Consider the following 115,343-nt stretch of genomic DNA (forward strand, 5'->3'; position numbering starts at 1 on the left):
AGGCTTGGGCGGCGATGCCTGCGGCGCCGGCGGTTTTCCCGGCGGGGGCACTGTGGTGTTGGCTGGCGAGCGTCGTCCGAACATCAAGTCTCTGCCTTTCCGGTTCTTTCAGACGCGCGGCGTCCGAGATTCTCGGGCGCTCGCCGTCCCCGCCGCCGACTCCGGCAGGCGGGCACTTCACCTTTACGATGCCGCGAAGATTCTGCCGATGAGACCCTTCTTGCGGTTATCCTTATCATCGGACTCGGGCGGGGGTGCGTGCAGACGCTCGGCAATTTCCCGAATAGCTGCCCGCGCCTTGCTTTTCGGACTGTGGGAGCGGAGCGCCTCTCCGAGGTTGATCGCTCCGCTGACGGCTGCCCATTCGTCCGGAACCGAAGCGTATACCGGTAGTCCGAGCGTTTCGGAGACGTCCTCGACCGATAACGACCCCGACTCCTTGCCCGTACGGTTGCAGATCAGCTTGGTTCGCTCGAGGTTGTACCCGCCCTCGCGCATCGCCTCGATGATTCGTGCCGCATTCCGCACCGACGGAATGAGCAAATGAACCACCAGCAGGTTGACGTCGCAAATGTCCAGAACCGACCTGGCGCTCGGGTCTGAGCGGATCGGTCCGTCGGTGATTACGTATTCGTTCATTTGCTGGAGGCAAGTGAGCAATCCGGTACATGAGGCTGCCGTGATCGTCTCCGCCTGAGCGAAGTTTGCCGGTCGACTGAGCACGTGCAGTCCGCTGCTGTGCCGTACCAGCGTGCGCTCCACGATCTGCGGTTCCAATTGCTCGGGTGAGTTGCACAGGTCCGCCAGCGTGTAGGTCGGCTCGACGTCCAGGAACGTCGCCACCTGACCGAATCGATAGTCGAGATCGACGACGGTGACTCTTCCATCCGCCAGGTCAGCCAACTCGGATGCCAAGTTGGCCGCCAGCATGGTCGCACCGACACCGCCGGAAGCTCCCATGACCGTGATCAGTTTTCCGCTTGCGGTATTCGCCACGCGCTGCATGGCCACGCGGGATACGGCTTCCTGCAGTGATTCCTGCTCGATGGGATATGGCAGGAATTCGCGGACGCCGAGCCGCATCACCTTCAGGATCAGCGGACCGTCAGTAGAGCGCGATGTCGCAAACACAGCCGCCGACGTTTCCTGAACAAGCTCGCCGATGGCGGGCAATATCGCGTCGGGATTGGGATCGAGATTGACGACGATGGCGTCGACGGGGAACTGCCGGGCGGCCTGGAGGAGCAGGGCGGCTTCCTCCACTTCCGCTACGATCTTTGCGCTGTCACATCCGTGGATTAGCGCGCGGAGAGGGCGGGTCAGCTCTTCTTCGGGGTTAAAGACAATGAACCTGACGTCTTGGGCCATCGACTCGATCGTCACCCTTTCGCAGGTTGTCAGCAGTGGAGGATCGGTGGCGGGAACACGCGGGACGAACCCGGTCCGGTTTGACCCGGACCGGGTCCAATCATCCGGCATGGGATCTTACTGAATCAGCTCGACCGGGCGCTGACCGCCGATCCGTTGGAAAATCTCCACCAACTGCGCACTGTACTCCGTGATCGAACCTTCCGCGTGGAAGTGTTCGCCCTGAGTTATATCGGCAATTTGCTGCATCAACGCCTGATTCGCCTCGGCTCCGACGCTGACGGCCACGATACGAATTCCAAGCGCTGCTGCGGCCTGGGCTTGTGCGACGGCATAGGCCGCACCGGCCGATTCTGCCGCCTCGCTCGTTCCGTACGATCCCGTGGCGCTGACGTTCGCGTTTCCGTCCGTCAGCAGGACGATCACCTTGCGCGACGTCCCACGGGCCCGCGTGCTGGTGAGTTCCTCGATGCCGCGGGCGATTCCGCCCCCGACATTCGTATACGAGTCGTAGTGACCCGCCTGCATCGCCGAAAGGCGATCGCTGACCTGTGCGAAGTCGTTGGTCAGATCGACTTCGTGCCGTGCCGTAGTCCCATAAATCTCCAGGGACAGCTGGTCGTTCGTACCCTGGCCGTCCATGAAGTTGGCCAGATATCCGACCGCGTCCTTCACGGCCTGCATCGGCTGTAACGGCACATCCGCCAGTTCCGGCGTCTGGCTGTGGCTGCCCCGACGCTCCATCAGGTAGTTCGTGAGCGTCTTGGCCCCAAAGCGATACCGGAATGCCGAGTTGGCCTTGTACATTTCGTTGTAGATCGAGTTGACGTAGTTGTTAATGTAATCACGCCAGATTGGAGCGGATGTTGACGGGCTGCGGCCCATCAGGCTGGCCGTGTAGACCACTTCCGATCCTCCTACCCAATCATTGGCGTTTCCGGCTTGAGACGCGCTCAGCCCGCGTTTCTGCCAGAGTGGCGGGTTTCCGTTGGCATCGACGCCCAGTCCGCTGTACCACTCGCCAACGCCGAGCGCGGCCGCGGCGCGATACTGCCAGGCACCGTCGGCGTCGTAGATTGGGCTGGTGAGTGCATTGATTTCGAGCTGATTGTATCCCTGCTGGGCGAGGAAGCTCTTCAACTGGTTGTCGTTCCAGAACTTATTGTAGCCGAGCTCAACCAGACCGGAGTCGGCCGCCGGGTCATAGCTGCTGTCGACGCTTTCCGTGCCATAGCCGAGTTTGGTCATGTAACCCCAGGCGGGTCCCGCAGCCTGTGGCACGCTGCCGTCTCCCTCGATCCACTCAGCAGGAATGTCGTCGATATTCCAGTTGCTTCCGATGTCGCCCAGCCCACCAGGCAGATTGGCCCAGACATCAAACAGGTTGGTGTCTGTCAACTTGTAGTGACGCAACTCGCTGTCGTCCGAGTGCGACCCCGAGAGGTCGGCAACAATCGCAATATCGCGCGGCACCATTACGGCCAGCGCCTCGGCGGAAAGGTCGGCGCTCTGGAATCCGAGGGCCTTCGCGAAGTACAACGAAACGGATCCGTTGGGCGAATCGGCGGTGTGCCGTACGCGCACGCGCACCGCGTCGGGTAACGGAGAATTCGGCGTGAACGTGTACTGATTGGCGGACGAGTCGAAGTCCGCTCGACCGAAGACTACGTCGGATGTAGGGTCGATGGTCAGCGTGCGGCCGAAAACGGAGTTCTTCTCGGTATACTCCTGGGCCACGGCCCGCGCCAGGTCTTCCGGGTTTCCTCCGCCGTAGTCGGAGAGTTTCGCTGCCGCGGCGAGAGCCGCCGCGTCGGCCGTGCGTTGCAGGTCCGCCCGGACGTTGTAGAGTGCGCCGACGTCGACCGTCAGCGCCGCGAATCCCAAGATCACCACGATGAAGACGGCCACCTGCACCGCGACCACCGCGCGTTTGCGACCGATCTGCATCCCTCCAAGGATTCTGTAGCGTTGCATTGCCTCCACCCTCCAGATACGAACCGACACACCCATGCAACAGGCTCATGAAGCGTCACGTTCGCCTCCGGGAGGGCGATCGACACTCAGCGGTCTTCCCACTACCGCAATTCCGCAGCGCCCGCGTATCCCCACGGGCCATGAACTAGTAGCTCATCACGTTGACTGAGGATTGCGGCCGTCGACTCGTCCGGCATATCCTCGCACTCAGGACCCGTACATTCCGCGCGTTCTCTCTGTTCTACCAAGCCTAACATATAGAGATCGAAATCACTGGGGCTTTTTACGGAATCTGTTGGCAAGGGAACCGTCTGGTTGGCCTCCAGCGGCGCGACAATTTCGGGCGTTACGAGAATCACCAGTTCCGTGAGCGAACGCTGGAAATTAACGGACCGGAACAATGCACCGAGCACGGGAAGATCGCCGATACCCGGCACGCGATTGGCAAGTCCGCGAACCTGCTCGTTCAGAAGACCGGCAATGGCCAGCGTCTGACCGCTGCCCATTTCCACGGTCGTCTCGGCGGACCGAGCCGTGAGTCCGGGAACCACGAATCCCTGGAATTGCACTGCGCTCGAGAAATCGAGCTCGGACACCTCAGGCGCCACGCGCAGGCGAATCCGCTGATGCGATCGGACGACCGGCGTGAAGTTCAAACGCACGCCGAACTCGCGAAACTGGATCGTGACCTGATCGATTCCCTGGGGAACCGGGATCGGGAACTCGCCGCCGGCCAGGAATGTCGCCGTCTCCCCGCTCGTCGCCACGAGATTGGGTTCTGCGAGCACCGATGCGAGAGAATTCTCAGCCATCGCCTTGATGAAAAGCTGCATCTGCACGCGCGGAAAACCCAGCGACAGCGTCGTGCTATCCGCGAGCGGGATCCCGTCCGTTCCCGTTAGGAACGGAATCGTGCCCGTCACGGGGAAGTCCGCGGCTGCCCCGATGTTCGACGGATTGATTCCACCAACCTGATTGACGAGGAAGGCATCCTTGAAGTCGTCTCCCGCAAGGAAGCCGTTGATACCGAGTTCGCGCACCGCACGGCGATTCACTTCAGCCACAGTGCAGCGCAGCAGAACTTGATGCTCCCCGGCAACTTCCAGGTGATTCTGAACTGCCGGTTGCGCGCCTTCGCCGCCCAGTCGCGGCAGATAGAGGTTGGCAAGCTCCTCCATACGCTTGGCCCGCTCAGCGCTCGAGACGGTTCCCAGCAGGATGATGTTGCCGAAAATCGACTTTGCCTCAACATCACCAAGTGGGTCGATTTTCTTTAGCGCATCACTCAGCTCGCTGAGATCGACTTCGACCGTTACCTCCAGGACGTAGCGCTTCTCGTCCTTGTCCCAGAGTACGACGTTCGTCCGGCCGTACCGCTTGCCTGTCAGGAGCAGCTCGGTCGGACTGACCGCCTGGACATCAACAAGGTCCGACGATACGACGTCCGCTCGGGAGACCTCTACGGATGTCTCGACGATTGCGCTGCGCTCCAGCGGAACGGACACCTGGCGCGATTGTGACGTGACATCGACGACCTTCACGTCAAACCCACCGCGTGGCGGGGTGGCGGGTTGCGCGGCTCGCAGCGATGTCGGCAGCGCGCCGAATCCGAAGGTTACTAGCATCAGCACCGCGCCGGACCGGACGCCTCGTGCGATCGCCGGCAGGACAGGCCTCTGAAGGCCTTTCTGTACGGTAGCGAGCATTACTCTGTCTCCTGGAATTCCGAGCTGGGTTCTTCTTGCAACGGTTGATCGGTGTCCGGCCGATGCGTCGGCGGTGTCACACCGGGACGATACGGCAAAGACGACTGCGTCGGACGCCGTGAACGCGATCCCCCCGCTCGATCGACCGGTCCGTCCCCGACGCCGATGATCGTCCGCGAGTGGGCGTTTTCGAAAGTCAATCGCTCGATCTTGTTGCCCTTTTGATCCGTCGAGCCGTAGAAGATCACCAGTCCGTGCGGGGGCGGCGGCTCAGCCACCGGTACCGGGATCGACTCGGGTTGCGGCGGGGCCGTGCCCTGATCCTCCTTGGGAATGAGCCCCAGGAGCTTCGCGTAGTCGAATACTTCCTCGCCGACCACCTCGACCTTTGCGACGCTTGAGTCTTCCCCGCGCATCGAAAGCGTGATCTTCCCCTTGGTCGAAGCGAGGTGAAGTTTGGGTGCCTCTTCCTCTGGTACGGCCAGAGTCGCTGACTTCGCCGGCTTGACGGTCGAGTCGGTGCCGCCGGACGTCCCGCCCGTTTCTTGTCCGATCGCCAGGACCTCGATGTTCTGGAGAATGGTCTCGGCGATCGTTTGCTTCTTGCGACTGCCGGGCGATTGAACGTCCATCACCGCAATGACGTCGACGTAGTCTCCCGGTTTGAGCTGATAGGCGACGCCGGAGACTTCGTCGATCTTCACCGACACGGCACGGAAGCCTTCCTTGATCCGGCCCTTCAGTCCGGGCTCCGTTCCGGGTGGTGCCAGCATCGACTTGAGCAGGGGCGTATTCTGTGCGACGGGCTTGGCCACGACGCGGCGTTCCTTGACGAGGTCCTCCTTGGAGGTGAGTCGTTCTGTTGCCGGAACGAGCCCGGCGTCCGTCGTTTGGACCTCTTCGATCATTTCGTCCGTCAGCAGGCTGAAGGCCTCGATGTCGTGTTTGGCCCGTACGAGCGTGATGGTCTGTTTCTCGCTGTTGGCGCCCTGTGCCTTCTTGACGGCATCCACCAGAAATCGAACGGCGACGAGTCCGACGGCCAGACCCAGCACCAACGGAATGATGGCTTTGCCCTTCATAATCGATCCCTTGTTCAGTCGAGCCACGACCCCGCCCGCGCGGGTTCCATACGCTGCAAGCGCGATATCCTTCCGGCGATTCGGCCTGCGGGACCACTTCCCCCGGCCACCCCGGACATGCCCATATGCTTATCGGATCGGATTCGACGCGATTGGACTAACCACGCGAAAAAGTTCGGCGTCCCGGAGCGAAGACACGCTGAATACGTGTCCCGTCCGCCTCTGGGTGAGGTTGCCGGCGCGGCGCCCGGCGGCGCGCGCGACAGGCCCGGCGCGTGCCGGGCCATTGTGCATTCGCTGCTGACCTCTGTGGGCCGCTCAATTCGCGGGCCGCGGAAAAGTTATCGGCCTCTGCGTCAACTTCCGCTGCCGACGCCTTCCTTCCGCATGCTGCAAACGGCGGTCAGGTTGTAATTGTAGGTTCCGAAAAATCCGCCCACGAGCGACACGTCGGAATACGGGATCGAGATGCTCACCGTCTCGACCGGATCGGCCTGCGTAGCATGCGTCAACGAGACGGAGTATCCATTCAGTCCCGTGGGCGACAACGCTTCGTCGACCCGCGCCATGATCCCCGCGTCGGTCGACGTCTGGAGCGACGCAAAGCGGCAGCCCTCGCGGGCCGCATGCTGAAGCGACTGCCGGATCATGAACACGTAACCAAATTCGATGATCGCGAACAGGATCGCGAGAAGCAGCGGAAGTATGACCGCAAACTCCACGATCGCGGCGCCCCGCGCCCGGTCTGATCCGCGCTCACGCACATTGCGAAACCACCCGCGCTTCATAGTCATACTCCCCACCAACCGAATGTGGTCGCTGCAAGAATCAGCAGCGTGCCCGCCGTGAGCGGCACGCCGTACGGAAGCAACTGCGACGTACTACCGAAGCTCTTCGCCGAGCCGAACTCCGAGAACATCGTCTTGCTGCTCGAGCACTTCGTCAGGATCACGCCAAAATTGGCCAGCGCCGACTGCGTTCGTCCCGACGTGACGATCATGATGATCGCCGCAATCGCCCCGAAGATCACGCCGACGAGGAATGAGCAGAACGTCAGCCAGGGCCCCAGCCATACGCCGATCGCCGCCATGAGCTTGACGTCACCCGCGCCCATCCCATGCATCAGCCACGGCACGATGAGCAGGCCGAATCCCGTCCACATGCCCAGGAAACCCGTCCATGCGCCGGACCATCCGAAGAAGTACGCCTGCACCGTGAAGCCCGCGATAATCAGCGCGAGGTTCAGCCAGTTCGGCACGCGCTTCTGGGCGTAGTCAATCCACGAAGCGAGCAGGATCCCGGGGACGAGAACCAGCCAGGTGATCGTGAGGAAGCTGAAAGTCATTCGATGGACTCCTGGGAAACTCCGCCCGCCTCATGCGTCACACGAGAAAAGCACGATTCGGGCGCGGCCGCGCTGCCTTCTCCCCCCGGAGAGAATACGATTCAAAAAAGGTGGGCGCCACCGGTTTCGGCGGCGCCCACCCGGCTGTCCATCCCTTTGCCGCGGATCCCCCGGACGCTCCCTCGCCGGTCTTGCGAAACGGACCCGCAGGCGCCGTGCGGTCGGACCGGCAATTACATACCGGCCAGCGAGCCCTGCACGTTACCGAAAATGCGGTCCACTTCGCCGCCAAGCAGCGTAATGGTGCCGATGGCAGCCACGATAATGAGCGCGAGCATGACGGCATACTCGGTCGCAGTCGGGCCATCCTCGGACTTCAGGAAACGCTTCGTCACATTCAGAAACTGACTCATCTAATGCTCCTCTCCTGGATTTGTGGCCGCCGGGCGGCCTGAGGTTTCGCGAGGGTCGTTCAGGACTCGAAAGGTGAGCCTGCCCTCCATACGACACTCGGACCTCCGCAGGGTCGCGAGCATGGCATTCGGGAAAGCAGCCGGGCTTGACCCGGGTCGCGACTTCCGGTTCCCGTGCGGAGCAGCCGCACCGCAGAACCTCGTCGCTGAACCCACGGGCGAGTGCCACTCGCCCGTCACTGTTTCCCGCCTTCACTCTACGAAACGCGCCACTCGCAGGCAAACGCGGCAGGCATGATTTCTCAGCACCGGCCGCGCCGCGAGGATCACCGGGCGCGCTACAAGTCTCTCTCCGGTCGGCATTGCCGACACGGGGTGCATTGACGCACTGAACGCAGCCGCGCCCTCCGTCGGCGATGCGGAACAACCCGCACATTGTCGCCGACATGAAAGCCCGACATGAGCCCTGGGCTTTTGCGTTGCTCTCATGATCAGACGCTCGCCACGGCAGTCGAAATGGCTGCGTAGAGTCCGCCGACCTGCTGGCCGAATGTCTGCATCGTCGCCAGCACGCCGATCGCGATCAATGCCAGCAAAACGGCATATTCCGTTGCCGTGGGACCGTCTTCCGATCGCAGGAATTCGACCGTTCGTCGAAGTGTCCGCAACATCGTCCACGCTCCTTCCCCAGCGTGTACCTCGTCGAGGAGAATCGGGGACCATCTCCGACCCTGCGCTTCGACTTTGGTGCATCTGTAACTTCGAATACACTGATGAGAAATGCAAAGACTGGCCGTGAAATTCGTTGCTCAGCAGGGTTCACGGAGAAACGGTCCGAGAATTACCTTGAATGGAACGGCACACTTTGATGGGCGTTGCAGATAAGAAGGGCGGACACCCCGGTTGGAGGTGCCCGCCCAAATCACGACTCGTACTTGATGTCTACTCGGACTACCGTCTGTCTGATTCACTGGCGTTCAGCAAGTCGACATATCGGTCGTAGGCCTCAGGGTTGCGGGCCTGGAGGTCTGCCTCGTTGGCGTAGACGTCGATCACTTCATCTCCGCCGGAACGCGTCCGCACCTCGATTGTCCCGTCCGGCATGGCCTTGATCGTACGCTGGACGTCGGAGAACAGCGGCATCGCGAATGCGTGAACGGCCCCTTGGTGATTCAAAAGACCGCGGAGGCCTGCGAGTCCCTCCTCGGAGAGAATGCCCTCGTTACGAAGCCGGTCCATAGCCGCACGGAGCTCGTCCAGCGCCTTCTGATACGATTCCTGAGCCTGCCCAAACTCCTGGCCCATTGCCGAATGCCACTGCATCAGCCCATCATGCAGATCCTGAAGGTTCAATTCGATGTCGAACTTCCCGTCATCACTGAGAAACTGGAGACCGTTATCTGTCATGTCTCCGTCAATCTGCACCATGACCATGCGGTCGGACTGGTTGAAAAGATCATAGGCCTCGACGTCGCTGGCCTTCAGGTCTTCCTCGGTCGCGTAGGATTGTGCGTCCTCTTCGCCGGCGGCCGACGTGCGCGTGACCACGATCGGACCGTCGCCTTCGCGCTCCACTGAAAGACTGCTGCCGTCACGCTGGGTTCGCGTCTGGACCTTCGTGCCGTCCTCGGTCACGAAAACCTGCGTGGTTACGGAAACCTCTCCCGGGAGAATCTCGCGAATCTCCTGGGGCAGGTCCGCGAGGTTGTCCAGGTCGCCGAGCTCCTTGACCACCCACTCGCCCTGCGGGCCGCGCTGGATGAACTTGCCCCGCGTGCGGATGTGCTCCTCAATCTCGCCGAGTTCGACTTCCGGGAGCCGGGTTTTGAACATTGTCGCCGGCATTTCCGCTCGTGAACCCAGCACCACCGGGACCACCTGTTCCTGTCCGTCACGCAGCACGCGCACTTGGACGGTGTCGCCGGGCACCCGTGATTTGATCGCATCGACAAACGCCGATACCTGACCGTCCACCATCTGGCCGTCAACGGCCAGAACGACGTCATGCACAGCCAACCCGGCTCGGTCGGCCGGACTGTCCTTGACCACGTTGGCAATGGTCATGCCCGTGCCTTGGAGATTCAACTGTGTATCGAGCGCCTCGTTTACCTGCTCAATAACAACGCCGAGCCAGCCTCGATTGGCGGCGTCGGCACTTGCTTCGGCATTGGCGATACGGCGGACCTTGATCACGCCCGGTGCGTTGGCGTCGCCTTCCTTGTTGACGACAACTTCGATGTGGTGTTCCGTGCCGTCGGCGGCATTCCAGGTTCCCGTTGCGTCGGCCCCGGCGACGAATACCTGCACGTTGCCATTCGCCGCATCCGCCACCGCTCCGGCATCGGCGCCGGGCGTTACCACCACCACACGATTCGTCGCCTGCGGCGTGCCTTCCTCGATGGCCGAAGCCGTTGTAGAAATCACCCACGGCGCTGCAAGCGCCATGATCAATCCGATTGTCACCTTCATCGTCTTGCTCCTTGAGGACCGTCGAAATCTCATCTGCGACATTTTTTGCTCGCCCTTCGCACAGGTGAGGGCCGATCCGCGGTTCCGACCGTCGCCCATGCGAGGAATTGATCAATACGTCTCAAACGGCGCAACAGTCACACCCTGCGGCGGTGCTTTCACGGAGCGGACGTAATCCACTTCGATGATAAAGAGACTTCCGTCGCGCCCGCGAATACCGATCACACCGCGATCCGTATTTCGCCTGATCTGCGGCCGGCTCCAGTCTGCCAGGCGCATCACATTTCCGTTGTCGGGCGCCGTTCCGCGAACGGGAAATGCACCGTTCGATGGAAGTCCTGTCGCGCCGGGAAGTTCAGCAACATGTGGTGTCGAATTGGGCGCATCAACCGCCGGTTTCGGATAGGGGATAACCATGGCCAAAAACGCTGCGGCAATGGAACCGGGAATCAGCAACCAGCCCCGATGGCGAAGCCAACCGGTCCTTCGCGGTGGACCACTCGCCGCCGCGGGCTCGAGGTGAAGCCTGCCCGGCGCAGGCATCGAATCGAAGCGCTCGTGGAGCGCCGCCGCGCAGTCCTCCTCAAGCTCCCGCAGGGATTCGAAATAAACTCGGGCCTGCGGGTTGCGAATAAGCTCCCGATCCAGCTCCAGCAACTCCGCTTCGCTCAGCTCGCCGTCCAGACGGCGGCTGATCAATCGCTCAATGTGCTCGGGAATCCGTATCATCACACCATTCCACCTTCTTCTGCACGGCCTCGCGCAGCATGCGCCGGGCCCGCACCAGTCTGGTCTCTACGGTGTCTACCGGGAGGCTCATGGTCTCGGCGATTTCCTGATAGCCCCATCCCGCCAGATGCCGCAGAACAAAGGGTTCTCGGTATAGCGCCGGCAAGCCGGCAATCGCGGCAAGAACTTCCGTGTGGGCAACGTAGGAACTGGCCGCTCGACCATCGCCTGTCGAAGGCGACTCGCTTGCCGCCGTTACATTCTGATGCGCCGATTGCCCCGAGTTGACTCGACGCTCCCGTGTAATTCGCCGACCCGCGTCGACCGCGGCATTTCGCGCCATGCGATAAAGCCACGATCGCCAGGATCGGGTTTCGCGAAGTTCCTGGGCACGCTGCCATACGTTCATCCACACCGATTGCGACACATCGTCCGCCAGGTCCGCGTCCCCGAGGACGCCGAAGACCACACCTCGAACCCAACCGCCATGGCGCCGAATCCAACGGTCCAGGGCGTGGCGATCGCCACACCGAATGGCCTCGACCACCGCGGTATCGGCGTCGAACTCGGATTCAACCCCCATGGCCCTCATCACCAGAAAAGACGTCCATCGCGTACGGAACCTGTCGCAATTCGCGCGCGGCTTCCCTCTTGCCACACTTGTCCCTATTCGGGAACCAATTCGAGAGATTACAAACCAATGTGAATAAATATGTTAGGCGAAAACCGTCTCGAGCGGGAGTGGAATTGGTCGACGGGTCGGTCCGAGGACCGTCACCGCATCCCGTCCGAGTATCTGCATCAGCCGGCTGAGAAGCTCGGTGTGGCAGCGGACTCTGAGTGAGGCGTGGCATTCGAGCTGCGCGACCAGATCGTCTTCAGTTTGGCAATTGAGATAAACTGCTGCTTCACCCCGGCTTTCGCGAAGCAGGCCAACCAGCGCGTCCAGGTCGTGCCCTGCGGCTAACGTCAGAATCAGAGCACGCCCGAAAGTCTCCATCGCTTCGTCCTGACTGATGACCTTGGAAATGCGAATCGAGGGCTCTTCGCGGCGACGATCGACCTGGCCTGTGACGAAAACGAGCGCATCGGGCACAAGCGCCGCTCGTTGCTCGGCCATGTCAGAGGAGAAGATTATGCCTTCCACTTTGCCGGCCAGATCTTCCAGGCTGACGATGCCCATCTGCCGCCCTGCGTTGCGGCCTCCACGCGTCGTCACGGTCCGAAAGGCCGTAACCATACCTCCCAGGGTTACTTCCATTCCGTCCTGAAATCGGACAAGGTCGGTCGTGGATGCCGTCGTGCAAGCCCGCAGGAGTAGCTCGTGGCTGGCGAGGGGATGCTTGGTGATGTAGAAGCCGAGGACTTCCTTTTCGTGTGCGAGCATTTCGGCTTCGTTCCACTCCGCGGCGGACAGGGCGGGCTCCACGGCGACGGCCGGGGAGGATTCGCCAAATCCGAAGAGCCCGAGCTGGCCGCTGCGACGGTCGCGCTGAGCACGCTGTCCGCCGGCGATGGCCCGTTCCAGCGCGTCCATGAGCGCCTTGCGCATGGCTCCGGTTTCGTCAAAGGCGCCGGCGCAGATCAGCGCCTCGACGGCCCCGCGATTCACCGCAGACAGGTCGACGCGCTCGCAGAAATCAAAGAGTGATCGAAAAGCGCCGCCACGCTCGCGTTCGTCGACGATGGCGCCGACGGCCTTTGCTCCAACACCCTTGATCGCGCCCAAGCCGAATTGAATCGACCGCCGGGATTTTCCTGGGTTGCCATTTGCCCCAGCTTCCGATTCCCTTTCAACGCTGACGACGAATTCGTATTCCGAGCGGTTCACATTCGGTGGCTCGACCGTGATGCCAATCTCGCGGCACTCTCCGCAGTATTCCGCGACCTTCTCGGTGCTGCCCATTTCAAACGTGATCAACGCGGCCATGAACTCGACCGGAAAGTACGTTTTCATCCACGCGGTTTGATAGGCGACAAGGGCATAGCCGGTGGAGTGGGCCTTATTGAATGCATACCCGCCGAACTTGAGGATATCGTCAAAGACCTGGTTGGCGACCTCGCGTCGAACGCCATTGGCCACGCATCCTTCGAGGAAGGGCTCGCGCATAGCCTCGATCATGTCCGTCTTTTTCTTGCTGATGGCTTTGGCAAGTCGAAAGGCGGCCTTGAGTTCGATCCCACCCAGGCGATTCACGACGCGGGAAACCTGCTCCTGGTACACCATGATGCCGTAAGTTTCGGTGAGCACCTCAGTCATGATGGGGTGGGGCGTGTTCCAGGCGGCGCCGTGTTTGCGGGCGATGTAATCTGGGATGTACTCCATCGGCCCGGGGCGGTACAGGGCGTTTGCAGCAATGAGATCCTCGATGCGGTTGGGCTTCATGCGCATGATCACTTCGCGCATGCCTCCCGATTCGAACTGGAAGATGCCTCGCGTGTCTCCCCGGGCGATGAGCTCATAGACCCTCTGGTCAGTCAGATCAACGTGGGTCAGATCGATGTTCTTCCCGCTGCTGCGCTCGGCGAGTTGGCGAGCGCGCTCGAGCGTCGTGAGCGTGCGCAAGCCCAGAAAGTCCATTTTAAGCAGGCCCACGCGCTCGACGGACGGGCCGTCAAACTGCGTGATCAGGGCCTCATGCCCTGCTTGGCGGTAGAGCGGCAGGAAGTTGTCCAGCGGTTGATCGGCGACGACCACACCCGCAGCGTGAACGCCGGCGTTGCGGGCGACGCCTTCGAGCTTGCGGCCAATATCAATGATCCGCCGCACCCGCTCGTCGCTCTCGTAGCGCTTGCGCAGCTCGGGCTCCTGCGACAGGGCCTTGTCCAGCGTCATCTTCAGTTCGACGGGCACGAGCGCCGTAATCTCGTTGGCCTCATTGAAATTCAGGCCGAGCACGCGAGCGACGTCCTTGATCACCGCCTTGGCCTTGAGTGTGTTGAAGGTGATGATCTGGGCGACGTGGCCGTACTTGTTGCGAACGTAATCGATGATTCGCGCCCGGCCGTTCTGGCAGATGTCCAGATCGATGTCCGGCATCTCGTCGCGGTCGGGATCCATGAAGCGTTCGAAGTACAACTCGTAGCGGATGGGATCGGGGGCGCTGATGTACAGGCAATGGGCCACGACGGCGCTGCATCCGCTGCCGCGGGCGCCGACGGGGATGCCGTGCTCGCGGGCGTAGTTCACGACGTCCCACACGATTAGGAAGTAGCTCGCGAAGCCTTTGCTGATAATGACATCCAACTCGTACTCGATACGCTCGCGTAGTTCGTCGTTGATGTCGCCGTAGCGCTCCCGCGCTCCCTCGTAGACGAGCTTCCGCAGGTAGGCGCCGTCATCGAGGGACTGGCCGTCGTCGTCGCGGATGTCGTCCGGAACGCGGAACACCGGCGCGTGCCGGCTCTTGAGGTCGAGCTCGACGTTGCACATGTCCGCCACACGCAGGGTGTTGGCCAGCGCTTCGGGTCGATCGGGGAACAGCGACGCCATCTCCTCGGCGGTCTTGAAATAGAACTGATCGGTGGGAAACCTGAAACGCTCCTCATCGGAAACGAGCTTGCCAGTATTGATGCAGCAGAGCACGTCGTGGGCTTCGACGTCGCCGTGGTCGAGGTAGTGCACGTCATTCGTGGCGATCAGTCCGACGCCGAGCCGTTTGGCGAGATCGACCAACTCGGGATTGAGCGTCTTCTGCTCGCTCATCCCGTGGTCCTGAAGTTCGATGAAGAAGCGGTCCGGACCGAAGATTTCCAGATAGGACTTCGCCAGGTCCTCGGCGACGCGCCCGTCTCGTGTAAGGAAGGCTTGCGGAACCTCGCCGCCGATGCAGGTGCTCGTACACAGCAGTCCGGCGGAGAACTCGCGGAGCACGGCCTTGTCGATGCGTGGTTTGCGATAAAACCCCTCGGTATAGCCGATGCTGGAGAGCTTCAGGAGGTTCCGGTAGCCCTCGTTGTTCGTGGCCAGAAGCAGCAGGTGGAAGGCTTCCTTTCCTTCGCGGGCTTCCTTCATGCGCCGATCACGATCGGTCAGGTAGGCCTCGCAGCCGAGAATCGGTTTGATGCCCGCCTTGTGGGCCGCGGTGTAGAATTCGACGGCGCCGAAGAGGTTGCCGTGGTCGGTCATGGCCACGGCCGGCATGTCCAGGCTCTTGGCCCGATCCATGAGCGCCTCGATGCGCGTAGCCCCGTCGAGCAGGCTGTAGTGCGTGTGCAGGTGAAGATGGACGAAGCGGGGCGGTGTCATGGTGCGGTCGCGCGCAATGGGAAACGGTGTACGGCGTTCATACTATACCGGGCATCGGACCGTTGTCGCGAACCGCGGGCACTTGTCGAGATTCGAGCAAGAGCAAGCGGCCGAATGCGCCATTCCGGCATGCGCCGGATTGACGAAGGGGCGCACGTCGATGGCAACCTATTCGCGAACGGTGGTTTCCGACCGATTCAACAGGAATATCACAGCTCACCGAGCATCTTTTTGAGTCGATCAGCGTAGTCCCGGCACTCGTCGTCGTGACAGCGCTGCGCGCAAATCTCGATCATCGGGGCTGCACCCTTGGGATCATCCCCGCAAAGCTGCACGCGGGCCGCGAGGCAATACGGCCAGGGGCTCTCGGGCAGCCGAGCGGCGGCGATGCCCATCGCCAGGAGGAACTGCTCTTTGGCGGCGGGGCCGTCGCTGGCATTTCCTGCACTTTCGCAGAGCCAATCCGCCCGTTTGGCAGCCCACCGCGGGGCGCCTTGGAGGAGACGGTAGTAAGCATACGAAGCATGTTCGAATGGGTGGTTCACCTTCGCTGTGTCCGGTCCGAGTTCCGGGGGAAACTCGGAAACACCGACGTTGTCATGCTTACCGGGATCGAACGGTCTCGGCATTGAAGTCGTCAGGTTTCTGGCGAAGTTGGCGTAGGCTTTGGCTTCAGTGCCGGATCCCAGTTGTTGCTTGATCCGGTCCCACATTGTCACCGCCTCTTCCGGCCGGCCTTCTCGGAGGTAGAAATTGTGGATCACCACGGCTTGGTCCAGCGTGATCCCTGGACTTTCTTCAGCCGCCTTGTAGGCCTGCTCGGCCGCGCGAATATTCCCCATCGACTCGTAAAGCTGTCCGAGATTTGCGGCCGCGACGGCATTGAGAGGATCGATGGCCAGCGCTTGCTGATAGGCGTCAATGGCTTCTTTCACGTGTCCGGTTCGAGCGCGAATCACGCCGAGATTCGCCCAGGCCGCCGGATCGTCGCCGTACCAATCCAGCAAGGACAGCAGGCTCCGCTCGGCCGCGGCGAGCTTCTCCGGCGTTCCCGCGGCGATGTCCAGTTCAGCGAGCCCCAGGATGGCGGGTACCTCATAGGGATTGTTTCGCAGGGCCTGCTCGTAGAGTCGACGGGCGTCGGCCGGGCGACCTCGATCGCGATAGAGTGATGCCAAGCGGACGATCCACGGATTCTTCAGGGGGGCGATCTCAACCGCTTTCTCGTAATACGGGATCGCCTCGTCGATACATCCCATCTCTTCGTAGGCCCAGCCCAGACGATAGTGGGGGCCGCCGCGATCCGAGGCCAGCTCGAGTCCTTTGCCAAGTTCTGAGAGCGCCTCGTCGAAGCGCCCGAGTTTGATCAGTGCGGCACCGACGGCCTCATGTGCTTCGCTGCGGACACGGGGATCCTCGTGGCGAAGCTCCCGGCGGGCGAGATCGATGGCTTCTTGGTAGTTGCCTACGTTGTAAAGGGCCCATGCGGCACGCTCCCAAACGTGCTGGGCATCCGGGAACAGGTCGGCGATGCGCCGACTTTTCACAACGGGATTGTCGTAGAATGAGGCTACGTGCCAGCTCTGGGCGATCGATGCCGCGACGATAATCCCGCCGGCAACTGCTACGCCAATTCGCAGCACTGCGGACTGCACTCGCTTCGCAGCCCGGCAGTACAGCGCCAAAAGGACGACCCCGACGACCCATACGAGGCCGACGATGGGAAGATACATGTAGCGGTCCGCGGCCAGCGCGTTGCGCGTGGGGACGACTTGGAGCGTGGCGGCGATCGCGGCCAAGAACCAGGCGAATCCCAGCGCCGCGGGGCGGAGCTTCCAGACGCACCAGGTGGCGAATCCCAGCACGGGTACAACGATCAACATCGCGCGCAGCGTCAGGGGTTCGGTCCAGCTCACCGTGCCGGGTGCCGGATACCAGCTCGCCAGTCCCCGCGGCCAGACGAAGTGTTCGAAGTACCAGCCTAGGGAGATGAGACCCCGGGCGAGTCCCGGCCCAAGCAGGTTTTTTTCGGCGCCCTCGAACATGCCGGCTTCGTCGGTTGCCTGGAGGTTGATCCACGTGAAGGCAGCGGTGATGGCCGTGCTTGCGGCCCAAATCAACCAGAATCCGTGGCGGGGGCGGCGGCGAAAGGCAAGCGGAACAAGGAGCATCAACAGTGGCAGTTCAACGCGGATCTTGCTGATTGCACAACAAAGGGCGAAGAAGGGTACCAGTACTGACCAGAGGGGCGAGGGTGTCCGCATCCAGCGGCAAAGGGCCAGCAGTGTTGCCAGTGCGAACAGCGTGGAGAGCAGCATCATCCGGCCGTTAATCCAGGCGACAACCTCGACCTGCAGCGGATGGACTGCGAACAGGAGGGCGGCCACGAACGCGATGTAATCTCCTGTGGCTGGGGTACTTGCAGTACCATTTGAGAGAATCCGATCTTCGCCGTGGTTCGTTTCGGCGCGGGGCTCTTCGCTTGCCAGCCTGCGAATCAGCAGGAAAGCGAGCACGGCGTTTAACGCGTGCAGCAGTACATTGTCCAGGTGGAACAACCAAGCTCCGGCGTCCACGCCGCGCTCGAATAGACCAAACACCTTGGCGACGGCAAATTCCGCGGAAAAACTCAAAAGCGGTAGCGGCTGGTATAAATCGCGATGGACGATCCGGAAGAGCTCGACGGCATGCGCCAGGGACGGCCGGCTGACCAGGACGTGGTTGAGCACAAGGCGGTAGTCATCGCCGCCGACAAACGTCCCCCGCAGGGTTGGCGCGCCCATGATCAGCGCCGCAAGCACGACCGCAGGCACCATCCAGGCTGTCCTTGATCGCTGCGCCAAATTGTCGTTTTTTGTCGATCTCAACAGGCGATCGCATCCCGCACGGGCTATTCCCCGAATCCAGGGCTGTTGGCCCGACGACGGGTTACGTTGTCCGTCGCCGCCGGGGACCGCGGGAATCCCCGGAGAAAACGATGATTCTACGCCTTATCTACGCTGCCCGGAATGGTCGGGTTTCGGGAGGCGATCCGCTTTCGGCGGCCGTGTCACGTTGTACTCGGAACTCGGCTCGATCAGAATGGGAGCGGTGCGTGGCGGGGCGAACCTTGTTGCGTTGAATAGTATCCTGGAAGCCGCGCGTTAAAGCGGTGGGCATTGAACCCAGTAGGAGAGAGCACGATGGCTTCTGCGAAAGAAGTGATTCTCGGTCAGTTGCAAATGAGCGGTTGGCTGTTGGAGCAGATGACGGCTGACCTGTCGGATTCGGAATTCTTCAAACCCGCCGTGCCCGGCTCCAACCATATTGCGTGGATCGTCGGACACATTGCCTATTCCGAGGACGGTTTGACCGCCAAGATCACCGGGCAGGCGCCCGCATTTGGGGAGAAATTCGCCGGGACGTTCGGCGGTCAGTCCAAGTGCGTGCCGGACGCTTCGAAGTATCCACCGGTGAGCGAGATCAAGTCCATGTTCCTGACAGCGCGCGGCAGGGCCATCGAGGGGCTCAAGATGTTCGACGAGAAGCGCTGGAATGATCCGTCGCCGGAGGGTATGCCCCGCGAGTACTTCCCCACGATGGGCTCGGTGTGGCAGCTCCAGGGTACACATGCCTACTGGCACATCGGGCAGCTCACGACCTGCCGTGTCGCCATGGGCAAAAAGCGCGTGCTTGAATAGAGCAGGCGCATGCACCCGATCAATACGTCATGAGCGGCCATCGCCGAATTCGATTCTTTCTCGGTCTGATCGCCTGGGCGTTCGCATTCTATGCGGCGGGGCGGTCCGTGATGACCGTCCAGGCTCGGGCCTCGCGCCCGGCGGAATTTGTGGTCCTCCAGCTCGATCCGACCATGACGCTCGAGCCGGGAGATATCGTATACCTCGCCTCCGATGCAGGGCTCGAGCAAATCGGTGAAGTGAATGCCCCTCCGAGTGAGGACGGGCTCGTGCCGCTGGCCGTCGACCCCGTCGCTTTTCGTTCGCTGAACGCCTCCACCGAGGCTACGGTCTGGTCGACTCCGCTTTCTGCCGAGGATGCCCTTGCCGCGCTCCTGCCGCCCACCATCCAGCACCGCGCAGCAGAGATCATCCTGAGCGACTGGCGCCTCCACCAACAAGCTCTGGCGGAGGCGTGGGGTCCCCTCGCCGCTGATCTTGCGATAGCCTTTGTCCAGACGGTCTACCCCGACGTCGAGGCGGCCGTACAGAAGCGGGAGGGCGAAATCGTCGCGGTACTGTCCAGGCACGGGGAATCTCTGCGTGAAATCTGGCCAGAGATCGAAGCGAGAATCAGTCCCATTGTGGCTGAATACCTGACACCAGTTCTGGCACGACTTCTCGAAAACGCCCTGGCGGAAGTCCCCAAGATGCGCATCGTGTGGCAGGTCGCCCGTGGGCATCACGCAATGGCGTTTCGCCTGCTGTTGGACTGGGTGGCGGACTACCTGACGAATATACCCGAGCCTGACCGTGCAGCACTGGGCGAAGCGGTCGAGACGACGTTGAATCGCATCAGCGAGGATCCCATCGTGGTCGATCGATTCACGGAGTGGGGTTCACAGATTGTTCACGATGAGGCGCTCGCGGCCATTCTGCTCAATATTTATCGTGAAGCAGTGACGGAGAATCCGCATACGGCGCAATTCCTCCGCGAGGAGATCATGGACTCTCCGCGGGTGCGCAGGCATTTCTACGAACTCATCGAGCTCTTCGGACCTACGGCGCGGCGGGTGGCGGCGGCGTGCCTGTTTGACGAGCAGGGGACCACTCGGCCGGAAATCGTCCATTTAACGCGGTCGATTGCCCTGGATCGGAAAGTGAGCTGGGTAACGCTTCGAACCGCGGATCCCGGCGCCGAGCCGTTGCTGCCTGCGAACATCCTGCCCGCGATCCGCGGAGGTACGGCTCGATGACCGCCGAAGCCATCGTCGAAACGCCCTTGCTTTCCATCCGCAATCTCAGTGTGCGACTTCCCAACGGGCGTGTCCTGCTTCGAGATTCCGAGCTGGACGTGGCTCGCGGCGAATTCGTGTTGCTGGTCGGTCCGAGCGGGAGCGGGAAGAGTACGCTGCTCAAGTACATTGCCGGGGTGCTGGAACAGGAAGGCGGGCCGACGATCACCGGCGACGTCCTGCAATCCGGCGAAACGCCCTCTGATACGAAGCGCAATGTCGGCTTGGTTTTTCAGGACCATGCCCTCTTTGACGAAATGACGGCCGAGGCCAATGTTCGATTTGCCCTGGACCACGCTGCGGAGCGGGATGGTGGCAGGGATGGCTACGCCCGGGAGTTGCTCGCGTCGCTGGGCGTTCCAGCGGGGACGCACCTATCGCGGCTGAGTGGCGGTGAGCGGCAGCGCGTCGCCGTGGCCCGGACACTGGCGCTCGATCCGCCGCTCCTGTTGTTCGACGAGCCGACGACCGGGCTCGATCCGGTTCGTGCCCGTGCCGTGGCCAATCTCATCCGCAAAACCTTCGAGCGCCCTGGCCGCTCCGTTGTCGTTGTTACGCACGATTACCGTCCGTTCATGGCGTTCAACCCCCGCGCCGTCGTGCTTGACAGCACCGCGCAGAGGCTTCGCGAGATACCGGCTGCGGAACTGCCCGACTTCTTCGAAACCATCGATGTTGATGACGTGCCTCCGGATGAAACCGACCAGGCGACCCTTCCCGATTTGCGTCTGGGTATTGCGGCCTGGGTTCGCGCGCCGGGGGACGCCCTGTTGGCGCTGCTCCTTGCGTCATGGGCTGTGGTGGGGGGATGGCGCAGGCCGCGATGGAAGCTGCGCTACCTCTGGCACTATTCGCGTATCGCTCTGTTCGGCAGCACGGCCATTTTTGTTGCTCTGGCGGGTGCGATGCTCGGTTTCGTTTTTACATCGTTCAGTTTCGCCCAGCTTCCCTACACGCAGATTACCGTTCCATTGCTTACTGAAGAGCTGCTGGCCGCGACCGGGTACAGCACTTATCGCGTCATCGTTCCGTTGTTGATCAGTGTGCTGATCGCCGGAAAGTGCGGCGCCACCATCGCCGCGGACGTGGGTTCCCGGCGACTGACGCACCAATTCGAGGCGTTGCGCAGTTTCGGTGCCCGACCCGAATTCTACCTGTTTGGCAGCGTTGCGCTAGCCATGACCGTCGGTGCTCCGTTGCTGAATTTCCTTGCTTATCTGTGCAATACCTATGCTGCGCTGATCGCCTTCCTCATGACGTCCGAAGATACATCGATCGCGGTTTTTCAGAAGAATTTTCTCGCAACGGTTTGGCCGAGCCGCCTGGCGCTTCCCCACGGGACAGGGTGGGTCGTGCTCAAGTCCGCCTCAAGCGGCCTGCTCGTCGCGGTTCTGGCTTATGTTATCGGTGCCCGCCGCAAACTCGCATCTCCGGACGTAAGCCGCGACGTGAGCCTCACGATCTTCTGGGCCACCATTGCCGTACTCTTTCTGCACTCGCTTTTCTCTTTTGTCGAATTCTGAGAGGCGCGCATCAGAGGCTTGCGTTTCGTATGAAGCTCCGGTTGTTCCCGATGCGAGACAGTGCCGGGGAAGTCCGCGAAATCAGGCTGCGACGTGCTCGCAGCCAGTGCCACGATGTGGCACTGAACTTTGCCCGGGTGACGTTGAGTTATGGAGCCCTCCTGGTTTCGCAAGGGCCCCCGTCCGCGAAACTGTTGAATCAGAGTCAGCAAATCCCTTGATTTTAAGCCGATAATCCTAACTTCATACTTAACTTCTCAGATCGAATGTCGCCGCGAGTCCGGGTCGATACCTACAGCAGTACCAGGTACGGAGAGCGATAGATCTTGAAAGAAGCTCGGCCCATCATCCTGGTCGCCCATCCCGATGGTTGCTGGCGGGAGAATCTCCGCCAGGGTCTCGCCGCACATGAGCTGTCATCGGTTCCGATTCAGCCCGGCGCCGACCTGTCACAGGAGCTTGCAGACCGCACAGTCCGAGGCATCGTCGCGCGGATTGATCCCGAGAACGAGGCGGACCTCACGTTGTGGCTGAGCGCGCTCCGATGCTCTCGTCCTGATTGGGCGATTGTGGCGCTCTTGCCGTCAAGCTCGGCGCAGTCGTTACGCCTTGTGTTTCGCGCCGGTGCTGATGATTGCATGGAAGGGTCGCCCGGAGTGGAGGAGCTGATCTCTATCCTCGGAGATGCAGCCAGGATTCGCAGCGTACAATGCGGAGGACTCTGTCCTGGTTCATCCGTTCAGGCCCCCGCGGACGGTGCCGAGACCTGCCTTTCCTGTTTGGAATCAACGCGAGCGCTGGTGGCCGCCGTCGAAGCGAAAGACCTCCACACACGGAACCACTCGGTTACCGTTTCGAGGTACGCGACAGAAATCGGCCGTCGCATCGGGCTCAATGGTCCGGAGATCGCTCATTTGCGGGCGGCCGCGTTACTGCACGACGTGGGCAAGATCGGAGTCCCCGACGACATTCTCGCCAAGCCCGGTCCCTTAACCAACACCGAATACGAGATTGTCAAACGCCATCCCGAGATCGCTCTGCAGATCCTCGGGCACCTCAGGAATCTCAAGGACGAACGTTCGCTGATTCTCCATCACCACGAGCGTTACGACGGCCGGGGATACCCCGCGGCCTTGAAGGGTGAACACATTCCACTGGGGGCGCGAATTCTGGCCGTGGCCGATTCCATTGATGCCATGTTTTCGCCGCGCAGCTACAAGCCGCCATATCCGCTGCGGCAGGTGCAGCGCGAGCTTTTCGTCGGATTGGGGCTGCAGTTCGACCCCGATATCGGCCGGTGTGCAATAGACTGGCTGGAGAATTCGCCCGAGGACTTTGCCCAACGGACCACGAGCGGCGCCGGTGCTCCTGGCTACGCCAATACATGCGGCCGGTGTGGTCTTGTCGCAAAGGATCAGGACGCCACCAATTTTCGCAGTACTGTCGGAAGTATTCCGTTATTGCGGTAGTACTCCACCTCAACCGGGCTGTCGATTCTAGCCAAAACTTCAATCGTGCGGCTATTACCGCTCTTGGCATCGGTGAGCTGAACCTCGAGCATCTGCCGCGGACGAAGACCATCCGAGAGCGACGGGATTTCGATGATTTCGTGTCCGGAAATGCCCAACGATTCCGCGTTCTGACCGTCGACAAACTGGAGCGGGAGCACGCCCATTCCCACGAGGTTGCTGCGGTGGATACGCTCGAAGCTTTCAGCCAACACGGCTCGAATGCCCAGTAGCAGCGTCCCCTTCGCAGCCCAATCGCGTGACGAACCGGTCCCGTACTCTTTCCCCGCAATGACCATGAGCGGCGTGCCTTCCTGCCGATAACGCTCCGCCGCTTCAAAAATGGACACTTGCTGACCGCTCGGCAGGTGTACGGTCACCCCACCCTCGGTACCAGGGGCGAGTAGGTTGCGCAAGCGCACGTTGGCAAATGTCCCGCGGGTCATCACCCGGTCGTTTCCCCGCCGCGAGCCGTAGCTGTTGAAGTCCTTCGGGGTCACACCATGGTCCTGCAAGTATCGTCCGGCCGGGGAGTCGGGTTTGATCGATCCGGCCGGGGAAATATGGTCCGTGGTCACCGAGTCGCCGACCATCACCAGCACGCGGGCGCCCTCGATCGGCGTAATGGACGGGACGTCAGTTGACAGACCCTCGAAGAACGGAGGCTCCTGGATGTATGTGCTGGAATCCTGCCAGGTGTAGGTCTCGCTTTTCGGGGCAGAGATCCGATTCCATTGCTCGTTTCCGGTGAAGACGTTGGCGTACTGCTCGCGGAATCGCTCGGCGGTGACGTTCGCGGAAACCGCCTCATGGATCTCCCGTTGTGTCGGCCAGACGTCCTTCAGGAACACCGGCTTTCCGTCCTTCCCTGTCCCCAGCGGCTCGTTGAGCAGATCGATGTCTGTAGTGCCCGCGATGGCATACGCCACGACAAGCGGCGGCGATGCCAGATAGTTTGCCTTCACCGAACCGTGCACGCGACCTTCGAAGTTGCGATTGCCGCTCAGCACGGAACTGGCGACCAGCTCGCCCTTGCTGATGGCCTCTTCGACTTTCTCGGGCAGCGGTCCGCTGTTGCCGATGCAAGTCGTGCAGCCGTATCCTACGGTGTGAAAGCCCAGTTGCTCCAGGTAAGGAGTCACCCCGGCGCTGCGCAGATACTCCGTGACGACCCTCGATCCCGGCGCCAGGCTCGTCTTGACGAAGGGCTTTACCTTCAGGCCCTTCTCGCATGCCTTCTTGGCAAGGAGTCCTGCCGCCAGCATGACCGACGGGTTGGACGTATTCGTGCAGCTCGTGATCGCCGCAATCACGACGGACCCGTGTGTAAGCTGATCGGCCGTGCCGTTCAGCTGGACTTCGACGTGCTTCTTGGCGGCGCTATCGTCCAGCCCGAATCCCCGCTCCTTGACGGGTGCCCGGAGCGCCTTTCGAAATGACTCTTTCATCCGGCCAAGCGGAACGCGGTCCTGCGGGCGCTTGGGTCCTGCCAGCGAGGGTTCAACGCTATCGAGGTCGAGCTCCATGGTGTCGGCGTATTCGGGATCAGGCGTACTGTCCGCACGGAACAGCCCTTGCTCCTTGCAATACAGCTCGACGAGATTGATGAGATCCTTGTCCCGTCCGGTTCGTTCGAGATAAGCCAGCGTTTGGCCGTCGACGGGGAAGAAGCCCATCGTGGCTCCGTATTCGGGAGACATGTTGCTGATCGTTGCCCGATCGGCCACACCCATCGCACCCAAGCCTTCGCCATAGAATTCCACGAACTTGCCCACCACGCCCTTCTTGCGGAGCATTTCCGTGACGGTGAGCACCAAGTCGGTCGCCGTCGTCCCTTCCCGCAGCTTGCCCGACAACCGGAACCCGACGACCTCGGGCATGACCATGAACAGCGGCTGCCCGAGCATCACTGCTTCCGCTTCGATTCCGCCCACGCCCCAAGCCACGATTCCCAGCCCGTTGATCATCGTCGTGTGGCTGTCCGTACCGACCAGGCTATCCGGCAGGGCGTATGTTTTTCCGTCGATCTGTCGCGTCGCCACGACTCGGCCGAGGTACTCCAAATTCACCTGGTGGACGATTCCTGTTGCCGGCGGGACGACCCGGAAGTTGTCGAAAGCCTGTTGCCCCCAGTGCAGGAACTCATACCGTTCCCGGTTCCGCTCGAATTCCATCCGCGAGTTAATTTCCAGCGCGTTGGCCGAGCCAAATGCATCCACCTGAACCGAGTGGTCAATGACCAGATCGACCGGAACCAGCGGATTGATGCGCTTGGCGGAACCGCCCAATCTCGCCATGGCGTCCCGCATGGCCGCCAGGTCGACCAGTGCCGGCACGCCGGTGAAGTCCTGGAGCAGGACCCGGGCAGGAACAAAGGGTATCTCGCGGTCATTCGCGTGTTTTTTCCAGTCGACGATAGCCCGAACGTCTTCCTCCGTGATCCGGAAGCCGTCGAGATTCCGCAGAGCGCTCTCCAGCAGGACACGCAGGCTGAATGGCATGCGCTCGATACCGGACATGCCGGCCGAGGCGAGTTTAGGAAGACTGAAGAACTGCACGTTTCCGGGCGCGCCTGGGAGCATGCTCCGCACGCCGAAGGGATCCGAATTCCCGCGAGTGTTCATGGCCTGAACCTGCCTTATTGCACGAGGGTCGTTTCTGCGTTGTCGGGCACGAAAAAAGGAATATAAGAGTCCGCCCGGATGGGGTCAAAAGGCGTTGTCCTCACCCAGCTGCCCCGTGCGGGAGGGCACCCACGTCGTCTGGGACTGGCGGCGTCCCCGACCGTCCCGACGACTTGCGGAGTCAGGGATGGGCGGTACAATGCCGGGCTCAGGAATTCGCGGTTACCGCTTCGCCCAAGAGGGCTGGGCGGAGGGTGAGTGGACGGAAACCCCGAGAGAGCATAGACGTCAGCATGGCCCGCAGTGATAAGCAAAGCAATATTTCGTTTCATACCAGCGTGCGTTTTCCCAAGCGCCACAGTTCCGATTGGCAGGGGCGGCTCGTTGACTACAAAGAGGTCGACCTGCTCCGTAAGTTCCTCACTACGAGCAGCAAGCTGATGTCCCGCAAGCGCGCGGGTACCAATGCTCAGGAGCAGAAGGCGCTGAAGAACGCCGTCAAGCTTGCCCGCTTTATGGCTCTCGTTCCCTATCGCGGTTCGTAGCGCAACCCCGACATATTTGCAGCGTGAGTGCTTGCGCGCACCCATCGGCGATGCTGCCCTCGTAACCTCGATAGCGCACATATGGATCACGGACCGAGAGACTGATTGTCCGCTCGGGACCGTGGGAGAGCTCCCCAGTCGTTACCTGCCAGTGACATGGGCCGGGGAGACCATTCCCCTAGGATCCGCTGCGTTCGGGACAAGGGCTCAAAAGACAGGAGAGAATCCAAATGCCGGCTTTGCCGACAATGCTTCGTGCTCCGTACATCCTCGTCGTGGTGCTGTTGGCCGTTGCCACCCTGTCCGCACATGCCGATGACTGGCCGCAATGGCGCGGACCGCAGGGCGACGGCGTATGGCACGAGTCCGGTCTGATCGACAAGTTTGCAGGGCCGAGGCTTGAGCCCGCGTGGCGGGCCGAAATCGGCAGCGGATATTGTGGGCCGACCGTCGCAGAAGGACGAGTCTACGTCATGGACCGGCTGATCGTGCCCAAACAGGTGGAGCGGGTCCACTGTTTTGATGAGAAGACGGGCGCAAGACTCTGGACCTACGCCTATGACTGTCCCTATCGCGACGTAGGCTATGACGCTGGCCCCCGCGCCTCGGTTACGGTTTACGACGGCCGTGCCTATGCACTTGGAGCGATGGGAAATTTCCATTGCTTCGAAGCGAGAACCGGAGAGGTTCTCTGGAAGCACGACGGACTCACGGAATACGGCATCGAGATGCCCATCTGGGGTATCGCCTCGGCTCCGCTCATCGAGGACGATCTCGTTATTGTGCAGTTGGGCGGCAGGCCCGACGCGTGTCTCGTCGCCTTCGATCGCAAATCGGGCAAGGAACGCTGGCGGGCTTTGGCCGACCGGGCTTCGTACTCCGCGCCGATCATCATTGAGCAGGCCGGCAAGCGCGTGCTGGTCGCCTACACGGGCGACCATGTCGCAGGGCTGAATCCGGCGACGGGCAAGGTCTATTGGAAGCATCCCTTTCCGCCGACGAAGATGGTCATCGGCGTTGCGTCACCCGTCTATCATCAAGGCTTTGTATTCGTGACGAATTTCTTCGACGGGGCCATGCTTCTCAAACTTGATCAAGAAAAGCCGGAAGCCAAGGAAGTATGGCACCGAGTCGGCCCGAGCGAACAAGACACCGACGGGCTGCAGTCCATCATCTCCACGCCGTACCTCAAGGGCGACTACATCTACGGGGTGGACAGTTATGGCGAATTTCGTTGCCTGGAACTGGCGACAGGCAAGCGCGTCTGGGAGTCGCTGGACGTAACGCCGAAGGCACGTTGGAGCACGGCCCACATCGTCGAACAGGGCGATCGCGTCTGGATATTCAACGAGCGCGGCGAGCTGATCATCGCCCGGCTATCGCCGTCCGGCTATGAGGAAATCAGCCGTGCCAAATTGCTGGAGCCCACCCTGGACCAGTTGCGCCAGCGCGGAGGGGTGACGTGGTCGCACCCGGCATTCGCCAACGGCCATGTCTTCGCCCGCAACGACAAAGAGCTGGTCTGCGCGAATCTGGCTGCCAAACACTAACCGATCCGGAAACGGCCATTCCGGAGCAATGCGAGAGTCCGGGTCGCTAGGCTTGTCCCATGAATTCAATGCGTTTCTTCAGAAACTCGAGGAAGTTCGCGGCATACGGCTCACAGGAACCGGGCGCGTAACGTACGACGACCGGATATTCTCCTTCATCGTCGCGACGCGTCGTATCGAAGTAGAAGACCTCGTCGCCGTCGTGGTTCAACAGCTCCAGAAGTTCCGTGCCGTGGCCGCTGTTTTCCCTGTTGATTTTGGCCAGATAGGCAATATCGCCTGCCGGGCACGGGTCGTCGGGACCTTCCCAGTAAACACTGCTTAGCTCGTAGGAATAGCCCAATATCCCACCGCCGAAATGCCGGCACCACCAGCGATAGGACGGGGGTAAGGGGAGTCCCAAGCGCTCCTCAGCCAAGGCCAACAGTTCGTCCGAACAGTGCTCACCGAACGGCGCAAACCCGCAGCAGTCCGGGTTCTCCTCGATCTGTCGACGCAGTTCCTTGTACTGCCCTTCCGACGGCATCAGGCGATCTCCGTTGCCGGGCAGACGGCCGCTGCTGCAGCGCAACGTGGACGCCGAGACGGTTCCGCGCTGCTTACGACTCGAATAACGGTGTCGACAAGTAGCGTTCGCCGGCACTGGGCAGAATAGCCACGATCACCTTGCCCTTGTTTTCCGGCTTGTTGGCCACGCGATCGGCCACGCACAGGGCTGCGCCTGAGGAAATCCCGCAGAGGATGCCCTCTTCCTTCGCCCCCCGGCGCGCCCAGGCGAATGCGTCCTCGTTGGTAACGGTCTCAACTTCATCGATGATGTCGAGATTGAGGACATCCGGAATGAAGCCGGCGCCAATGCCCTGGATCATGTGCTTGCCTGGCTGGAGCGGCTTGCCCGCCCGCTTCTGGGAAATGACAGGTGACGACTCCGGCTCAATCGCCACGCACTTGAACGAGGACTTTCGCGACTTGATTACTTCGCCCGTGCCCGTAATCGTACCGCCGGTCCCAATGCCGGATACAAGAATATCCACCTTGCCGTCAGTGTCCTTCCAAATTTCCTCGGCGGTTGTCTTGCGATGAATCTCCGGATTAGCCGGATTGGCGAACTGCTGCGGCATGAAGGAATTCGGCGTCTCTTCCATGATCTTCTTTGCCGTGGCAATCGCTCCACTCATGCCGTCGGCTGCCGGTGTGAGCACGAGCTGGGCGCCCAGAGCCTTGAGCACCATCCGCCGCTCCACCGACATGCTCTCCGGCATCGTCAGCGTGAGCTTGTAGCCCCTGGCTGCGCATACGAACGCAAGCGCGATGCCGGTATTGCCCGACGTGGGTTCGACCACCATGGTGTCCGGCTTGAGCCGGCCCTCGCGCTCGGCTGCGTCGATCATTGCCGCGCCGATGCGGTCCTTGACGCTGGAAAGCGGGTTGAAAAACTCGAGTTTGGCGTAGACCTCAGCCGGTGCCTGGATGATTCGCTTGACCTTCACCAGCGGGGTTCTGCCGATGGTCGCAAGAATGCTCTCGTGGACGTGCATGACACACTCTCCCAGCGCTTTGAAGAACCGATACCGAACCGACCCGAAAGGGCCAGAATAGCGATATGGCCGCCGGGGTGTCAATGCAGTGTCGCAGTTTGTCACGGATCAGCCGAAGAACCAGCCCTTTTTCTTCTTTCCCTTTTTGCCTTTGCCCGACCCCTTGGCTCCGCGCTCTTCCGCCGCAAGCTGTTCCAGGAGTGCGGCGTCGGATTTTCCGGGATTGAGGCGCCGCAACATCCGCAGTTTCTTGGTCGTCTCGGGGTCGAGATCAACGCTGGCATTCGAGGTTTCAGCGTCCAGTGACCCCGGGGTGCGTCCTTCGGCCTGGGCGACAAGTAACTCGGTTGTAAACTTCAGTGGCTCGTCCTCCGGCGAATCAGCCTCCGGCTCGTCCCGGGTGGAAGACGTCGATCCCGGCGCCGGCTCAGCATTGGCTGCGTCGATTTCTGCCTGGGCGGCCTTGCGCGCCGCCTGAAGGGCCGAGTAAGTGTCGATATTCTCGTCCTGCTCCGCGTCAACCGTGGATTCGACAGATTGCTCCGGCACCATTTCTTCCGCGATGGGTTCCGTCGAGTCATCGGCGAGCGGCGTCGATTCGACCTCTGCGAGGGGCTGTGCGGCCTCCGGGTCCGACAAGTGATTGGCATCTGACACTTCCGGTAAATTTGTGGTCGAATCGGCGTTGGCGGGCGAGGTTTCCGCCGGCTGCTGCATCGTTGACCAGAACTGTCCTACCGCGGCATGTGCCGAAGAGTTTGCCTCCGGGAATGCGGTTGCGTCGAAGGGAGCGCTCCGGCCGGATTCAGCCAGCGCCTGAGACACCGCATTCTCGCGACACTCCAGCTCGAGAAGCAGCCTTTGGACCTCTTCTTTCTCACCTTCGAGCTGTGCAGCCCTGGCGTCCAACTCGGCCCGACGCTGCTCCAAATCGTTCGTGCTCTGCGAATCCACCTGCAGCGACGACGCCAACTGTGCCTCCAACTCGCGCACCCTGGCTTGGCTGGCATCGAGCTCGGTTCTTGACTCGGCCAATTGCCGCCGTGCTTCTTCCCGCTCGCGATCGGCGAGGTCTGCTTCTTCGGACGCTCGGTTGCGTGACTGCTCCGCTTGCTGGCGCACGCGGTCCAGCTCCCGCCGCTGTTCGTCCACATCGTGACGGTTGCGCTCCATGGCATCGATGCGTTCCTGCATCTCCGTCTGCTGAAGCGCCAGGGCCAGTTCCCGATCACGTACAGTCTGGAGTGTCTGCTGGAACTCCGCGTCTCGGGCATCGGCCGCGCGGAGCCGTTCCTCGAGCGCTGCGGCGCGTTCCTCGAGCTCCCGGGTTGCCTCGGCCGTCGCGGCCTGCTTCCTATCCAGTTCCGCCCGGGCACGATCCAGGGCCTGCTGGATCTCGTTGGAATGCTCGCTTTGTGCTCCCGCCTCGAGGTCGATCATCTGTCGGGCGCGGTCGAGTTCAGCGCTTCGTTGATCGAGTTCGCGAGCGCGCTCATTCAGGGCACGGCTTCTGTCCTCGAGGGCCTGCTTTTCCTGCTGCCATGACTGCTCGGACGCAGCCATTTCGGCGGCCCGCTGGGCGGACTGCGATTCGAAGTTCGCCCGCGCTTCCTGCAAATCCCGTCGCATCTGTTCGATGGCGTCGCGCTCGGAGCGCAGTCCTTCGTGGTCCTTTTCGTAGTCCTGGCGGGAGCGTTCGATCTGCTGTTTTTCCTCGGTCAGACGTTTCCGCTCGTTTTCCACGCGCTGTTCGCCAGTCCGCGTCTTCTCCAGCAATTGCTCGAACTCGCGTTCGCGGGCCTCCAGCGCCTGGGCGCGATCATCCAGCGCGACGCCTCGCTGCGAGACTTCGCGAAGCGCCTCGGCCAGCTTCCGCTCATTCTCTTCGAGCGTAGTGGAGCGCTCACTTTCTTCGATGCGCAACTGCGATCGCGACTGCTGGAACTCGGCGATCATGCGGTCGAGATCGGCGCGGCGCTCGTCAAGCTGCTGTGATCGCTTATCCAGTGCCGCCTGGTGAGCGTTGAGCTGTTGCCACTGTTCTCCGATCGTATCGCGCTCTGTGGCCAGCGCTGCCTCGCGCTCCCGCGCCTGCCTGGTTAATTCGACGGCGCGGTTTTCCGCCTCGTCGCGCAGTCGCACCAGCTCGTCCCGGCGTCGCTCGATCTCCGCCCGCTCTTCCTCAAATTCGACGAAGCGCGCTTCCAACTCGCTGCGGCGGCGGTGCGCCTCTTTTTCTCCAGCATCGAGCGTGGATTGCCGCGCCTTGAGTTCCGCATCCAGCGCGTCGAGCACCTCCGACCGCTGATCGAGCTCGGTCTGCTGCACGCCGAGCTTCGTCACGCGGTTCTCGTGTTCCTGTTCACGCGATTCCAATTCCGCCCGGCGCTTTGCAAGCTGCTGCTCTCGCTGCAGCCGCTCCTCCTCGATCGCCGCGTAGCGCGCTTCGACTTCGGACAATTTCTCGTCGATGCGCTGAAATTCCGCCTGTTGTTCCTCGCGCCGGGTATCGATGATTGCCGCGCGCTCCTGCAGGGCAATTCGCTCGCGTTCCAGATCGGCGAAGGCCTCGTCGAGTCGCTCACGAACGGCTTGCAGTTCATTCCGCTGGGCAACGAGGGCGTTCTCGCGCTGGTCCAGCGCCTCCGACCGTCGCTCACATGCTTGCTCGAAGGCCTCATGCTGTTGGCGACAGTCCGCTTCGAACGCCTCCAATCGCCGCTGGTACGCCTCTTCCTGGGAGGAACGGCGCTGCTCGCAGTCCGCTTCGACCGCTGCCAGACGGCTTGTGCACGTTTCCTCCAAGGCTGCCTGTCGCTGCGAAATCTCCTCATCCAGCGCCGCCTGACGATGCTGGCATTCCTGCTCGAACGCCTCGACCTTGGCCCGGCACTGCTCCGCAAATTCGTCCTCGCGCCGCGCGCAGAGTTCATCGAACGCCTGCCGATCCCGGCCCACTCGTTCGGCTTCCGCGTCCAGTTCCTCAGAACGCTTCAGGCACAATTCCTCCCGCTCGTCGAGCGACGTCCGCCGCTCCTCCAGTGCGACTGCCTGCGCGTCCAATTCGTCGCTACGAGCCTGCAAGCCAGCCTCGCGCTCCGATACCTTCTCATCGTGAGTCTCCACGGCTGCGCTGCGTTGGGCGACTTCCTCCTCCCGCGCTACGATTGCCGCGAGACGCTGTTCTACCTTTGTCCGGCTATGCTGGAGTGCCGACTGTTCTTCCGCCAGCTGCGTGCGGTCCTCGGCGATTTGTGCACGTTGCGCCTCGAGTTCGGCCTGCGCCGCGGCAATGGCCTCGCTCGACTGTCGCTCGCGATCGCCGAGCACGCTCTCGCGCTCTTCGATCTCGTGACGCAGTGTTTCCAGAAGTTCCTGGTTTTGCTGCCACTGCTTCTCCCTCGATTCGAGATTATCGGTGCGAGCCTCAAGCTCCGATTCCCGTGACTCCAAATCTGCTCGTTCCTGTTCCAAGGCTGCGCCGCCTTGGTCCAGTTCGTGTGTTCGCGATGCCAGTCGCGCCTCCCATTCCTCCAATTCCCGTTGACGAGCAGTGGAACGGTCGCGATCCTTCGCGGCGCGCAGCTCGAGCAGGTCGTATTGATGGTCGGACCAGGCGCTCAAGCGATTCTGGTAGTCCGACAGCCCGTCTTCGAAGCGGCTGACCGCAGCGTCCACGGCGGCGATGATTTCGTCGGGATGCATGGCCGGTTGCGACATGAGCATACGTCCTCTGAAAGCAGTGCCGGCGTGTCGGCAACCACCTTCCAGTCGTGACATCACGTTGACATTGTTCCGGCACCGGCGGGCGCGTTGCGCGGGCCGGGGCGCGGTCCGTCCGTGCGGAATGCCTCCGGTGATGGCGGCAGGGCGGTCCGCCCGTCGCGCGACCGTCGCCGCGAACTCTCGGACGGCTTCCCCTCAGGCCAAGTCTACATTTCGCAACAGAAGATTCGCGATCGAATCACCGTGCCGTCCGTACACAAAGGCGCCGCCGTATGGGAACATCTGCGATTATGTGCTATTGACAATGGTCAATTGCGCTTACGGATGTAGTCCGATACTTCGCTTCATTCGCCTTCGCAGTGCAGGGCGCGATTTCCATTGGCCTATTCGGCCCCGATGTCGGCGCACGTATCGTACGTTTCCGGTGAGGTCTGCGAATGCGGACCCGTCCGGCAGGATTCCGTCTCTGAAGGGCGGAATGCTGAAGAAACGGGCGTTCCTAGCCGACTTCAAGCAAGGGGGTGTCGGCGTGACGGACCGAACTCAAGAAAAGCCCGAAAAACATGCGCCGGATCCGAAGGACGTGGGGCGTCTCGCCGCCGAGGCCCGAAACGTCCTTCGATCTGCGCAGGAACAACTTCGCGTCGAAGCGGGAAACCTCCGTGATCAGCGCGATCAACTGGACACCGAGCGGTCGGCGTTGGACCAGGAGCGTACGCAGCTTGAACAGCGCCGTCGGGGCATTGACCTGGAGCGCTCCAAGCTCGAGGAGATTGAAGCCCAGGTTCACGGCGAACGTGCCGAGCTGCAGGCCGAGCAAGTGCGCTTGGCCCAGGCGGACCAGGATCTTGCCTCGCGGCGCGAGGAGTTCGATAACTTGCGCGCCGGCTTTGACCGCGACAAGCAGTCGCACACCAAGGCCGTCGCGCTGCTCGCCGAACGTGAGCGCACCCTGGAAGTCGCCGAGCAGAAAATCAGCGAGCTGCGTCGCGAACTTGAACCACGCGAGCACGAAGTCGAGCGCCGCGAGCTCGAGGTCGTCGCCCGCACCGAGCAGCTCGAGGCTTTCGCGGAGGAACTCAACGAAACGCGCGCGGCATTGCTTGCCTTGCAGGACCAGCTCGAGCAGGGACAGCGTGAGGTGACCGCACAGCGTGAGGAGTTGCTCGAGCAGCTCAGCAAAACCAAGAAATTCTCGGTCGTGGCCAAGACACCCGACCGCAATCTAACCCGCTTTGCTGCCGCGGCGGCCGCCGCGAGTGTGCCCGACGTGCCCAAGCCCGCGTCCAGCGCCGCCGCCGAGCAGTTCCGCAAACTCCGGCGCGATGCCAAGCGCCGGGCCATCGGTGTTTAGTGCCACGGAGTCGACACCCGCTCATCCGCGAGAGACGAAATCATGGGACTTTGGCCCTTTGCGAAGAAAAAGGGAGCCGCGACGCAGCGGCCCAAGCGACGGACCTCGGAACAATCGGCCGTCCTTCACGGCGGTCCGGACACCTTCCAGGCCGCACCCAAGCTTCCCCTCGACAACGATCCGCTCAAGCGCCTGCTCCAGCAGGAACGCTACGCGCTGGTCGCCCGTAACGAAGAGAAGTGGCAGACCCATCCCAATGGGCCCGCCATCGTTCAGGAATCCCGGCGAGCGCTCGAGCGCCACATGGCACTCGTACCGGCCGGGCGAGTCTCTATCGTCAAGACGCTTACGAGCCAGCCCGGCGCCCCCGAGGAATCTCATAGCATCGACCCCTTTCTGCTCGATGTCCATGCTGTCACGAACGCCCGGTTCCAGCTATTCGTCGATGCCGGCGGGTACGATGATCTCGACTACTGGCCGGAAGAAATCTGGCCTCACCTGATCGAGCTCAAGGACCTCACCGGTGAGCCCGGCCCGCGTCTGTGGCGCCACGGCCGACACGACGTTCGTTACGCCGACCATCCGGTCGTCGGGGTCAGTTGGTACGAAGCCCAAGCTTACGCCCTCTGGGTCGGCCAGCGGCTCCCCTCGGAAATGGAGTGGCAGATGGCCGCGAGCTGGCACATCAACAGTTCCGCCGACCTCATGCGCCGCTTCCCCTGGGGCGATGCCATGGACAATACGCGCTGCAATATCTGGTCGGCGCGCCTTGCCGACACCGCGCCCGTCAGCAGCTACCCGAAGGGTGCCGCACCCAACCAGGTGCTGCAGCTCATCGGCAACGTCTGGGAATGGACCGACACGGAATACATGATCGTGGACGACGACGGGCGGCCCGTCGTCGGTGAGATGCCCATGCATGTTATCCGCGGCGGGGCCTACGACACTTACTTCGAGACCCAGGCCACCAGCCATTTCCGCACCGGGCAGATCGCTCTTGCCCGGACGAGAAACACCGGTTTCCGCTGCGCCATGGACCTGTCCCAGGCCAGTTGGATCAACGGTTAATCACCAAGGAGTGAATCCGTGGCCAATACCAGCTACGCGCCATCGAACACGATTCCCTGCCTGATCTGCGAGGAGCAGAACACCCTCGACGCCATCGTCTGCAACAGTTGTTGCGCGCCTATGGCCCTGATCCAGGAAGCCGTCGCCCAGGAACGCGACCCCTGCATCATCACGGTCATCGGCGACAGCAACGTCGGCAAGACAGTCTACCTGGGAATGCTCCTCGACATGCTCTCGAAGCGCGCTGACGACTTTGACGCCGTGCCCAAGGGAGCCTATTCCGTCAACCTTCAACACACGGTGATCAGCTACCTCGGATCGCGCCAGTTCCCGCCCAAGACGGCCATGGAAGTCGATCAGTGGCAGTGGGCCTACTACCAGGTTTCCAAGAAGGCCAAAGGACCGCAGATCTACGACCTCGTCATGCCTGATATGGCCGGCGAAGCCGTCGCTGCCGAGGTCGCCGCGCCGCGGACGTTCAAGGTTATTCGGTCGCTGCTGGAAAAGAGCTCGGGCGCGATCCTGCTTGTGGATGCCGCGCTCGCGGGTGTCGGCTCACCCCAGCCCGATTTCTTCGCCCTCAAGCTCATGAGCTATCTCGACGGCGTGCTCGCCACGAAACGTGAGGAGCGCATGGCCACTCCGGTCGCCATCGTGCTCTCCAAGTCGGACTACTGCCCGGAGTGCTTCGACAATCCGCGCTCCTTCGCCCAGACGAATCTCAACCGGCTCTGGAACATCTGCCATAATCGCTTCCAGCACTTCGAATTCTTCGCGACCAGCGTCGTCGGATCGTTGGGGTACGGAACGGACGAACACGACAACGTCATTCCCTACCCGCTCCACGTCGCGCCGCGCGGAATCCTCGAACCGTTCGAGTGGGTACTCACCCGACTCTGATCCTACTTCACGCTAGCGAGGCCGCGAGTCATGGCACGAAATTCGATCGCGTGCGATCAGGCCATTTTCACGTCCATCCGAACGCCGATGGGCGAAGGCTACCGTATCATCGCCGCCAGCCGCGGCCTGCGTCCCGAAGAGAAACAGGCCATCACGCGCCTTTCGCCCTCGCACGAGGGTCTCTGCGCGCCGGCTGCTGACGAGGGTGAAGTCCCCGGCGACCCGCTCGCCGCCGCATTCTATGCGCTGCCGACGGGCCGCCTTTGTATTGCGCTCTCCTGCTTCGCCGGCAACGAGCACACCGGCCGCGGCGGACACCGCATCTACACGCACAACGTGATCGTCGCACCCGAGACCCTCGAACAATGCGGATTCAACCCGCTCAACATCTGGCGGGCCATGATCGACGCCGGGCTGACTGAACCGCAGTTGAAACCGCCCGCCGTTCTCGATGAACTCAACCTGGAAGTCACCGCCGATCCCGACAGCGCCGGGGGCGGCATGCTACACGAGTCGATTGCAGAGCCACTTCGCAGACACGTGCTCAGCCAATTGCTCGTTGACGTGCCCTTGATCGTCAACCTCGACAATCACTGGATCGACACGGCTGAGGCGTTCCTGCTGGCTGTCCCTGCGCCGCTACGGACCAAACTATCACTTGCCGCCGGGCTGAAATTCTCCGTCAGCCGCTGCCATCGGCTGAACGTTCTCCATGACGACGACGGCAAGGCTCGCGTTCGAACCAGCGGCCAGAAGATCGAATTCCTCGACCCCGTCGTGACGCCGCCGCCCGCGTCAACGCAGCACGCCTGGGTGACACTCGTGGAACGGCATTGGCAGAGGGGTGATTTCGTTGGACTCGCCCGGCGCACCAGCCGACCCTTCCGCGATTGCAGCCCCGGCGGACGCGAGTGCGTCGCCCGGCTGTTCATGCAGATCGATGATCTGCCCCGACTTGAAGGCGACGCGCTTCTCAGTGCTATCGTTCAGCATGCCCCGCACCGGGGCATCACGGCCGAAGGCTCCATCGCCCGTGAACTCGTGGACGGTGCTGTTCGCACAATCACCGGCCGGATCCGCACCGCCTCCTGGGAGGCGAACGCTTCACTCTGGCCCAGTGCCTTCGATGCCTGGATGAAGTGTTCCGACCATCGTGACTTGACCTCGCCTATTCTGCTTGATCTCCTTCGCGGCGCCGTCCGAGGCGACGGGCTCTTCGCTCTCGAGCACGCCCTCGAGCTCAGCCGCACCGGCGACGCCAGTTTCGCCAACGGTCACGCCAACCGCGTCGCCCTCGACGACGTCGTCCGCCAAGCCGTTGACCAATTGCTCATCAATGCGCAATTCGACGTCGCCCGCGCCCAGGCGTGGTGCGACCAGTGGCTGCGCCTTCGCTCGAACTGCCCGCACGCCGACCGCTTGCGCACCCGCTGCGCGAACTTGGCAGCCGCGGCGGCCCGTTGAACCGGTCTCTATCGCATCTTGTGCGAGCCGTCCCGGATTGGCCCACACTGTCGCGCGCTGCGATGTTCAAGATCGCGTTATCTGTCCTTCGGAAATGTTCAGCCAAACCTCCGGGCGCGACGTCGACCTGCCCACGCACATTCGCACCCTGCCTTGATTGACGCTCCAAGACCGGTTACGTTCGCCGCAGTAGTTACCTTGCCGATGTGCAGTCGCCGATCCGATCGTGATCGATTTCGGGCGTGACCCGCACGACGGCCTGATTTTCGCGAAGGGATTTCATCCGATGAAGCAACCCCTGATCGAATGCGTTCCCAACTTCAGCGAAGGCCGTGACCCGGCCGTGATTAAGCAGATCACCAACGCCATCGAATCCGTCGACGGCGTCACCTTGCTGGACGTCGACCCCGGCAAAGCCACCAATCGCACCGTGGTTACATTCGTTGGCCCACCCGCGCCTGTCATCGAGGCCGCCATCCGTGCGGGACGTAAGGCGGCTGAAGTCATCGACATGAGCAAGCACAAGGGCGAGCATCCCCGCTTCGGGGCCATGGATGTTTGCCCGCTCGTCCCTGTCGCCGACATCACCATGGACGAGGTAGTTCCGTTCGCCCACAGGCTCGCCGAGCGGCTCGGCGAGGAAGTCGGGCTGACGATCTACTGCTACGAAAACGCCGCCACCCGCCCCGAGCGTCGCAACCTCGCGTACGTTCGCGCTGGAGAATACGAGGGCCTGCCCGACAAGCTCGCCCGACCCGAAGGCAAGCCCGACTTCGGCCCAGCCAAGTTCAATACCCGGTCCGGTGCCACCGCCGTCGGTGCCCGCGACTTCCTCGTTGCCTACAATGTAAACCTCAACACGACTTCGACCCGCCGGGCCAACGCCATCGCTTTCGACATCCGCGAGAAAGGCCGACAGAAGCGCGAGGGCAATCCTCTCACCGGCCCCATCGTCAAGGACGAAAAGGGCAACACCGTCTGGATCCCCGGCTCGCTCAAGTGCGTCAAGGCCATCGGCTGGTTCATCGAGGAGTACGGCGTCGCCCAGATCTCCATCAACTTGACGAATCTTGGCGTGACTCCCGTGCATGTCGCATTCGAAGAGTGCTGTCGCAAGGCCGAGTCCCGTGGCATCCGCGTCACCGGCTCGGAACTCGTCGGCCTCGTCCCCCTCAAGGCTATGCTCGACGCCGGCAAGTATTTCCTCCGCAAGCAACAGCGCTCTACCGGCATCGCGGACGACGAGATCATCAAGATTGCCGTGAAGTCGCTCGGGCTCGACGACCTCTATCCCTTCAAGCCCGAAGAAAAGATCATCGAGTACGCCATCGCCGCCAAATCCGGTGGGGCGGCTAAGAAGAAACGTCTCGTCGATCTCACCCTCGAAGGGTTCGTCCACGAGACCGCTTCCGAATCGCCCGCGCCCGGCGGCGGTTCCATATCGGCCTCGATGGGTGCCATGGGCGCGGCACTCGCTACCATGGTCGCCAACCTCTCCGCCCACAAGCGCGGCTGGGACGATCGCTGGGAGGAATTCTCCGACTGGGCCGAGAAGGGCAAGGCCTGTCACGACGAGCTGCTCCACCTCATCGACGCCGACACCGACGCCTTCAACGACCTCATGGCCGCGTTCGGTTTGCCCAAGAGTTCGGAGGAGGAGAAGCAGGCCCGAAGCGCTGCCATCGAACAGGCCACGAAGCAGGCCATCAACATGCCCTTCCGGGTCATGGAGGTGTCACTGGCCGCCATGGACGTCATTCGCGCCATGGCCGAGATCGGCAATCCCAACTCCGTGTCCGACGCCGGTGTCGGAGCCCTTGCCGCCCGGTCGGCCGTCATGGGCGCCTACCTCAACGTGCAGATCAACGCCTCCGGCGTGAAGGACAAGGCCTGGATGGACGACCGCCTCAAGCGCGGCCGCGATATGCAGGACCGCGCCGTTGCCCGTGAGCGAGAGATCCTGGAAATCGTGAGCCGCAAGATTGCGGAGTCGTAGTGCGGGAAACTGCTCAAGATCAGTGGCACACGGATTTGCGTGACTCCTGCCAGGGATTGTTCCTCCTGTTGCCCGCCGCTCGCCTCGCACCCTTTGTGGCTTTGTCGCTACGTCGCCTTGTGGCTTCCTCCAATTGACTTTTTCCGCCGCCTACCTACCTTCACACGTTTCGAACCCGAATATCGTGCTTCCGCGAGGGTCGCCGTCGGCGACCCAACTTTGGACCCGAACGCATCATGACCGATCGCACCATTCTCGAACCCGTTTACGACCCCCGGACCGTCGAAGGCCCGGTCTACCAGGCCTGGGAAGACAGTGGGGCGTTCCGATCCCGGACGGACCCGCCCACGCCCCGCGAGCGCACCTTCTGCATCGTCATCCCGCCTCCCAACGTCACCGGCGCCTTGCACCTCGGCCACGCCCTGAACAATACGCTTCAGGACATCCTGGTGCGCTATTACCGCATGCGCGGTTTCAATACACTCTGGCAGCCCGGAACCGATCACGCCGGCATCGCCACCCAGGCCGTGGTCGAGCGCCGCATCCGCGAACAGGAAGGCAAGAGCCGCCACGACCTCGGCCGCGACGAGCTCGTTCGCCGAATCTGGGAATGGAAGGGCGAATACGAGCGCCGCATTCTCAGCCAGCTCAAGCTCCTCGGCTGCTCCTGCGACTGGGAACGCAACCGTTTCACCCTCGACGACGGCCTCGCCCGCGCCGTCCGCCAGCAGTTCTTCAACCTCTTCCGCGACGGCCTTATCTTCCGCGGCAAGCGCCTCGTCAACTGGGACACCGAGCTCCAGACCGCCGTCGCCGACGACGAAATCTATTACGAAGCCGTCAAGGGCAAGTTCTGGTATTTCCGCTATCCGGTGATCGACCCGCGCCCCGGCGAGCCCGAGCACGTGGTCATCGCCACGACGCGCCCCGAAACCATGCTCGGCGATACGGCAGTTGCCGTTTGCCCCAATCCCCGCGAGGTTCTCGACAAGCGCGAAAGCGAACTCTCCGCCGCGCTGGTTTCCGCGCCTGCGAAGGAAAGGCCCGAGATCGAAGCCCGTATCGAACAGGTTCGCGCCCGCCGTGAATCGCATTTGGAACTGCTAGAAACCCTCGCCGCCATGGCCCGCGACGGCCGGCAGATTCGCTTGCCACTAGTCGAGCGCCGCATTCCGCTGATTGCCGACGAATGGGCCGACCCGCTGCTCGGTACAGGCTGCGTGAAGATCACACCCGCCCACGATCCCAACGACTACCAGGTTGCCGTGCGCCGTGAGCCCAATCTTCCCATGATCAGCGTGCTCTCGCCCGACGGCAGAGTCGCTCCGATCATCGAGCCCGACCCCGGCGCAGCTCCGGTCCTTTCCGGCTCCGCCGAAAACGCCCACAGCGCCGAATACGCCGGACTCCTTTTCGCGACCGAGGCCCGCGCCAAGGTCGTCGCCGATCTCGACGCCCGCGGCCTCCTCCAGGAAGTCGAAGACCGCGACATCGAACTCGGCCACAGCGACCGCAGCAAGACCCCGATCGAGCCGTTTCTTTCGGATCAGTGGTTCGTCCGCACCGGAGACGGTGCTGAATCTATATCGCTTGGCGATGGTTCGAAAACTCCTGGCCTCGCCCAGGCGGCGATGGACGCCGTCCATGACGGGCGCGTTCGCGTCTTTCCCGATCGTTACGCCAAGAGCTACCTCGATTGGCTCAGTGAAAAACGCGACTGGTGTATCAGCAGGCAATTGTGGTGGGGACATAGGATATCTGTCTGGACGTTAACACCGGACGCTAGGCTCTTTAACGGTGTGGACTCCAACAACTCTGCCGGGATTTCTGAACACATCAGGAATCAGCTGGAGCAGGCGTTAGATTTCTACTTGTCTGCGGTGGGCGAGCGGGATGCCGTTTACGTGGCCCGACCCGAGTTGCCGGGCGACTGCCAGCTTCGCTTCTGTACTCGCAGCCATGAATCCGAGCTTGCTTTCGAGAAGTTCACCGAATTTCATAACAGCCTAGGAATGAAAGAATGGTCTCCAGGCGCGGCGCGGCAAGTTGCGCTTGAATGTCCTTCTGGATTTCCCCAAGCGACAGAGGAGGCATTTGGTTTAACCAAGGTTATTTGCGAAGGGGAAACTGGGATTCAACGTGACCCCGACGTCCTCGACACCTGGTTCTCCTCCGCCCTCTGGCCCTTCTCCACCCTCGGCTGGCCCGACGACACGCCGCACTTGCGCCAATACTACCCTACATCCGTGCTCATCACCTCCCGCGACATCATCACCAACTGGGTCGCCCGCATGGTGATGTTCGGGCTTTATTCCATCGGGAAAGTTCCCTTCGACCACGTCTACATCCACCCCAAGATCCTCGACGGCCGCGGCGAGACCATGAGCAAGTCCAAGGGCAACGGCGTGGACCCCGTGGACATCATCCACACCCACGGCGCCGACGCCCTCCGCTACACCATGGCCGACATGACCACGGAGACGCAGGACATCCGTATGCCCGTGGAGTACGTCTGCCCGCACTGCTCCACGCTCGTCGATCAGAGCCAAGCCATCAAACAAGAGGAGCAGTCGCGGAAGTCTCGCGGCCAGAGGCTCGAACGCAAGCTCCAGCCCGCAGACCTCAAGCGCGTCACCTGCACCAACAAGGACTGCGCCAAGGAATTCGCTACCCAGTGGGCCGACGACGCCACCAAGACCGAGCTCGCCGTCACCCGCGAAACCTCCGACAAGTTCGACCTCGGCCGCAACTTCTGCAACAAGCTCTGGAACGCCGCTCGCTACGCCCTGATGAACCTCGAAGGCACCCAGTGCCACAAGCTTGACATCAGCGACCTGCTCCCCGAGGACGGCTGGATTCTCGCCCGCCTCTCCCGGACCGTCCGCCGCTACCACGAACTGATCACCCACTACCAGTATTCCGCCTCGATCAAGGAACTCCGCGACTTCTTCTGGGACTCCCTCTGCGACTGGTACATCGAACTCACCAAGGCCCGCCTCTCCAGCGCGCCGCAGGCTCCAGCCCGCGCCGACGCGCCGGGATCAACGTCGCGTCCCGACTCCGCCGCCATTGCCCGCCAAGTCCTTGCCTACTGCCTCGACCAGAGTCTTCGCCTACTGCATCCCACGGTCCCGTTCATTACGGAGCGCCTCTGGCAGCACTTGAACGAAGTCGTGCCCCAGCGTGGCTTGCCCGGCTTGGCGGATGCGCCGTCTTGCGACCAACTCGTTCTGGCCGCGTTCCCGCCGTTCGAAGGCTATCCGGCGCTTGAGGACGAAGTAACGCTCACGACATTCGAGCGCTTGCAAGACGCCACCCGCGGCGTGCGCGACTTGCGATTGAGCTGCAACGTGCCGCCCAGGGACAAGCTCGACGTGACCGTCGCTCCGGCCACCGCCGAAGCCGACGCCTTCCGCGCCAACGCTCACATCGTCCGCCACATGGCCGGCATTGGCACGCTGCACGTCGATCCCGCCGCCAGGCGTCCCGCCAACGCCGGCAGCGTCTCCGTCCACGGCATGCGCATCTACGTCCACGGCATCAGCGACGACGCGGCCGACCGGACGCGAACCACCAAGGCGCTCCAGGACCTCGACAAGCAGATCGAGGGAAAAGAAAAGAAACTTTCCAACGCCGCCTTCGTGAGCAACGCCAAGCCCGAAATCGTCCAGGCCGAGCGCGACCGACTGGAGCAGCTCCTCGCCCAGCGCGAAACGATGCGAGCGCACCTCACCGAACTCGGCGGCTGAATCCCTGACCCGCAAATCGTTGCCCCATTGCCACTCTTCCCCTCCGTGGCTTCGTCGCTTCGTGGCTCCGTGGCTACTCCCTCCCCTTGATTCCCGCTTTCGTGTCCCGTACGCTTTCCCCATGCAATGCCCCGCCTGCCAGAGCACGCTTCGGCCGGTCGTCTACGAAGGCATCACCATCGAGACCTGCGATGCCTGCCGGGGCGAGTGGCTCGATCCCGGCGAGCTGCTGCACGTCACGCGGGCCCGCGAGGCCCGTTTTGGCGAGAACGAACGCCGCGCCGTCACTGCTGCGGCCAAGATCACGGGCGTAAAACTCGCCGATGCCGATCGAGACCTGCGCTGTCCCAAGTGCGGCGACACCACCGACGCCGTCAATTACGGCGGCGACAGCGGCATCGTCATCGACCGCTGCACCGGCTGCGGCGGCATCTGGCTCGATGCCGACGAGATGGAGAAAGTGCAGATGCTCGTCGAGCATTGGGAGGATCAATTGCCCGACGATTTGAAGAAATACGCCAAGCGCCTCCGCCAGGTCGCGGCCGACGTCGAACAGCGCACCTGCTTCAACCTCGCCGGCATCCCGTTCATGAATGCCCTCGTCAACGGTGTGATCGATCTCCTGGAGCGATGAGCTTCCCGGTTTGGAGTCGAGGCCCGACCGGCCACCCGCGAGGCGCGCCCCGCAGAATCCCTGCTCCATTTCGTTCCTCTCCGCCGATACTTACCGCAACCTCCCCGATGTGAATCCGCGCGCATTGCGGGCGTTCTTGGGAAGGCAAGGGAAGCAGGTCGACCGAAATGACCTATATCGCCCTCACTTTCTGGCTACTCATCATCGTCCTCACCGCTTGGGGCGTGCATCAGCTCTGGAGCGGCATGGTCAAGCCCAAGGTGCTCAACACGCTGCTCCTTCCCGGGACGCTCGTCGCTCTCATCGGCCACGTCCTCGGCTTGCTGGTAACCGGAGCGACCATCACCAATACCACGCTCTACAAGAACGATGAATCCGGTGCCCCGGAGAATACCACGCATCCCGATCCAAAGATCCCCGTCGTCGGGCCGGTCATCATCGGCCTGCTCCCGCTCCTGGCCTGCGCCCTCGCCATTTACTTCGTCGCCCGGGCTTTCGGTGGACCGGTAGTCGGCGGAGCCTCCGGCAGTGGTGTTGCCCCCGACTTGCCTTTGTCCGTGGCGGCCTTCTGGCAGCTCCTTCGCGATCTGGTTTCGCTGGTGGAAGGGTTCGTGGGATCCATCGCCCGGGCCGATCTCGCCCGCTGGCAGACGTGGATGTTCATCTATCTGCTGGTTTGTCTGGCCGTCCGCTGCGCTCCATTTCCGGGAAACCTCCGCGGAGCGCTCGGTGCCATTGTCGTGATGGGCATCGCCGGTGCCACGCTCCAGGCGTTCGCCGCCGTCGACGACCTCCGTGTCCAGCAGGCTTGGGCGGTCTTGAACCTTACCCTTGCGGCGCTGCTCCTTCTCTTGCTAATCAGCTTGCTGGTCCGCGGCACGATCGGCCTGATTCAGATCCTCCGCGGTGAGTCCACCTGATCGCTCTTCGCACTCCGGAGATTCCAGGGAGCGGCTCTCGATTCGGGTTGGATGTCCGGGTTGAAACTCAGCGTGATTCGCTATCGCCGTTCGTGTCTGGTTGCGCGAGTCGGGCATGCCATTCCGCGGCGAGCGCTTCGCGCTCGTCGGAAGGCTCCCGGCGATTCCAGGACTGGTAAAGGTCTGCGATGGCCGAGACGGCCTTCAGCGTGTGGCGATGCTCCAGTCCGTAGTTCGCGATGAGAGACTCGTACGCTTCATTCAGAATGTTCTCCGCTTCGGCAGATGCTCCATTATGACTCAGCGCGGTTCCGAGCTTGGTCAGATAGACCCCGAGCAATCCGCTGTCCGCCCAGCGCCTCCTGGCAACGGGTTCGCCTTCGCGAAGCAGCGATTCCGCTTCCTGCACGTTTCCCGTGTCCAGAAGCAATCCGGCCAGATTGTTGATAGAGATCAGCGTGGCCTCGTGGTCGGGACCAAGGGTCTGTTGGCGAAGACTCAGGGCCTCCCGGTAGTAGGTCTCCGCCTCCTCAGGCCGATCCAATTTGCGCATCAGGAAGCCGAGGTTGTTGATGGATGCCAGGGTCGTGGGATCATCGTTTCCCAGAACCCGGCGAAGCCCGGGCAGGGCGCGCCGATAATACAGCTCAGCATCCTCCAGTCGCCCCAGCTTGCGCAGCAACATGCCCATGTTGTGCATGGCGGCCAACGTGCTGGGGTGATCGTCGCCTAACGCGGCCTCGTACCCCTCCAAGGCGGCGCGTTGAAGCGGCAGGGCGGCTTCCGGATCGCCAAGCAATGGAAGAGTCTGTGCCATGTCGTTCATCACGTTGTAGACGTAGGGGTGATTCTCTCCCAAGGACCTTCGCGTCGCGACGAGCGCCTCCTCGAAGAGTTCAAACGCTTGCTCATATCTTCTCTCCTGGAATCTCAGTTTTCCCAAGTTGTGGATCGAGTCCGCGGTCAACGGATGGCTGTCGCCGAGCGCCCCTCGGCGCAGTTCCAGCGCTCTTGTGTAATTCGAATTAGCGCGCTCCAGGTCGTCCAGCGACGAGTACACCATGCCGAGCGTATTGCGCAGATCGGCCTCGACCAGCGCGTCCAGATCCGGAGTGAGTTGCTGCTCGGCCAGCTCCATCATGTGCCGGAGCAGCGTGGTGTCCTGTCCCTGTGCGACGGCGGGATCGACCGTGTCGAACACTTGAAGAAGGACGCTCTTGATCTGGTTGGCACGTGTGAGCTCTCTTTCGGCGCGCCTCCACTGGTGCAGGGAAATGGCCAATCCCAGGATGATGGTCACCATGAATGCGATCACGACGACCAGGGATACGCGATGTCGCCTGAGGGTCTTGGAGAACACATACCAGCTGGAGTCGCGGCGCGCGTCGATGGCCTCTCCACGGAGGTACCGTTGCAGATCCTGGGCAAGCATACCGGCGGATTGGTATCGCCTCTCCCGATCCTTGCTGAGGCACTTCAGTACGATTGTGTCGATCTCGTCATCGAGCCCTTTCTGGCGGAGTGAGGGGCGCTGCGGGTCGGAGGTCAGGATCTGGTCCATTGCCTCACGAGGAGGTCCCGATACATCGTAAGGAAACCGTCCGGTGACGACCTGATAGAGCAAGACGCCGAGTGACCTTTCCCCCTCAATCTAGTCCACCCGCCGAAACCGGAAGATAGGCGAGGCCGGTCATGCCCGTTCCGTTGTCGGTGAGTTCGACGTCGGCAAAGACGCTTACGGATTCGTCAGGTCCGACGATAAGAATGTCCGCCTGATTTGCCGCTTGCGGATCGTTCGAATTGGCGATGAACAGTCGCCACCCATGTCCGCCAAACTCATCCGGGACAAAAACCGCTCCGATAGGACTTGCCAGCCCGCCGCCAAACGGAGTTGCGGCCGATCCTTCGGGTTCGACACGCCAGAGCGCGTTTGCATTGGCGTCCGGGACGTAGAACCCCGGTGCGTAGTTACCCCTGGATTCGGCGATGTCCTCGGGCACCGCTCCGAAGGTGGAGAACTTCGTGATCGACGACCGGGTGAAATCGCAGCCGTCGGGGATACCATTGCCGTTGCAATCCGAGCAGGACAATCGTCCGTCGCAGGCTTCGATCTCGCAGTCATCGGGGAGTTGGTTCGAATTGCAGTCCGGCTCCGCTACGGGACCGCTGAGGTAGAGCACCAGGCTTACGTCATTTGCCCCGATATCGGCTAAGGCCGTCCAATCCGGAATGGAACAAGCATCCGCGCGAATATAACTTGGAGCCGTTTCGCCCCCGCGGTTCATTCCGAGGAAGAACACCCCTCCGGGGCCGACGTCGGCGCAGCCGTCCGGAGCCTCCACTTCCGCGATGACGTGTTCTCCGGCCTCAAGATAGAGGGGCGAATCCAGTGAGGCCCTGACCAACCGTCCGACATCACCGCTGGTAATCGTGAGATGTTGCTCCCGTGACAGTGTGGCCGTCGCTGTGGACGAAGGTGGACAGGCCCCGTCATCGTCCTGCCAGATCCGGATAGTGACATCCCAGGGCTGTACGCCCGCTTCCAGCACTCCGAAGACCACCGCATCGACCTGGGATGCCTCGACGGCCGTGAAACAGCGCGACCACGCGTTCCGTCTCGAGCAGGGCGTCGATGAATTCCAGCAGCCCACGCTCATGAGAATGGTGTCCGACGCATTCTGCTTCGGCGGAGATCCGAGGACGGGCTCGCAGGTCGTGCCGTTGCGACCGAGGCGATCTCCTCCGGCCCGCAGCAGCGGGGGGTCGCCATTCGACCGGGAGACCCCGCAGGTGCTGATCATCAAAAAGAACACAGCAGGTTTGATTGAATCAGAAACACGCCTACACATGATCTTGGCACCGCCTCTCGCTGTACTTTTAGCCCGCTTCGTGCGCACTCCCAGCGCTTCGCGTCACGGCTATCAACTCGCGGTATCCGGCCTCGAATAAGGCTCTCGTACTTCTAGGTGCGCATTGGAAGCATGCGCCACTGAGAAAATCGGGTGATAAGTCGGAATCTCGAAACCGATCAGGGGCGGTAGGAATCGCTCGATGGCGAAGGCACTCGATGCGAACGAAATTCCGGACTTGCGATGTCGACTCAGCAAACCGGAACAATTGATCCTCAACCTCCGGCGCAACTCCGGCAGAGCAGTGGATTCGCGCTGTGAGCCGTTCTCTTGGCAGCGAACGCCTGGCGGTAACCCAGAAAACACAATGGTTTGTGTTCCGCTGACGCGGATTGAAACGCTTCCGAGGGGGGCGACATTCAGCCGGGCCGACTCGACTTGCCGATGATGCGTTCGGTGTCGAATGCGAAGAAAAAAGGGCACCGGGCGCGCGGCATTTCGAGGTCGGGGATCAGAAGTGCCAACGCGCCGGTGCCCGAACCGAAGTGGTTGCGTGTTCCTCGCAACCACCACAGGAGTTCGCTTGTTCGCCAGTACGGTATATGCCGACCAGACCCGGCGCGCTCCGGTTTTCTGGACTAAATTGACTGACGGAAGGAACGGATCTTGGCATGCCTGTTGCGAATCCGGGCGCTCCGGCCAAGGACGGACGGGGCTCCAAGACGGGCGCCTGAAGCAATGGCAGTGTTTACCGACCGAGGTCCTGGGAGAGGGCCAAGTACAAGGCGGGGCTGCCGTTTGGCAACCCCGCCTGTTCGTCGCGACAAATCCGTCGCTCGGTTTTCACCGATGGTGAGCAAATCCACCCCTATTTGGGGATACAGACTTTGGCCCTGTTGTCCCAGCGGCACTGGGCCTGAGCGTTGCAAGAGGTCTTGTCTCCGAACTGCGAGCAATCCACCTGTTGGCAGGCCGGATCGGCGCCGCAATCCGGATCATTGCAGTCCGCATTGCCATCGCAATCGTTATCTACGCCATCCGTGCAGAGCCCTGCCTCCGAGGACGGCGGCGCACCGCAGTCGGCCGGACAAGAGCATTCGTCCTCACCGGCGTCGCAGTTGCCGTCTCCGCAGTAGGGGGCCGCGCCACAATCGATCGCGCAATTGAAACTGTCTTCGGCGCCCTCGCAGACGAAGTCGCCGCAGCAATAGGAACCGCCACTGACCGGATCGTTCGTGCACATCCAGCCGCCAGTGGAACAGCGGCTGTCGCCGCAGCCCACGGGGTTGGTGCCATCGCCGTCGCCGCAGCAGAACCGGCCGCTGGGCTTGCCGCCTTGTACGCCGTTGCAGTCAGCCGGGCAGCTGACGCAATCTTCGCCGTTGCCCGCTTCGCAGACACCGTTGCCACAAACGGCGCCGCTCGTCGAACCGCTGATGCAATCGGCAGGGCAATTATTGCAGTCCTCACCCGAGTTGCAGGTTCCGTCGTTATTGCAAACGAGTGGGACGCAGGTGTCGCTCACCTCGTCGCAACCTTGACCGGGGCACGGATCGGTTCCGGCCTGGCAGGAGCCGGCTGAGCAAGTCTCGGCTCCGTTACAGAACAACCCGTCGTCGCAATCCCCGTTGTTCTGACACGGCGTGACCAGAGCCAGCGAGTTGATGACGTCGATCCGCCCCCAACCATAGGCGCGGTCAAAGCCGGCCGGTCCAAGATCGATGGCGCCATCGCGGATGATCTGACGGACTTGTGCGGGCGTAAGGTTGGGATCGGCGTCGAGGATCAAGGCCGCCAAGCCGGCAACCATGGGCGAAGCCATGCTTGTTCCGGATTCGCCCACGATCGACGATCCGCCGGCTGCGTTGCTGGCCGACCAGATCACCGAGCCGGGCGCAGTGACATCGAGATAGTCGCTTTCATTGCTGAAGCAGACAACCTGATCCTCCACGGGAGAGAAGTCAATGCAGATTCCCCAGTTGAAATTCGAGGTGTTATCCTCGCAGGTCGGATAGTCGGCCTTGTACGTCGCACCGACGGCAATCACGTCGACGCCGCAGGCGGGAGAGCCCATCGCGTTGGCATTGTTCTCGTTGCCGGACGCCGCGACGACGACCACACCGTTGGCCACCGCGTTGTTCGCAGCGACTGCCCACGGATGCGTACAAAGCCCGGAGTAGGCTCCGGTGCCAATGCTGAGATTGATTACATCGGCCCGGGCACCGGAAGCGGTCTGATCAGCGCAATAATCGATTCCCGCGATGATATCGCTGTCGAACCCACCGCCGAAGCTGTTGAGAATCTTGACGCCGATCAGCGTGGCGCCGGGGGCCATGCCTTGAAAGTCTTGCGGTCCGGCGCCGCATCCGAAGTCGACGACCAGACCAGTACCGCCGACCGCGATGCCGGACACGTGCGAGCCGTGACCATTGTCATCTTCCGGGTTGCTGTCGTTGTTGTAGAAGTCGTGGCCGGCAGTGCTGTCAATTCGATCGGCATACATGATGTGATCCGAATCGATACCTGTATCCGCGACGCAGACGCGGACACCGGTTCCATCGACGGAGAAGCCCGCTGCCGAGATCTGGCTCTGCAGGCCCCGCACGAGTGGCGTCGCGTCATGCAGGTTGACAAGATTGGGGTGATACTCGTCGAGTTCGACGCGCGTGACGCCAGGCATTTGCAAGAGAGCCTTGATCTGGCCCTCGGGCAGATTACGCAGGTTGATGACGTTGGGCAGAACAGAACGATACTCATGCTTGACCACCGCCTGGTTCTGCTGCGCGAACGCCCGAACGCTATTGCGGGTGTCTGCCTTGCCGGGCTGCTCCTCCAAATAAACGAGAACGCTGACCCGCCCTTGGGCCCGGGCCGCGGCAATCTCGTGACCTGCCTGTTCGGCTGCGATTGCGGCCGGATCGGTCGCAACTGCCGGAGGCGCCGCCATCACCGTATTGAGAGACAACAGTATCCCTGCGAGCGCGACAGCCGAGAGCGCACCGCGCACACCGTTCGCTGACCAGACATGCAACGTCATCGTGTTTCCTCCAGACAGGATGTTCTGACCCAACCCGCGGCCGCGCTGAGAGACAGCCCGGATCCCAAATAAAAGTAAAGACGTGCTGACGCAATCCCGATAGGCTGATTTCCCCTTAGCGAATTCGACGCGGATTGTCAACAAAATTCTCGGTCGTCTCGAGGCGTTCTCCTTACCTCGGCGGTGTGGTTCGGGCGATTCAAGCTGGAGCGGCAGGCTACAACAACGAGGCAAGTCGGCCGGCGGAGCGCAGGCGAATTCGCCGATTCTCTCGGCTTGAGCGTCAAGACCATCAGCACATTTGGCCTTCGAATTCTGGAGAAGCTCAACATGAACCAGAATGGCGAGGTTACGCGATGCGCTATCGAGTATGGGCTTATTGACCGACAGCCCTTCCATGCCCTGCGGAGATTCGCTTTCGCCACCCACTCCGGCTGTTCGCGCCGTGTAGGTGCCGTTTCAGGCTTCAGCCAGACACTGATGGCAATGCGCTACCTCGAAATCTCTCCCGTTGCCCAGGTAATCAGGTCATGGAACCCATCGCTCGGACGTGCCGGCAAGCCCCGCCCTCGCGTGCCATTGATTTCGGGCCGACAAGGTGAAACCTTCTGCCGTTGAGGACGTTTGATTTACTTCTGAAAGCGGCGCTGGCCTGACGCGGAGACCTGGCCGCGGAATCTCAGCTGCGGGCCCACATGAACATGTCAGGCGTACCTTGTTGACCTCGCAATGACCGCGCCCATCGTCATCAAGCCCAGGGCCATGATTAGCAGTCCCCACTGGGAGGCGGCTGGTATGGCGTCATTGGCCCGAATGCCGTGCGTGAGGGCGCAAACAGCGGAATCATCGCAGATCAGGTAATCAAGGGCGTCGATGTTGTCTTGCGAGTCTCCGAGTCCCAGCTCCGTGGCGGCAGCGAACAGCGCGGGGCCCGGATCGCCGAATTGCACGACAAAAACATCGGCAGCTCCCGCGCTGATGCTGACCCCGGGAATGGAAGTCAAGGATGGAGAATCGGCCGTCAGCGAGAAGAGCACCGTGTCATCGCCATCGAACAACCCGTTCCCGTTCGTATCAAATACGATAAGTGCGTCGACGTCATCGTCGGGAACCAGTCCCAGTTCGACAGCAGTGGCATAAAGGCCGGGTGGAGCGGGCGGCGTTATTGCACACGTTGTCTGCAGGCAGTCGTCCAACAAGGCGTGTGCCCCCGCGGCACAGCCTTCGACGGATCCTCCCTGGCTGCGGCAATCGCCGTAATAGCCGTTAGCCTGCTGAACGCAGCCAGCCTGGCAGGCTCCGTTTACTGGCTGCGGTGGATCCGACGGCTTCGTGGAGGAAGACCGATCCAGTCGTCGCCCCGGAGGCAGGAAGCGGAAGACATCAGCGCCGCTGGGGAAAGGCCGCCCCTGAAGGCCGGCGAGGGATGGCGATGCACGAGAGACCGTAAAGTAGAGTTCATCTCCTTCCCCGGCAACGACCGTGGCATCCACGTCATCCTGCGGTGCGCCAACAACCACCTCGTAGGCGCTGACGGGTGGGTCAGCGACAAAGTCCGTGCCTCCTTCGTCGAAGTTATTCCGCACGAGGACGCTGTTCCACGTGTCACTCTCGACGGGAAGCGTCAAGGAGTACAGGGCCGTGGACAGGAATTGGTCGCCGCCGGCGTGACCTCGTGCCGCCTGATCCTGGATGTTGTAGGGAATGCCCAGCGCGACCAGTTCCGCGTCGGGTGCCACCAATCCTGGAGAAGAGCGATCGACGCTGAACAGCAGGGAGAACCGGGCCGAGGGCACGTGGTCACTGTTGGCCAGTGAGAGTCCGTCGATCTCATCATCGGCGAGGCCAAGACCGAATTCCCATCCTTCCCGCATGACCTGGAGTGCTTCGTTATTGAGTCCAAGAAGCGCATCCGCATGAACCTGTCCGTCGGCCACCTTCGGCGAACTCGCATCGAATGAAAAAGCGGGAGAAGGTAATGGTTGGATCGGCGGATCCGCCACCGTTGATCCCGCGTGCCAGACACAAACACAAGCTATGAGCATCGCCCGTGTCGTTGACATTCGATTCCGGTTCATCAGTCTACCCACTTCCCCTTCCATTTCCGCTGAAAACTCTGCGCCAATCAGGGGTCACTCGGCAGTCCTATTCCAGAGGGCTTGCCGGAGCGGAACAGCAGGCCCTCTTCGGCCAACAGTTTTCGCCGGAGTGCCTTGCCGTGATAGGAGTAGCCCTGCTCCCCATCAAACGACCGATAGGCAGATTCGAGATGTTGCGCTGCGGCATCCATATCTCCGGCCTCGACTGCCCTCGCCGCTGCGTGAAAATGCGCCTCTCCCAACCTTCCTTTTTGAGCCACCGGGTCGTTTACCGCTTCCAAGAGTTGATCAAGACCGACCAGGTCGACGTCATACGCGTAAAGCGCCGCATTCCACGCCTTGACGTCCGGCTCGTCGGCAAGCTGGCCGCTCTCAAACGCCGCTGCGGATTCCCGAAGCAACGCCACTGCTTCGGCCCCATGCCCCAGGAATCGCAGCGTGAGCGCTTCCCAGAAGATGTCCTGTGCACTGCGGGATTGACCGGACTGATTATTCCATACCAGTGATAGGGCTCCTTCTTCGTCGCCCATTTCTGCGAGGAGCAGTCCGCGATAGAACAGGCTGTAGGCGTGATCCGAGGGATCAAACTCGACGCACTGCTCGAGGTCCTCCATTGCTTCCTCGAGGTGTCCTAACCACCAGTTCAAGCGCCACCGATAATGGTATCCCTCCCATTGCTTCAGCCGATGTTGGGCAAGCGATATTGCGCGAGTACGTGCTTCCAGTGCCGTCTCGAACATTCCCATGGTTTCAAGGCATTCCGCCTCCGCGGTCACCAGCCGCTCGTCTTCCGGAAAGGCACCCTGGCCGGCAAGCGCCCACTGAAGCGCTTCATTCAGCCGGGCATCGACATCCTCGTCCTGGGCCGTGTCTTTCTCAGCCAGGATCTCAGCGGAGAGTCGGTGCGCGATGGAAATGAGATAATAGGGGTACGAACCATAATGGCCATGCTCGATGAGCTGCCGCAGGCCGAAGTCCGCATCGTCGAACAAATCGGCGCTGCGATGAGAATACATCTGCTGATTGTACGCCCGGGCGAGGTGTAGTACGGCTTGTGGATAGAATTGATGCTCTTGTGCGCGGGCGATACTGGCTTGTCGATAGGAATCCGCAGCCACCTCCGGTCGATCGAAATGGGTGGCGAGCCCGCGGAAGAACCACGCGTCTGCACGATCGGCTCCGCCGATCGCCTCGGCCGAGGTGAACGCTTCCCTCGATGCCTCGCGATCTCCGCTGCGCCATAAGGCCCACGAGAGCATATACCGCGCGCGACGGTCGTCGGGATGGAGCGATACGATCCGTCGAAGCGCTGCCGCAGCCGATTCGTTTTCATTGCGACCCATCGCGGCCAGCGCCTGCGTGACATCGAGCGTGTAGGGATCAGCCTGCATTTTCTGTGCTCGGTCGATGTCTCCCGCGACGAGTTCGGGCATTCGATAATCTACGTAGGCGAGTCGATCATAGGCCGATTGGATCAGGCTGTCGGCTTCCGCCCGCCGAGATACCACGCCCGCCCGCATCCAGCCGGTTATGGCGCAAAGGGCTACGAAAACCGTCGCCATCGCCGTGATGCTCGCCGGTCTCCGTCGCACGAGCTTGATGCCGCGCTTTATCCATCCGGCGCGCTTGGCCAGAATCGGCCGGCCGGTGTCGAAACGCCGCAGGTCCTCGGCCAGTGCTGCTGCGGAGGAGTAACGGTGTGATGCGTCGTAGGCCATCGCCTTCAGGCAAATGGTCTCCAATTCTCGAGGAATCCGGGGATCGACCTTTCGTGGCGGAGGGGGAGAGCTCATACGAATGTCGTTGAGAATCTTGTCGCGCGACTCACCGTCAAAGGGGCGGTGGTGCGTGAGCAGTTCGTAGAGCGTGGCCCCCATCGCATAAATATCTGTGCGCTGGTCAACCTCGTCGGACCGTCCGAATGCCTGCTCCGGGGCGAGATACGCGGCGGTTCCCATGATCTCCCCGCAGGCGGTGGCATGGGGCTGGTCCGTAAGGTAGGCCAGGCCAAAATCCGTGAGACGGAGAACACCGTCGTTTCCCAGAAGCAGATTGTGGGGCTTGATGTCGCGATGGAAAACACCGGCCTCATGTGCGTGGGCAAGTCCGTCCGATGCGCCAGCCAACATTCTTGCGACACAACGGTAATCGTCGAGGAGGTTGGGGCAGTCGTGGATCGCTTCATCCAGAGACTTGCCCCGGACGAGCTCCATGGCGTAGAACAGATGTCCCTCGCATTCGCCCTGCGCGTACACCGGGACGATATTGGGATGGCGGAGTCGGGCCACCGCTTTGGCTTCGTTGCGAAACCGCCTGGCCGACGAACCGCTATCGCCGAGAGATGGTGGGAGCACCTTGAGCGCGACCTCCCGGCTCAGGGAGACCTGCCGCGCCCGATAAACAACGCCCATCCCACCCCGACCGATCTCTTCCTGAATCTCGAAATCGCCGAGGCGGCGTCCGCTGCACACCGTGCCGGAAAGGCGAAGCGGTCCCTCCTCCGATGCAACCCGGCTGGCCACGGACCCGATTTGTGGGGACAAGAAGTCAGGTGAATCGCCAAAAGCCCTGCGGAGATCACAAACGAGCTCGTCATCCGATAAGGTGGGGTCCCATTCGGTGCGGATGAGCGCGCTTCCACAGGACGGGCACGTCATTTTGCTGCGGTCGGGTTGCCCCTTGACAACGAGCGTGCACGAAGGACATGTGAGTCGCACCACCTCGACCTCCCGCCCCGGGGGGCCAGCAACCCGCCCGAAAGCTGGAAGACACGTCGACGTCTGATCTGACACGGTCCGCACGCAAGTTTCGGACCGGCGAGAACTACGTGTCCCTGTCCAAACGACATGGGGACAAACCGCAGAAATTAAATGCGCAAAGAATCACTTCAGTCCGGGACAACATCGGGATCGAGCTCCGCAATGTGCTCGCGTAGCCGGCGCAACACACGCGATTTTGCTTGGTACGCGCAATCCCGGCTGATCCCCAGTTGTTCCGCAACACGAGCCGCCGACTCACCAGCCAGAACCTGCAATCGAAATGCCTCGACCGTGGCCGGTTCAAACTCACTTGAGATCGAGCGCAAAGCCCAGCGGATCCGATGGAGGTACTGCTCCTGCTGCCAGACAACATCCTGCCAATCGTGTTCGCGGGCCAGTTCAACGAGCCTGTCCGGATCGAGCACGGTCACTCGGCGGGATTCCCTGCGAGCGGCCCGGCCGAGGGCGTGCACGACCGCGAGCCTCAGGTAGCCGCGAAAGCAGCCCTTGCGTTGTCCGTGCTGGAATTTGCCTATCGAGCGGAAGACGTACATGGTGACTTCCTGGGCCACGTCCTCCGCGGTTTCGTAGGTCGCACCCAGGCGGCGGGCGTACCGGATCAGAAGCTCTCCGTAGAACCGGTGAAACTGCACCCAGCTACGGGAATCGGCTCCCTCCCGCAGTCCTTGCAGAAAAGACAGGCGTGTCGTGCCACCCGTGCGCATACCGGAATTATTATCCGGAATTAACCAATGTCCGGCAAGCACAATCCCAGGGGCGTCGAGATTGCAGTAATCGTTTAGTTTCTCGCTCGCTCGTGATGTTGAACCAGGTGACGAGCGCTTTTTCGCCAAGTTGGTGTCAGGAATCGGACGGAAGTGTCCTTTTAGACCATGGAAGCGGCTGATTCGGATCAGTCGAACCGAACGAATCGGATTGACGGGCCGATTCGCTCAACAGTCGTGATCACTTGTCGCAGGGGACGATTCATGAAACTGATGAGACTGGTGCTCGTGATGACGTGCGTAGGCTTGTTCGCGGCCGCCGCGGGGGCGGCTCGCGACAGCAGCAAGACTGAGTTGCAAAGGATGGCCTCAGCCGACCGGCTGGTCCGGCAGGACGATGGTCCGGTAACTCCGGGAAATGACGCGGCCTCCGGTCCAAACGAGTGCCGTGACGCGTGCTTCGTGGAGGCAGACCAGATTCTGGCGGCATGCTTGGAGGCCGGGGGCGATCCTGTGGCGTGCCACGATGAAGCCGCGCTCTACCGTCAGACATGCCTCGATGCGTGCCAGGTGGAATGTCCCTGCTGCGAAGTCTGTCGTGAAGAGGCGGATCTGCTCTTCGATACCTGCATTGCGGACGGCGGTGAGCCGGAAGATTGTCGCGCTCAGCGCCTGGCAGCCCTGTGGGCATGCCTGGAGGATCAATGTGGTATTGCGCCGCCGGATGCGCCGTGTGCATTCCTGTGCCACGAACAGGCGGGATACGCGTTTCTGGACTGCATCGCTCAGGGTGGAACACCGGAGAACTGCAGCGAGCAGGCCGGTTCGCAACTCCAGGGTTGTCTGATGAATGAGTGCGGTCAGGTACCGCCCGAACCCCCCTGCGAGTACACCTGCCACCGGCAGGCTGAATCCGCCTACTTGGAGTGTCTCGACGCGGGCGGCACAGAACTGGATTGTGCGGACACCGCGCGGGCATTTCTCCAAACCTGTTTGATCGACGAATGCGGGCACGTGCCGCCGGAACCCAGCTGTGAGGCCCAGTGCCATCAGCAGGCCGAAGAGGCGTTCCAGGGTTGCCTCGAGGGTGGGGATACACCGCTGCAATGCCAGGAGGCCGCCCGGAACGCCTTCCAGGCCTGCATGCAGACGCAGTGTGGCGCGCCGTCACCGGGAACGCCTTGTGCGCAGGTTTGCCATCGTGACGCCGAACATCTGTTTCACGATTGCGTCCAGGATGGCGGGGCAATCGACGCGTGCGCAACGGTTGCGACGGATGCCCTGGAGGCCTGTCTGGCGGACTGCGGCGTGACGCTCCCGTGTGAGCTGACTTGCGCCCTGACGGCGGCGGACAACATTGCAGCATGCCTCGCCGCCGGCGGCGCGATGCCCGACTGTGTTGCGGCGGCACAGGCCGACATGCGGGCGTGCGTGGATGCCTGCCCGTAGGGTAACACAAGTTCATACGCCCTTGTATTTCCCTTTCCAAATCGGGAGGTTCGGCAGCGATGCCGGGCCTCCCGATCCTCCAATGACGTGCCTGAGGAGGGAGACTGTCGCGATGAATAAGACTCGATCGGCGCTGTACGCGGGTGCGTTGAGTCTCGCAGTATTCATGGCCGGAACCACTTCCTTGGCAGCCGGCCAGATATACTGGGCGCAATCCTACGAAGACCGAATATCCCGCTGCAGTACGGCAGGCGGAATGCCGGAGCCCGTGTTGCAATGGCCCCTGGTAATCGATGCCGTATCCGTCGCCGTCGACGGGCCCGGGCAGACGCTCTATTGGGCTCAGGCCTACGAGAACAGAATCCTCAAGGCGGATCTGGACGGTACCAACTCGCAGACCATTCTTCAGGGTCCGCCAGTGACCGACCCGGTTGCGCTGGCGTTTGATCCGGTCGGCCGTCACCTCTATTGGGCACAACATTACGGTTTCGCGATTTGGCGAACCGACGTCAATGGCCTCAACGCGGAACCAGTCCTCCAGTTTCCCGACCTTGCGGCGCCCCCGGTGGCGCTGGCCGTCGATGCTTTCCGCCGCAAAATCTATTGGGTCGAATTCACGGGCGTGGGCTCCTTTGATGAGCGAATTCGCCGTGCGGATTTGACCGGTGCGAATATTGAATCCCTACTTGCCTATCCGGAGGTTCGCAGCCCCGTCGCGTTGGCCGTCGATGAAGTCGGTGGACTGGTCTATTGGGCCGAGGATACGGGTGTCGGCGTGTACGACGATCGCCTGATGCGGATGGACGTCGAGGGACCATTTACGCCTGAAACCGTTCTCATCTATCCGCAGTTGCTGGATCCTGTGGCGTTGAGCGTTGATATGGTCACCGGTGCCGTCTATTGGCTTCAAAGCTCTGGATCGGGCTATTACAACGATGAATTGCGCCGTCTGACCGTCGCGAGCGGTGATATCGAGACGATGCTTTATTGGCCGCAATTGGACGGACCCATTGCGCTTGCCGTCACGAACGCCGCCGATACCGTTCCTGCCGCCTCCGGCTGGACGGTCCTCGGCTTGGGCTTGGCCGTCCTGACCGCGGGATCTCTGTGCGTGCGGCGCATCACTTGCCGTAAACCTGTCCGAATTGTCCATAGCCGAACCGATACCGCGGTCGGTTGAAAGGAGTGCCTGTCGGTGCGTCCATTTCTGAACTAAACACTGTGGCCGTGCCGGCGTTGTTCCTGCTCGTGCTGGCTGCTGATGTCGCGGGTACGCGGAATCTAGCGCTCCGTGGACTTATGCAGGGCGATGTGCTTTTCACGAAATCGGATTCGCGAGTTTCCACGGCCGTCGAAGAACTTGCTCACAGTGTTGTTCCCGGGTTGCCACACAGGCGGTCGCCGCCAGCTTTTCAATCAGCCTTCATCGGATCATCAGAACCTTCCGTCGTGTTCACCCCGGGCTAAAGTGTGATGCCAATCCTAAGAACGACGTTTCGACCGAGTCGCTTCGCCCGCGCATGACCATTTGTTCCTCCGCTATTCGATGGAATCTTCGCGCGTGGTTTTCATTACCCGGCGGGCGGACCAGCCGGCTTGGTTCCGAATTTGTGCAGCATTGCTGAACTGGCGAGCCAGGACATTTGGCGGCCGATATGATGCGCTTTCTTCGGCGCCGGCCGAAACCTGAATCGAACAAACCGGCTGCAACGAAAGTCGTCAACATTCTGCTGACGTGGGGGAAAGGTCATGGACACCATCTCAGATTCAATTTTCGCGCGGATCATTCGAGCCCAATTGCTCTGCACTTGGCATCCCGGACACGCGGTTGCGTTGCCGGTGCTGTCGATCGTGTTGGCGATGTCAGGCGCGGCGTCCGCCGCAGACTGCTTTGTTGAGCTGTCACCGCTCGATGCGCTGGAGCAGTGGGTTGCATGTGAGACGGTCCCGAATGGCGGTTCAGTCGATGCCGCCTGCTCGCAGTTCGACTACGACGCCGACCTCGATGTCGACTTGGCAGACCTTGCCACGTTCGAGCTTCTGTTCAGCTCCACAATGGACCAATGCGGACAGAGGCCGGCTCCGTTCGTCTGTCTCCACGACGCGTCATATAATGCCGCGACCAACACACTGGTTGCCCACGGAATCTACAGCGCGCTGACACCAAACCCGGTAATTGCCATCGCGGATGGCATAACGGGCACCGTCGTTGCTTCCGCGCCGCAAAATCAGGCTGGCGGGCAATTCTCATTTGAGATTCAAGGGATCAGCGGAATCCCGTGCCGGGTGCGTGCATCGATGTCGGGAGCATGCTCCATACGCAGTGTCACGGGCGTTCCTTCGAGCTGCAGCTCGACGCCCGGCGGAACTGAGCCGCCGTTCTGCTCCATACTTTCGCCCGATCAGGATGTCGATGTTACCCTGGGGCAGCTCGTCGTTTTTGCAGGCGCGGCGTTCGACCCGAATGGTGGACCGCTGGCGTATGAATGGGACTTTGGCGGCGGGGCGGACATTCGGCCGCTTGTGGCGGACCCTGGACCCATCTCCTTCGATTGGAACAACGGCAGCTTTCTTGTCAGGTTCGTGGTGACGGACGATTCGGGCTTGCGGTGCGTGAGTTCCGTTACAGTCAACGTCGGAGTGGTCCCGAGCGAGTTGCCACCCATGGTGGCCCAGCAGCCCGCCCCGGGCACGCCCGGCGCCGGCGGATCGGTGCACACCGTTCTGCCGTTCAACGACCTCGGAATGCATTGTGCAGATCTCGCATCTGACCCGCTCAGTATTCTCCCGCCATTCAATACGGTAAATGCTCACGTCATTCGCAGAGGGTCAACGGGGTTGCTGGCGCCGGTTATCCTTGACGACACGGGAGTGGAACTCCGATATTCTGCGGCAACAAATCCGAACGACCCGGTTGGACCCGATTCGATCAACTCGACAAGCCAGAACTATCCCGTCGGCGCCTCGCTGAAGGATGCCGTGATCCGCAAGACGGACTTCTGGGACGAATTCGACAACTCGGGGGCGACGATTGCAGCGACCCTCTTTCCCGGCCTGAATCCTCTGCCCGATGAGGGGCTCCAGACTGTCGACAATCCTGACCACGGCCGGTACATGCCCGGCATCGATCAGCCGTACCATGACAACGTACCGCAGCTCTTCGGCGATTTCCTCCCGGGCAAGGGGTGGTTTACCGCGCAAGGCATCCCCATGACCGGCGTCGACGACCGGGGGAGGCCCAACTCTTATCCACTGATGCGCGTGCAGGCAGTCGACACGTCAACGTCGGAGGTGCTCGCCACGACGGACGTGGTTGTTCCGGTGTCCTCGGAGGTGGACTGCCGGGATTGTCATACCTTGGGGGGCGTGGGCGCCGATCCGAGTGCCCGTGTTGCCGGCCCCGCCTTTGTTGCGTCGGCAAGCCCCGACCGCATCGACGTGGAACGCGCCGCGAAGCTGAACGCGCTCTTGCTGCACGACTTCAAACACGGTACCACATTCATCAATAACAATGAGCCCGTGCTCTGCGCATCGTGTCACCGATCCAACGCGCTGGCGATCGTCGGAGGCCCGGCGGGTGATCCCCAAGTCCCGAACATGTCGAACGTCGCCCATGGTTTCCACGGCCGGTTGCAGGTGGCGACCGACGGATCTCTCCTCCGTGACGTTGCCGGGGAGCCCTTGCTTGTCGATCCACTGGCGCCACCCTCCGATGATCAGTTGCTGATTTCGGCCGATCCGACTGCGCCGATGGAAGACAACTGTTTCAAATGCCATCCCGGCAAGATCACGCAGTGTTTCCGTGGGGCCATGTTTACAGCGGGTCAGACGTGCGCCTCCTGTCATGGAGGTATGATGGCCGTCGGTGGGGTTTACGCGTTGTCCGACGGGCAGGCACGTGAACCGTGGGCCGACGAGCCCAGGTGCGGTTCGTGCCACACCGGCAGTGGAGACCAGCCGGTACTCACCCTCGCATATTCTTCCGGTGATCCCGCTGCGGAACCGCTGCCGGTTATCGATGACCGTTTTGCGGAAATGCCCGGCGTTCTGTATCGGGAGAGTCTCGACGCACATGCCGGCGTGGCCTGCGAAGCGTGTCACGGCAGCCCGCACGCCATTTGGCCCAATCGGGATCCCGACGCGAATGACAACATACCGGCCATGGAGCTTCAGGGCCATGTGGGCCCGATTCGAGAGTGCACGGTGTGCCACAATGCCGGGAGTTTCCCCAATGGCACATTGTCGGGACCGCACGGTATGCACCCGGTCAACGACCCGCAGTGGATCCACGGCTCCAGCGGTAGTTGGCACAGGCACTACTATGAGAACGGTGGCGGTGTCGACCGATGTGCGCCTTGCCATGGGGCAGACCATCTGGGATCGCGTCTGGCGCGCGTGCCTGTGGACCGTGTGTTGCGAAACACGGAAGGGCAGGTGCTGACAACACTCAAGGCCGGCGAAATTGTCTCCTGTAACCTGTGTCACAGCCTGCAAGATAGCTTCGGGGATTGAAGAACGAACCAAGTTCGGAGCGAGTGGAAAACCCAGGGACCGCGTGTAACCGAATGCGGGGCTCTTTTTTCACTAACCGGCGTTGACACGCAACGACTTCTCCGGACCTCGCGGAAGCGCTCTTGCGATCACGGCGATTCGAACTGGAGTAATCCTCGCCCTGGTCCCTGGACTTTGGCGCGGATGCCGCAAAAAAACACGTCCAGGGGTCACCTCGCATTCCGGTGAAGTCCGCCGGTTGCCGGTGCGGGTGAGTGTCCGCGAAAAGTATCGCGAGATCATTGCCCGAACGCTTAAGGCACTGGGACGGGCAGGCCTTTCGTCGGGCGTTGGGAACCACCTTCACGGCACCAGGAACACCGTTCGTACACCCGTTGCCTGTGGGCGAAGCCCGGTTAATATCTCCGGACGCGCGGTATCTGAGATTCTCTTGCGGCGCGAATGACCGGCATATATGTAACTTGTTTTTTGACAGTGCTTTAAGCTCGTGCCGGAGTGGCGGAATTGGCAGACGCGCGGGATTCAAAATCTGGACTATAGGCGATTTTGCCTCAAAAACGCCGATTTGAACCCAAAAAACGCCAAGATTCACGCGTTATTGCGTAAGTATTGCGTAAGGAGCATTTCACCCGATATCCGGTTTCGCGGACTTCAGCGCAGCCGGGGGTGGCCCGCACGACCAGTTCGACCGGTACTCCAGCCTGCCCCCCCTCTGATCGGGCGCTCCACTGCTTGCCTCGTGCGAGTGACTGGTCGGGGTGTGGGCCTTGAGTACTCGGCAGCGATTGCCCCAGCCCTTGGGCTCATGAGGAAGGGCTCCATCGTATTGCTGCCGGGGCTGTCGCCGGCCGAGGAGTTTTCGACCCTGGTACATAAGCTAGCCCAAGAGATCCTGCACGTCGATCGCAAGGACTCAAGCTGGGTGCGGGAGACCGAGGCTGAGACGGTGGCCTTCGTGGTCTGCGAGGCGTCGGCCGGCTACATCCAGCTGCACCAGGGGAACAAGGCGCCCCTCCTGGCCAGCTTTGTGCGGATCCGGGCTGCGGCCTGGGAGGTCATCGAGGGCCTGGAGTTTGGCGAGCCGGAGGCGGCCGGTCGGGTAGCCCTGCGGGTCTGGGACGGCGGGATGGCGATGGCGGCGTAGGAGGGAGGAGCCGGAGGGTCGACCGGACGGGACTTGGGCGCTCGTCGCAACGTCCAGGTTGGGGAATCGGTTTTCTAATCGCAAACGTTTGTAGAGTAGGCAATTACAGGGGTTTTTGCGGCTGAGAACCGCACTGACAAGTGGTTGGCCGGTGAGAACGAGAGTCAAAAATCAGCGACTGCCGCGGGGCGATTACTCGGGCGTCTTGACCATGACGGTCTGGGCGGCGCGGTTCCGGGCCAGTGCGTCATCGGCAAGCGCAATATCCGGGTGCCCGGGCGGAAGCAGCCCGCGCCGTGTTTGAAGACATTCGTTCCACAACGTCTCTGCTTCCCCCAACCGGCCTTGATCATCGTAAATCCGAGCCAAGAGCTCCTGGCAATCGGCGACGTCACTGTGCATCGGACCGCGCCCTGCCATGAAGATTGTGAGCGCCTTGTGACCGGCGGCTTCTGCCTCGGGGAGGTTACCAGTTTTGTGGCAAACCTGGGCCAACCGAAAGAGATTCCAGGCCAAGGCGGGATGGTCAGCGGTGAGTCGGCGTGATCGGATGCCGATTGCTTCCCTCAAGGCAGCTTCCTCCTCAGCATCTTTGCCTTGGGAACGTAGGAGGCCGGAAAGAAACGTCAGGCGGCCGGCGAGTGCTAGCTCATTATCGCCCGGTAATTGACGAACAAGGGCCACGGCCTCGCGCAAAGCGACTTCGGCCTCGTCCAACCTTTTCAGTTCCAATAGACATCCGCCAAGCGTACTCGTAGCGATCGCGGTCAGTTCTGAGAGTTCGAGTCTGTGGGCGATTTCAAGGGATTCCTGGGCAAGCGGCTCAGCATCCTGCGCGCGGCCTTGTTCGAGAAGGATCGAAGCTAATCCGTTGAGGCTCCCGGCAACTTCGGGACTGGTGTCGCCGAACAGCCGCCGACGCATGTCAAGGGCTTCGCGCATTGGCGCCTCGGCATCGACGAGCTCTCGCTTGTCCTGCAAGTTTGCGGCGAGCCCGGCCAATGCGTCGGCCAGTTCAGGGTCATCACCCATCACGAGCGCCCTCCGGAGCTCAACCGCCTTGCTGAACTGTCGGTCGGCTTCTGTGTAATGTCCCAACGCGCTGTAATGTTTGCCCAGCGTGCGATGCAAGGAAGCGGCGATTTCGGGTTGATCGGCGAGTTCGCTCTGTAGGCGGCTCGCGGCGTGGTCCAGCACTTCGCGAACAGTAAGAGCGTCGGGCTTGACCGCTTCGGGGTTAACGCCGTCGAGCATCTCCTGTAGAAACTGGCTGACGGCAGTAGCTTTGGCTGCGGATCGCAATGCGGCTTTCTCAGCTCGGGTTGCCCGAAACAGCGCTAGGCTGACACCTACAACCGCGATCAATAGCACTGCAAAGGCCGCAACTACACCGCTGACAAGTCCCTTGTTTCGCTTGGCGAATTTTTTCAATTGGTAAGCGTGCGTCGCCGGTCGCGCAGTGATGGGTTCGTCTGCGAGAAACCGACGAATGTCGGCAGCAAGCTCGGCGGCAGACGGATACCGTCGTTCACGCTCCTTGGCCAAGGCTTTGCTGACAATCGTCTCGAGGTCACCGCGAAACGACGTATTGACAGAGCTCAGACGAGTAGGCTCCTGCTCGCGGATCAGCGAACTTACAACTGCCAGCGGCTGGTCCCGCAAGTCGTATGGGAATCGCTCCGCGAGCATCTCGTAGAGGATCACGCCGAGCGTGTACACGTCGGAACGGGCGTCCATCTCCTCCTGTGGGCCGCCAATCTGCTCCGGGCTCATGTATGAAAGCGTTCCAAGCAACTGTCCGGTGTCGGTGTGCACAGTCATCGCTTCGACGTCTGCGCAAAGGGCACGAGCCACGCCGAAATCGAGAACTTTGGGACGCGGCGCGCCTCCGACCCCCTCAATCAGGATGTTGGCCGGTTTCAGATCGCGGTGCACCACGCCCCGTTCGTGTGCGTGCTGAACCGCATCGCAGATGTCGGCCATCAGGGCCAGTCGCTCGCGAACAGGCAAACCACGCTCCTTCACGAACTCGGTCAGCGGGCGGCCGTGGATGTACTCCATGACATAATATGGCGTGCTTCCAGCACCGTCGTCGTATGTGCCGGCTTCGAAGATTTGAGCGATCCCGGGATGCCTGAGTCGTCCGAGGATCTCCACCTCTCGTTCAAATCGGCACACAGCCGAAGGACCGCCCACTGAGAGGCGAATCACTTTGAGCGCGACGCGCCGGCGCGGATGGTCCTGTTCCGCCTCGAACACCGCGCCCATTCCACCCTCACCGATCATGCGCACAATGCGATATCGCCCGATGCTTGCGGGCTTGGACCGCGGCAAATGACGTGGTTCCGTTCTCGGCGCGATCGGCGTCGCCAAGAACTCGCCCTCAGCGGCTTCCAAGTGGGCAAGCAAGCGCTCCACTTCGGTGCGCACGACAGGCTCATCCAGGCATGCACGATCGAGGAACCCCTTCCGTTCCGACAGCGGAACGTCCGCAGCCGCCTGAAACAACTCCTCCACCTGTTTCCGGCGGTCCCCGCTCATCATCCGTCGTCCCTCCTGGGCGAGTTATCGCTCAGCTCCATGTGCAGCCAGGCGATGCTGTACCGCCACTCGCGGTCCACCGTGCGGGGGCTCACCCCCAACGCAGCTGCCGTTTCGTCACGACTCAAACCGGCGAAGTATCGCAGCATGACAATCTCACCCTTGCGCGAGTCCTCCTTCTCAAGCCGCCGCAATGCCTCGTCGAGAGACAGGAGATCGTCGCTTGGAGGCTCAATCGACGGTGTCGCTTGCGCGGCGTCCACGCGCCGCCGGCCTCCGCCGCGCTTGACGCTCGCCTTTCGGCGGGCTTGATCCACCAGAATGTCGCGCATGGCCCGGGCAGCTGCCCCGAAAAAGTGTGCCCGCCCCTCCCAGCCGGGGTCCTCACTGCCCACCAGCTTCAGGTAAGCCTCGTGCACGAGGGCCGTTGGCTGGAGGGTCTGGCCCGGCGGCGTCTTCGCCAAGCGCGCCTGCGCCAATCGGCGCAACTCGTCGTAAACCAGCGGTAAGAGATCGTCAGCCGCCTGTCTCGCCCCTTGAGACAAGCTCCTGAGCATCTGCGGTACCGCTTTGGGGGCGTCCTGATCCATTTCCCGATTTTCTTTGTCGCAAACGAGCCGCTCTATACGGATTGAATAGGCCGCCGGGATGGAGCGAGAGTTCCCCCCGGCTGGCCTGCCGATTCCGATTATAGCGACGTTGCTGGCGGGGTTCGAACGAGCCGAGCGCGGGTCGTTGATCGGAGAAGGAGCGGTCGTCGACTCGTTGGGTGGACGATGCTGTCGGTTGACGTGGCCCGCAATGGCTGCGTAGGGCAATCTGAAAAGTCCTATAGGACGAACATCATGCTGAACCGAGTCGGAACCGCTGCCGTTGCCGCGCGTCGTTTCCTAGTGGTGAACGCGACGTTGGCCCTTACTCTCTCGCCGTTCGATGGTGCAGCGGTGGAGCCCGCCCGCAGCCATGAAGCGAGAGCCCCGGCTCCCTGGATCAAGCTGGACGTCGATTCCAAGGTTGTGGGCGCAAGGGCGCCAGCCTTGCCATCAGGGGAGGCCGCTCTAGCACAATTGGACCAAGGACTCTTGCGATCGCTCCTTGCCACCGCACCGCAAGAGGGCGCGTTTCCAGTGCGGGAGTCGTCGACGATCATCCGGCTTCCGCGCCCGGACGGCGTGTTCGAGCGATTTGCCTTTGTCGAGTCATCGGTCATGCAACCGCAGTTGCAGGCCGAGTTCCCGGAGATTCGGTCGTACTTGGGGCAGGGGCTGGACGATCCGGCGGCGACCGTGCGGTTCGACGTGAGTTTGCTCGGGTTTCGCGCTCAGGTTCTTGGCCCGGCCTACCTCGGAGCTTCCGCGCAGAGTGCCTGGTACATCAGCGCGCTCGAGGGTGGCGAGGATGCGACGCGGTACCTTTCGTATTGGCGCGGGGCGGCCGCCGCGGTCGCAGGCGCTTCGGTTGGGGCCGATTGTTCGACGCCGCAGCCAGCCGAACTTCCTCATTTCGACGGCGTGTTGGCCCAGCAGGGGGGCTTCGAAGTGGTTCGCAATGAGTTTTCGATCGCGGTCGCGGCAACCGGCGAGTTTAGTACGAACATTGCAGCGCAGATGAACCCGCCCCAGACGCCCAGCGTCGCGCTCACGATGAGCGTGATCAACAACACCGTCAACCGCTTGAATCAAATCCTCGAACGCGACGGCCCGGTCCGCCTCAATCTTGTCAACAACAACAGTCAGATCGTCTACCTGGACCCCAACACCGATCCCTACGTCGGGATACAGACCGACTTCGACGGGGACGGCCAGCCCGATTGGTTGCAAATGATGGCTGAGAACCAGTCCAATCTCGACTCTGTTATCGGCACGGACAACTATGGCCTGGGACATGTCTTCCATTGGCAGGCGAATGGGTATTCCGGGCTGGCATCCGTCGCCGGCGTGTGCGATGAAGATAACAAGGCACGGGCCATCTCCGCGGTAAGCACGGCCATTGACCCCACAACCAACTTCGCCAACGACATATTCGTGGTCGATCTGGTCGCTCACGAGGTGGGCCATCAGTTAGGTGCTACGCATACCTTCAACGGGCGCGGCGGAAGCTGCGGGCTCCCCGGCCAGTTCGCCCCGGCGACCGCCTACGAACCCGGATCCGGCAGCACCATCATGTCCTATGGAGGTACTTGCGGCACAGACGACATCGTATTGCCGGACCCTGCCAATCCCACGGGAGGTCTTAAGGACGCGATGTACTCGGTCGCCAGCTGGTTGCAGATGGCGCCTGTGGTTGTTGGCGCTGCGTTGGACTGCGGATCGCGCGTTCATACCGGCAACAGCCACCCTGGTGCAACACCGGCGGTGCAAGGCCCCTACTACATCCCAACCAATACGCCCTTTCGCCTCGTCGGACCCAATGCGGCGTTTCCTGAACCCGGGGAGGGTGTGTCCACCTCGATCGAGCAGGCAGACCTAGGCATCCAACTCCCCCTTTCCATCGATAGCGGCAACCATGAGCCGCTGTTCCGTGTATTTCCGCCGGGGCCCGGAGAACGGTGGTTCCCCGATTACGATAGTGTGGTCAACGGCACGCCTTCACTTGGCGAGAATCTCCCGAGATTCAGCCGGTCGTCCGTGTTTAAGGGCGTGCTCCGCGACAATGTCGCCGGCGGCGGGGGCTGGGGGATAGGAGATATTCAGGTCGAGTTCGTGGAAGTTCCGCTGGGCTTCAGCGTGCTCAGGCCGCTCGGCGGTGCCACAGAACGACGCTGCGGCGGGAACCTCATGGTTGTTGAATGGCGGGTCGCAGGAACCAATGAAGCGCCGATCAGCGCTGAGACCGTCGACATCCTCATGTCCACGGATAACGGGCAAGACTTTCCGTGGAACCTTGCCGCGGACTTTCCCAATGCCGGAGCGGCGCTCGTTCCAATTCCGTTCGTGCCGACGTCACTGGCCCGGGTCAAGGTGCAGGCCTCCGGCGGCCTGTTCTACAACGTGAACCTGCTGCCATTCGAAGTCGCGACGGCACCACCGACGATCAACGCTCAGCCGGTTGGCGCCTCGATTTGCCCGGGTTCGCCCTTCACGCTATCGGTCACGCCGAGTGGCGGGTCACCGCGGCACATCCAATGGTACAAGGACGGTAATCCGTTGCCCGGCGAGACCGAGTCCACGTATGAGGTGAGCCTCGCGAACAACTTCCACAGCGGTGACTACCACGTTGTGGTCAGTAACGGCTGCGGCGAGGCGGTGAGCCAGACCGTGCGCGTGCAGGTCGGCGTGACCTTCGACGAACTGCCGGTCAGCCAAACGCCCCAGCCCTGCGACGACGTCGCCCTGCGCGTTGCGGCCCGAGGCGTGGGCATGATTTCGTATCAGTGGCTCAAGGGCGGGGAGTTTCTCGACGACGCGGGCCACATCCACGGGGCGCACACACCCACGCTCACGCTCGACGGTGTGCGCTACGAAGATGAGGGCATTTACTGGTGCGCGGTGTCGGATGAATGTCAGCTTCGCACGACCAATGTCGTCAACATCACCTTGCCGACCCCGACTTGGGTCCATGTGACGTCTACCGGGCCGCTGTGGCGCCACCAGCTTCACACTGACATGGCCTTCGACCCTGTACGCGGCGTTTCTGTCCTCTACGGCGGCTTTGGGGCCAAGCCCAACGGGACCAGCGACGACCTCGACGACACCTGGGAATGGGACGGCGTGGAATGGACGCAGCGGTTCCCGCCGCACTATCCCGGGAAGCGGGAGCAGCACCAGATGGTCTTCGACACCGTTCGAAACAAGATCCTGCTCTTCGGTGGATGGTCACCGTCTCCGGTATTTGGCAACAGCGAGGTTTGGGAGTACGACGGCAGCGATTGGACGCTCGTGACCACGTCGCCGGGTGGACCGCCGACGGGATCCGATTACTGGAAGCAGGGCGACGCTGCCTTCGACTCTGCACGCGGCAAGATGATCGTGATCTACGAGGACGGTTATCACCCCGACCCCCCGACGAACAAGACCTGGGAGTTCGACAGCGCAACAGCGACGTGGGCCAACGTTTACACGGGAATCGGACCGAGCTACTTCGTATCCCCAATCGCCTACGATGCTAGTCGGGAGATCTGCGTGGGGCAGTACTACAATCTTGGCACCAACGAGGCATTCTCGTGGGTATTCTCAGGTGGAGCATGGAACTCCTTGGACGGGGACGCGCCGTTACGGCACTATCCCGCGATGACCTACGACGCGGTGCGCCGCCGCGTGACCCTATTCGGCAGCGGGCGTGAGATCGGCTCGCCGAGCAGTTGGCACTCAGACACATACGCACTGACTGGCTCGGGCTGGACCCAGATCCTGCCCGAATTTCACCAGATGCTTCCCGGCGGCGCCTTCCCCCCGACGGCCATGGTGTTCGACTCCCGCCGCCGCGCCACGGTTCTCATCGGCAATGACTATGGCGAGCAGACCCTGCCCGTGCCCGTACAGACCTGGGAATATCGCTACCTCGACCAAGTATTCTTCGACCGCCAGCCGGAGAGTATCGAAGCGCAAATCGGCGAAACGGTAATGTTTGAGGCGTTCGCCGCGGGCGCTCCGGAGCTTTCCTACCAGTGGTCGCACGGTGGCGTGCCCCTCGCCGACGGAGCCGGGCCGGACGGCTCTATGCTCTCCGGCACATCGACACCGATGCTAACGATCAACTCCGCGGCCGCCAGAAATGCCGGGGATTACAGGGTCGAGGTGATGAATCGCTGCGGCTCCGCAACGAGCGAAGTGGCCGGCCTGACCCTCCGGCGCCCCGGCGATTGCAATGGCGACGCTGCTGTCGATCTGGCGGATGTTGAGGCGTTCATCCCGTGCCTTGGTGGCCCCGTCGGCGCGGCCCCTGAAGGCTGCGCGTGCTTTGATCTGAATCTGGACGCGGTGGCCGACCTGCTGGACTTTGCACGGTTGCAGGCGAACTTCGGCGGCTGACGTGGTGGCTCGACGGCGCGGCAAAATGTTTACCCGGATCTTCATCGAGGACATACATTGAGGTTTGGCGGATGCCGGCGACCCTGCCCCTGCCACAGCCTTCAGCGCCTCTTGAGTCAATATCGTCCTGCCCGGTTATTCCCATCCCGGTCAGCCGTTTCGAAGTGTTCTCTCGGGTAGCCACCTGGTACACGTTGACGGGCGCCCCGAGCCCCGCCGGAATGCCGCCTTCGCTCGCCGGGCCGGGAAACCGAATTCGATCATGAGGACTCGGGAGAATCTTGTTCCTTAATTAAGAAATGCCGATTTGCCGAGAGTTGCGCGAAAAGTCAACCTGTCCACTCGCGGCCCGTTGCTACTCAATGAAACCATCGAACATTGTTTTCTGCGTGTACCTATTGTGTAGAGCCTATCCCAAAACCAGTGAGCATCGATAGTTGTATAAGTCAGCATGAAGCTGACACTCACGGATGAGCAAGTGGACTGGCTGGCCGAACGAATTCCTGATCCGCCCAAGAGCCCCTTGGGCGGTCAGTCGCCGGTGCACAAAACGCAAGGTCATTCGATGCATCTTCTGGATCCTCGACAACGGCGCGAAGTGGAAGGACATACCGCGTCGCTTCGGCAGCGAGAGCACGGTCCACCGCTGGTTTTAGACCTGGGCCCGCGACGGCGTGTTCGAGCGGATCATGCGTCCCGCCGGGCGGTGCATCGAGGAGCGTGGCGGGTATCGCCTGTACGGATGCTTCGTCGAGGGATCGTCCGCCAAGGCTCGAGGCGGCGGCGACGGCATCGGCTGCACGAAGGCCGGAAAAGGCGTGAAAATCATGGTTTTGGTGGACGCACGCGGATTGCCGGTGTCGATCGACACGATGTCGGCCCAACGACCCGAGAGGCGATTGGTACAGCGTCTGCTCGACTTCATGATCACTGAGGAATCGCCGTAGCGCGTAGTCGGCGACAAGGCGTACGACAGCGATCAGCTGGACGAGGAGCTGGCCGAGCAGGGCATCGAGATGATTGCCCCGCACCGTTCGAACCGCAAGATCGAGAACTACACGCAGGACGGCCGACCGCTGCGCAGCCACGACTGGCGCTGGAAGGTTGAGCGGGCCATTTCCTGGCTGCAGAACTTCCGCCGGCTGTGCATTCGCTGAGAGAAGTCGACGAACCTGTTCAGCGGCTTTCTTCACCTGGGCTGCACCACGCTGCTGCTCAAAGAGGTCTTGGGATAGGCTCTACTCGTTTTCCCGCTTTCCGAGCGTGCACCACCCGGCTGAACTCGAACCTCTTGAATCGGGTGGAACCCATTTCCAAGAGTAACCATCTCCACTTCTTTGGTCACTTGCTCGACGTCGGACGCTGGGGGTCCTGGTGCGAAAGTGAAATAAAAGAAGCGGTTGGAGAGCGGCGGTAAACTTGTTAAATGACTTCCCGGCGTATGTGGTTTCCTGTTCGTTCAAATAGCCCTCAAGGGCATCCACCTCCGTTGTTACGCAGGGCCGTTCAAAGCACCCCGCGATCGTTCTCGTAAAGCGAGCATCGCCGAGATCTCCTTACGCGTGCGTGCAAGATCCCTGCAACCTGGTCTGGCTTTCGGCTCAAGCTGGTGGGCATCCGCATTGCCCGCCATGTATGCCAGGACTTCGATGTCCATCTGGGTTGCATTCGCGATACGGTGGCAGGTTGCCCTGCTTTGATTCCGTCTAGCGCGATGTTGACAACTGGGGTCAACACTCGTCTCCTCAGATTTCGGGTTCAAGGGGCGTAAGCTTTCAGCGCATATTGCTGCATCATCCGCTGCGTGTTGAAGAACGATCCGTTCAGGGCGATGGCGTGGTGCATCACGTCCAGAAACCGGTCGCGGTCTCGGTAATACAGAGGAAGGATCACCAATTCCAGCTTCTCGTAAAGTGACGATGCGTGCTCGGAACGGTTGCCTTCGTCCTTCGAGCCTGCATAGCTTCCCCGGTGCCCGATAGACCAACCGGTGACGCCCTCGATGTGGCCTTCGATCCACCATCCGTCCAGGACGCTTAGGCTGGGGACTCCGTTCAGGGCGGCTTTCATCCCGCTGGTCCCGGAAGCTTCCAGTGGCGGCTGGGGTGTATTGAGCCAGACGTCCACGCCGGAGGTCATCATCCGGCCAAGTTCAATGTCATAGTTCTCGAGGTAGGCGATCTTCACCGCATCTCCCAGTGCCTCCCTCGCCTGCACGAGGCGGTGGATGAGTTCTTTGCCACCCTGGTCGCGCGGATGTGCTTTACCCGCGTAGATCACTTGAATGGGACCAGTCTGGGAGGCGATCCGCTTGAGCCGCTCCACGTCAGTCAAAAGCAAGTCCGGTCGTTTGTAGGCTGTCGCACGCCGGGCGAACCCGAGCGTGAAGTGATCCACGCTCATGTCGGCGCCAGTCACGCGATTGACTCGGTCGATCAACAGACTCTTCGCCTGCTCATGCGCCCGCCACAGCTCGTGCTTGGGAATGCTCAGGGTAAATCGGAGGCTGAAGTTGTCGGCCCTCCACCCCGAGACATAGCGATCGTAGAGCTCCTGCAGAGGCTCCGCGGTCCAAGTTGCCGCGTGAACGCCGTTGGTGATCGCGTCGATTTCGTAGCCGGCAAACATGTGTCGGGAGACGTCGGCGTGACGTTTGGCCACGCCGTTTACGTAGCGGCTCAGGTTGAGGGCGAGGTAGGTCATGTTCAGGAACCTGCCGCTGTGGCGAACGGCTTCCGGATCGGGGAAGTGCTCGGGGTGCTGAAGAATGCGGCTGACGAGGTCTGCGCTGAAGATGTCCCTGAGGTCAACGAAGTCGTCTCGTTGGCCCAGGATCTGAACCACCAATTCGAGCGGGAACTGGTCGTGTCCGGCCGAAACGGGCGTGTGCGTGGTGAAGACGCACTTCTCCCGGACAGACTCGATATCCTCGCGACTGATCGATCGCCGCCCGGCATGAGTCGCTGCTTCGTCCAGCAATTCCAGAGTGAGCAGGGCGGCATGCCCTTCGTTCAAGTGAAAGCGACTGAGCTGCTGATGTCCCAGCGCCCGCAGCATGCGCACCCCGCCCATGCCAAGGATGACCTCCTGGCAGAGGCGGTAATGCGGATCACCACCATAGAGCGAGTCCGTCAGCGTTCTATCCCACGGGGTGTTTTCCGGCAGGTCCGCATCCAGGAAGTATACCGGGACGGCATGGCCGCCCGTGCCCGTCACCTCGTATCTCCAAGCGCGTAATAGAACCGTCCTTCCCTCGATGCTGACCGACGCCCTCGACGGCATCTCCCGAAGATACTTGTCGATCGTCCATGTGTCCGGCTCTTCGGTCTGCCAACCGCTGGCGTCGAGCCTCTGGCGGAAGTAGCCCTTTCGGTGCAGCAGAGTGACGGCAACCAGGGGTAGGCCGAGATCCGCCGCCGAGCGAATGGAGTCCCCAGCCAACACTCCCAAGCCACCGCTATAGGTCGGCATCGTCGATTCGACCCCGATTTCCATTGAGAAGTATGCGATCATAGGCCGCTCGTTCATGAGTGTGCTCCTGTCGATGCGTGTGCTGCACCCTTTAACTGAAGCTGTTCACCGGGTCGATGTACCCTCTCAACGAGGCTGCGGATGACGTAATAGAAGACCGGCGTCAGGAAGATGCCGAACAGGGTGACGCCGATCATGCCGGCAAACACCGCCATGCCCAGCGTCCGCCGCATCTCGGCGCCTGCGCCGTGTGCGACCACCAGCGGTAACACGCCAAGGATAAAAGCGAAGCTGGTCATTAGGATAGGCCGCAGTCGTACACGGGCGGCCTCGGTGGACGCGTCGAAACGGCTGGCGCCCTGGACCTGGCGGTCGCGGGCAAACTCGACGATCAGGATCGCGTTCTTAGCCGCCAGGCCGACGAGCACCACGAAGCCCACCTGCACGAAGATGTTGACGTCCATGCCGGCGAGGAACAGGCCTGCCAGGGCGCTCAGCAGGCACATGGGCACGACGAGGATTACCGCCCACGGCAGCGACCACCCCTCGTACAGACCGGCCAGCACGAAGTAGACGAGCATGACACCCAGCGCGAACGCGCTGAACGGGTTCTTTTGCAGGTCGCGGAACTGCTCGAGCTTGCTCGCCTCCTTCTGAAGATAGCTCACTTCGGTCCACTCCGTGGCCATGTTGTGCGGCAGGTTGCGGCTGAGTCGCTCCATTGTCGCCAGCGCGTCGCCCATGCTGGTCCCCGGCAGCGGGGTCCCGGTGATCGACGCGGCCGGGAACATGTTGTATCGCGTCACTTGGACCGGACCAGTGGAATCGTGCACCTCCGCCAGCGCGCCGAGAGGCACCATCTCGCCGTCGGTATTTCGAACCTTGAATTGCCGAATCGCGTCCGCGTCGGTGCGGAAGGGCGCGTCGGCCTGCACGTTGACTTGCCAGGTACGGCCAAAGCGGTTGAAGTCGTTGACGTAGTAGCTGCCCAGGTAGGCCTGAAGGGCGTCGAACACCTCGGTGAGCGGCACGCCCATCGACTTGACCCTCTCGCGGTCGATGTCCACGTAGAGCTGGGGCGTGCGGGCGCGGAAGCCGTTGAACAGCCCGGCGAGTCCCGGCTGCTCGTTGCCTTTTGCGGCCAAGTCATCGGTGCGGGCCTGAAGCTCGCTGAAATCCACGTCGCCGATGCCCTCCACCATCAACTTGAAGCCGGCGGATCTCCCGAGACCCGAGATCGGCGGTGCCCCGAAGACCACCACCTGCGCCTCCGGCACTTCCCGCATCAAACGCTCTCGAATCCGGGCCGCGACGGACTCCGCTCCAAGCTCGTGACCCAGGCGCTCCTCAAACGGCTTGAGAATGACGAATACATTGCTGTAATTGGAGCTGTTGGCGTTCAGGACGTAGGACATCCCGGGTAGTGCAAGCGTGTGCGCGACGCCTGCCGTTTCAAGGGCGATCCGCTCAACTGCGTCCGTCGCCGCCAGTGTGCGCTCCAGCGAGGCCGAGTCAGGTAACACGATGTTCGTCACCAGGTAACCCTTGTCCTGCATGGGGATGAAGCCGGTGGGGATGCGACCAAAACCAAAGCCCGTCAGGCCGACCATCCCGACGTAGAGCAGGAGCGCGACGGCGCTGAGGCGGAGACACCAGCCAACGGTCGCTCCGTAGACCTGCGTCGCACGCTCGAACAGCCAATTAAAGCCGCGGAAGCCACGACCCAGTACCCAGTTCACAGCGTGGATCACAATTCGACCAAGCCCGCCACCGGCGATGGCGCCAGGGAGGAAGAGAAGCAGGTGCACGCCCAAGGACCGCAAACTTGCACCAAAGCCACCAGGCGTCGCCTCGACGGCGTGCTCGCCGGTCGACAACCCAAACCACGGGCCGAGGACTGGCGCGAGCAGCCACATCGACGCCAGTCCGCCGAACAGGGCGAAGCTCCACCACGGCAGTGCTTCCTTGCCTTCGTCCCCGTGGTGGCCCGGTTTGCGGTTGCGGAAGAACAACACAGCCAGCGCCGGCGTCATGGTCATCGCGTTCACGGCCGAGATGATCATCGACACCGAAATCGTGACAGCGAATTGACGGAAGAACTGGCCCACCAGCCCGCTGAGGAATGCGCTGGGCAGGAGCACCGAGCTAAGAACCAACGTGATGGCCAGGATCGGCCCGCTGATCTCCTTCATCGCGTCGATCGTGGCCTCGCGTACGGGCTTGCCCATATCGAGGTGCCGTTCGATGTTCTCGAGGACGACGATGGCGTCGTCGACCACGATGCCGATCGCCAGCACCAGCCCGAACAAAGTCAGGTTGTTCAGCGTGAAGCCCATCACGCTCATAACGGCGAACGTACCGACCAGCGAGACGATCACGCCGATCATCGGCAACAGCACAGATCTCCAATCCTGGAGGAAAACCAGCACGACCACGGTCACAAGGATGATGGCCTCGATGAGCGTGTGGAACACCTGGTTGACCGACTCGCGGACGAAGGGCGTCGTGTCATAGACAATGGCGTAACGCAGTCCGGCGGGGAATCGCGTTTCCAGTTCCCGCATCGCCGCCTTGATCTGGTCGGCGGTGTCGAGCGCGTTCGCGCCGGGCAGCAGGTAAATGGCCAGGCCCGACGACGCTCGGCGGTCCAGCCGCGCAATCAGGTCCTCGCTCCGCGCGCCCAGTTCGGCCCGGCCCACGTCCCGCAGGTACGTGATCTCTCCGTTGGAGTCCGACCTAAGGACGATGTCGGCGAACTGCTCAATCTCGGTCAGTCGGCCCAGCGTACTGAGCGTAAGTTGAAAATCCTGGCCCGCAGGAACCGGCGGCTGGCCGATCCGCCCCGCGGCCACCTGCACGTTCTGCTCGCGCAGCACCCGGATCACGTCTCCGACGGTCATGCCTCGCGCCTGCAGCTTGTCCGGGTCCAGCCAGATACGCATGCTGTAGTCCTGCTGGCCCATGACGAAGGCGTCGCCGACCCCCTCGATGCGGGCGATCGCGTCCTTGAGCTGGATGGTTGCGTAGTTACTCAGGTAGAGCTGGTCGTAGTAGGGCAGACCGGTTTCGGGGTTGTCGTCCGAGTACAGGCTGATGGCCAGCAGAATGTCCGCCGCCTGCTTTTTGGTGGTCACGCCGATGTTCTTGACCACCTCGGGGAGCGATGGCTGGGCGATGGCGACCCGGTTCTGCACCAACACCTGGGCCATGTTGATGTCGGTGCCGATCTCGAACGTCACGTCCAAGGTGTACGAGCCGTCGTTGTTGCTCTGCGACGACATGTACATCATCCGTTCGACGCCGTTCACCTGCTGCTCGATCGGCGCGGCAACCGTGTCGGCGACCACCTGGGCGTTGGCCCCGGGGTAGTTCGCGTAGACGCGGATCATCGGCGGCGTGACGTCCGGGTACTCGGCAACGGGCAACAATCCCGCCGCGATGGTTCCAAGCAGGACGATGACGATCGAGACCACGCTGGCCAGGACCGGGCGCTGGATAAAGAAACGGGCTAGCATTTCACTCTCCTTCTCCCCCTCGCCCTCTCCGCCACGTTGGGCGCAAGGCGCGGGGGTCCGTGTTTCAGGTCAAGGGCTGGAAGCGGACATCGACTCAGGTGTCATTGCGTTTGCTTTCCAAGCCACCGAGCCCGGCATGTCCATCAGGGTCGGCTCGACCGTGACGCCCGGTCGAACCTGCTGCAACCCGCTTACGACCACCCGCTCACCGGGCTTAAGGCCATCGGCGATCTCGCGCAGGCCGTCGTGCAGCGCGCCTACCCGAACAGGTCGAACGGTGACCTTGTTGTCCCCCCCTACGACGTAAACAATCTTCTGTCCCTGGTCCGTGTCGAGCACGCGGTCGGACACGAGCACGGCCTGGTGGGGCGCGGAGACCGGCACTCGGACGCGGGCGAAGTAGCCCGGGACAAGCGCGCCGTCCGCATTGGGGAAAACTCCCCGAACGCGCAGCGTGCCAGTCTTGGGATTGACTTGGTTGTCCACGAAGTTGACCGTACCGTGGTGGGGCAAACCGTCCTCAGCCGTCAGCCCCAGCCAGACCGGGATGTCCGCTTTTTCGTTCGACTCGAGCTTACCCTCGCGGATCAATTGCTGCATGCGCTGGACGGTGCGCTCGTCGACGTCGAAGTTGGCGTACATCGGGTCCACGGAAACAATGGTGGTAAGGAGCGTACCGCTGCCGATCCCGCCCGTGACGACGTTGCCGGTGGTTACGTACTTGTAGCTGATCCGTCCCGAGATCGGCGCGACAACGCGGCACCACTCCACGTTCAGCCCTGCCAGTTCGACGGCGGCCGTGGCGGCCGCTTTCGCAGCCCGCGCTTCCTGAAGACGAGCGGACGCCGTGTCGTACTCGAAGACCGTGCGCGAGTCCGGTGGGATGTCTTCGATGCGATCGAATTCAATCTGTGCCAGACTGAGATTCGCCGCGGCACGCGCTTCTTCGGCGATGCGGGTCTCAAGGTCCGCCTGGAACGGTCGCACGTCAATCTCCACCAGTACGTCTCCTTGCCGCACGAGAGTCCCTGACTGAAACGGCACTGCCACGATCTGGCCGCTCACGCGGGCGCGTACGTCGGTGGATTCGACGGCGGCAACCCGAGCGGTGAATTCCGCGTAGTCGGTTACCTCGCGCTCGACCGGCAGGCTGACGTTAACGGCCGGCGGCGCGGTCGGCACCGGCGGTGCCGGTTGCTTGCAGCCCGTCGCGGCCAACGTGCTGCCGATGTGCAGCGCGAGGGTGAGTGTGAGTCGCCGCCGGGAGCGAGCAGCCGACCCGGCGGATTGACGGGCACCCGCAGCCGGCACAATCTCCTTGCGGGCACCACGATTCTGTACAGCCATCTTCCCAGCTCTCGTGTAACTCACGTTCATCATCTCACGACCTCACTTTCGCCTGGACCGTTGCTTCAATGGGCCTCACAACTGCGACGAGGCACGTTTCATCATCGCCAGCCGGTCGCCACTCGCGGAACTCCCGAACCGAGTGCACAATGAAGCCCAACAATTCCGCGGCCGTATTTGTCGGATTGCAGAGGACTGCGTCGAGGCGCGCATCGCCAAACAAGTCGTGGGCGGGGTTCGCGCTTTCGGTGATACCGTCGGTGAACAGGACGAGTCGATCGCCTGGCAGGAACTGCACCGATGCCTCGCCATATTCGGCTTTCTCCTCGATCCCCAGTGGAAGCCCGGAGACAGCATCAAGCCGCATGACTTCGCTTCCGCGAACCAATCGCGGTGGGGGGTGCCCGGCCGATGTATAGGTGAGCATCTGAGACTCAGAGTCATATAGACCCACAAACGCCGTCACGAACTGGCCTGTATTGGATAGATAACGAGTAACGAGGGGCTGATTGATCAAGGCTAAGGCCGTACCTGGAGAAGTCTGACCTTCCACGGCGTTACCGAGTGCATGAACCAAGGCGAGGATTGCCGCCGCTGCCAGGCCGTGGCCGACCGCATCAGCGATGACAATCGCCCATCGATTGTGCCCTACCGGCCGTACGTCATAGAAGTCTCCGCCGACGCCTTCCACACCCGCGAAATGCACGGCCAGATCGAGTCCGGGGATCTCGGGAAGACGCTTGGGGAGCATCGCACGCTGGATCGAGACGAGCGTTTCGGCATAGCTCGCAAGCTGGTTGCGCGCCTGACGCAGGTCCTCATGAACCTGTAGAATGCGGTCTGACAGCGCGACAAACAGCTCTGGTGAAATTCGGATGAACCGATCATCAAGCGATTGGGTAGTATCCAAATAGCAGTCCGCAAATCTTGCCCGGAGCCCGCAGACGCGACCATTTCCATTCCGTTCCTGTACTGACGTATCCATCATCGCTTTCTGCCTTTCCATGCGCGAGCGCCCTGCACCGTCTTACGTTCGTACCGCCGTGGTCATTACGCGCAAAGGGAGTGTGCATTCCGGGCGCGAAGTTCCATCTCTGCCTGAAGCCAGTCGAACTCGGTGTTGCCCGTCTTGCCTGGATAATTCAGAGTGATCCTCATGCCGCGTTCCTGAGGCGCCGCGTTCGCGGGACCTTTCTCTCCAGGCTCCCCGGCTTCAGCGACCTCGAGCTCGAGGTCCATTTCGTCCCCTTCGCCCCGACGAATTCGATTCCAGTGTTGCAGTCTCATGCATGGTCTCCTTTCATGTCCGAGTGGTCTGTCCGTCCGTTTCCGGCGATCTCCGCCACGACGGCCTTTGTCATACAATCCTCTGCGATGAACTGTGCCCCTTGAGCATGCATCTCCGCCAGCCGAGCCTTGCCCGCAGCGTCGATGTACGTCACGTCGGTGAGATCCACGCAAACGCTTGGTCGGCTCGGGCTCTCCAACGTGCTGCGCCAGCATTGTTCCAGTTCTCGCACACATGGTCCCTCCAGCCTTCCTTCAAGCCGGAAGGTGAGGGTCCGCGGGCTGTCATTCGCCGTTATCCGCAACATCACAATCTCCTCGGTTGCGTACTATGGAATCCGCGGATCGGGGTCCGAACTCACCACCGAACGCACGTCGACAATCTCACCCGCGCGAAGCACCTTGCTGATCACGGTCTGGCCAGGTTCAAGCTTGCGGATGCTCTCGTAAATGCTCTCAAGCGACGCCTCGTCACGAACTTCAATTCCATTACAGGAGAGAATGCAGTCTCCACCGATTAGCAATTCGGTTCCTCTGATGGTCGCCCGCAAGGCTCCAGGCCTGATGCCCATCCGCCATGCCGGCGACTCCTGCGAAACTCGTTGAACCAAGTAGCCGGCCCGCTGGGGCAGATTAAGCGCGGCGGCGACGTCACCGCGGACAATGATGCCTTCCATTCCCGACCAGAACGGCTTCCGTTCGAGGAGAAGCAGGCGCACCGTAGTGGCGGTAGCCGCGAACCCTATGCCCTCGAAGCCGCCTGAGTGGCTCAAGATTCCGCTCGCGATCCCGATCACCTCTCCCTTCATGTCAAAGATCGGGCCTCCGGAGTTGCCGCGATTGATCGCCGCGTCGGTCTGCAGATACTCGCATCCAGGTCTGACTCCGAGACCGGCATCTGGGGTGAAACGTCCACTGATGTGTCCAACGGAGAGTGTGTGAGACAGACCGTACGGAGCGCCCACCACGAACACTTCATCGCCCACCTCGACCTTATCCGAGTCACCGAGCCGAGCGGGCTCCACTCCCGCGGGCACCGAATCGAGCTGCAAGAGCGCGACATCCGCATTCGGTTCCGAGGAAACGACGCGAGCTGCAACCTGCAAACCATCGATGAACTCAACGATCACGCTGTCGGCGGTCTGGATGACGTGCGCGGCGGTGAGTAACTTGCCGTCGTCTGAGATAAGGACTCCGGATCCCAGGCCGGTCGAATTCAACAGCCAGCCCGAAAGCGAGGCCGCACCCTGGTTCTCTGCGGTCCTGACCACTACGACGGACGATTTCACTCGTCGAAAGGTGTTGCGAAGTTCTTCCGCCTTCACTTGGGCTTGACCTCCGGCAACAAGAACAAGAACCGCCAGGAAGCAGACACATCGCCAGCTTTTTGCAAAGTCGGGGTTCATCCTTCGTTCTCCTTGTTTCCGGTCGTACCGGGTTTCACTTTTTTGGCCGAGGAGCTGTCTCCAGCTCGTGCGCGCGAGTCGCTGGTTCGTCAGCCGGCCATGCTGGCGACCGCTGCTCCGCTGCCGGCTCGTGATCCGCGAGGACGGGATGCACGGTTATTCCTCCGCCTGCTGCCTGATGAGGGTTGCCTCGCCTTGTGTCTCCGAGATGGTGACGTCGCCGAGGATAAGTCTTCGGGTTACCTCCCCGGTGGCCATCGTGGGCTCTGTTTCCGAATCCAGCGTGCCGTCGAACGTCAGGCTGTTTCCAACGAACGTGATGGAAATGTGAACTTGATCACCGTCGAGGCTTGTTGACGCTGGCGGATAGTTCAATCGAACGGTGGTTTCATCGTCGAACGTGAGCGTCACCCGTGCGAGGTCCCCGTTGGAGTCAAATGCCAAGAAGGAACCCGTCAATCGCGAATCCACGTCGTCGCTCGGAATGAGTTCCCAAGTGCCTTCCAGCACCGCCTCGGGCGGTGGAACGACTCCTGGACAGCCTAAGATTCCAGCCAACAGTACGCTGGCCGCGACCAGAAGAGTTGGACGACTTCGGATTGCGTTCATCGCTTTCTCCTTGAGGGACGTGACGCCTGTCACGATGTCCGGTCTTGAGCGTCCCCGGTGTGGTTCCCGCGAACCACTTGACCTCCTGCAAGGGACGCCTGGTTCGTTTGTCTGCATGGAACGAGGGCAACGGCTGTACCAGCGCTCGATTCGTTCGCGACTTGTTGCTAAGCGGCCTTGCAGAAAGGACTTAGAAGTTGCGGCGCAGCGGGAGGCGGGGGGGCGTCGCAGCGCCAAAGCGCCGGTGCCTTGGCGCGAGCGCCGATCGGTTGGCGCGCTACTCCGGGCGAGAGATGCCGAGCCTTTTGATCTTCTCGTGTAGCGTGGAGCGCTTCATTCCCAGGCGGGCCGCGGCCCCCTTGGGGCCGCCGAGCACCCAATTGGTCTCTTGAAGCGCCCGTAGGATGTGCTCTCGTTCGGCGTCAGCTAACGTAACGGATGCAACGGCGGTGCGCGTCGTAGGCGACGCGCTTGCCAGTTGCAGGTCGGTCGCGGGCACCTCGAGCGTCGGGCCCTTGGAGAGAATCACCGCCCGCTCAACGACGTTTTGCAGTTCACGTACGTTCCCGGGCCAAGGGTAGCGAACCAGGGCGTCCATTACCGACGACGGAACCCGTTCTATCCGCCGGCCCATGCGACGCGCGTAGGCTTGGGTGAAATGGCGTACGAGGCGCGGAATGTCATCGGCGCGCTCGCGTAGCGGTGGCAGCAGGATAGGAAAGATGTTTAGCCGATAGTACAAGTCGCTGCGGAACCGGCCCTGTGAAATCATCTCCGCGAGGTCGCGGTTGGTGGCGGCTACAACGCGGACGTCCACGGAAATTGTCTTTGTGCCGCCGAGGCGCTCGAATTCCTGCTCCTGCAATACGCGCAGCAGCTTGGATTGAAGGTCAAGCGGAATGTCGCCCACCTCGTCAAGGAAGAGGGTCCCCTGATCTGCCAACTCGAAACGGCCGATCCTTTGGTTGATCGCGCCAGTAAAGGCACCTTTCTCGTGGCCGAATAACTCGCTTTCCAGCAACCCGGTGGGAATCGCCGCGCAATTCAACTTGACAAACGTGCGGTTCTTGCGCCCGCTTAAATCGTGCACCGCGCGGGCGATCAGTTCTTTGCCTGTTCCCGTCTCCCCTCCAATAAGTACCGTGGAATCCGTGACAGCGACCGTCTCGACCTGCTTTAGAACGGTGCGCAGGGCCGCGTTCTCCCCGATGATGTCGCCGAAGTGCTCGGTGCGCACTTCTTCTTCGAGGTACGCCTTCTCCATAGTGAGCTTTTCCTTCAGCTCTTCGATCTCCTCGAACGCCAGTGCGTTCTCCACGGCAACGGCGACCTGAGTTGCGACGAGTTGCAGGAAGCGCATGTCCGATCGGTCGTAGGTCCCCGCTTGCTTGGACGTGAACACGAGTGCGCCCAGCCGCCGCCGGGCCGTGGTCAGCGGCAGCCAGCAGTAGCTCTGGACCCCATACTCATGCACGCGCTCCAGAAAACGAGGCCACCGCTTCAGTTCCTCCAGGTTCGACGTAACAAGCGGCTCCTGCGTCCGCCAAACCAGCCCCGCCGGATCGTCTTCCGGACGCAAGACGATCGCCAGGTTGGCCGCGATGGGCGCCGGTGTCTCCAAGACGTACAGGCGCATGGTGTCGGTCGCCGCGTCGTGCAAAACCAACGATAGGGCATCGAAGTGCACAACCTGAAGAAGCTGCCCGGCCAACTCGTGGAACAGCGCGGGCAGGTCCCGGTGCGCGACGATCGCCCCGGATACGGCGAGCAACGCCCTGTATCGATCCTCGCTGGCCGTAACCTGTCCCTCCGACTCAGCAGTCGCCACAGATTGCTCCTAAGCCATAAGACGATTCCGACCAGATTCCGGGGAGCGCCCGCGCCCATGGGACGGATTGTACCACCGCTTGCTTGAGTCCAACACGCAGGGTCTGCCGGAGGAATCAGCACCGCCAGTCATCCCTGGCCATGTTCGTCTGAACGCGCGACCTAGCCATTTCCGAGGCTGATTCAATTGCCTTCGAGCATCCATCGAGCTGACTCAATTCACACGGCTCAGTTGGCTTCGTGGGTTTCGCCGGCGAACTCAAGGGTGACAATCGGGCTATTGGGTCAGATGACCAGACGTTCCACTCCGAGTGTACCTGTCGGCATTTACGCTTCCACATCCACTTGGGCCGCGGTGGACCTTGTACCTACGCCCAAGGCCGTTGAAGGCTCGTGCCCGGTCCTCGTCCGCCTGCGAAATGAAGCTCCACAGCCTGCCCCTGACCACACTCACGAAAGACCCCGCAGGGGTTCGTGCGCGCTACCCGCGGGGCATATTGGGCCGCGGCGAAGAAAGTTCAGCCGGTCGGCCGGCGATGGCCCGACTAGGCCCTCGGCAAGAGCCTGCCGGTGCCCCAGCAACAGCCGATCCGCATCCCGGAGCTCCGCGACCTTTAGCGACCGAAGTGCCTCGGGCCTTCGGATTTGCTGCTCCGTTCACTGGCTGGAGAGCTCCCCACGCTGGCCGAGGCTGACCAGGCCTGGCGGGACTTTAGCTTGATTTGCCCACGACGGTGATAAGCTTCGGCCCGAACCCCCTGGGCATGTGCCGCCAGAAACGCCGATGGCGAGTTTGCTGTTCTCCCCCGACTCTGTAATCGGGCGAGTGTCGTTACCTGGTAAGACGGAGTCGGCTGCATTGGACGAGATCGTTATCGTGGGCCGACACGGTTAGCGAGTCGACGTAAATCGAAGGAATGGGCCGACGCCCCAAAGCAAGCTCAACCGCGGTCCGGCCAAAGGATTCCCACAAAGCGGGGCCAGAGCCAGGTTCAGCATCGCCCGGTGGGAGGTGCCACACGACTGACGCATCACGGCCGGGTTTCAGGAGCGGCCACATCGCGGGAGGCTTGTCGGCAATAGCAGGTTCGTCGCGGCCACAGGAACTTGCCGATTCTTGTGCCGGTTCGCGGTGATAACGTCGGCCCTGAATTGTTTCGTTGCCCTCGTTGATGGGAGCGATTTTCGCAGAATGCACGCTACGCTTTCCCGCAGTCGCGAAACTTATTGCGTAAGTATTGCGCAAGCAGACTAAGAAGTGGGCGTGGATAGACGGGCTTTGCGTCGCAAGAAATTGCTTTTGCTGCATCGAAAACGCCGTTTTCGGGCCCGTTGCCCGCCGGCGCGATGAGGTTATGATCTCGGCACGCGCCGTACGAATAATCCTCTTGCGTGGGTTGCGGCAGCGTTCAACGTAAGTCTTTTAATCACACTAGGTTACGCTCGTGCCGGAGTGGCGGAATTGGCAGACGCGCGGGATTCAAAATCCCGTGCCCCTCAAAGGCGTGAGGGTTCGAGTCCCTCCTCCGGCATTATTCTCCGATGGAAGGGCGTTGACGCCATTGCGAGTGCGATGGGGTCACCGGGTCCAGGAGGCCGTCCGATTGGGCGAGGGCAGGCCCCGGAGTCGAGGGCTGCGCTGCGTACAGGCGAAGGAAGGCTTTGCCAACCGTCCCGCTTCCGGTACCATGCCGCCCCTGCGTTTCCTCCCGGAAGCAGTGGAGAGGTGCCCGAGCGGCTGATGGGGCTGGTTTCGAAAACCAGTGTGCGGGTAACCGTACCGGGGGTTCGAATCCCCCCCTCTCCGATTTCCCGATTGGTTTGATGCCCCGTGCTTCAAGCAATAGAACCGGCATCGCAGCGTCGATTTGCTGTTGGACCGGGGCAAGTCTCTTCCCGTCCTCCCGCCCGGTCGGTTTCCCCGAGAAACGACAACGAGCCGTCGAATTCCGTGCGCGGAACTTGAACCTCTGAAGCAAGCCTCAATACTCCTCGCATCGCTGAAGTCCAGCGGGCAACGAGCATCATTAAAGGATTACGATCGATGGCTGCAACACAAACACTTATTCCGCCGAAGGTTACAGATCGCAAGCTCTTCATCGACGGGAAATGGGTCGAAGCTGCCTCGGGCAAGACATTTGAGACAGTCAATCCCGCCTCAGGCGACACCATTTGCCGCGTGGCAGAGGGCGACGCTGCCGATGTGGACTTGGCTGTTCGCGCTGCTCGAAAGGCGTTTGAGTCCAAGCCCTGGCTCCGGACGAACGGCGCCCAGCGTGGTCGGTTGCTGAACAAACTCGCCGATCTCATTGAGCAGAACGCCGAAGAATTGGCTGCGCTGGAGACACTTGACAACGGAAAGCCGATCATGGAATCGCTCAAGGGCGATATCCCCGCCACGGCCGCGGCCTTTCGTTACTATGCGGGCTGGGCGGACAAGGTCCAAGGCAAGACACTTCCTGTCTCCGGTCCGTTCCACGCCTACACGCGGCACGAGCCCGTCGGCGTGTGCGGGCAGATCATCCCCTGGAACTTTCCCGCGATCATGGCCGCTTGGAAGCTTGCGCCCGCATTGGCCATGGGATGCACGGTCGTCCTCAAGCCGGCCGAGCAGACGCCGCTTACCGCATTACGCATTGCGGAACTGTCCCAGGAGGCCGGCTTCCCCGATGGCGTGATTAACGTCGTTCCCGGTTTCGGTCCGACCGCCGGCGCGGCCATCGCCCGCCATATGGACATCGACAAAGTCGCTTTCACCGGAAGCACCGAGGTCGGCAAGCAGATCATGAAAGCTGCGGCCGAGACGAACCTCAAGCGCGTTACGCTCGAACTCGGCGGCAAGAGTCCCAACATCGTCTTCGCCGACGCCGACGTGGAAACGGCGGCGAAGTTCGCCTATCACGCGCTGTTCTACAACATGGGCCAATGCTGCACGGCCGGTTCCCGGTTGCTTGTCGAAGACAAGGTCCACGACCGCGTCATGGAACAGCTTGTCACAATGGCCAAGAAGCAGGTCATCGGCGATCCCTTCGAAGCCGGAACGACTCAAGGGCCGCAAGTATCCCAGGAGCAGCAGTCCCGGATTCTCGGTTACATCGACAAGGGCAAGGGTGAGGGGGCCAAGTGCGTTACCGGCGGCAAGAAGGTCGATCGCCCGGGCTTTTTCGTTGAGCCGACCATTTTCGACGACGTAAAGGACGAGATGACCATCGCCCGCGAGGAGATCTTCGGTCCGGTGTTAAGCGTGATGCGATTCTCCGATGTCGAAGAGGCCGTCGCCCGGGGCAACCGCACTATGTACGGCCTCGCCGCCGCCGTTTGGACGCGCGATGTGGGCAAAGCGCATTCGGTAGCGGCTGGGCTGCGGGCCGGCACGGTCTGGATCAACAGCTACAACGTGACCGACTACGCCGCACCCTTTGGCGGATTCAAAATGAGCGGCATCGGTCGGGAACTCGGCGAGTATGCTCTGGCGAACTACACTGAGGTCAAAACGGTCTACACCTCGTTGAAGTAACGGCGGTCGCCAATGGAGGCGGTCTCGGGCGCCTGTCGATTCGTGCGCGCCAGGTTTTCGGAACTAACGGTTCTGGTTGTGCGGTGTCGATACTTCCGGAGGGAATACTTTTGAGCAATCGCGACCTGATCGGAGCCTCCTTATGCGCTCGACGCTGACCGTCGCTGTCGGTTCGACCTTATTGCTGCTATTCATCGCCGGATGCAACCGGGGCAGCTTGGCTATCAGTTACCACGACCATCGATCGCCGCCCGAGCGAACCTATGTCCACGTCGACCACGTCTGCACGGACCATTGCGACGAGTATTACGACGGCCATCGGGTCGTGGTCATTCGCGGGCATCATCACGGCCCCGGCTGCGGGCATGTCTGGGACGGTCGTCATTGGGTCGTGATCCGCAAAGCCCCGGCACGTGAAACCGTCCGCCCGATTCACGGTCCGCGCAAGGCGGTGGTCGTCGAGCATGTTCACGGTCCCGATTGCGGTTGCGTGTACGATCGTGCCGGCAGCAAGTGGGTTCGCGTCAAGCGCGGCCACGTTCATGGCCCGCATTGCGGGCATCTCTACGTCGAGGGGCGATGGGTCATCCGCCGTTGAGAAGGGCCCGCATTCGATCTGTCAGAATAGCGAGGCATCTCCCGGTGGCGGGTCGCGGAAGGGCACACCGATGTGCTCGTACGCGGCGCGTGTCGCCTGACGTCCCTGTCGCGTGCGAATGACGAATCCGATTTGCAGCAGGTATGGCTCGACAACATCCTCCAGCGTATCTCGCTCCTGGCCCATCGTGGCGGCCAAAGCCTCGATGCCTGCCGGCCCACCGTTGTAGACTCGAATAAGCGCACCCAGGAATGCACGGTCGAGCTCATCCAGCCCAAGGTGATCGACCTGCTGTATATCCAGTGCTTCGATCACGAGGCGCTCGTTGAGCCGCCCGTCGCCGCAAACCTGGGCGTAGTCACGAACACGACGCAATAGGCGATTGGCTACACGCGGAGTGCCCCGGCTGCGCTTCGCGACCGTCTCCAGCGACCCGTCATCGGCCTCCAATTCCAGTCGCGCGGCGGAACGGTGCAGGATGGCGGTCAGTTCATCGGCTGTGTAAAAGTCCAGGTGATAGCGATGTCCGAAGCGGTCGCGAAGGGCGCCGCTGAGCATCCCCGCGCGTGTGGTCGCGCCAATGAGCGTGAATCTCCGCAGGGCAAAATTCACCACCCGCCCGCTTAGCCCTCCTTCGATCGTGAAATCGACGCGGAAATCTTCCATTGCAGGATAGAGAAATTCCTCCACGACCGTCGGCAGCCGGTGAATCTCGTCGATGAAAAGCACCTCGCCCTGTTCGAGGTTGGTCAGCAGGGCCATGAGATCCGCCTGTTTGGCCAGTGAAGGGCCCGACGTGATACGCGGCGGCTTGTCGGTCATCTCCCGAGCAATGACGCTTGCCAATGTGGTCTTGCCCAGTCCCGGTGGTCCGTCCAGCAGCACGTGTTCGATCGGTTCCCCGCGTTTCTTCGCCGCGGCAAGGGCAATACGCACCTTTTCGATGACCGCCGTCTGGCCGACCATGTCATCGAGCCGTCGCGGACGAAGCGCGGCATCGATGGGTTCGTCGGCGGCTTCGCGGTTTCCTGAGATAAGGCGGTCTCGTGCCATGATCCTATCGCTCTATCCCTCAATGCCGCTCTTGACCCGATACGCTGCCCGGACCCATTCGTCGGCTCCGTCAAGATCAGGGTGGAGTTGCACGGCTCGATGCAGCCATCGCTCAGCTTCGCCGCGCGCGTCACCCCAGGCAATGAGAATTTCCAGGGCATCGCGCTGCGAAGCCGAAAGTTGTGCCGAAGCGACGACACCTTCGGTCGCTTCCGGCGGCAGGGCGAAATCGTCCAGTTTGCCCTTCAGCGTCGCCACGATCATTTCCGCCGCCCGAGGTCCGATTCCGGGAAGACGCGCCAGCGATTTCGCATCGCCGGACTCGATCCAGGTGGCGATGCGGCGTACCGGTTCGGAGAGCGCCTTGAGTGCCTTCCGCATTCCGATTCCCTTCACTCCCAGGAACCGCTCAAAGAAAGCGCGATCCTCGACATGAAGGAAGCCCAGCAGGCGTGGGATGAAGTGCCCGGAGGCTTGGTTACCCTCAATGAACTCCAGCGTGTGCAGCATGACCTGCCGGCCTCGGCACGCGGCAAGCTCCCCGATGGCAAAATGGGGTACAAGAACCTCGCGGGCGATGCCGTTGTGCTCGAGTACAACGGATTCCTCGTCCACCTCGAGCAGCGTTCCCGTGACCCGGACGATCATCGCCCGCCTCCACGCGAGTTGATTACCGTTCCTTTGACTCGTTTCCCGCCCCAACGTGGCGCACCCGCAACGCGCTGCACTCCGCCCGTCTCGCAGTTCTCGCCCGCCGCACAGAGTGCAATGGCCAGTGCGTCCGCCACGTCCGGAGGCTCGGGCGGCTCGCAAAGACCAAGCGTCACCATGATGGCACGCTGGACCTGAGCCTTCGATGCCCGGCCATTCCCGGTGAGATACCGCTTGATCCGCGTCGCTTCGTAGCTGCGGACCGGAATTCCCAACCGCGCCGCAGCCAGCAGAATCACGCCGCGTGCATGGCCCATCAATATGGCCGTCCGGGGATGTTTGTAATGGGCGTAGAGCTGCTCCACCGCGACGACGGACGGACGATGCTCTTCGAAGACGCCGTGAACGTCCCTTTCCAAGGCGAACAGGCGTTCGGCGAGGGGATCGCGTTCGTGCATGCGGCAGACCCCGGCATCGAGTACGACAGCCTCGCGCCCGTCTCCCGAGCCAAGTACGGCGTACCCCGTGGTGCCCAAGCCGGGATCAATTCCGCAGATCACCGCTTCCATTCAAAAACGCCACTACGTTTCAATTGCAGGGTCCGCCCTGCGGACCAACTTTTGAAACCGGAGCTTCGACTCGCACCCACGCCCGTGTGCACGATGGGTAGGGCATGCGGTTCGAATGCTCTCGCCGTTGAATCGCCGGTCATTCCGGCGAACGCCAGAATCCAGCCGAGGCTTCCCCGTCCAACGGCCTCTCTGCGTTCCATCCTCGTCCATGATCCGAACAAATCCCGTCCATGTCAATTCCGCCCCGGCCGGCAGCAGCTCAGGTCGATCTCATAATCGCGCCCGTCGATCATCACGGCGATGGCTTCCGCCGTAACTGGAGCGAGCGTCAGCCCCGATCGAAAGTGCCCTGTAGCAGCGAAAAGACCGTCGAGTTTCGGTACCGGCCCGACGTAGGGCCGGTCATCCGGCGTCCCCGGACGCAGTCCCGCCCAGGCGGCCTCCACCGAGGCGTCGGAAAGCGAAGGTGTCAGCCGCAATGCCTCTTGCACCAGCTTGGTGACTCCCGCGGCTGTCGTTCGACGATTGAACCCCGCGTTGCGCTCTTCGGTCGCTCCTATCAAAACCCGCCCGTCCCGGCGGGGGACCAGGTAGTACTTGCCACGTGTGATGACATGTCGAAAGGGTCGCTTGATGCACTTCACAAGCACGATTTGCCCACGAACCGGCCGAACCGGTACGAGTCTCTCGAGCTCGACGTCGATTTCACTCGACCACGTGCCCGCGCAAAGGACGACAACATCGGCACTGATCAATCCGGTCGGGGTTCGAACGCCAAGGACGCGTTCCCCCTGTTTGGCCAGTTCAACGACGGGCGTATGCTCTCGAATCTCCACGCCGCGCAGCCGACATGACCTGGTCAGCGCCTGAAGCAGACGTGGATTGCGTACCTGAGCCGTCTGCCGGCACTCCAGGGCGCCGAGCATCTCGGTGGTAAGCACGCTCTCCAGTGTGCGCGCTCTTTGCGGTTCGTAGAACTCGTAGATCGGCTTGCCGTCGGGCATCGACCGGCCGCTCGCGGCACGTTCGTCCGACCGCGCAATGTTCACCGCGTTCTCCGTCACCAGGACGGCAAGCTCTCCGCAATCGTCATATTCGGGGTTAATGCCGGTTTCATCCTGAAGCGCCGCGCACAAATCCGAATACAGAGCGAGGCTCCGTTCCTGCCAGTGAAACAGCGGGTCGTTGCGATGAGGGTTGCAGGGTGAGAGAATCCCGGCGCCGGCCCAGGATGCTTCGCCCCCGCAGACGCCACGTTCGACCAGTAGCACCCTTTTACCCGCCCCGGCTAGTTCGCGCGAGACAGTCAGTCCGACGACTCCTCCGCCCACGACAATAATGTCCGGTTTGGCTGACAAAGAACACCCCGCGTACGTTGCGCAAAGCAGGATTGTAGAGAAACAATCGGGGACTGCTATGGGGAGCGCCGCGATAATGAAGCTCAGAGCATGTGCTCGAAGGCGCTACGAGGCGGAAGTCGGGCGGGAGGGAATCGGGCGGAATTCTTCGCATTCGGGAATTGCCAGTAAAGACGAGGGGGCGCTCCTATCGCAGACCCTGCCGGATACCGAGTGCCGATCGATGCCCTGGTTTCCGATGACGTCAGCGATTCGTTCGAATCGATAGGAACGCAGAAGCCAATCCAACCGCTGCTCCATTGAGCCCGTGCCCGAGTAATGGAGTGTTTGCCGCAGGAGTCCGCTTGGCCAACGGGGCTGTTCCGGATCGAGTTCCCACGGATGGATGTTGACCACTATCGGCCGACCGGCATCCTCCGCCTGTTTGAAGGCCATTTGGGTCAGGCGTCGCGGAAGCAAGCGGAGATAGCCGCCCGCCGCGGCAGGTAGCCGGAATCCCAAAAGCCGAACGGTCGGGAGCGGAAACTCCATGAGTCCCGGGCGGACCTCAAAGGGGGCAATCGGTGCGCCAGGCCAGCCATATCGACCGTGTGGGGCCCGTACGGGCACAATGCTGGAATCGTAACGCAAGCCGAGCTCGGCCAGGATGTCCAGTGCCCAGGATGATCGGGGTACAACAGAGTAGCTTGGTGCTCGATACCCGACTATGGCGCGCCCGGTGAGGTCCTCAAGAACGGCGATCGACTCCGCAGTGTCATCACGGAATTCACCCGGGGACTGGTGCGTGACCGGGCGATGGCCGAATCCGTGGGACGCAATCTCGTGACCTGCAGCGTGAATCCTGCGAATCCAGGCCGGCCTGTGACGTGCCACCCATCCGAGCACGAAAAACGTTGCCTTGGCGTTGTGGCGATCGAGACGATCAAGCAGGCGCGGCACGACGGCCTCCAGTCGATCGTCCTGGACCGGCCACAGGTGTCGCGGCACCATGAGGTTATGCGCATGAAACCAGCATTCGAGATCGAAGCTCAGCAAGTGGGTACTTTCGGTACCCGACGGAGTTGAAATCCGCACCCCGGACATCACAGTTCTCGGACCATGCCCGGGGGCGTTTCGTGGTACGTTCAGCTTTCTCAAGTTGCCGTGAAGAGCATTCGAGGGGATCATGCCGCCAGTTTATCGGTCAGGTTTGCGGGCCACTCATGTTCGGTAACGGGTCAGATGCAGAAGGGCTGAAACCGGGGAAGCGGTGGACCGATAACCTATTATGACAGCCCCGCTGGTCCTGTGCGTGGGAAAACGAAGTCGATGCAATTCAGTGGAAAGGATACGTTTCAGTAGTGATGGAATCGAGTAGTGACTTCTTAGAAAACGTGGCGGAAGCCGAGCAACCGGGACCCGCGTCGGGAACGGACGAGGCCCGCCGACGGGCGCGCAATCAGGCGATTGCCGAATTCGTGCGTGGATATGCCCCGTCCCCGGACGCCGATCTGCTGGAATCAATTCTGGTCACCGTCTGCCGGCTGGCTGCAGATGGTGCGGATCGTGGCGATCTCAAGATCTTGAATACAGCCCTGAAGGAACTTCGTTTCGCATTCAAGGTTTTCGCTCCCTACAAGGAAATTCCCAAGGTCACCATTTTCGGCTCAGCCCGAACGCCGCAGGAGCATCCCCAGTATCAGCAGGCCCTGCGCTTCGCCGACCTCATTCAACAGCAAGGCTGGATGGTGATCACAGGCGCCGGTGGCGGAATCATGCAAGCCGGCCATCACGGCGCCACGAGAGACAAGAGCTTCGGCGTGGCCATCAGCCTGCCGTTTGAGCAGAAGACGAACGACGTGATCGCCGACGACCAGAAGCTGATCAACTTCAAGTATTTCTTTACGCGGAAGTTGCTATTCATCAAAGAGGCTGCGGCCGTCGTGCTTTTCCCTGGTGGATTCGGGACGCAGGATGAGGGGTACGAGTCCCTCACGCTGGTGCAAACGCTGAAATCGTCGCCGATCCCGATCATCATGTGTGACGAGCCGGGCGGGACATACTGGCGGAATTGGGAGCGGCATCTCGAATCGGAGTTGCTCAACAACGGCATGATCGACCCGGAGGATCTGGGTCTGTTTTTCGTGACGGATAGCGCTGAGGGCGCCGTGGAGGAGATACTGAACTACTATCGTCGGTATCACAGTTCACGCTACGTTGGCGATGACCTCGTGATCCGGCTGCAAGAACCCCTCTCCGACGAACAAGTCCGACGGCTGGACAGGGATTTCGCCGATATTCTCATCGATGGCTCGTATCAACAGTTGCCGGAAGCCCTCCCGGAAGAGAACGGTGAGTATCCCGACAAGGCCCGCCTGGTCTTCAAGTTCCATCGACGCAGTGCCGGGCGTTTGCGCCAGTTGATCAACCACCTGAACGCCTTGCCGTAGTTCGTAGTATTCTCAGGGAGAGTCGTGACGTGAGCGATGCGGAACAGTTTCAGGGAGGTGGGGTGGAAGAAGGGCACGCCGTTACGGACGGCGCCGAGGGCATCACGGACGAAGTCCGCGCCGCAGAGCTGATCGCGGCGTATGAGCGGATTCGCACCCAACTCGGTCAGGTCATCGTGGGGCAGGACCGGGTCGTAGAAGAGATGCTCGTTGCCCTGTTCGCGAGCGGCCACTGCATCCTCGAAGGCGTTCCGGGACTGGCCAAGACGCTTATGATCAGCACGCTTGCCCGGCTCCTGTCGCTGAGCTTCTCACGCGTGCAGTTCACGCCCGACCTGATGCCCTCGGACATCACCGGGACGGAAGTGATTGAGGAAGACCGGGGAACGGGAAGCCGTTCCCTTCGTTTCGTCAAGGGGCCAATATTCGCCAATGTCGTGCTTGCGGATGAGATCAACCGCACGCCGCCCAAGACCCAGGCGGCGCTACTCGAGGCCATGCAGGAGAATCAGGTCACTGCGGCCGGTTTCCCCCACAAGTTACCACGACCGTTCTTCGTTCTCGCCACGCAGAACCCTATTGAACAGGAAGGAACGTATCCGCTGCCGGAAGCGCAGCTCGATCGCTTCATGTTCAAGGTGCTAGTGGATTATCCAAGCGAAACGGAAGAGCTTCAGATCATCCGCCGCACGACAACGCCCCACGATGTAACGCTGGAACGAACGCTGGACGCGCGTGCCATCCTGGACATCCAGGCATTGGTGCGCCGCGTTCCCTGCGCTGATCACGTGATGCGCTACGCGATGCGATTGACGCGATTGACTCGCGTGAGCACCGGTGATGTACCCGAGTTCGTTCGTGAGTTTGTGGCGTGGGGTGCCGGTCCGCGCGCCTCGCAATACCTGATCCTCGCGGCCAAGGCCCGGGCGCTGCTCAAGGGAAGGGCCTACGTGGCGACGGAAGACGTTCGCGGCGTGGCTCATCCCGTACTGCGGCATCGCATCCTCACCAACTTCCACGCGGAAGCCCAGGGTGTCCGTCCCGACGACATCGTTGATCGATTACTGGACACGGTCAAAGCCGACGCGGCAGGGACGTTGGAGCCTGAGTTTGCCCGGCGCGTCTTCGTTTCGGACGGAGGAAGTTGATCGCGATTTCGCGAGTTGACCGCCGCGAGATTGGGGAGTTCCAATGAATCGTCGAGCGAATCGGGGCCTATAATTAGCGGGAACAGGCGCAAATCGTCGTGGAGCAGGGATGCCGCCGGGAAAGACCAGCGATCACGATTATCTTGATCCTCAGGTGCTTGCCGGGGTCAGCGGGCTGGAACTGCGTGCCAGAATGGTCGTGGAAGGGTTCTTCGCGGGCATGCACCGCAGCCCGCGACAGGGTGTCTCCGTCGAGTTTGCCGACCATCGCGCCTACACGCAGGGGGACGACCTGCGGCATATCGATTGGAAGGTCTTCGGCCGAACGGACAAGTACTACGTCAAGCGCTACCGTCAGGAATCCAACCTGACTCTCTTGCTTGTCGTGGATTGCAGCGAGTCCATGGGGTTCCGCTCGCCGGCCTCCCCCTGGGCCAAGTACGATTACGCCGCCACCGCGGCCGGGGCGATCGCGTATCTCGCGCTGCGCCAACAGGACTCGGTCGGTCTGGCACTTTTTGACGATCAGTTGCAGGAATTCGTCCGTCCCTCGAACAACGCACATTACTGGCTCACACTGACCGGCGAGTTGCAGCGTCGGTTGGGCGGCGGCAAGACGCGGACAGGGGCCATCTTGCACGAGCTTGCGGATCGTCTGGTTCACCGGACATTGGTCGTGTTGATCAGTGACTTGTTTGATGACGAGGATGAGATCATTCGCGGTCTGCGCCATTTGCGTTCGCATCGCCACGAGCCGATTGTCTGGAACGTCTGGGACAACGCCGAGTTGGCGTTTCCACTTCATGACCTGACGCGCTTCGAGGGCATGGAGGCGCTGGGGATGATCACGGCCGATGCGGGGGCAATCCGTGATTCCTACCTCGCCGAGGTGGATGCGTTCCAGGCACGAATTCGACGGGCCTGCGGGCGCTCTCAGATTGAATACGCGATGTTCGACACGTCAGCGCCCCTCGGCGCGGCGCTGTCGAGCTACCTGGCGGCACGGAATACGCGCCTTCGATGGCGCTCGGCGCGGGTCACGGGATAGTCAGCCCTTCGCCCGAGCGGAACGTGGAGTATCAGAACGGGTTCTCCCGGCCTCGCGAAGTCCATGGAATTTCTCTCCTTCATTCATCCGGGCATTGCCGCCGCCGCGTTCGCTGCGGGCGCGCTCCCCGTGCTCATCCACTTCCTGTCGCGACGCCGTTTTCATCGCGTGCCCTGGGCGGCGATGCGTTTCCTGAGAGCCGCCTACCAGCGCAGCGCGCGGCGCCTGCGCATCGAGAACTGGTTGCTCCTCCTGCTGCGCGTCGCCGCAGTCTTGCTTGTGGGTGCTGCGGTCGCGCGGCCTTTCGTTCCCGCCGGCGAAGTCGTGCCGGAGCGATTCCGCCGGATGCATCGCGTCCTCATTCTTGATGACTCTTTATCCATGCAGGCAGTGACCAGTTCCGGCAGAACCCGACTGGAGCTTGCGCTTGCGTTTGCAGAAGAATTTGTCGATTCGCTTCCGAGCGCGGACGGTGTCAGTCTTATCACCGTTTCTGCTCCGGCCAGGGCGATAATCGAAGATGCTTCCCGCGATCGCCGCGTGGTACGGCAGGTGTTGGATACTCTCGAGCCGACGCAGCGGGCGGATGATCTTCCGGGTGCGCTCAATCTCGCCCGAAAGTTGCTGAGCGAGTCGGACTATCCGTCGGGGAATCGCGCCGTTTACCTCATTTCCGACTTCTCCGGCCCCGCATGGGCGGCGTCGAAGGATCACGCCCGGACTCCGGCGAGCGGAGCGGGCCTGTCCAGCCGTGTTCTGGATGAAGTTGGCGAACTGGCGGAATCGTTGTCGGGAAGGCTGCCCGGGTTGATTTTCGTACCGGTGGGCGAAACGGAAGAGAACGTCGCGATCACGGACATCCACCTGGAGTCGCCATTCACGGCCGTCGGCCTGCCGGCGCGACTTGTCGTCCGAGTGAGCAACTTGCGGGAGAGGAATGCCGAGGATGTTGCATTGCAGATTCGCCGTGACGAGGAAATCCTCCGTCGCGAGAGCTTGCCGCGAATTGAATCCGGCGGTGCCACGGATGTGGTTGTCGGACTTGAGTTGCCGTCTGCGGGGATTCATGTCCTCGAGGCTTCTCTCGTCAACGCCGGAGAAGACGCCCTGGTGTTGGACAATTCAAGGCGATTGTCGGTCGAGGTTCGGGAGCGGATTCCCATCTTGCTTGTCGAGGGGCAACCGGGGCGAGCATCGACAACGGGCCCGGCCTATTTTTTACAAAGGGCGTTGGCCCCGCAGGTTTCGCCGGTCTCCGTCCGAACCGGATTGGGTGACCGGGATAAAGGTTCGTTCCGTCCGGTCTTCGAGGTGTCCACGATCAGCGCGCCCGAACTGGGGGCGGAAGCACTGGCTGAGTACGCCGCGGTGATGCTCTGTGACGTTGCCCGGATTCCTGATGCCACGTGGTCGGCACTGACCCGATACGTGCTGGAGGGCGGAGCGCTGGCACTGTTCGCGGGAGACGGCGTGGACGTGCCGAGCTTCAACCACGCCGTCGGAGCCCTTCTTCCCGGACGAATGGTTCCGGCCCGGGTCATCTCGGACGGCGAATCTGAGACGGCGAACGACGGCGTGACATTGATCGTCCCTCCCCGAATTCATCCAATTATCGTGGAATTCGCCGGATTTCCGGACAGCGGTCTCTTCCAGGCCCACGTGCGGAAGTATATCCCGCTGGAGGACGTCCCAGCAGATGACGAAATCGTTTTGACGCTCGTAACGGGTGAACCATTGCTGGTCGTGGGACAGCGCGGTCTGGGAAGGGTAATGTACTTCGGTACCAGCGCGGACATGGCGTGGACCAATCTGCCTGCCTATGGGGATTTCGTTTCACTCATGCTGAGCGCCACATCGTTTTTGGTACCTCAGCGCGGCGCGCATCGCAATCTTGAATGCGGCGGGGTCTTGCGGGAACCGCTCCAGCCGCAGGAAACATCTCTTCCCCTGCAGGTGCGGAATTCAAATGGGCAACTTGCGCCGATTGAACTTGTGGCCGATGCACGCGGCGTGTCGGCGAACTTCGGTCCCGTGCAGCGTGCGGGGGTGCTCGAACTGAGCGTCGGTGGCGACATGCGGCGTTTCGCCGCAAACGTGCCCGCTACCGAATCAGACCTCCATACGCGGGACATGTCGGCCCTGGTGGAGGACATCGGCAAGCCCATCACCGTTCTGAATGCGTACTCCGGATCAAACCGTCTCGCGACGATGGCCAGTAAGCTCGAATTGGCCACAATCGGACTCTGGTCAGCACTGATTCTGCTGATCGCCGAAATGTGGCTGGCGATGCGCTTCGGGCGGAAGCGATCGCGAATAAACCCGCCCGCTTCCGCTCCGGGGGGGCTGGGCCAGTGACTGGCGTACTGGAGTGGCTTTTCGGGCTGGAGCAGATTCAGTTGGCGCGGGATGCGCCGCTGCTGCTCAAATGGCAGAGCCCCGTCCAACCCTGGATGGTGCTCTGCTTTGCATGTCTCGTGATTCCGGCGGTGCTGTTGATCTACCGTCGCGAGAGCTGCACGCCGGGGCGACGATTCATCCTGGGGCTGATTCGCTTCGTGGTTATTGTCTGGGTTGCCCTGCTCCTTTGCCAGCCTGCGATTGTGCTCCAACGTAACCGGTCGGAGCCGGCATATACCGTGCTCCTTGTCGATTCCTCGAGCAGCATGGGAATGCAGGAGGCCTACATGGATCCTGAACTCGAGGAGCGGGCAGGAAGGGGAGCCGCGTTGCCGCCGGAGGAGTCGCCGGCGGACTATTCGCGACTGGATCTGGCTCGGCGGGCGATGCTGGCCGGGGACGCCGAGCCGATCCGCGTGCTCCTCCAGCATAACGCTGTTCAACTAAGCTCATTCGATTCTGACGTGCGACCGCTCGCCGCGGTTGCCAAGGAACAGAATGCTACGAAGTTAGTTGCCAGTCTTGAGTCGCTGAGCGCTACGGGAACAACCACCGATCTTTCGGGGGCTCTCCACGCCGCACTCGAGGGCTCGGGCGGCCGTCGAATCGCCGCCGTGGTCCTTGCTTCGGATGGGCAGCGCACGGAGACGGCCGGTCTGGCAGATGTGCTCGAACTTGCTCGCGGGCGGGAGATTCCCATCTTCCCTGTGAGAATCGGTTCTCCGGCGCCGCGATTCGATCTGGAGGTAAACGCTTTCCGATCGGAATCCGTCGTCTACCTGAATGATCTCGCGACAGTCGAAGGTCGCATAGAGGCCAGGGGATTGACCGAGCCGCTTGCGGTGGACGTCAACCTTTTCGACGAAGACACCGATACGAAGCTCGATTCACGAGCCGTGACAATCGACCCACAAGCCGGCCTCACCCGGGTGGAATTTGTGGTTCGTCCGCAGCGTTCCGGAAAACATCGATATCGTATCGAGGTACCGCCCCCCGCGCAGGATCTCGTTGCCGGCAATAACTCCGCCGTCGTGGATGTTTTCGCGCGCGACGAGCGTTTGCGGATTCTCTTTGTCGATGCCTACCCCCGCTTCGAGTATCGCTATCTCAAGAATGCGCTGCTGCGCGAAAAGTCGATGGAGCTGTCCGTGCTCCTGCTCGATGCCGATCGGGATTTTGTACAGGAGGGGAGCGAACGCATTCGACGTTTTCCGGATTCGCCGGAAGAGTTGCATCAATACAACGTCGTGCTATTCGGGGACGTCGATCCCCGCGCGGGCTGGCTCAGTGCGGCCCAAATGGACATGCTGCTCGACTATGTCGGTCATGTCGGCGGCGGCTTCGGGCTGATCGCCGGAGAACGCTCCGCTCCGCAGCGCTTCGTGGGAACGCCGTTGGAGCGTCTCATTCCCGTCCAGGTTGACCCCCGCAGCGACATCGGCGTGATCTCGGCTTCCGGGTTCATGCCGGTGCTTTCGTCAGAGGGACGTGAACACCGAATCTTCCGGGCGATACCGAGCTCCCGAAGTGAGAGCATCAGCGCTGCGCTGCTCGATCCGCAGAAGCTCCCGCCGCTGTATTGGTTCCTGCGGACAGGCGGTGTCAAACCGGGAGCCGTCGCGCTGGCCTATCATCCTACGCAGCGGACGTTGGCGGCGTCGGGAGTTGGCGATGATCGTATGCCCATCGTCGTGGTCGGCAGATACGGAGCTGGAAAGCTCTTCTTCCAGGCCACGGACGAGACATGGCGCTGGCGACGGCACACGGGCGAGCTGCTGCACGACGGCTACTGGGTCCAGGTCGTTCGATTTCTGGCCCCAAGTGGGCCGCGGGCGGAAGAGCGCCAATTGACCCTGCGAACCGATCGTCGCGAGTACGAATTCGGCGCGCCGGTCCGGATCGAAGCGGAAGTGAGGGACGGTGCACTATCCGCACGTTTGGGAGATTCCTTCTCTGTAAGCGTGAAACGGGAGCAGGAGTCGGAATTGAGTCCGGTCGACCGAAGCAAGAATAGCGAAGAAGAAACTCGTGCGGCGATGGAAGCGCGACCCGATCTTCGGCGCCTTGGCCCGCTCTCGACGCGATTTGAGGGAACATTCATTCCTCGCCGGCCGGGTTTATACGTCTTGGAACCCGGTGTCTCCGGAACAGCGGATTCGGACGATGGGCGATTGCCCTGGACGTTTCATGTCGCCCGCCCTGAGCGCGAGCTGCGCCACCCGGAGGCGGACCACCGCACGCTGGAGGAAATTGCTGAGCGCACCGGCGGGCGCGTTCTCGCCCTGGATGAGTTGGCAGCGGGATTTGCGGATATTCGCGACGGGAGCGTGAACATACCCGATGATATCACCGAGCCGCTGTGGGACTCGCGACTCGCCCTTGGTGTCTTTGTTCTACTGATCGGAATGGAATGGAGTCTGCGAAAGTGGTTCGGGCTGCTGTAGCTGCCAGTACGAGCGAGTTTCGTCTGCTCGACCGCCTGCGGACGATGCGGCGAATGATTCGTCGCCGTCTGCTGGTCTACGGAGCGTGCGCGGTAGCGTCAGGTGGAATCGTCTCCCTGCTGACTATCGTGACCGTGGACTTCCTTTTTACCTTGCCACCACTTCTCCGCCTCCTCGGCGGTATCCTGTTTCTTGCCGGCTTTGTGCTCGCCACCATGCGCTGGATCGTCAAGCCGATAGCGGCACCGATGGAGCTGCCCCGGATCGCGGCCCTCCTGGAGTCGCGCTTTTCCGTACTGAACGACCGTCTTTCGAGCAGCGTGGACTTCATGGACCGCACGGCCGGGCGTCCCGAGGGGCTGATGCACCAGGTCGTCGAGGACACGGACGCGTCGTTGCGCTCGATGCCGCTGGAGTCGGTCCTGAACCCGCGGCCGCTGCTTCGCCAGGCGGCTCTCCTGCTCGTCACTGTGATCGCAATCTCGGGGGTGCTGACGTTCGCACCAACTTGGCTGGGAACCGGCGTTTATCGTTACATCTATCCATTCGGCGCGATCGAGTGGCCTCGTGCCGTAGCGCTGCGTCCCTTGACGGGGAATCGCGCCGTGGCCGTTGGAGACGCGGCAGTTCTGCGGGTTGCCGTGGACCGGGGCCTTACCGATCAATTGCGCGCCGTGGTCTACCTGCTCGATGCCAGTGGGCAGATCGTGGCGCAGGCCATGCAACGAGAGCACGACAACGTCTTCACATCGCGGGTCGATGCAATCACCCGCGATCTGGTCTATTGGTTTGAGGCTGGTGATGCGGACACGCGGCGGCAGGCTTCCACGATTCGGGTCGTTCAACGTCCGGAGATCGTCGACGTGCTGGCATCCGTCGAACCACCGCCGTACGCGCCGGCCTCAACCATGCGATTCCACGATCTCCGCCAGGGTCCCGTCACGGCCCCAATCGGCGGTTTCGTCACGGTGTCGGTAACCGCGGCCAAGCCGATTGCCGAAGATATGCAGCGCTTTCCAAGTGGCTTGCGATGGGAAAGTGGCGAGTTGCTTCCCTTCGAACTGGCATCCGACGATCGGACGGAGATGGCCGCGCGATTTGCCGTGGACGCGGATCGGGTCTTCTCCGTCGAGCTGCAGGACGAATACGGTTTTCACAACCACGGCGCTGCGGACTTTACGATTCGCGCCGTGCCCGATGGCCCTCCCAATGTCAACTGGTCCGAACCCGCCGGCAATGTGGAGGTTGTTCCCACCGCCGTATTGGGTCTGGCGGCCAGGATCGAGGATGATTTCGGCATCCGCCGTGTTGCTTTGATCGTCGAAAGCCTGTCAGCTGATGCGCGCCCGTCCGAGATCGATTTGACCGAATACACCCGCACGATGACTCAGCCTGACGGTGTTCTCGGTTCCATGCGATTCAATTGGTCTCTCGCAGAATACGGTGTCGTTGCGGGGCAGACTCTTCGCTGCGAATTGGCCGCATGGGACAATGATCCAGCCTCGTCGGACGTCAACGTCGGGCATTCTCCGCCGCTGTACGTGCGAATCATCGCCACCGCCGAATTCGAATCGCGCGTTCGCGAGGAAATCGTGCAGGTCGAAGAGGCGGTACGTCAGGTCGCCAATGAGCTTCGCAACGACGAGTCCGACACGGAGAGCCTGGCCGGGCGGACTTCGGAGGGCGACCTGGCCGATTCGGATCGCGAGTCGGCACGAAGCCTGTCGCGTGGCGCGGTTCGGCTGGGTCGCAGGCTTCGTGAGATCGCCCGTCGCGTATCGAGCTTGCACCAGCGCATGGAGGCGAACCAGGCGGGTGAGCCGGCGATGCGCAAGGCGCTGTCTGATGTCGGACGCTCGCTCGAGCAGGTCGAGAGCGGTTCGATCGCGCTGTCGGCGCAGGCGTTGGCGCAGGCTGCGCAAGAGTCAAAGGCCGAGCAGCAGACGCAGGAGCTGGTGCGAGCCGTTGATGCGCAGCGACACGCGGGCCAGCAACTGGGGCAGATCCTTCGCCAGCTCGGCGAGTGGGGCGATTTCCAATCCCTGGTGTCGAACACACGCGGCCTGATTGATCGCCAGGACCGCATCCGCCGCGAGACCAATGCGCTCGGGGAAGAGACGCTGGGCAAACGTCGCGAAGAGCTTGAAGAATCCCAAAGACAGTCGCTGGATCGACTCGCCCGTGAGCAGGACAGCATCGGCGAAGATCTCGCTCGTCTGCTCAAGCGCATGAAGGAAGTTGGTGAATCGGTGAGTGGATCCGATCCCGGTGCCGGTGCGGCGATCGAGGATGCGGATCGTGCCGCCCGGTCGGAAGGGCTGCAAGACCGCATCCGGCGTGCGAAGAACGCACTCCAGGAGAACCGTACGGCGTCGGCGGCAATGGAACAGAAATCAGCGGCGGATGTGCTGCGACGAATGGCCGACGCGCTTGAATCGCGCCGGCAGCGCGAACTCGAATTCTTGCGCAAAGAGGCTCGCCGCGCCGAGGAGGAACTGCGCGTCATCATCGAGCAGCAGCGCGATCTTCGTGCGGCCACGCATGAGGCAGGGGTGATGGCGGCGGGGGACGAGGTCGTGAATGAACTGGCGGAGGATCAGGCGCGTCTGCGCCGTAACACCGATCAGCTCAGCACCGATTTTGCCGCGGTCCGCGTTTTGATGAGTATTGCCGAACGCGTGAAGGATGCGGTTGCCCCCATGTCAGATGCGGAGGCCCGCCTTGAAGATCGGCGCATCGAGGAGGCTCCGCCGGCCCAAGACGCCGCTGTGACGGTCCTCGAAGAGGCCCTCGCCATGACCGAGGAGGCTGCACGCGAAGCCGAACAGGCGTTGCTCCAGAAATACCTCAACGAGATCAAGGATGATCTTCAGGAGATTGCAGCCGCGCAGGATGCCGTTCATCAGAAGGCGACCGCCCTGGTCGAAACCGTGCGCGAGGCGGAAGTGGTGACGCGCCGGGAAGCGCGGGATGCCGCGCGCCTTGCTCGGGAAGAAGCCGGAGTCGAGGAGCTGATCGCCTCGGTGCTGCCGGATTTGGAGAAAGTTGCGGTCTATCATTGGGCGATGGAGCGTGTCTCCGACTGGGTTGGCGACTGCCGCCAGCGACTCGAGTCCCGTCGATTGGACGACGAACTGCTGGAAACGTCCGATCGCGTGCTCCGCGAATTGGCCCGGCTGCTGGCAGCCATCGACCAAACCCAGCAAATGAACACTGAGGAGAAATTCGCAGAAGCCGAGGCGTCAGGGGGCGGTGGGCAGGGCGGAGCGGCCGGCTCGGGAAAGCCGATACCTACTGTGGCGGAATTGCTCGTACTCCGTGCTATGCAGGAGGACGTGAACAAGCGTACGCGTGAACTGGAAGAGAAGCTCACCGACCGGGAGCCAACCGAACGGTTGCTTCGCCAGGTGCGCGCCTTGGGGGAGGACCAGGCGCAGGTGCGAAGCTTGACGGAAAGGCTCACCGGAAAAGCAGGGCAGCCGTAGAGGTCGAAGCAATGGTGTTTGGAACACGAACAGACATGGCGCTATCCGCGCACCGGATCGTTGCCGCAGCGCGAAGGCATTCGCCTTTTTCGCCAGGCCAGCCGCGGGCGCTGCCCCGCGCGGTTTTGCGAGCGGCAACGGCGCTCGGGTTTTGCGTGCGACGCCGCTTCGAGGTATTTCATCTCTGTGCTTTGGCGCTCATCCCGTTCGCTTCGATTTCCCCGCGGGCTGCAGCGCAAGATCAAGCCGGTCCGAGAGAATCGCAGCCGCAGCCGGAGGAGAAGCGCGAGAGCGATCTCAGCCGGCGTCTGGTACGGGAGGCGGGCGGGGAACAGGCCGACGATGTGATGTCGGAGATTATCCGACTGATGGAAGCGTCGTCGAGACGACTGGAAATTGATTTCGATACCGGTCCCCAGACGGAGGCTGTTCAGGAAGAAATCCTCAAGAATCTCGACCTCGCCATCGCCGAGGCTTCACGGCGAACGCGCTCGCGCTCTTCGGGTCCACCCTCAAGCAGCAGCGACAAGCGTCGGCGGCCTGAGTCCAAAGGGGAAACCGATAAGAGCCGAAAAACCGGTGCGACCTCGGATGCAAAGGAGGCCTCTGAGGAAGCCCCGCCCGGTGTTCGCCCTGAGGCGGTTCAGTTGCCCTCCGGCGAACTGCGCGAGCTGCGCTCCGGGTGGGGCAATCTGCCGTTGCGCGAGCGTGAAGAGATGATCCAGGGATCCGATGAGGCTTTCCTCGATCGTTATCGGGAGTGGATCGAGCGATATTACCGCGCTCTCCAGGAAGGGGCTTCCACCCAACCGCCACAGCCGTGACCACATAAATCCCATTCAAAACGAGACCATGATGGCGAGGTCAATACCGATCGTCTTTCGAATCGTCTTTCAGTTGGCCGCGGGGTTCTTCCTCGTCGGATTACCAAGTGCAGTCAACGCACGCGCTTCATCGGATGACGCGCCCCAGACGGCAAGCGCTTCGTCGGGCGAGCTTACGCCGCAATGGCGCAGCGACGTGGATCGTGGTCTTGCGTGGCTCGCGGCTAATCAGGCCGACGACGGCGGTTACGGCGCGATGTCGCATTATGGACCTCACGTCGGACTTACCGGGCTGTCCGGGCTGGCTTTCATGGCCGACGGCAACACGCCGGGGCGCGGCCGATACGGCGATAACGTCTCCCGTTGTCTCTCATTCATCCTCGCGCACAGTTCGGAGAGCGGGCTGCTCGCCGCGGAGACCTCCCATGGCCCGATGTATGGCCACGGCTTCGCAACGCTCTTTCTTGCGGAAATTTATGGCATGAGTCCGCGCGAGGACCTCCACGAGAAACTCCGCAAGAGCGTGCGCCTGATCGTCAATACGCAAAACGAAGAAGGCGGATGGCGCTATCAGCCGGTTCGCGCCGATGCGGATATATCCGTGACGGTTTGCCAGATCATGGCGTTACGCGCGGCTCGAAATGTCGGGGTATATGTCGATCGCGGCGTCATTGATCGCGGTGTGCAATACATCCGCAACAGTCAGAATCCCGACGGTGGCTTTCGCTACATGCTGGGCGCGGGGGGATCGGCTTTCGCCCGCTCGGCAGGCGGCGTTGCGGCGCTCCAATATGCCGGCATTTACGAAGGCGACGAGATCTACCGCGGGCTCCAATACCTTCTTCGCTTCACACCTCCCAAGGAGCAGAACGTCGGGCACTATGAGTACGGCCATTACTATGCGGCGCAGGCCATGTTCCTCGCTGGCGACGAGTACTGGTCGGTCTGGTGGCCCGCGATCCGCCAGGAACTCCTCGATCGCCAGGAGCCGGAAGGACTCTGGCGCGGCCAAGCCGGGCCCGAATACGGGACAGCCATGGCCCTGATCATCCTTCAAATTCCCAACCGACTCCTGCCGATCTTTCAGAAGTAGTCGATTCTGCGCACCGATCGACGACCTCGATCGTAGAATAGGGTGATAAACCAACGCGAAGGCAGGTAGTTTATGGGTGTCGTTGCGGAAATCCTGTCACGACGTCGAATCTGGTCCCTGGCCCTCGCGTTTGCCTGGAGCGCTCCTGCAAGAGGGGAAGTAACGGTACGGACCATCGATCCCGTTCAGGTCCAGGGCCGCTTGATTCGATTCACACTGAACGGCCACGCGAACCTCAAGCTTGCCGACGGCCGCGAGGTTACGATCCCCACTGAGGAAATAGTCCGCATTTCCACGTCAAACTCCGATCAGCCTCCGCCGGTTGCTGATGCGGAATTCATACTGGCGGGGGGGGACCATCTTTACGGGCGGGTCGTGGGGCGTGGCGTGGAAGCCGTCGAGATCGAGTCTGCCTCCGCCGGTACTCTCCGCGCGCCTCTGGAGGGGCTCCGCGAGATTCGGCTCCGCCCGGCGATTTCTTCACGGGCGTTGGGGGCGGACGTGCCAGATAAGCAAACAACGAAGGAGACGGATGACCGAATCCGCCTCACCAACGGAGACGAACTCCGTGGGTTGGTCGTGAGCGTCGACAGTGCAGGTGTGACGATCGAGGGGCCGCGCGGGGCGGACTCCATCCCCTGGTCCGTCATTCAGTTCCTGAGGATGAGCGGACTCAGCACGCTGCGAATGCCACTTCCGCTCGCCATCGTAACGACAGTACACGGCGAGCGATTGACTTGCCGGAGTCTGGTCTGGTCAGAGGATAACATTGAAGCTGAGCACGTCGCGGGCTTCAGGGTTTCCATTTCCGCGCAGCGGGTTGCTCGCGTTGATTTGATTGGCGGTCGATGGCAATGGCTCGGCGAGCTTGAACCCGTGAGCTTCGATCACACGCCAATGCTGGGGATTTCCTGGCCCTATCGAGTGAACCAAAACGCGCTCGGTGAGCCGATTCTCGTCGATGGCGAGACCTACGACCGCGGCATCGGCGTTCACAGCCGAACAAGCCTGATCTATGAGCTCAAATCCGAATACCGTGAATTCGTCACGGCGCTGGGCCTGGATGATCGGAGCGGGCCCTTTGCCGATGTCTCCGCCTACATTCTGGTCGACGGTGTTCGCAAATATGCTGAAACCGGGTTGCGGCCGGGGCGGCTCATCGGACCCGTACGCGTCGATGTCCGCCGCGCCAACCGCATCGAGCTGATCGTGGACTACGGCAAGAATGGTGACATCCAGGACCGCTTCAACTGGGTCGAGGCGGGCCTTGTGCGGACGGCCCCCGGCGACTGACCCGGTTCTCAATTCACTTCAAACGTCGCGAGAACGGGCGTAAGCTCCCGGCCCTTCGAGGTCAGTTCATAGATACTCGACGGCGGGTAGTTTCCTTCCACAAAGCGTTGCACGAGCCCGGGCGGCTGAAGCCCCTTCAAGGTCAGCGAAAGAGCCCTCGGCGTGGCGTCCGCCATCGCCGCCCGAAGCTGCGAGAATCTGCGATGACCTGACCCCAGCGCAAACAGGATCGGCATCGACCACTTCTTCATCGCCACATCCAAGATTCCCAAACGCCCGAGCACGCTGGTCAGCAGTAGGCACCGCTCCGCAAGCTGCCGCGCTTGTGGCACCAGGACGTACTCGGGGCGGAGCGGGTGCCCGTACCCTGCGTTGCGTAAGACCCAGCCGCGTTCCACCAAATCACCCAGGGTTCGGGTCAGAGAGTCGTGACTCACGTCCAAACGCCGGGCCAGCGTGACGAACTTGGCTCCATCTGTCCGCCGAAGCTCCGCCAGAACGGGTACGTTCCACCTGTGGTGGAATAGGCCGGCAAGGAATCGCAAAGTTGGGCGCTCGGCCACGATTCACCTCCGCTTGTATTATTGTCTTGACCGGTTTTTGTATCAAGTACATTATTGCGACCAAGTGACACAGGATGGCTGTGTCAGAACCGGGCGGATCCGGGTCGCGCAGCGGGTCGGATCGTTGGAGGGAGGAAGACCCAAATGGCTGCCGATCTGGGCTATGACGGCGGGCTGACCTGCTCGATGCACGTCACTGATCTGGAACGCTCCATGCGCTGGTATCAGGACGTGCTCGGCTTCAAGCTGCTCTACAAGGTCGAAGAAATCGCGTGGTGCGAGCTCGCAACGTCGGTTGCACGCGTGAACGTCGGCCTTTCGCAGGTTCAGGAGGCGGGGGGGAAGGGTGGGGCGACCCTCACTTTCGGCGTTAAGGATATCGATGCGACCCGGAAAGTCGTGGAGGGGAAGGGCGTTCGATTCGACGGCCCCACCATGACCATTGAGGGCATGGTCAAGCTCGCCACGTTTTTCGATCCCGATGGGAACGCCCTCATGTTCTATCAGAGTTTGCAGGGGGAGAAGTAAGTCGCCCCGCGTCCGTCCACTTGGAGAAACCAGCCGTGCATCACCATAGAAACGTCATTGCCCGGTCAGTCCTTTGTGCTGTCGCAATCATCCTGTTTGGGGTCGGAATCTCGCCGGCAGCCGATCTAGCTGCCGGTTCCTCCGTCAGCGTGAAAGGAAGCGAGGCTCTGGAGAAGCTCCGTTTTCTCCACGGGCAATGGGAACGAAGGGACGGAGAGGACGAGCTGACGGAATATTGGAGCGCTCCGTCCGGAGACTCCATCACGGGTGTATTTCGTTGGCTGAAGAACGGGAAGACCTGGATGTACGAGTTGTTGACCATCACCGCGGAGGGGGACCGCATTGTCTTCCGCCTGAGGCATTTTAGCGCTCCGGGGCTTATACCGTGGGAAAAGGAGTCGGATAGTGCTCTGGCGTATACGCTCTCAAGCCTGGGCGAGGGTGAAGCGGTCTTCGAGGATCCAGCCCGTGCCTTTCCGCGCCGATTCATCTTCCGTAAGGTCGGTGACGACGGCCTGATGGTGCGGTTTGACGGGGTGCGAAACGGACAGCCCACGGCGCAGGAATTCTCCTATACGCGGAAGCGATTCGCGGAGTAATTTCCGGCAATCCCTGCGCCTTCGTTCCTGGAGCGATCGAAGCGAACATCGGCGTGCCGCTCCAATCCTCATCCGATCGCGCTGCGCCCTCCGATAGGGAATCCATGCCCAAACCGGGCCGGTCCTATTCGCGCATCCACGGGCAGGGATCAAGGAGGAATGTCGGATGGTTCCAACGGAGAAGAGAGTCGGCCTGCGGTCGTTGGGAAGTGCCATAATAATGACACTTCTGGGATTGTCATCACTGTCAGCAGGCTGCGATGTAGGCCGCGAATTCCGGGCGGCGGCGCTCCCTCAGTTCTCGGAGGGCGTTACGCTGGCGGTGAACGGGCTGCTCGATGGTATCTTTGCCGCGATCGAAGTCGAGCCGGATTCGAGCGGTGCCTCCGGCTAAGTTGAGAACGATTGGGAAGATCAAACGTCGATCCGTCGAAAAACAGCTGGGGCACTGCCGAAGATTTTTCCGGATGGCCAAGAATGCCGACAGAGGCGCCGAAGTTGCGCCTCAGGCGGAATGCCGATCCTCGAGACTCTCCCACTCGCTCCGCATGAGGGTCATCCGCAGCAGGCAGTGCATGGGGCCGCTTGGCAAAAACCGGTGGTGCTCCTCGCCCACCGACCGAAAACCGGCGCGACCGTAGCAGGCAATGGCCGACCTGTTGTCCGGAAATACCACCAGGGATAGCTGGAGCGCACCCATCGACCGAAAGGCATATCGCTCCATGGCTCGAATGAACCGCGTTCCGATTCCTTTCCCCCGCTTCACCGGATCAACCAGGATGTGCCCCAGCCAGTAGTGTCCCGGCTGGTGGCGCATGGGATTGAGCTCGCCGTACGCCAGGAGAGTCGGCCCGGGGTGGCGAACGAGACACAGCGGCCGGCCGCCCTTGCGGCGCCACTCGAGAACCATGTCGGGGGTGAGGGCACGCTCAACGCTCGGCGCCAGCCAGCGCAGCACGCGCGGCGAGTCCACCCAGCGTAACAGGACGGGGGCGAGGCGATCGTCAAACTGACAAAGCTGGTAGGCTGCCTCCGGGTTTGGATCGGCGATGTTCCCCGGCCGATCGACCGGAGTGGAACAGGCTTGCTGGGGGGGTGAGCGGCGGAATCTATTGAGGAGCCTGGTCATTTCCCGGAGCCTGAGCGGGGTCGCTTTGAATCAACCATCGGCGATCGTCGACAGAACGCTCCAACAGCAGCCTATCGCCAACGTATTCTGGCGCGATCAAAAATTCCTGACGATAACGTTGTACCGAGAAAGGCCGATTTGCAATATGCGGCAGGGAATGCCCGGGACTGGATTTGAACCAGCACGTCCGTTTATTGGACACAAGCACCTCAAGCTTGCGCGTCTGCCAATTCCGCCACCCGGGCGAACGGTGCCAGTGTAGCCGCCTCCGGGGCGGCGTCAACGGCGGCGATTTCGCTCCTGCCGCTCTCTCGCATCTTCCATTCGTTGAAGCCCCGATGCCGGTTCCCCTAAGATGAGGCCATGGCGGTTGTATCGCTCCAGAACGTCGTCAAGCAGTTCGGTACCCGGGTGGTACTCGACGGGCTCAGCCTGGACTTGCACCCCGGGCAGATCGCCGGCTTGATCGGCGTGAACGGCGTCGGGAAAACCACGCTGTTCCGGCTCATCGCCGGCGAGATTCAGCCCGACACCGGTGAGGTCATTCGATCGGCCGGGGTCGACATCGGCTACCTTCGCCAGGAACCCGACATCGATCCGAACCGGACTCTGCACGACGAAGTCGCCCGGGCCTTCGATGAGCTACTGGAAATCGAACGGCGCATGCACGAGGTCTCGGCGGAAATGGCCGCCTGCCCGGACGACAAGGCGCTCGAGAAGCTGATGGCCTCGTATGATCGCCTGCACGAACGCTTCGTGGTGGAGGGCGGGAATGCGATGGAGGCTCGGCTGGGGGAAATTCTCGGCGGGCTGGGCTTCTCCCCCGAGGACTATCACCGTCCGCTTCGCGTCATGTCCGGCGGACAGAAATGCCGCGCGGCGCTGGCGCGGCTACTCCTGGCCGACAGCACATTCCTGCTTCTGGATGAACCCACGAACCATCTGGATATCGACGCCGTGCGGTGGCTCGAGCGCTTTCTGGCCAACCATCGGGGCGGGGCCGTGATTATCTCGCACGACCGCTATCTGCTGGATCGCACGTGCGAGCGCATCATTGAAATCGATCGCGGAAAGGCCCGGAGCTATCCCGGCAATTACAGCAACTACGCCCAGACCAGGGCCCGCGCCGAACTCACGCAGCAGCGGCAGTTCGAGAAGGACGCGGCTTTCATCCGCAAGGAGAAGGACTTCATTGCCCGCCATCTTGCCGGGCAGCGCACCAAGGAGGCACAGGGACGTCGAACGCGGCTCGAACGAAAACTCAACGATGGCGACCTGACCACCGAGTCCGTCACCCAGCGCAAGAAGGTACGGATCGATTTCGCGTCGGCGGATGCGGGGCAGGGAACCGTCGTGCGCTGCGACGACCTTGCCATGTCGTTTGGCGACCGGCGAGTTTTCGAGGGCCTGAGGCTTCAACTCGATGCGGGACAGCGCATGGGCATCACCGGCCCGAACGGCGTTGGGAAGACGACGCTCCTCAAGATCGTGCTTGGCGAACTCGACGCCACCGCGGGAGAGGTCATTGTCGATCCCTCCCTGCGAATCGGCTACTACACGCAGGAACACTTCGAGCTGGACCACCGGCGGAGCGTCCTGGAAGAAATTCGCGCCGCCCGCCCGGAGATGTCCGAACATGAGGCTCGCTCATATCTTGCCCGGTTCTTATTCACCGGCGATGACGTATTCAAGAAACTCGGCATGCTCTCAGGCGGAGAGCAGTCTCGCGTGCGCCTGGCCTCGCTGATCCTTCAGGGACCGGACCTGCTGGTGCTCGACGAGCCGACCAACCATCTCGATATTCCCTCACGCGAGTGCCTCGAAGAAGCCCTCGTCGAATATGCCGGGACAATTCTGACGGTCAGCCACGACCGCTATTTTCTCGATCGTGTTGTCCACCGCCTTCTCGTCATGCGACCGTCTCATTGGGCCGCATTCAACGGGAACTACACGTTTCACATCGAAGAGCTGGAACGCCAGAAGGCTGCTCTCGCGGCTGCCGCGACCGCATCCGAGAGTGCGGATGCCTCGCAAGCGACGAAGACAGCGCTCAAGAAGCAGCGCAAAGCCGCCCGCGAGGCGCAGGCACCCAGAAAGACCCGGTCGCCCACGGCACAATACGACCATCTTACCGTCGAGCAGATCGAATCCATGGTCGTTGAACAGGAGACGCGACTCGCCGAATTGCATGAGAAATTCGGCGATCCTCGGATTGTGACGGATCCCGAGGCATTGGCCGAACTGCAAGAACAGATGGACGAGGTGTCGGCCGAGTTGGCGGTTCTCGATCAAGCCTGGCAGGAACGCGTCGAGGGAATGAAATAGCGCCCGGTACGGCCACCAGCTACGCCGCAAAAACGGGGACCGGTGTACCCCCGTTATCCACGGCAACGAATACCACCTGCCCGTCCGTCACGTGTACATCGACGTCGGGCTCACTCCGCCGTCGCGCGCAGACCTTGACGCTGATCGTGATCGAAGTGCGGCCGACCTTGGTCGCGTGAGCGTAAATACTGAGCACGTCGCCCATGTAGATTGGCTTATGAAACTCCACTTCATCAAATGAGACGGTGACGTAGCGGTGGTGCGCCTGGCGGATGGCTTCGACGTATGCGGCTTGGTCCATGAGTGAGAGGACCACGCCGCCGAAAATGGTGCCCTCCGCGTTCGTGTCGCGTGGCATCATCACGACGCGAATGGCGGGTTCTTCCGAGGCCGGCTTGACATTCGATTTCAATGGACTCTCCGGTCATTGCTTCGAGGCATGCTCGACACAACGCGAATGGGCGAAGATTGTGCGATGCCCGTGCGGATTGTCAATATTCATCAGCAGGAAACCGGAGCGGTTGCGTCTCACGGATTGAGTTCAATCTGCAGCGGCGGCGCCGGACATCCTGCCTGACCCTGATCTCCGGGCGGGTCTGGCACCGGAAATGGGTAGAACTCCTTGCCGCTCCCCGTGGCGAATGCGTTTACGACTTGCAGCGCATCCGCACCGTTGGTCACCCGGTCCGGAAGGCTGGGATTTACGTCCGACCAGGTCGTGTCGGGAGCAGATGGCAGCCCGCTGAATCCCTGTAGCACCGCGCCGATGTCAAACCCGTTCGTCCGGCCGTCCGGGGGAGTCCAATGGTTGGGCGGCGTCGGGGGAGTCGTGGTCGGGTCCCCCGTCATGCTGAATTGTCCAACAACGTCGCCCCACCAGCGGTCGTTGGTCGGCATGTGGTTGGTGTAGACAGAGAGCGGCTGGGAGAATTTCACCCCGTCAAGCGTTGTGCGTACCTCGTATCGCCTTCCATCCGGTGCAAGCGCGGCATCTCCGGGAGAGATAAGGCACCCTCCGACGCTAATCACCGGCAAGGTCGCGAAGTCGTAGAGCGGAGGATCTTCGTCCGAAACCAGGAAGCACAGTCCCTTGGCGGCAATGGACGCCGGCGTCGTGCGCGGCGTGCTGATGAACCAGCTTTCGCCCCCCACGATTTCTTTCACCTCGTAGCCGTGGAGCTCACCCAGCAGGGATGGATCCGGGACAAATGAAATGTATCGGCTCTTCAGCACACTGTTTGGATAGGAAGTGGCTGCGAGCGGCGGCGGAATTTCGCAGTCATCCGGTACACCGTTGCCGTCCTGATCGGGATCGCATTCGTCGGGAACGCCGTTTGCGTTGCAGTCGTTATCA

80 protein-coding genes, 3 tRNA genes and 2 pseudogenes (1 of these 85 running past the window's edge) are annotated in these 115,343 nt (G+C 61.8%); 41 read left to right on the forward strand and 44 right to left on the reverse strand.

The window, feature by feature from the left end:
• Nucleotides 1-183: 183 nt before the first annotated feature.
• From J5J06_14620 to J5J06_14680, 13 genes are all read right to left on the reverse strand, one after another.
• Nucleotides 184-1,368 carry a hypothetical protein gene (locus J5J06_14620; GenBank protein ID MCO6438326.1) on the reverse strand — a complete coding sequence of 395 codons (1,185 nt, stop codon included), beginning with the start codon at nt 1,366-1,368 and terminating at the stop codon, nt 184-186.
• 117 nt (nt 1,369-1,485) lie between these two features.
• Complete coding sequence (locus J5J06_14625; protein ID MCO6438327.1) at nt 1,486-3,342, reverse strand: VWA domain-containing protein; 1,857 nt, start codon at nt 3,340-3,342, stop codon at nt 1,486-1,488.
• A gap of 101 nt (nt 3,343-3,443) precedes the next feature.
• The gene (locus J5J06_14630; protein MCO6438328.1) at nt 3,444-5,048 is read right to left on the reverse strand and encodes a type II and III secretion system protein family protein; all 1,605 of its coding nucleotides are present in this window, start codon (nt 5,046-5,048) and stop codon (nt 3,444-3,446) included.
• The gene (gene cpaB, locus J5J06_14635; protein MCO6438329.1) at nt 5,048-6,130 is read right to left on the reverse strand and encodes a Flp pilus assembly protein CpaB; all 1,083 of its coding nucleotides are present in this window, start codon (nt 6,128-6,130) and stop codon (nt 5,048-5,050) included. The genes J5J06_14630 and cpaB overlap by 1 nt, the downstream gene beginning before the upstream one ends.
• A gap of 356 nt (nt 6,131-6,486) precedes the next feature.
• Entirely contained in the window at nt 6,487-6,918 is a 432-nt protein-coding gene (locus J5J06_14640; GenBank protein MCO6438330.1) for a pilus assembly protein, read from the reverse strand.
• A gap of 2 nt (nt 6,919-6,920) precedes the next feature.
• A complete protein-coding gene (locus tag J5J06_14645; GenBank protein ID MCO6438331.1) occupies nt 6,921-7,475 on the reverse strand; it encodes a prepilin peptidase in 555 nt (184 codons plus the stop codon).
• A gap of 233 nt (nt 7,476-7,708) precedes the next feature.
• Nucleotides 7,709-7,888, reverse strand: coding sequence for a Flp family type IVb pilin (locus J5J06_14650; protein MCO6438332.1), 180 nt, complete (start codon nt 7,886-7,888; stop codon nt 7,709-7,711).
• Between the two features lie 491 nt (nt 7,889-8,379).
• A complete protein-coding gene (locus tag J5J06_14655) occupies nt 8,380-8,559 on the reverse strand; it encodes a Flp family type IVb pilin (protein ID MCO6438333.1) in 180 nt (59 codons plus the stop codon).
• A 280-nt stretch (nt 8,560-8,839) separates the two neighbouring features.
• Nucleotides 8,840-10,357: a PDZ domain-containing protein gene (locus J5J06_14660; protein ID MCO6438334.1), complete on the reverse strand. Its 1,518-nt coding sequence runs from the start codon at nt 10,355-10,357 to the stop codon at nt 8,840-8,842.
• 111 nt (nt 10,358-10,468) lie between these two features.
• The gene (locus tag J5J06_14665) at nt 10,469-11,086 is read right to left on the reverse strand and encodes a hypothetical protein (protein ID MCO6438335.1); all 618 of its coding nucleotides are present in this window, start codon (nt 11,084-11,086) and stop codon (nt 10,469-10,471) included.
• A complete protein-coding gene (locus J5J06_14670; GenBank protein MCO6438336.1) occupies nt 11,061-11,669 on the reverse strand; it encodes an RNA polymerase sigma factor in 609 nt (202 codons plus the stop codon). The genes J5J06_14665 and J5J06_14670 overlap by 26 nt, the downstream gene beginning before the upstream one ends.
• Nucleotides 11,670-11,801: 132 nt before the next feature.
• Nucleotides 11,802-15,335: a DNA polymerase III subunit alpha gene (dnaE, locus tag J5J06_14675; GenBank protein MCO6438337.1), complete on the reverse strand. Its 3,534-nt coding sequence runs from the start codon at nt 15,333-15,335 to the stop codon at nt 11,802-11,804.
• A 209-nt stretch (nt 15,336-15,544) separates the two neighbouring features.
• A complete protein-coding gene (locus J5J06_14680) occupies nt 15,545-18,151 on the reverse strand; it encodes a tetratricopeptide repeat protein (GenBank protein ID MCO6438338.1) in 2,607 nt (868 codons plus the stop codon).
• A 366-nt stretch (nt 18,152-18,517) separates the two neighbouring features.
• Between J5J06_14680 and J5J06_14685 the strand changes: the two genes are divergently transcribed.
• The 4 genes from J5J06_14685 to J5J06_14700 all read left to right on the forward strand — a co-directional run bounded on the left by J5J06_14685 (nt 18,518) and on the right by J5J06_14700 (nt 23,281).
• Nucleotides 18,518-19,015, forward strand: a complete 498-nt coding sequence (locus J5J06_14685) for a DinB family protein (GenBank protein ID MCO6438339.1) — start codon at nt 18,518-18,520, stop codon at nt 19,013-19,015.
• A gap of 29 nt (nt 19,016-19,044) precedes the next feature.
• Nucleotides 19,045-20,250 (forward strand): hypothetical protein, encoded by a 1,206-nt coding sequence (locus tag J5J06_14690; GenBank protein MCO6438340.1) that lies wholly within the window; start codon nt 19,045-19,047, stop codon nt 20,248-20,250.
• Nucleotides 20,247-21,812, forward strand: a complete 1,566-nt coding sequence (locus tag J5J06_14695) for an ATP-binding cassette domain-containing protein (protein MCO6438341.1) — start codon at nt 20,247-20,249, stop codon at nt 21,810-21,812. Before J5J06_14690 ends, J5J06_14695 begins: the two co-directional genes overlap by 4 nt.
• A 326-nt stretch (nt 21,813-22,138) precedes the next feature.
• Entirely contained in the window at nt 22,139-23,281 is a 1,143-nt protein-coding gene (locus tag J5J06_14700; protein ID MCO6438342.1) for an HD-GYP domain-containing protein, read from the forward strand.
• Here J5J06_14700 and acnA read toward each other — a convergent pair.
• Complete coding sequence (gene acnA / locus J5J06_14705; protein ID MCO6438343.1) at nt 23,227-25,902, reverse strand: aconitate hydratase AcnA; 2,676 nt, start codon at nt 25,900-25,902, stop codon at nt 23,227-23,229. The two genes, J5J06_14700 and acnA, sit on opposite strands and share 55 nt — an antisense overlap.
• A gap of 335 nt (nt 25,903-26,237) precedes the next feature.
• On the opposite strand from acnA, the gene rpsR reads away from it, so the two are divergent.
• Both rpsR and J5J06_14715 read left to right on the forward strand, forming a co-directional pair.
• Nucleotides 26,238-26,489 carry a 30S ribosomal protein S18 gene (gene rpsR, locus J5J06_14710; GenBank protein ID MCO6438344.1) on the forward strand — a complete coding sequence of 84 codons (252 nt, stop codon included), beginning with the start codon at nt 26,238-26,240 and terminating at the stop codon, nt 26,487-26,489.
• Between the two features lie 230 nt (nt 26,490-26,719).
• Nucleotides 26,720-28,039, forward strand: coding sequence for a PQQ-like beta-propeller repeat protein (locus tag J5J06_14715; protein MCO6438345.1), 1,320 nt, complete (start codon nt 26,720-26,722; stop codon nt 28,037-28,039).
• Nucleotides 28,040-28,085: 46 nt separating this feature from the next.
• Here the strand turns inward: J5J06_14715 and J5J06_14720 are convergent, their stop codons facing one another.
• The 3 genes from J5J06_14720 to J5J06_14730 all read right to left on the reverse strand — a co-directional run bounded on the left by J5J06_14720 (nt 28,086) and on the right by J5J06_14730 (nt 33,297).
• Nucleotides 28,086-28,565 carry an SMI1/KNR4 family protein gene (locus tag J5J06_14720; protein MCO6438346.1) on the reverse strand — a complete coding sequence of 160 codons (480 nt, stop codon included), beginning with the start codon at nt 28,563-28,565 and terminating at the stop codon, nt 28,086-28,088.
• A 73-nt stretch (nt 28,566-28,638) separates the two neighbouring features.
• Nucleotides 28,639-29,577, reverse strand: coding sequence for a cysteine synthase A (gene cysK / locus J5J06_14725; GenBank protein MCO6438347.1), 939 nt, complete (start codon nt 29,575-29,577; stop codon nt 28,639-28,641).
• A 108-nt stretch (nt 29,578-29,685) separates the two neighbouring features.
• On the reverse strand, nt 29,686-33,297 hold the full coding sequence (locus J5J06_14730; GenBank protein MCO6438348.1) for a hypothetical protein: 3,612 nt from the start codon (nt 33,295-33,297) through the stop codon (nt 29,686-29,688).
• Nucleotides 33,298-33,781: 484 nt separating this feature from the next.
• Here J5J06_14730 and J5J06_14735 point away from each other — a divergent pair, with 484 nt between their 5' ends.
• The 10 genes and pseudogenes from J5J06_14735 (at nt 33,782) to J5J06_14780 (ending at nt 45,388) form a co-directional block, all read left to right on the forward strand.
• Nucleotides 33,782-34,657, forward strand: a complete 876-nt coding sequence (locus tag J5J06_14735) for a hypothetical protein (protein ID MCO6438349.1) — start codon at nt 33,782-33,784, stop codon at nt 34,655-34,657.
• 42 nt (nt 34,658-34,699) lie between these two features.
• Nucleotides 34,700-35,725 carry an SUMF1/EgtB/PvdO family nonheme iron enzyme gene (locus tag J5J06_14740; protein ID MCO6438350.1) on the forward strand — a complete coding sequence of 342 codons (1,026 nt, stop codon included), beginning with the start codon at nt 34,700-34,702 and terminating at the stop codon, nt 35,723-35,725.
• Nucleotides 35,726-35,743: 18 nt separating this feature from the next.
• On the forward strand, nt 35,744-36,625 hold the full coding sequence (locus J5J06_14745; protein ID MCO6438351.1) for a hypothetical protein: 882 nt from the start codon (nt 35,744-35,746) through the stop codon (nt 36,623-36,625).
• A gap of 30 nt (nt 36,626-36,655) precedes the next feature.
• A complete protein-coding gene (locus J5J06_14750) occupies nt 36,656-38,089 on the forward strand; it encodes a hypothetical protein (protein ID MCO6438352.1) in 1,434 nt (477 codons plus the stop codon).
• 286 nt (nt 38,090-38,375) lie between these two features.
• A complete protein-coding gene (ftcD, locus tag J5J06_14755; protein MCO6438353.1) occupies nt 38,376-40,085 on the forward strand; it encodes a glutamate formimidoyltransferase in 1,710 nt (569 codons plus the stop codon).
• Nucleotides 40,086-40,321: 236 nt separating this feature from the next.
• Nucleotides 40,322-41,053, forward strand: a pseudogene (locus tag J5J06_14760) (class I tRNA ligase family protein).
• 1,044 nt (nt 41,054-42,097) lie between these two features.
• Nucleotides 42,098-42,583: pseudogene (locus tag J5J06_14765) on the forward strand (class I tRNA ligase family protein).
• Nucleotides 42,584-43,525: 942 nt separating this feature from the next.
• Nucleotides 43,526-43,834, forward strand: a complete 309-nt coding sequence (locus tag J5J06_14770; protein ID MCO6438354.1) for a hypothetical protein — start codon at nt 43,526-43,528, stop codon at nt 43,832-43,834.
• A 121-nt stretch (nt 43,835-43,955) separates the two neighbouring features.
• Complete coding sequence (locus J5J06_14775; GenBank protein MCO6438355.1) at nt 43,956-44,468, forward strand: zf-TFIIB domain-containing protein; 513 nt, start codon at nt 43,956-43,958, stop codon at nt 44,466-44,468.
• A gap of 167 nt (nt 44,469-44,635) precedes the next feature.
• Complete coding sequence (locus tag J5J06_14780; protein ID MCO6438356.1) at nt 44,636-45,388, forward strand: hypothetical protein; 753 nt, start codon at nt 44,636-44,638, stop codon at nt 45,386-45,388.
• 67 nt (nt 45,389-45,455) lie between these two features.
• On the opposite strand, the gene J5J06_14785 is transcribed toward J5J06_14780, so the two are convergent.
• From J5J06_14785 to J5J06_14810, 6 genes are all read right to left on the reverse strand, one after another.
• Nucleotides 45,456-47,012 carry a tetratricopeptide repeat protein gene (locus J5J06_14785; protein MCO6438357.1) on the reverse strand — a complete coding sequence of 519 codons (1,557 nt, stop codon included), beginning with the start codon at nt 47,010-47,012 and terminating at the stop codon, nt 45,456-45,458.
• 22 nt (nt 47,013-47,034) lie between these two features.
• A complete protein-coding gene (locus tag J5J06_14790) occupies nt 47,035-48,189 on the reverse strand; it encodes a hypothetical protein (protein ID MCO6438358.1) in 1,155 nt (384 codons plus the stop codon).
• A gap of 916 nt (nt 48,190-49,105) precedes the next feature.
• Complete coding sequence (locus J5J06_14795) at nt 49,106-51,274, reverse strand: S8 family serine peptidase (protein MCO6438359.1); 2,169 nt, start codon at nt 51,272-51,274, stop codon at nt 49,106-49,108.
• 704 nt (nt 51,275-51,978) lie between these two features.
• Nucleotides 51,979-53,337, reverse strand: coding sequence for a hypothetical protein (locus J5J06_14800; GenBank protein ID MCO6438360.1), 1,359 nt, complete (start codon nt 53,335-53,337; stop codon nt 51,979-51,981).
• A 62-nt stretch (nt 53,338-53,399) separates the two neighbouring features.
• Nucleotides 53,400-55,895, reverse strand: a complete 2,496-nt coding sequence (locus J5J06_14805) for a protein kinase (GenBank protein MCO6438361.1) — start codon at nt 55,893-55,895, stop codon at nt 53,400-53,402.
• 365 nt (nt 55,896-56,260) lie between these two features.
• Nucleotides 56,261-56,857 (reverse strand): sigma-70 family RNA polymerase sigma factor, encoded by a 597-nt coding sequence (locus J5J06_14810; protein ID MCO6438362.1) that lies wholly within the window; start codon nt 56,855-56,857, stop codon nt 56,261-56,263.
• Between the two features lie 264 nt (nt 56,858-57,121).
• On the opposite strand from J5J06_14810, the gene J5J06_14815 reads away from it, so the two are divergent.
• From J5J06_14815 to J5J06_14830, 4 genes are all read left to right on the forward strand, one after another.
• Nucleotides 57,122-58,306 carry a hypothetical protein gene (locus tag J5J06_14815; protein ID MCO6438363.1) on the forward strand — a complete coding sequence of 395 codons (1,185 nt, stop codon included), beginning with the start codon at nt 57,122-57,124 and terminating at the stop codon, nt 58,304-58,306.
• A 112-nt stretch (nt 58,307-58,418) separates the two neighbouring features.
• Nucleotides 58,419-59,486 carry a hypothetical protein gene (locus J5J06_14820; GenBank protein ID MCO6438364.1) on the forward strand — a complete coding sequence of 356 codons (1,068 nt, stop codon included), beginning with the start codon at nt 58,419-58,421 and terminating at the stop codon, nt 59,484-59,486.
• A 569-nt stretch (nt 59,487-60,055) separates the two neighbouring features.
• Nucleotides 60,056-62,818 carry a hypothetical protein gene (locus tag J5J06_14825; protein MCO6438365.1) on the forward strand — a complete coding sequence of 921 codons (2,763 nt, stop codon included), beginning with the start codon at nt 60,056-60,058 and terminating at the stop codon, nt 62,816-62,818.
• Nucleotides 62,819-63,578: 760 nt separating this feature from the next.
• Nucleotides 63,579-63,962, forward strand: coding sequence for a hypothetical protein (locus J5J06_14830; protein ID MCO6438366.1), 384 nt, complete (start codon nt 63,579-63,581; stop codon nt 63,960-63,962).
• Nucleotides 63,963-64,154: 192 nt separating this feature from the next.
• On the opposite strand, the gene J5J06_14835 is transcribed toward J5J06_14830, so the two are convergent.
• On the reverse strand, nt 64,155-66,506 hold the full coding sequence (locus J5J06_14835; GenBank protein ID MCO6438367.1) for a serine/threonine protein kinase: 2,352 nt from the start codon (nt 66,504-66,506) through the stop codon (nt 64,155-64,157).
• On the reverse strand, nt 66,503-67,060 hold the full coding sequence (locus J5J06_14840) for a sigma-70 family RNA polymerase sigma factor (protein ID MCO6438368.1): 558 nt from the start codon (nt 67,058-67,060) through the stop codon (nt 66,503-66,505). The genes J5J06_14835 and J5J06_14840 overlap by 4 nt, the downstream gene beginning before the upstream one ends.
• 288 nt (nt 67,061-67,348) lie before the next feature.
• Between J5J06_14840 and J5J06_14845 the strand changes: the two genes are divergently transcribed.
• The 4 genes from J5J06_14845 (at nt 67,349) to J5J06_14860 (ending at nt 72,630) form a co-directional block, all read left to right on the forward strand.
• A complete protein-coding gene (locus J5J06_14845; GenBank protein ID MCO6438369.1) occupies nt 67,349-71,473 on the forward strand; it encodes an immunoglobulin domain-containing protein in 4,125 nt (1,374 codons plus the stop codon).
• Between the two features lie 470 nt (nt 71,474-71,943).
• Nucleotides 71,944-72,129: a transposase gene (locus J5J06_14850; GenBank protein ID MCO6438370.1), complete on the forward strand. Its 186-nt coding sequence runs from the start codon at nt 71,944-71,946 to the stop codon at nt 72,127-72,129.
• A 33-nt stretch (nt 72,130-72,162) separates the two neighbouring features.
• Nucleotides 72,163-72,420, forward strand: a complete 258-nt coding sequence (locus J5J06_14855; GenBank protein MCO6438371.1) for a hypothetical protein — start codon at nt 72,163-72,165, stop codon at nt 72,418-72,420.
• 36 nt (nt 72,421-72,456) lie between these two features.
• On the forward strand, nt 72,457-72,630 hold the full coding sequence (locus J5J06_14860; GenBank protein MCO6438372.1) for a hypothetical protein: 174 nt from the start codon (nt 72,457-72,459) through the stop codon (nt 72,628-72,630).
• A gap of 601 nt (nt 72,631-73,231) precedes the next feature.
• On the opposite strand, the gene glgP is transcribed toward J5J06_14860, so the two are convergent.
• The 9 genes from glgP to J5J06_14905 all read right to left on the reverse strand — a co-directional run bounded on the left by glgP (nt 73,232) and on the right by J5J06_14905 (nt 84,936).
• On the reverse strand, nt 73,232-75,001 hold the full coding sequence (glgP, locus tag J5J06_14865; protein ID MCO6438373.1) for an alpha-glucan family phosphorylase: 1,770 nt from the start codon (nt 74,999-75,001) through the stop codon (nt 73,232-73,234).
• On the reverse strand, nt 74,998-78,459 hold the full coding sequence (locus tag J5J06_14870; protein ID MCO6438374.1) for an efflux RND transporter permease subunit: 3,462 nt from the start codon (nt 78,457-78,459) through the stop codon (nt 74,998-75,000). The genes glgP and J5J06_14870 overlap by 4 nt, the downstream gene beginning before the upstream one ends.
• A gap of 69 nt (nt 78,460-78,528) precedes the next feature.
• Nucleotides 78,529-79,806 (reverse strand): efflux RND transporter periplasmic adaptor subunit, encoded by a 1,278-nt coding sequence (locus tag J5J06_14875; protein MCO6438375.1) that lies wholly within the window; start codon nt 79,804-79,806, stop codon nt 78,529-78,531.
• A 34-nt stretch (nt 79,807-79,840) separates the two neighbouring features.
• A complete protein-coding gene (locus tag J5J06_14880; protein ID MCO6438376.1) occupies nt 79,841-80,812 on the reverse strand; it encodes a PP2C family protein-serine/threonine phosphatase in 972 nt (323 codons plus the stop codon).
• A 44-nt stretch (nt 80,813-80,856) separates the two neighbouring features.
• Nucleotides 80,857-81,093: a hypothetical protein gene (locus J5J06_14885; protein MCO6438377.1), complete on the reverse strand. Its 237-nt coding sequence runs from the start codon at nt 81,091-81,093 to the stop codon at nt 80,857-80,859.
• Complete coding sequence (locus J5J06_14890) at nt 81,090-81,401, reverse strand: hypothetical protein (protein ID MCO6438378.1); 312 nt, start codon at nt 81,399-81,401, stop codon at nt 81,090-81,092. The genes J5J06_14885 and J5J06_14890 overlap by 4 nt, the downstream gene beginning before the upstream one ends.
• Before the next feature lie 21 nt (nt 81,402-81,422).
• The gene (locus tag J5J06_14895; GenBank protein ID MCO6438379.1) at nt 81,423-82,499 is read right to left on the reverse strand and encodes a trypsin-like peptidase domain-containing protein; all 1,077 of its coding nucleotides are present in this window, start codon (nt 82,497-82,499) and stop codon (nt 81,423-81,425) included.
• A gap of 156 nt (nt 82,500-82,655) precedes the next feature.
• Nucleotides 82,656-83,108: a hypothetical protein gene (locus J5J06_14900; GenBank protein ID MCO6438380.1), complete on the reverse strand. Its 453-nt coding sequence runs from the start codon at nt 83,106-83,108 to the stop codon at nt 82,656-82,658.
• A gap of 277 nt (nt 83,109-83,385) precedes the next feature.
• On the reverse strand, nt 83,386-84,936 hold the full coding sequence (locus J5J06_14905; protein ID MCO6438381.1) for a sigma 54-interacting transcriptional regulator: 1,551 nt from the start codon (nt 84,934-84,936) through the stop codon (nt 83,386-83,388).
• 1,446 nt (nt 84,937-86,382) lie between these two features.
• Between J5J06_14905 and J5J06_14910 the strand changes: the two genes are divergently transcribed.
• The 4 genes from J5J06_14910 to J5J06_14925 all read left to right on the forward strand — a co-directional run bounded on the left by J5J06_14910 (nt 86,383) and on the right by J5J06_14925 (nt 89,050).
• Nucleotides 86,383-86,467: transfer RNA gene (locus J5J06_14910), tRNA-Leu, on the forward strand.
• Between the two features lie 188 nt (nt 86,468-86,655).
• Nucleotides 86,656-86,742: transfer RNA gene (locus J5J06_14915), tRNA-Ser, on the forward strand.
• A 237-nt stretch (nt 86,743-86,979) separates the two neighbouring features.
• Complete coding sequence (locus J5J06_14920; GenBank protein ID MCO6438382.1) at nt 86,980-88,452, forward strand: aldehyde dehydrogenase family protein; 1,473 nt, start codon at nt 86,980-86,982, stop codon at nt 88,450-88,452.
• Between the two features lie 142 nt (nt 88,453-88,594).
• Entirely contained in the window at nt 88,595-89,050 is a 456-nt protein-coding gene (locus J5J06_14925) for a hypothetical protein (GenBank protein ID MCO6438383.1), read from the forward strand.
• 21 nt (nt 89,051-89,071) lie between these two features.
• On the opposite strand, the gene ruvB is transcribed toward J5J06_14925, so the two are convergent.
• The 5 genes from ruvB to J5J06_14950 form a co-directional block, all read right to left on the reverse strand.
• Nucleotides 89,072-90,103, reverse strand: a complete 1,032-nt coding sequence (ruvB, locus tag J5J06_14930; protein MCO6438384.1) for a Holliday junction branch migration DNA helicase RuvB — start codon at nt 90,101-90,103, stop codon at nt 89,072-89,074.
• Between the two features lie 12 nt (nt 90,104-90,115).
• Nucleotides 90,116-90,751: a hypothetical protein gene (locus J5J06_14935; protein MCO6438385.1), complete on the reverse strand. Its 636-nt coding sequence runs from the start codon at nt 90,749-90,751 to the stop codon at nt 90,116-90,118.
• On the reverse strand, nt 90,748-91,323 hold the full coding sequence (locus J5J06_14940) for a crossover junction endodeoxyribonuclease RuvC (GenBank protein MCO6438386.1): 576 nt from the start codon (nt 91,321-91,323) through the stop codon (nt 90,748-90,750). Before J5J06_14940 ends, J5J06_14935 begins: the two co-directional genes overlap by 4 nt.
• 236 nt (nt 91,324-91,559) lie before the next feature.
• The gene (gene thiO / locus J5J06_14945; GenBank protein MCO6438387.1) at nt 91,560-92,684 is read right to left on the reverse strand and encodes a glycine oxidase ThiO; all 1,125 of its coding nucleotides are present in this window, start codon (nt 92,682-92,684) and stop codon (nt 91,560-91,562) included.
• Between the two features lie 105 nt (nt 92,685-92,789).
• Nucleotides 92,790-93,719: a DUF3473 domain-containing protein gene (locus J5J06_14950; protein MCO6438388.1), complete on the reverse strand. Its 930-nt coding sequence runs from the start codon at nt 93,717-93,719 to the stop codon at nt 92,790-92,792.
• Between the two features lie 308 nt (nt 93,720-94,027).
• Between J5J06_14950 and J5J06_14955 the strand changes: the two genes are divergently transcribed.
• The 9 genes from J5J06_14955 to J5J06_14995 all read left to right on the forward strand — a co-directional run bounded on the left by J5J06_14955 (nt 94,028) and on the right by J5J06_14995 (nt 108,845).
• Nucleotides 94,028-95,113 (forward strand): LOG family protein, encoded by a 1,086-nt coding sequence (locus J5J06_14955; protein ID MCO6438389.1) that lies wholly within the window; start codon nt 94,028-94,030, stop codon nt 95,111-95,113.
• A gap of 203 nt (nt 95,114-95,316) precedes the next feature.
• On the forward strand, nt 95,317-96,261 hold the full coding sequence (locus J5J06_14960; protein ID MCO6438390.1) for an AAA family ATPase: 945 nt from the start codon (nt 95,317-95,319) through the stop codon (nt 96,259-96,261).
• 109 nt (nt 96,262-96,370) lie between these two features.
• A complete protein-coding gene (locus J5J06_14965; protein MCO6438391.1) occupies nt 96,371-97,309 on the forward strand; it encodes a DUF58 domain-containing protein in 939 nt (312 codons plus the stop codon).
• Between the two features lie 63 nt (nt 97,310-97,372).
• Complete coding sequence (locus tag J5J06_14970) at nt 97,373-99,664, forward strand: VWA domain-containing protein (protein ID MCO6438392.1); 2,292 nt, start codon at nt 97,373-97,375, stop codon at nt 99,662-99,664.
• Nucleotides 99,661-102,150, forward strand: a complete 2,490-nt coding sequence (locus J5J06_14975; GenBank protein MCO6438393.1) for a hypothetical protein — start codon at nt 99,661-99,663, stop codon at nt 102,148-102,150. Before J5J06_14970 ends, J5J06_14975 begins: the two co-directional genes overlap by 4 nt.
• A 53-nt stretch (nt 102,151-102,203) precedes the next feature.
• Complete coding sequence (locus tag J5J06_14980; GenBank protein ID MCO6438394.1) at nt 102,204-105,635, forward strand: DUF4175 family protein; 3,432 nt, start codon at nt 102,204-102,206, stop codon at nt 105,633-105,635.
• A 155-nt stretch (nt 105,636-105,790) separates the two neighbouring features.
• The gene (locus tag J5J06_14985) at nt 105,791-106,459 is read left to right on the forward strand and encodes a hypothetical protein (GenBank protein ID MCO6438395.1); all 669 of its coding nucleotides are present in this window, start codon (nt 105,791-105,793) and stop codon (nt 106,457-106,459) included.
• Complete coding sequence (locus tag J5J06_14990) at nt 106,368-107,552, forward strand: terpene cyclase/mutase family protein (protein MCO6438396.1); 1,185 nt, start codon at nt 106,368-106,370, stop codon at nt 107,550-107,552. The genes J5J06_14985 and J5J06_14990 overlap by 92 nt, the downstream gene beginning before the upstream one ends.
• 72 nt (nt 107,553-107,624) lie before the next feature.
• Entirely contained in the window at nt 107,625-108,845 is a 1,221-nt protein-coding gene (locus tag J5J06_14995) for an NPCBM/NEW2 domain-containing protein (GenBank protein ID MCO6438397.1), read from the forward strand.
• Nucleotides 108,846-108,853: 8 nt separating this feature from the next.
• Here the strand turns inward: J5J06_14995 and J5J06_15000 are convergent, their stop codons facing one another.
• The gene (locus tag J5J06_15000; GenBank protein ID MCO6438398.1) at nt 108,854-109,408 is read right to left on the reverse strand and encodes a helix-turn-helix transcriptional regulator; all 555 of its coding nucleotides are present in this window, start codon (nt 109,406-109,408) and stop codon (nt 108,854-108,856) included.
• 144 nt (nt 109,409-109,552) lie between these two features.
• Between J5J06_15000 and J5J06_15005 the strand changes: the two genes are divergently transcribed.
• The 3 genes from J5J06_15005 to J5J06_15015 all read left to right on the forward strand — a co-directional run bounded on the left by J5J06_15005 (nt 109,553) and on the right by J5J06_15015 (nt 110,929).
• Nucleotides 109,553-109,936 carry a VOC family protein gene (locus J5J06_15005; GenBank protein ID MCO6438399.1) on the forward strand — a complete coding sequence of 128 codons (384 nt, stop codon included), beginning with the start codon at nt 109,553-109,555 and terminating at the stop codon, nt 109,934-109,936.
• A gap of 35 nt (nt 109,937-109,971) precedes the next feature.
• The gene (locus J5J06_15010) at nt 109,972-110,535 is read left to right on the forward strand and encodes a hypothetical protein (protein MCO6438400.1); all 564 of its coding nucleotides are present in this window, start codon (nt 109,972-109,974) and stop codon (nt 110,533-110,535) included.
• Nucleotides 110,536-110,701: 166 nt separating this feature from the next.
• On the forward strand, nt 110,702-110,929 hold the full coding sequence (locus J5J06_15015) for a hypothetical protein (protein ID MCO6438401.1): 228 nt from the start codon (nt 110,702-110,704) through the stop codon (nt 110,927-110,929).
• Between the two features lie 111 nt (nt 110,930-111,040).
• Here J5J06_15015 and J5J06_15020 read toward each other — a convergent pair whose 3' ends face one another.
• Both J5J06_15020 and J5J06_15025 read right to left on the reverse strand, forming a co-directional pair.
• A complete protein-coding gene (locus tag J5J06_15020; protein MCO6438402.1) occupies nt 111,041-111,664 on the reverse strand; it encodes a GNAT family N-acetyltransferase in 624 nt (207 codons plus the stop codon).
• A gap of 158 nt (nt 111,665-111,822) precedes the next feature.
• A tRNA-Leu gene (locus tag J5J06_15025) sits at nt 111,823-111,909 on the reverse strand.
• 118 nt (nt 111,910-112,027) lie between these two features.
• Here J5J06_15025 and J5J06_15030 point away from each other — a divergent pair.
• A complete protein-coding gene (locus tag J5J06_15030; protein ID MCO6438403.1) occupies nt 112,028-113,989 on the forward strand; it encodes an ABC-F family ATP-binding cassette domain-containing protein in 1,962 nt (653 codons plus the stop codon).
• 19 nt (nt 113,990-114,008) lie between these two features.
• Here J5J06_15030 and J5J06_15035 read toward each other — a convergent pair whose 3' ends face one another.
• Nucleotides 114,009-114,350, reverse strand: a complete 342-nt coding sequence (locus J5J06_15035; protein ID MCO6438404.1) for an acyl-CoA thioesterase — start codon at nt 114,348-114,350, stop codon at nt 114,009-114,011.
• 167 nt (nt 114,351-114,517) lie between these two features.
• Nucleotides 114,518-115,343 carry the final stretch of a hypothetical protein gene (locus J5J06_15040; protein ID MCO6438405.1) on the reverse strand. 3,746 nt of this gene lie beyond the right edge of the window, so the window shows 826 of its 4,572 coding nt (coding positions 3,747-4,572); its start codon lies off the right edge, out of view; its stop codon occupies nt 114,518-114,520.

The sequence above is a fragment of the Phycisphaerae bacterium genome (genome assembly GCA_024102815.1).
Lineage (GTDB): Bacteria > Planctomycetota > Phycisphaerae > UBA1845 > UBA1845 > JAGFJJ01.

Coding starts and splice junctions, on each gene's coding strand:
- J5J06_14620 (MCO6438326.1), bottom strand. CDS start 1,368: ATGGCCCAAGACGTCAGGTTCATTGTCTTTAACCCCGAAGAAGAGCTG.
- J5J06_14625 (MCO6438327.1), bottom strand. CDS start 3,342: ATGCAACGCTACAGAATCCTTGGAGGGATGCAGATCGGTCGCAAACGC.
- J5J06_14630 (MCO6438328.1), bottom strand. CDS start 5,048: ATGCTCGCTACCGTACAGAAAGGCCTTCAGAGGCCTGTCCTGCCGGCG.
- cpaB (MCO6438329.1), bottom strand. CDS start 6,130: ATGAAGGGCAAAGCCATCATTCCGTTGGTGCTGGGTCTGGCCGTCGGA.
- J5J06_14640 (MCO6438330.1), bottom strand. CDS start 6,918: ATGAAGCGCGGGTGGTTTCGCAATGTGCGTGAGCGCGGATCAGACCGG.
- J5J06_14645 (MCO6438331.1), bottom strand. CDS start 7,475: ATGACTTTCAGCTTCCTCACGATCACCTGGCTGGTTCTCGTCCCCGGG.
- J5J06_14650 (MCO6438332.1), bottom strand. CDS start 7,888: ATGAGTCAGTTTCTGAATGTGACGAAGCGTTTCCTGAAGTCCGAGGAT.
- J5J06_14655 (MCO6438333.1), bottom strand. CDS start 8,559: ATGTTGCGGACACTTCGACGAACGGTCGAATTCCTGCGATCGGAAGAC.
- J5J06_14660 (MCO6438334.1), bottom strand. CDS start 10,357: ATGAAGGTGACAATCGGATTGATCATGGCGCTTGCAGCGCCGTGGGTG.
- J5J06_14665 (MCO6438335.1), bottom strand. CDS start 11,086: ATGATACGGATTCCCGAGCACATTGAGCGATTGATCAGCCGCCGTCTG.
- J5J06_14670 (MCO6438336.1), bottom strand. CDS start 11,669: ATGGGGGTTGAATCCGAGTTCGACGCCGATACCGCGGTGGTCGAGGCC.
- dnaE (MCO6438337.1), bottom strand. CDS start 15,335: ATGACACCGCCCCGCTTCGTCCATCTTCACCTGCACACGCACTACAGC.
- J5J06_14680 (MCO6438338.1), bottom strand. CDS start 18,151: ATGGTGCCTGCGGTCGTGCTTGCGGCGCTGATCATGGGCGCGCCAACC.
- J5J06_14685 (MCO6438339.1), top strand. CDS start 18,518: ATGGCTTCTGCGAAAGAAGTGATTCTCGGTCAGTTGCAAATGAGCGGT.
- J5J06_14690 (MCO6438340.1), top strand. CDS start 19,045: ATGAGCGGCCATCGCCGAATTCGATTCTTTCTCGGTCTGATCGCCTGG.
- J5J06_14695 (MCO6438341.1), top strand. CDS start 20,247: ATGACCGCCGAAGCCATCGTCGAAACGCCCTTGCTTTCCATCCGCAAT.
- acnA (MCO6438343.1), bottom strand. CDS start 25,902: ATGCTCCCAGGCGCGCCCGGAAACGTGCAGTTCTTCAGTCTTCCTAAA.
- rpsR (MCO6438344.1), top strand. CDS start 26,238: ATGGCCCGCAGTGATAAGCAAAGCAATATTTCGTTTCATACCAGCGTG.
- J5J06_14715 (MCO6438345.1), top strand. CDS start 26,720: ATGCCGGCTTTGCCGACAATGCTTCGTGCTCCGTACATCCTCGTCGTG.
- J5J06_14720 (MCO6438346.1), bottom strand. CDS start 28,565: ATGCCGTCGGAAGGGCAGTACAAGGAACTGCGTCGACAGATCGAGGAG.
- cysK (MCO6438347.1), bottom strand. CDS start 29,577: ATGCACGTCCACGAGAGCATTCTTGCGACCATCGGCAGAACCCCGCTG.
- J5J06_14730 (MCO6438348.1), bottom strand. CDS start 33,297: ATGTCGCAACCGGCCATGCATCCCGACGAAATCATCGCCGCCGTGGAC.
- J5J06_14735 (MCO6438349.1), top strand. CDS start 33,782: ATGCTGAAGAAACGGGCGTTCCTAGCCGACTTCAAGCAAGGGGGTGTC.
- J5J06_14740 (MCO6438350.1), top strand. CDS start 34,700: ATGGGACTTTGGCCCTTTGCGAAGAAAAAGGGAGCCGCGACGCAGCGG.
- J5J06_14750 (MCO6438352.1), top strand. CDS start 36,656: ATGGCACGAAATTCGATCGCGTGCGATCAGGCCATTTTCACGTCCATC.
- ftcD (MCO6438353.1), top strand. CDS start 38,376: ATGAAGCAACCCCTGATCGAATGCGTTCCCAACTTCAGCGAAGGCCGT.
- J5J06_14770 (MCO6438354.1), top strand. CDS start 43,526: ATGGCCGGCATTGGCACGCTGCACGTCGATCCCGCCGCCAGGCGTCCC.
- J5J06_14775 (MCO6438355.1), top strand. CDS start 43,956: ATGCAATGCCCCGCCTGCCAGAGCACGCTTCGGCCGGTCGTCTACGAA.
- J5J06_14780 (MCO6438356.1), top strand. CDS start 44,636: ATGACCTATATCGCCCTCACTTTCTGGCTACTCATCATCGTCCTCACC.
- J5J06_14790 (MCO6438358.1), bottom strand. CDS start 48,189: ATGATCAGCACCTGCGGGGTCTCCCGGTCGAATGGCGACCCCCCGCTG.
- J5J06_14795 (MCO6438359.1), bottom strand. CDS start 51,274: ATGACGTTGCATGTCTGGTCAGCGAACGGTGTGCGCGGTGCGCTCTCG.
- J5J06_14800 (MCO6438360.1), bottom strand. CDS start 53,337: ATGTCAACGACACGGGCGATGCTCATAGCTTGTGTTTGTGTCTGGCAC.
- J5J06_14810 (MCO6438362.1), bottom strand. CDS start 56,857: ATGCGCACGGGTGGCACGACACGCCTGTCTTTTCTGCAAGGACTGCGG.
- J5J06_14815 (MCO6438363.1), top strand. CDS start 57,122: ATGAAACTGATGAGACTGGTGCTCGTGATGACGTGCGTAGGCTTGTTC.
- J5J06_14820 (MCO6438364.1), top strand. CDS start 58,419: ATGAATAAGACTCGATCGGCGCTGTACGCGGGTGCGTTGAGTCTCGCA.
- J5J06_14825 (MCO6438365.1), top strand. CDS start 60,056: ATGGACACCATCTCAGATTCAATTTTCGCGCGGATCATTCGAGCCCAA.
- J5J06_14835 (MCO6438367.1), bottom strand. CDS start 66,506: ATGATGAGCGGGGACCGCCGGAAACAGGTGGAGGAGTTGTTTCAGGCG.
- J5J06_14840 (MCO6438368.1), bottom strand. CDS start 67,060: ATGCTCAGGAGCTTGTCTCAAGGGGCGAGACAGGCGGCTGACGATCTC.
- J5J06_14845 (MCO6438369.1), top strand. CDS start 67,349: ATGCTGAACCGAGTCGGAACCGCTGCCGTTGCCGCGCGTCGTTTCCTA.
- J5J06_14850 (MCO6438370.1), top strand. CDS start 71,944: ATGAGCAAGTGGACTGGCTGGCCGAACGAATTCCTGATCCGCCCAAGA.
- J5J06_14855 (MCO6438371.1), top strand. CDS start 72,163: ATGCGTCCCGCCGGGCGGTGCATCGAGGAGCGTGGCGGGTATCGCCTG.
- glgP (MCO6438373.1), bottom strand. CDS start 75,001: ATGAACGAGCGGCCTATGATCGCATACTTCTCAATGGAAATCGGGGTC.
- J5J06_14870 (MCO6438374.1), bottom strand. CDS start 78,459: ATGCTAGCCCGTTTCTTTATCCAGCGCCCGGTCCTGGCCAGCGTGGTC.
- J5J06_14875 (MCO6438375.1), bottom strand. CDS start 79,806: ATGGCTGTACAGAATCGTGGTGCCCGCAAGGAGATTGTGCCGGCTGCG.
- J5J06_14880 (MCO6438376.1), bottom strand. CDS start 80,812: ATGGAAAGGCAGAAAGCGATGATGGATACGTCAGTACAGGAACGGAAT.
- J5J06_14885 (MCO6438377.1), bottom strand. CDS start 81,093: ATGAGACTGCAACACTGGAATCGAATTCGTCGGGGCGAAGGGGACGAA.
- J5J06_14890 (MCO6438378.1), bottom strand. CDS start 81,401: ATGTTGCGGATAACGGCGAATGACAGCCCGCGGACCCTCACCTTCCGG.
- J5J06_14895 (MCO6438379.1), bottom strand. CDS start 82,499: ATGAACCCCGACTTTGCAAAAAGCTGGCGATGTGTCTGCTTCCTGGCG.
- J5J06_14900 (MCO6438380.1), bottom strand. CDS start 83,108: ATGAACGCAATCCGAAGTCGTCCAACTCTTCTGGTCGCGGCCAGCGTA.
- J5J06_14920 (MCO6438382.1), top strand. CDS start 86,980: ATGGCTGCAACACAAACACTTATTCCGCCGAAGGTTACAGATCGCAAG.
- J5J06_14925 (MCO6438383.1), top strand. CDS start 88,595: ATGCGCTCGACGCTGACCGTCGCTGTCGGTTCGACCTTATTGCTGCTA.
- ruvB (MCO6438384.1), bottom strand. CDS start 90,103: ATGGCACGAGACCGCCTTATCTCAGGAAACCGCGAAGCCGCCGACGAA.
- J5J06_14935 (MCO6438385.1), bottom strand. CDS start 90,751: ATGATCGTCCGGGTCACGGGAACGCTGCTCGAGGTGGACGAGGAATCC.
- J5J06_14940 (MCO6438386.1), bottom strand. CDS start 91,323: ATGGAAGCGGTGATCTGCGGAATTGATCCCGGCTTGGGCACCACGGGG.
- J5J06_14955 (MCO6438389.1), top strand. CDS start 94,028: ATGGAATCGAGTAGTGACTTCTTAGAAAACGTGGCGGAAGCCGAGCAA.
- J5J06_14960 (MCO6438390.1), top strand. CDS start 95,317: ATGCTCGTTGCCCTGTTCGCGAGCGGCCACTGCATCCTCGAAGGCGTT.
- J5J06_14965 (MCO6438391.1), top strand. CDS start 96,371: ATGCCGCCGGGAAAGACCAGCGATCACGATTATCTTGATCCTCAGGTG.
- J5J06_14970 (MCO6438392.1), top strand. CDS start 97,373: ATGGAATTTCTCTCCTTCATTCATCCGGGCATTGCCGCCGCCGCGTTC.
- J5J06_14980 (MCO6438394.1), top strand. CDS start 102,204: ATGATTCGTCGCCGTCTGCTGGTCTACGGAGCGTGCGCGGTAGCGTCA.
- J5J06_14990 (MCO6438396.1), top strand. CDS start 106,368: ATGAGGCTTTCCTCGATCGTTATCGGGAGTGGATCGAGCGATATTACC.
- J5J06_14995 (MCO6438397.1), top strand. CDS start 107,625: ATGGGTGTCGTTGCGGAAATCCTGTCACGACGTCGAATCTGGTCCCTG.
- J5J06_15005 (MCO6438399.1), top strand. CDS start 109,553: ATGGCTGCCGATCTGGGCTATGACGGCGGGCTGACCTGCTCGATGCAC.
- J5J06_15015 (MCO6438401.1), top strand. CDS start 110,702: ATGGTTCCAACGGAGAAGAGAGTCGGCCTGCGGTCGTTGGGAAGTGCC.
- J5J06_15020 (MCO6438402.1), bottom strand. CDS start 111,664: ATGACCAGGCTCCTCAATAGATTCCGCCGCTCACCCCCCCAGCAAGCC.
- J5J06_15030 (MCO6438403.1), top strand. CDS start 112,028: ATGGCGGTTGTATCGCTCCAGAACGTCGTCAAGCAGTTCGGTACCCGG.
- J5J06_15035 (MCO6438404.1), bottom strand. CDS start 114,350: ATGATGCCACGCGACACGAACGCGGAGGGCACCATTTTCGGCGGCGTG.